Annotated in this window: 101 protein-coding genes, 4 tRNA genes, 5 rRNA genes and 1 riboswitch (2 of these 111 running past the window's edge); of the genes, 52 read left to right on the forward strand and 58 right to left on the reverse strand. The window is 56.7% G+C overall.

Features of this window, described 5'->3' with window-relative positions; genetic code table 11:
• Positions 1 to 373: the final stretch of a YifB family Mg chelatase-like AAA ATPase gene (locus LGM20_RS24760; protein WP_023319436.1), read on the forward strand. It extends 1,148 nt beyond the left edge of the window; 373 of the gene's 1,521 nt are visible here — the last part of the coding sequence; its start codon lies off the left edge, out of view; the stop codon is at positions 371 to 373.
• Between the two features lie 24 nt (positions 374 to 397).
• Here the strand turns inward: LGM20_RS24760 and LGM20_RS24765 are convergent, their stop codons facing one another.
• Positions 398 to 736 (reverse strand): MaoP family protein, encoded by a 339-nt coding sequence (locus tag LGM20_RS24765; protein WP_004886877.1) that lies wholly within the window; start codon positions 734 to 736, stop codon positions 398 to 400.
• A 118-nt stretch (positions 737 to 854) separates the two neighbouring features.
• Between LGM20_RS24765 and hdfR the strand changes: the two genes are divergently transcribed.
• Positions 855 to 1,676 carry an HTH-type transcriptional regulator HdfR gene (hdfR, locus tag LGM20_RS24770; RefSeq protein WP_023291542.1) on the forward strand — a complete coding sequence of 274 codons (822 nt, stop codon included), beginning with the start codon at positions 855 to 857 and terminating at the stop codon, positions 1,674 to 1,676.
• Between the two features lie 109 nt (positions 1,677 to 1,785).
• On the opposite strand, the gene LGM20_RS24775 is transcribed toward hdfR, so the two are convergent.
• The 9 genes from LGM20_RS24775 to btuB form a co-directional block, all read right to left on the reverse strand.
• Positions 1,786 to 1,861 (reverse strand) — tRNA-Trp (locus tag LGM20_RS24775).
• Positions 1,862 to 1,914: 53 nt separating this feature from the next.
• A tRNA-Asp gene (locus tag LGM20_RS24780) sits at positions 1,915 to 1,991 on the reverse strand.
• A 57-nt stretch (positions 1,992 to 2,048) separates the two neighbouring features.
• Positions 2,049 to 2,164 (reverse strand): 5S ribosomal RNA (gene rrf / locus LGM20_RS24785).
• 197 nt (positions 2,165 to 2,361) lie between these two features.
• A 23S ribosomal RNA gene (locus LGM20_RS24790) occupies positions 2,362 to 5,263 on the reverse strand.
• A gap of 177 nt (positions 5,264 to 5,440) precedes the next feature.
• Positions 5,441 to 5,516, reverse strand: a tRNA-Ala gene (locus LGM20_RS24795).
• Positions 5,517 to 5,552: 36 nt separating this feature from the next.
• Positions 5,553 to 5,629: transfer RNA gene (locus LGM20_RS24800), tRNA-Ile, on the reverse strand.
• Positions 5,630 to 5,699: 70 nt separating this feature from the next.
• A 16S ribosomal RNA gene (locus LGM20_RS24805) occupies positions 5,700 to 7,239 on the reverse strand.
• The 16S, 23S and 5S rRNA genes sit together here with 4 tRNA genes alongside, the layout of an rRNA operon.
• A gap of 396 nt (positions 7,240 to 7,635) precedes the next feature.
• A complete protein-coding gene (gene murI, locus LGM20_RS24810) occupies positions 7,636 to 8,487 on the reverse strand; it encodes a glutamate racemase (protein ID WP_044520945.1) in 852 nt (283 codons plus the stop codon).
• Complete coding sequence (gene btuB / locus LGM20_RS24815) at positions 8,432 to 10,270, reverse strand: TonB-dependent vitamin B12 receptor BtuB (RefSeq protein WP_032454489.1); 1,839 nt, start codon at positions 10,268 to 10,270, stop codon at positions 8,432 to 8,434. The genes murI and btuB overlap by 56 nt, the downstream gene beginning before the upstream one ends.
• Before the next feature lie 65 nt (positions 10,271 to 10,335).
• Positions 10,336 to 10,522: riboswitch (cobalamin riboswitch) on the reverse strand.
• Positions 10,523 to 10,636: 114 nt separating this feature from the next.
• Here btuB and trmA point away from each other — a divergent pair.
• Positions 10,637 to 11,737 carry a tRNA (uridine(54)-C5)-methyltransferase TrmA gene (gene trmA, locus LGM20_RS24820; protein ID WP_044520942.1) on the forward strand — a complete coding sequence of 367 codons (1,101 nt, stop codon included), beginning with the start codon at positions 10,637 to 10,639 and terminating at the stop codon, positions 11,735 to 11,737.
• 50 nt (positions 11,738 to 11,787) lie between these two features.
• Here trmA and LGM20_RS24825 read toward each other — a convergent pair whose 3' ends face one another.
• Together LGM20_RS24825 and fabR are read right to left on the reverse strand one after the other, a co-directional pair.
• Complete coding sequence (locus tag LGM20_RS24825; protein WP_004203691.1) at positions 11,788 to 12,147, reverse strand: YijD family membrane protein; 360 nt, start codon at positions 12,145 to 12,147, stop codon at positions 11,788 to 11,790.
• A gap of 15 nt (positions 12,148 to 12,162) precedes the next feature.
• Positions 12,163 to 12,798 (reverse strand): HTH-type transcriptional repressor FabR, encoded by a 636-nt coding sequence (gene fabR, locus LGM20_RS24830; protein ID WP_004151856.1) that lies wholly within the window; start codon positions 12,796 to 12,798, stop codon positions 12,163 to 12,165.
• Between the two features lie 196 nt (positions 12,799 to 12,994).
• On the opposite strand from fabR, the gene sthA reads away from it, so the two are divergent.
• The gene (gene sthA / locus LGM20_RS24835; protein ID WP_002883016.1) at positions 12,995 to 14,395 is read left to right on the forward strand and encodes a Si-specific NAD(P)(+) transhydrogenase; all 1,401 of its coding nucleotides are present in this window, start codon (positions 12,995 to 12,997) and stop codon (positions 14,393 to 14,395) included.
• On the opposite strand, the gene oxyR is transcribed toward sthA, so the two are convergent.
• The 4 genes from oxyR to argC all read right to left on the reverse strand — a co-directional run bounded on the left by oxyR (position 14,378) and on the right by argC (position 18,817).
• Positions 14,378 to 15,295: a DNA-binding transcriptional regulator OxyR gene (oxyR, locus tag LGM20_RS24840; RefSeq protein ID WP_002883015.1), complete on the reverse strand. Its 918-nt coding sequence runs from the start codon at positions 15,293 to 15,295 to the stop codon at positions 14,378 to 14,380. The genes sthA and oxyR overlap by 18 nt on opposite strands.
• Positions 15,296 to 15,555: 260 nt before the next feature.
• A complete protein-coding gene (gene argH, locus LGM20_RS24845) occupies positions 15,556 to 16,929 on the reverse strand; it encodes an argininosuccinate lyase (RefSeq protein ID WP_044520936.1) in 1,374 nt (457 codons plus the stop codon).
• 100 nt (positions 16,930 to 17,029) lie between these two features.
• On the reverse strand, positions 17,030 to 17,806 hold the full coding sequence (gene argB, locus LGM20_RS24850; RefSeq protein ID WP_085955164.1) for an acetylglutamate kinase: 777 nt from the start codon (positions 17,804 to 17,806) through the stop codon (positions 17,030 to 17,032).
• Positions 17,807 to 17,812: 6 nt separating this feature from the next.
• Positions 17,813 to 18,817: an N-acetyl-gamma-glutamyl-phosphate reductase gene (gene argC / locus LGM20_RS24855; protein WP_044520934.1), complete on the reverse strand. Its 1,005-nt coding sequence runs from the start codon at positions 18,815 to 18,817 to the stop codon at positions 17,813 to 17,815.
• A gap of 113 nt (positions 18,818 to 18,930) precedes the next feature.
• Between argC and argE the strand changes: the two genes are divergently transcribed.
• Together argE and ppc are read left to right on the forward strand one after the other, a co-directional pair.
• Entirely contained in the window at positions 18,931 to 20,082 is a 1,152-nt protein-coding gene (argE, locus tag LGM20_RS24860; protein ID WP_023291537.1) for an acetylornithine deacetylase, read from the forward strand.
• Positions 20,083 to 20,340: 258 nt separating this feature from the next.
• Positions 20,341 to 22,992, forward strand: a complete 2,652-nt coding sequence (gene ppc / locus LGM20_RS24865; protein ID WP_023291536.1) for a phosphoenolpyruvate carboxylase — start codon at positions 20,341 to 20,343, stop codon at positions 22,990 to 22,992.
• Between the two features lie 47 nt (positions 22,993 to 23,039).
• On the opposite strand, the gene zinT is transcribed toward ppc, so the two are convergent.
• Positions 23,040 to 23,690 carry a metal-binding protein ZinT gene (zinT, locus tag LGM20_RS24870; RefSeq protein ID WP_023291535.1) on the reverse strand — a complete coding sequence of 217 codons (651 nt, stop codon included), beginning with the start codon at positions 23,688 to 23,690 and terminating at the stop codon, positions 23,040 to 23,042.
• A gap of 69 nt (positions 23,691 to 23,759) precedes the next feature.
• Between zinT and LGM20_RS24875 the strand changes: the two genes are divergently transcribed.
• The 3 genes from LGM20_RS24875 to gldA all read left to right on the forward strand — a co-directional run bounded on the left by LGM20_RS24875 (position 23,760) and on the right by gldA (position 26,727).
• Positions 23,760 to 24,701: an AraC family transcriptional regulator gene (locus LGM20_RS24875; protein ID WP_223825690.1), complete on the forward strand. Its 942-nt coding sequence runs from the start codon at positions 23,760 to 23,762 to the stop codon at positions 24,699 to 24,701.
• A 205-nt stretch (positions 24,702 to 24,906) separates the two neighbouring features.
• Positions 24,907 to 25,569, forward strand: a complete 663-nt coding sequence (gene fsa, locus LGM20_RS24880; RefSeq protein WP_044520931.1) for a fructose-6-phosphate aldolase — start codon at positions 24,907 to 24,909, stop codon at positions 25,567 to 25,569.
• Positions 25,570 to 25,623: 54 nt separating this feature from the next.
• Complete coding sequence (gene gldA, locus LGM20_RS24885) at positions 25,624 to 26,727, forward strand: bifunctional L-1,2-propanediol dehydrogenase/glycerol dehydrogenase (protein WP_044520930.1); 1,104 nt, start codon at positions 25,624 to 25,626, stop codon at positions 26,725 to 26,727.
• An 89-nt stretch (positions 26,728 to 26,816) separates the two neighbouring features.
• Here the strand turns inward: gldA and metF are convergent, their stop codons facing one another.
• Positions 26,817 to 27,704 (reverse strand): methylenetetrahydrofolate reductase, encoded by an 888-nt coding sequence (metF, locus tag LGM20_RS24890; RefSeq protein WP_023291532.1) that lies wholly within the window; start codon positions 27,702 to 27,704, stop codon positions 26,817 to 26,819.
• Positions 27,705 to 27,898: 194 nt separating this feature from the next.
• Positions 27,899 to 28,840 carry a LysR family transcriptional regulator gene (locus LGM20_RS24895; protein ID WP_044520929.1) on the reverse strand — a complete coding sequence of 314 codons (942 nt, stop codon included), beginning with the start codon at positions 28,838 to 28,840 and terminating at the stop codon, positions 27,899 to 27,901.
• Between the two features lie 91 nt (positions 28,841 to 28,931).
• Between LGM20_RS24895 and LGM20_RS24900 the strand changes: the two genes are divergently transcribed.
• Positions 28,932 to 29,303: a carboxymuconolactone decarboxylase family protein gene (locus tag LGM20_RS24900; RefSeq protein ID WP_023291530.1), complete on the forward strand. Its 372-nt coding sequence runs from the start codon at positions 28,932 to 28,934 to the stop codon at positions 29,301 to 29,303.
• A gap of 38 nt (positions 29,304 to 29,341) precedes the next feature.
• Here LGM20_RS24900 and LGM20_RS24905 read toward each other — a convergent pair whose 3' ends face one another.
• Both LGM20_RS24905 and metB read right to left on the reverse strand, forming a co-directional pair.
• Positions 29,342 to 31,774: a bifunctional aspartate kinase/homoserine dehydrogenase II gene (locus LGM20_RS24905; protein WP_044520927.1), complete on the reverse strand. Its 2,433-nt coding sequence runs from the start codon at positions 31,772 to 31,774 to the stop codon at positions 29,342 to 29,344.
• A 2-nt stretch (positions 31,775 to 31,776) separates the two neighbouring features.
• Complete coding sequence (metB, locus tag LGM20_RS24910) at positions 31,777 to 32,937, reverse strand: cystathionine gamma-synthase (RefSeq protein WP_004203678.1); 1,161 nt, start codon at positions 32,935 to 32,937, stop codon at positions 31,777 to 31,779.
• Positions 32,938 to 33,204: 267 nt separating this feature from the next.
• Here metB and metJ point away from each other — a divergent pair, with 267 nt between their 5' ends.
• On the forward strand, positions 33,205 to 33,522 hold the full coding sequence (metJ, locus tag LGM20_RS24915; RefSeq protein WP_002882924.1) for a met regulon transcriptional regulator MetJ: 318 nt from the start codon (positions 33,205 to 33,207) through the stop codon (positions 33,520 to 33,522).
• A 101-nt stretch (positions 33,523 to 33,623) separates the two neighbouring features.
• On the opposite strand, the gene rpmE is transcribed toward metJ, so the two are convergent.
• Positions 33,624 to 33,836, reverse strand: a complete 213-nt coding sequence (gene rpmE / locus LGM20_RS24920; RefSeq protein WP_002882922.1) for a 50S ribosomal protein L31 — start codon at positions 33,834 to 33,836, stop codon at positions 33,624 to 33,626.
• 252 nt (positions 33,837 to 34,088) lie between these two features.
• Between rpmE and priA the strand changes: the two genes are divergently transcribed.
• The 7 genes from priA to rraA all read left to right on the forward strand — a co-directional run bounded on the left by priA (position 34,089) and on the right by rraA (position 42,056).
• Positions 34,089 to 36,284 carry a primosomal protein N' gene (gene priA, locus LGM20_RS24925; protein ID WP_044520924.1) on the forward strand — a complete coding sequence of 732 codons (2,196 nt, stop codon included), beginning with the start codon at positions 34,089 to 34,091 and terminating at the stop codon, positions 36,282 to 36,284.
• A gap of 150 nt (positions 36,285 to 36,434) precedes the next feature.
• Positions 36,435 to 37,463 carry a DNA-binding transcriptional regulator CytR gene (gene cytR, locus LGM20_RS24930; protein WP_004203676.1) on the forward strand — a complete coding sequence of 343 codons (1,029 nt, stop codon included), beginning with the start codon at positions 36,435 to 36,437 and terminating at the stop codon, positions 37,461 to 37,463.
• Positions 37,464 to 37,556: 93 nt separating this feature from the next.
• Entirely contained in the window at positions 37,557 to 38,522 is a 966-nt protein-coding gene (ftsN, locus tag LGM20_RS24935; protein ID WP_072013396.1) for a cell division protein FtsN, read from the forward strand.
• A 91-nt stretch (positions 38,523 to 38,613) separates the two neighbouring features.
• A complete protein-coding gene (hslV, locus tag LGM20_RS24940; protein WP_002882918.1) occupies positions 38,614 to 39,144 on the forward strand; it encodes an ATP-dependent protease subunit HslV in 531 nt (176 codons plus the stop codon).
• Positions 39,145 to 39,153: 9 nt separating this feature from the next.
• The gene (gene hslU, locus LGM20_RS24945; protein ID WP_044520920.1) at positions 39,154 to 40,488 is read left to right on the forward strand and encodes an HslU--HslV peptidase ATPase subunit; all 1,335 of its coding nucleotides are present in this window, start codon (positions 39,154 to 39,156) and stop codon (positions 40,486 to 40,488) included.
• Positions 40,489 to 40,557: 69 nt separating this feature from the next.
• Positions 40,558 to 41,478 (forward strand): 1,4-dihydroxy-2-naphthoate polyprenyltransferase, encoded by a 921-nt coding sequence (gene menA, locus LGM20_RS24950; protein ID WP_044520919.1) that lies wholly within the window; start codon positions 40,558 to 40,560, stop codon positions 41,476 to 41,478.
• A 92-nt stretch (positions 41,479 to 41,570) separates the two neighbouring features.
• Entirely contained in the window at positions 41,571 to 42,056 is a 486-nt protein-coding gene (gene rraA / locus LGM20_RS24955; RefSeq protein ID WP_002882913.1) for a ribonuclease E activity regulator RraA, read from the forward strand.
• Positions 42,057 to 42,117: 61 nt separating this feature from the next.
• On the opposite strand, the gene pfkA is transcribed toward rraA, so the two are convergent.
• The 3 genes from pfkA to cpxP form a co-directional block, all read right to left on the reverse strand.
• The gene (gene pfkA / locus LGM20_RS24960; protein ID WP_002882911.1) at positions 42,118 to 43,080 is read right to left on the reverse strand and encodes a 6-phosphofructokinase; all 963 of its coding nucleotides are present in this window, start codon (positions 43,078 to 43,080) and stop codon (positions 42,118 to 42,120) included.
• Between the two features lie 196 nt (positions 43,081 to 43,276).
• Complete coding sequence (gene fieF, locus LGM20_RS24965; protein ID WP_008807873.1) at positions 43,277 to 44,179, reverse strand: CDF family cation-efflux transporter FieF; 903 nt, start codon at positions 44,177 to 44,179, stop codon at positions 43,277 to 43,279.
• Between the two features lie 158 nt (positions 44,180 to 44,337).
• Positions 44,338 to 44,841 carry a cell-envelope stress modulator CpxP gene (cpxP, locus tag LGM20_RS24970; RefSeq protein ID WP_023291526.1) on the reverse strand — a complete coding sequence of 168 codons (504 nt, stop codon included), beginning with the start codon at positions 44,839 to 44,841 and terminating at the stop codon, positions 44,338 to 44,340.
• A 149-nt stretch (positions 44,842 to 44,990) separates the two neighbouring features.
• Between cpxP and cpxR the strand changes: the two genes are divergently transcribed.
• Together cpxR and cpxA are read left to right on the forward strand one after the other, a co-directional pair.
• Entirely contained in the window at positions 44,991 to 45,689 is a 699-nt protein-coding gene (gene cpxR / locus LGM20_RS24975; RefSeq protein WP_004203671.1) for an envelope stress response regulator transcription factor CpxR, read from the forward strand.
• A complete protein-coding gene (gene cpxA / locus LGM20_RS24980; RefSeq protein ID WP_008807874.1) occupies positions 45,686 to 47,059 on the forward strand; it encodes an envelope stress sensor histidine kinase CpxA in 1,374 nt (457 codons plus the stop codon). The genes cpxR and cpxA overlap by 4 nt, the downstream gene beginning before the upstream one ends.
• A 113-nt stretch (positions 47,060 to 47,172) precedes the next feature.
• Here the strand turns inward: cpxA and yiiM are convergent, their stop codons facing one another.
• A complete protein-coding gene (gene yiiM, locus LGM20_RS24985; RefSeq protein WP_044520917.1) occupies positions 47,173 to 47,847 on the reverse strand; it encodes a 6-hydroxyaminopurine reductase in 675 nt (224 codons plus the stop codon).
• Positions 47,848 to 47,919: 72 nt separating this feature from the next.
• Complete coding sequence (gene sodA / locus LGM20_RS24990) at positions 47,920 to 48,540, reverse strand: superoxide dismutase [Mn] (RefSeq protein WP_004203668.1); 621 nt, start codon at positions 48,538 to 48,540, stop codon at positions 47,920 to 47,922.
• A gap of 289 nt (positions 48,541 to 48,829) precedes the next feature.
• Here sodA and rhaT point away from each other — a divergent pair, with 289 nt between their 5' ends.
• Positions 48,830 to 49,864 (forward strand): L-rhamnose/proton symporter RhaT, encoded by a 1,035-nt coding sequence (gene rhaT / locus LGM20_RS24995; protein WP_044520915.1) that lies wholly within the window; start codon positions 48,830 to 48,832, stop codon positions 49,862 to 49,864.
• Positions 49,865 to 49,896: 32 nt separating this feature from the next.
• Here the strand turns inward: rhaT and rhaR are convergent, their stop codons facing one another.
• Together rhaR and rhaS (LGM20_RS25005) are read right to left on the reverse strand one after the other, a co-directional pair.
• Positions 49,897 to 50,742 (reverse strand): HTH-type transcriptional activator RhaR, encoded by an 846-nt coding sequence (rhaR, locus tag LGM20_RS25000; RefSeq protein WP_004203666.1) that lies wholly within the window; start codon positions 50,740 to 50,742, stop codon positions 49,897 to 49,899.
• A gap of 73 nt (positions 50,743 to 50,815) precedes the next feature.
• On the reverse strand, positions 50,816 to 51,652 hold the full coding sequence (gene rhaS, locus LGM20_RS25005; protein WP_004203665.1) for an HTH-type transcriptional activator RhaS: 837 nt from the start codon (positions 51,650 to 51,652) through the stop codon (positions 50,816 to 50,818).
• A 310-nt stretch (positions 51,653 to 51,962) separates the two neighbouring features.
• On the opposite strand from rhaS (LGM20_RS25005), the gene rhaB reads away from it, so the two are divergent.
• The 9 genes from rhaB to rhaM all read left to right on the forward strand — a co-directional run bounded on the left by rhaB (position 51,963) and on the right by rhaM (position 61,984).
• Positions 51,963 to 53,429, forward strand: a complete 1,467-nt coding sequence (gene rhaB / locus LGM20_RS25010; RefSeq protein ID WP_044520912.1) for a rhamnulokinase — start codon at positions 51,963 to 51,965, stop codon at positions 53,427 to 53,429.
• Positions 53,426 to 54,685 (forward strand): L-rhamnose isomerase, encoded by a 1,260-nt coding sequence (locus LGM20_RS25015; protein WP_044520910.1) that lies wholly within the window; start codon positions 53,426 to 53,428, stop codon positions 54,683 to 54,685. Before rhaB ends, LGM20_RS25015 begins: the two co-directional genes overlap by 4 nt.
• 149 nt (positions 54,686 to 54,834) lie before the next feature.
• Positions 54,835 to 55,665, forward strand: a complete 831-nt coding sequence (gene rhaD, locus LGM20_RS25020) for a rhamnulose-1-phosphate aldolase (protein ID WP_044520909.1) — start codon at positions 54,835 to 54,837, stop codon at positions 55,663 to 55,665.
• Positions 55,666 to 55,746: 81 nt separating this feature from the next.
• A complete protein-coding gene (gene rhaS, locus LGM20_RS25025; RefSeq protein ID WP_023291520.1) occupies positions 55,747 to 56,733 on the forward strand; it encodes a rhamnose ABC transporter substrate-binding protein in 987 nt (328 codons plus the stop codon).
• 113 nt (positions 56,734 to 56,846) lie between these two features.
• Entirely contained in the window at positions 56,847 to 58,358 is a 1,512-nt protein-coding gene (locus LGM20_RS25030; protein ID WP_044520907.1) for a sugar ABC transporter ATP-binding protein, read from the forward strand.
• Positions 58,355 to 59,362 carry an ABC transporter permease gene (locus LGM20_RS25035; RefSeq protein ID WP_162823537.1) on the forward strand — a complete coding sequence of 336 codons (1,008 nt, stop codon included), beginning with the start codon at positions 58,355 to 58,357 and terminating at the stop codon, positions 59,360 to 59,362. The genes LGM20_RS25030 and LGM20_RS25035 overlap by 4 nt, the downstream gene beginning before the upstream one ends.
• The gene (locus LGM20_RS25040) at positions 59,359 to 60,363 is read left to right on the forward strand and encodes an ABC transporter permease (RefSeq protein WP_032454468.1); all 1,005 of its coding nucleotides are present in this window, start codon (positions 59,359 to 59,361) and stop codon (positions 60,361 to 60,363) included. Before LGM20_RS25035 ends, LGM20_RS25040 begins: the two co-directional genes overlap by 4 nt.
• 161 nt (positions 60,364 to 60,524) lie before the next feature.
• Positions 60,525 to 61,673: a lactaldehyde reductase gene (fucO, locus tag LGM20_RS25045; RefSeq protein WP_044520905.1), complete on the forward strand. Its 1,149-nt coding sequence runs from the start codon at positions 60,525 to 60,527 to the stop codon at positions 61,671 to 61,673.
• Positions 61,670 to 61,984, forward strand: a complete 315-nt coding sequence (rhaM, locus tag LGM20_RS25050; RefSeq protein WP_025710935.1) for an L-rhamnose mutarotase — start codon at positions 61,670 to 61,672, stop codon at positions 61,982 to 61,984. The genes fucO and rhaM overlap by 4 nt, the downstream gene beginning before the upstream one ends.
• A 121-nt stretch (positions 61,985 to 62,105) precedes the next feature.
• Here the strand turns inward: rhaM and LGM20_RS25055 are convergent, their stop codons facing one another.
• The 5 genes from LGM20_RS25055 to LGM20_RS25075 form a co-directional block, all read right to left on the reverse strand.
• Entirely contained in the window at positions 62,106 to 62,699 is a 594-nt protein-coding gene (locus LGM20_RS25055; protein ID WP_072414121.1) for a maltose acetyltransferase domain-containing protein, read from the reverse strand.
• A 51-nt stretch (positions 62,700 to 62,750) separates the two neighbouring features.
• A complete protein-coding gene (locus LGM20_RS25060) occupies positions 62,751 to 64,016 on the reverse strand; it encodes an MFS transporter (protein WP_044520949.1) in 1,266 nt (421 codons plus the stop codon).
• Between the two features lie 41 nt (positions 64,017 to 64,057).
• A complete protein-coding gene (locus LGM20_RS25065; protein ID WP_044520900.1) occupies positions 64,058 to 66,181 on the reverse strand; it encodes an alpha-galactosidase in 2,124 nt (707 codons plus the stop codon).
• A 114-nt stretch (positions 66,182 to 66,295) separates the two neighbouring features.
• Positions 66,296 to 67,291 carry a substrate-binding domain-containing protein gene (locus LGM20_RS25070; RefSeq protein ID WP_032454463.1) on the reverse strand — a complete coding sequence of 332 codons (996 nt, stop codon included), beginning with the start codon at positions 67,289 to 67,291 and terminating at the stop codon, positions 66,296 to 66,298.
• Positions 67,292 to 67,381: 90 nt separating this feature from the next.
• On the reverse strand, positions 67,382 to 67,930 hold the full coding sequence (locus tag LGM20_RS25075; protein ID WP_002882865.1) for a helix-turn-helix domain-containing protein: 549 nt from the start codon (positions 67,928 to 67,930) through the stop codon (positions 67,382 to 67,384).
• 100 nt (positions 67,931 to 68,030) lie between these two features.
• On the opposite strand from LGM20_RS25075, the gene LGM20_RS25080 reads away from it, so the two are divergent.
• Both LGM20_RS25080 and LGM20_RS25085 read left to right on the forward strand, forming a co-directional pair.
• Positions 68,031 to 68,690 (forward strand): AzlC family ABC transporter permease, encoded by a 660-nt coding sequence (locus tag LGM20_RS25080; protein WP_044520898.1) that lies wholly within the window; start codon positions 68,031 to 68,033, stop codon positions 68,688 to 68,690.
• Complete coding sequence (locus tag LGM20_RS25085; RefSeq protein WP_008807893.1) at positions 68,690 to 69,013, forward strand: AzlD domain-containing protein; 324 nt, start codon at positions 68,690 to 68,692, stop codon at positions 69,011 to 69,013. The genes LGM20_RS25080 and LGM20_RS25085 overlap by 1 nt, the downstream gene beginning before the upstream one ends.
• Here the strand turns inward: LGM20_RS25085 and LGM20_RS25090 are convergent.
• The 7 genes from LGM20_RS25090 to LGM20_RS25120 are packed head-to-tail and all read right to left on the reverse strand — an operon-like array spanning position 69,010 to position 73,871.
• Entirely contained in the window at positions 69,010 to 69,603 is a 594-nt protein-coding gene (locus LGM20_RS25090; RefSeq protein WP_044520894.1) for a P-loop nucleotide/nucleoside kinase family protein, read from the reverse strand. The two genes, LGM20_RS25085 and LGM20_RS25090, sit on opposite strands and share 4 nt — an antisense overlap.
• A complete protein-coding gene (locus LGM20_RS25095; RefSeq protein WP_004203645.1) occupies positions 69,600 to 70,037 on the reverse strand; it encodes a PTS sugar transporter subunit IIA in 438 nt (145 codons plus the stop codon). Before LGM20_RS25095 ends, LGM20_RS25090 begins: the two co-directional genes overlap by 4 nt.
• Before the next feature lie 9 nt (positions 70,038 to 70,046).
• Positions 70,047 to 70,316, reverse strand: a complete 270-nt coding sequence (locus tag LGM20_RS25100; protein WP_017899833.1) for a hypothetical protein — start codon at positions 70,314 to 70,316, stop codon at positions 70,047 to 70,049.
• 59 nt (positions 70,317 to 70,375) lie between these two features.
• The gene (locus tag LGM20_RS25105; protein ID WP_032429032.1) at positions 70,376 to 71,218 is read right to left on the reverse strand and encodes a class II fructose-bisphosphate aldolase; all 843 of its coding nucleotides are present in this window, start codon (positions 71,216 to 71,218) and stop codon (positions 70,376 to 70,378) included.
• The gene (locus LGM20_RS25110; protein ID WP_044520889.1) at positions 71,205 to 72,572 is read right to left on the reverse strand and encodes a PTS sugar transporter subunit IIC; all 1,368 of its coding nucleotides are present in this window, start codon (positions 72,570 to 72,572) and stop codon (positions 71,205 to 71,207) included. The genes LGM20_RS25105 and LGM20_RS25110 overlap by 14 nt, the downstream gene beginning before the upstream one ends.
• Positions 72,565 to 72,879, reverse strand: coding sequence for a PTS sugar transporter subunit IIB (locus tag LGM20_RS25115; RefSeq protein WP_004203640.1), 315 nt, complete (start codon positions 72,877 to 72,879; stop codon positions 72,565 to 72,567). The genes LGM20_RS25110 and LGM20_RS25115 overlap by 8 nt, the downstream gene beginning before the upstream one ends.
• Positions 72,880 to 72,890: 11 nt before the next feature.
• Positions 72,891 to 73,871 (reverse strand): 6-phosphofructokinase, encoded by a 981-nt coding sequence (locus LGM20_RS25120; protein WP_032454459.1) that lies wholly within the window; start codon positions 73,869 to 73,871, stop codon positions 72,891 to 72,893.
• Between the two features lie 547 nt (positions 73,872 to 74,418).
• On the opposite strand from LGM20_RS25120, the gene LGM20_RS25125 reads away from it, so the two are divergent.
• The 7 genes from LGM20_RS25125 to LGM20_RS25155 all read left to right on the forward strand — a co-directional run bounded on the left by LGM20_RS25125 (position 74,419) and on the right by LGM20_RS25155 (position 81,935).
• On the forward strand, positions 74,419 to 77,022 hold the full coding sequence (locus LGM20_RS25125) for a sigma 54-interacting transcriptional regulator (RefSeq protein WP_044520886.1): 2,604 nt from the start codon (positions 74,419 to 74,421) through the stop codon (positions 77,020 to 77,022).
• 173 nt (positions 77,023 to 77,195) lie between these two features.
• Positions 77,196 to 77,678 carry a PTS sugar transporter subunit IIA gene (locus LGM20_RS25130; protein WP_044520885.1) on the forward strand — a complete coding sequence of 161 codons (483 nt, stop codon included), beginning with the start codon at positions 77,196 to 77,198 and terminating at the stop codon, positions 77,676 to 77,678.
• On the forward strand, positions 77,675 to 78,853 hold the full coding sequence (locus LGM20_RS25135) for a glycoside hydrolase family 88 protein (RefSeq protein ID WP_044520875.1): 1,179 nt from the start codon (positions 77,675 to 77,677) through the stop codon (positions 78,851 to 78,853). Before LGM20_RS25130 ends, LGM20_RS25135 begins: the two co-directional genes overlap by 4 nt.
• Before the next feature lie 13 nt (positions 78,854 to 78,866).
• Positions 78,867 to 79,364: a PTS sugar transporter subunit IIB gene (locus LGM20_RS25140; RefSeq protein ID WP_014837005.1), complete on the forward strand. Its 498-nt coding sequence runs from the start codon at positions 78,867 to 78,869 to the stop codon at positions 79,362 to 79,364.
• Positions 79,365 to 79,375: 11 nt separating this feature from the next.
• Positions 79,376 to 80,179 (forward strand): PTS mannose/fructose/sorbose/N-acetylgalactosamine transporter subunit IIC, encoded by an 804-nt coding sequence (locus LGM20_RS25145; protein ID WP_044520870.1) that lies wholly within the window; start codon positions 79,376 to 79,378, stop codon positions 80,177 to 80,179.
• The gene (locus LGM20_RS25150) at positions 80,172 to 81,014 is read left to right on the forward strand and encodes a PTS system mannose/fructose/sorbose family transporter subunit IID (protein WP_014837003.1); all 843 of its coding nucleotides are present in this window, start codon (positions 80,172 to 80,174) and stop codon (positions 81,012 to 81,014) included. The genes LGM20_RS25145 and LGM20_RS25150 overlap by 8 nt, the downstream gene beginning before the upstream one ends.
• Before the next feature lie 222 nt (positions 81,015 to 81,236).
• Positions 81,237 to 81,935: an oligogalacturonate-specific porin KdgM family protein gene (locus tag LGM20_RS25155; RefSeq protein WP_044520867.1), complete on the forward strand. Its 699-nt coding sequence runs from the start codon at positions 81,237 to 81,239 to the stop codon at positions 81,933 to 81,935.
• A gap of 46 nt (positions 81,936 to 81,981) precedes the next feature.
• On the opposite strand, the gene LGM20_RS25160 is transcribed toward LGM20_RS25155, so the two are convergent.
• The 3 genes from LGM20_RS25160 to fdhD form a co-directional block, all read right to left on the reverse strand.
• A complete protein-coding gene (locus LGM20_RS25160; RefSeq protein ID WP_044520865.1) occupies positions 81,982 to 83,493 on the reverse strand; it encodes a glycoside hydrolase family 43 protein in 1,512 nt (503 codons plus the stop codon).
• A gap of 144 nt (positions 83,494 to 83,637) precedes the next feature.
• Positions 83,638 to 83,850, reverse strand: coding sequence for a YdgH/BhsA/McbA-like domain containing protein (locus LGM20_RS25165; RefSeq protein ID WP_023291501.1), 213 nt, complete (start codon positions 83,848 to 83,850; stop codon positions 83,638 to 83,640).
• 128 nt (positions 83,851 to 83,978) lie between these two features.
• Positions 83,979 to 84,815 (reverse strand): formate dehydrogenase accessory sulfurtransferase FdhD, encoded by an 837-nt coding sequence (gene fdhD / locus LGM20_RS25170; protein ID WP_023291500.1) that lies wholly within the window; start codon positions 84,813 to 84,815, stop codon positions 83,979 to 83,981.
• Positions 84,816 to 84,971: 156 nt separating this feature from the next.
• Here fdhD and fdnG point away from each other — a divergent pair, with 156 nt between their 5' ends.
• The 5 genes from fdnG to LGM20_RS25195 all read left to right on the forward strand — a co-directional run bounded on the left by fdnG (position 84,972) and on the right by LGM20_RS25195 (position 91,690).
• Positions 84,972 to 88,022 carry a formate dehydrogenase-N subunit alpha gene (fdnG, locus tag LGM20_RS25175; protein WP_089503745.1) on the forward strand — a complete coding sequence of 1,017 codons (3,051 nt, stop codon included), beginning with the start codon at positions 84,972 to 84,974 and terminating at the stop codon, positions 88,020 to 88,022.
• Positions 88,023 to 88,034: 12 nt separating this feature from the next.
• Complete coding sequence (gene fdxH / locus LGM20_RS25180) at positions 88,035 to 88,937, forward strand: formate dehydrogenase subunit beta (RefSeq protein WP_002882822.1); 903 nt, start codon at positions 88,035 to 88,037, stop codon at positions 88,935 to 88,937.
• Positions 88,934 to 89,569: a formate dehydrogenase cytochrome b556 subunit gene (gene fdoI / locus LGM20_RS25185; protein ID WP_004203632.1), complete on the forward strand. Its 636-nt coding sequence runs from the start codon at positions 88,934 to 88,936 to the stop codon at positions 89,567 to 89,569. The genes fdxH and fdoI overlap by 4 nt, the downstream gene beginning before the upstream one ends.
• Positions 89,566 to 90,495: a formate dehydrogenase accessory protein FdhE gene (gene fdhE, locus LGM20_RS25190; protein ID WP_004203631.1), complete on the forward strand. Its 930-nt coding sequence runs from the start codon at positions 89,566 to 89,568 to the stop codon at positions 90,493 to 90,495. The genes fdoI and fdhE overlap by 4 nt, the downstream gene beginning before the upstream one ends.
• Positions 90,496 to 90,772: 277 nt before the next feature.
• Complete coding sequence (locus LGM20_RS25195) at positions 90,773 to 91,690, forward strand: alpha/beta hydrolase (protein WP_044520862.1); 918 nt, start codon at positions 90,773 to 90,775, stop codon at positions 91,688 to 91,690.
• A gap of 10 nt (positions 91,691 to 91,700) precedes the next feature.
• Here the strand turns inward: LGM20_RS25195 and fabY are convergent, their stop codons facing one another.
• The 5 genes from fabY to typA all read right to left on the reverse strand — a co-directional run bounded on the left by fabY (position 91,701) and on the right by typA (position 96,533).
• Positions 91,701 to 92,642, reverse strand: a complete 942-nt coding sequence (gene fabY / locus LGM20_RS25200; RefSeq protein ID WP_004178031.1) for a fatty acid biosynthesis protein FabY — start codon at positions 92,640 to 92,642, stop codon at positions 91,701 to 91,703.
• 44 nt (positions 92,643 to 92,686) lie between these two features.
• The gene (gene dtd / locus LGM20_RS25205; RefSeq protein WP_004203627.1) at positions 92,687 to 93,124 is read right to left on the reverse strand and encodes a D-aminoacyl-tRNA deacylase; all 438 of its coding nucleotides are present in this window, start codon (positions 93,122 to 93,124) and stop codon (positions 92,687 to 92,689) included.
• Positions 93,121 to 93,981: a virulence factor BrkB family protein gene (locus LGM20_RS25210; RefSeq protein ID WP_004203625.1), complete on the reverse strand. Its 861-nt coding sequence runs from the start codon at positions 93,979 to 93,981 to the stop codon at positions 93,121 to 93,123. Before LGM20_RS25210 ends, dtd begins: the two co-directional genes overlap by 4 nt.
• Positions 93,975 to 94,574 (reverse strand): glucose-1-phosphatase, encoded by a 600-nt coding sequence (gene yihX, locus LGM20_RS25215; RefSeq protein WP_017899838.1) that lies wholly within the window; start codon positions 94,572 to 94,574, stop codon positions 93,975 to 93,977. The genes LGM20_RS25210 and yihX overlap by 7 nt, the downstream gene beginning before the upstream one ends.
• A gap of 135 nt (positions 94,575 to 94,709) precedes the next feature.
• Positions 94,710 to 96,533 (reverse strand): ribosome-dependent GTPase TypA, encoded by a 1,824-nt coding sequence (typA, locus tag LGM20_RS25220; RefSeq protein ID WP_023291496.1) that lies wholly within the window; start codon positions 96,531 to 96,533, stop codon positions 94,710 to 94,712.
• A gap of 378 nt (positions 96,534 to 96,911) precedes the next feature.
• Between typA and glnA the strand changes: the two genes are divergently transcribed.
• The 4 genes from glnA (at position 96,912) to LGM20_RS25240 (ending at position 101,198) form a co-directional block, all read left to right on the forward strand.
• Positions 96,912 to 98,321, forward strand: coding sequence for a glutamate--ammonia ligase (gene glnA / locus LGM20_RS25225; protein WP_004203622.1), 1,410 nt, complete (start codon positions 96,912 to 96,914; stop codon positions 98,319 to 98,321).
• Positions 98,322 to 98,509: 188 nt separating this feature from the next.
• Entirely contained in the window at positions 98,510 to 99,559 is a 1,050-nt protein-coding gene (glnL, locus tag LGM20_RS25230; RefSeq protein WP_004203621.1) for a nitrogen regulation protein NR(II), read from the forward strand.
• 8 nt (positions 99,560 to 99,567) lie between these two features.
• Positions 99,568 to 100,977: a nitrogen regulation protein NR(I) gene (gene glnG / locus LGM20_RS25235; RefSeq protein ID WP_002882749.1), complete on the forward strand. Its 1,410-nt coding sequence runs from the start codon at positions 99,568 to 99,570 to the stop codon at positions 100,975 to 100,977.
• Positions 100,978 to 101,087: 110 nt separating this feature from the next.
• Positions 101,088 to 101,198 carry a YshB family small membrane protein gene (locus tag LGM20_RS25240; protein ID WP_004152951.1) on the forward strand — a complete coding sequence of 37 codons (111 nt, stop codon included), beginning with the start codon at positions 101,088 to 101,090 and terminating at the stop codon, positions 101,196 to 101,198.
• Between the two features lie 35 nt (positions 101,199 to 101,233).
• Here the strand turns inward: LGM20_RS25240 and hemN are convergent, their stop codons facing one another.
• Complete coding sequence (hemN, locus tag LGM20_RS25245) at positions 101,234 to 102,607, reverse strand: oxygen-independent coproporphyrinogen III oxidase (protein ID WP_044520856.1); 1,374 nt, start codon at positions 102,605 to 102,607, stop codon at positions 101,234 to 101,236.
• Positions 102,608 to 102,795: 188 nt separating this feature from the next.
• Positions 102,796 to 103,302, reverse strand: coding sequence for a Der GTPase-activating protein YihI (gene yihI / locus LGM20_RS25250; protein WP_002882743.1), 507 nt, complete (start codon positions 103,300 to 103,302; stop codon positions 102,796 to 102,798).
• A gap of 584 nt (positions 103,303 to 103,886) precedes the next feature.
• Here yihI and yihA point away from each other — a divergent pair.
• Positions 103,887 to 104,522, forward strand: a complete 636-nt coding sequence (yihA, locus tag LGM20_RS25255) for a ribosome biogenesis GTP-binding protein YihA/YsxC (protein WP_023291493.1) — start codon at positions 103,887 to 103,889, stop codon at positions 104,520 to 104,522.
• A 147-nt stretch (positions 104,523 to 104,669) separates the two neighbouring features.
• Here the strand turns inward: yihA and LGM20_RS26720 are convergent, their stop codons facing one another.
• Entirely contained in the window at positions 104,670 to 104,717 is a 48-nt protein-coding gene (locus LGM20_RS26720) for a small protein SpfP (protein ID WP_071892919.1), read from the reverse strand.
• Between the two features lie 165 nt (positions 104,718 to 104,882).
• Positions 104,883 to 107,675: a DNA polymerase I gene (polA, locus tag LGM20_RS25260; protein ID WP_044520853.1), complete on the reverse strand. Its 2,793-nt coding sequence runs from the start codon at positions 107,673 to 107,675 to the stop codon at positions 104,883 to 104,885.
• Between the two features lie 396 nt (positions 107,676 to 108,071).
• Here polA and LGM20_RS25265 point away from each other — a divergent pair, with 396 nt between their 5' ends.
• Entirely contained in the window at positions 108,072 to 108,980 is a 909-nt protein-coding gene (locus LGM20_RS25265; RefSeq protein WP_023291491.1) for an acyltransferase, read from the forward strand.
• Between the two features lie 39 nt (positions 108,981 to 109,019).
• Here the strand turns inward: LGM20_RS25265 and dsbA are convergent, their stop codons facing one another.
• From dsbA to LGM20_RS25280, 3 genes are all read right to left on the reverse strand, one after another.
• Positions 109,020 to 109,643: a thiol:disulfide interchange protein DsbA gene (dsbA, locus tag LGM20_RS25270; RefSeq protein ID WP_044520852.1), complete on the reverse strand. Its 624-nt coding sequence runs from the start codon at positions 109,641 to 109,643 to the stop codon at positions 109,020 to 109,022.
• A gap of 27 nt (positions 109,644 to 109,670) precedes the next feature.
• Positions 109,671 to 110,657 carry a serine/threonine protein kinase gene (locus LGM20_RS25275; RefSeq protein WP_004203612.1) on the reverse strand — a complete coding sequence of 329 codons (987 nt, stop codon included), beginning with the start codon at positions 110,655 to 110,657 and terminating at the stop codon, positions 109,671 to 109,673.
• A gap of 75 nt (positions 110,658 to 110,732) precedes the next feature.
• Positions 110,733 to 111,002, reverse strand: a complete 270-nt coding sequence (locus tag LGM20_RS25280) for a YihD family protein (protein ID WP_002882612.1) — start codon at positions 111,000 to 111,002, stop codon at positions 110,733 to 110,735.
• Positions 111,003 to 111,073: 71 nt separating this feature from the next.
• On the opposite strand from LGM20_RS25280, the gene mobA reads away from it, so the two are divergent.
• Together mobA and mobB are read left to right on the forward strand one after the other, a co-directional pair.
• Positions 111,074 to 111,655, forward strand: coding sequence for a molybdenum cofactor guanylyltransferase MobA (mobA, locus tag LGM20_RS25285; protein WP_023291489.1), 582 nt, complete (start codon positions 111,074 to 111,076; stop codon positions 111,653 to 111,655).
• On the forward strand, positions 111,652 to 112,158 hold the full coding sequence (mobB, locus tag LGM20_RS25290; protein WP_023291488.1) for a molybdopterin-guanine dinucleotide biosynthesis protein MobB: 507 nt from the start codon (positions 111,652 to 111,654) through the stop codon (positions 112,156 to 112,158). The genes mobA and mobB overlap by 4 nt, the downstream gene beginning before the upstream one ends.
• Before the next feature lie 221 nt (positions 112,159 to 112,379).
• Here mobB and rrf (LGM20_RS25295) read toward each other — a convergent pair.
• Both rrf (LGM20_RS25295) and LGM20_RS25300 read right to left on the reverse strand, forming a co-directional pair.
• Positions 112,380 to 112,495, reverse strand: a 5S ribosomal RNA gene (rrf, locus tag LGM20_RS25295).
• Positions 112,496 to 112,593: 98 nt separating this feature from the next.
• Positions 112,594 to 115,343, reverse strand: a 23S ribosomal RNA gene (locus LGM20_RS25300); it runs 152 nt beyond the window's last position.

The following is a 115,343-nucleotide window of genomic DNA, read 5'->3' on the forward strand; positions in this document are numbered from 1 at the left end:
AGAGATCCCGCTGCCGCCGCCAGGGATACTGAGCCAGGGCACGCAGGGCGAAGAGTCTAGCGCAACGGTCCGGCAGCGGGTGCTGGCGGCGCGCGAACGGCAAATGCTCAGGCAAAATAAGCTCAATGCTCATCTTGAGAATCGTGAAATGAAGAGCTGCTGCCACTTACGGCGGGAGGACGCTGTCTGGCTGGAACAGACGCTAACGCAGTTGGGGCTCTCTATTCGAGCCTGGCAGCGTCTGTTAAAGGTGGCGAGAACCATTGCCGATCTGGCAGAGGCTGAAGAGATTGAACGCCGTCATTTGCAGGAGGCGCTCAGCTATCGGGCGATAGACCGGATGCTAAACCATCTGCAGAAAATGATGGCGTAAAAAAAGGGCTTACGCCCTTTTTTCTTAGTCATCGCTTTCGGTGTAATCGTCAGCGCCTTCCATCTGCGGTTTGCCGCCGGAAAGGGTATGGAAACGCTTCGGCCGCTTGATGCGCGCCATATACTTAATCCATACGCGTTCTGCTTCCGTTACCGGCTCACGCTCACCACGGCACACCGAGACAAACTGTTTTTCATCATCGGTAACAGGTTCGCGTTTACCCAGTTCCAGTTCGTTAAAGGCATAACCATGACGTTCCAGCAGTTGCGCCTCTTTGATGGTGAAATCACCGTGACGGGAGAACCCGCGTGGATAATTTTTATTGTCGAAAAAACGATTAGTCGTCGTAAAGCTTTCCGCCATCCTACACGCTCCTGATTCTTTGGCCGAGCTATTTATGGCGCGGAGTATTAGTTACGCTTGACAGAGCGTCAAACAAAACATTTAAATCATCACGACAAATAATTTTGTGGAGAACGGTGTGGATACGGAATTGCTCAAGACTTTCCTGGAAGTGAGCAGAACTCGTCACTTTGGGCGAGCAGCAGAGGCGCTTTACCTGACGCAGTCAGCGGTCAGCTTTCGTATTCGTCAGCTGGAAAATCAACTTGGTGTGAACCTGTTCACCCGACATCGTAATAACATTCGCCTGACGACGGCCGGAGAAAAGCTCCTGCCTTACGCCGAAACGTTAATGAATACCTGGCAGGCTGCGCGCAAGGAGGTCGCACACTCTTCGCGACATAATGAATTCTCCATCGGAGCCAGCGCCTCGCTGTGGGAATGCATGCTTAACGGCTGGCTCGGCACCCTCTACAGCGCACCTTACAATCTCCAGTTTGAAGCGCGTATCGCGCAGCGGCAGTCGCTGGTTAAACAGCTTCATGAACGCCAGTTGGATCTGCTGATCACCACCGAATCGCCGAAGATGGATGAATTAAGCAGCCAGCTGTTGGGTAATTTTACCCTTGCCTTGTATTGCGCATCCCCTGCAAAAAACAGAAATGAATTGAATTACTTGCGCCTTGAATGGGGGCCTGACTTTCAGCAAAACGAAGTGGGTCTGATAGGAAGCGATGATGTTCCGCTGCTCACTACCTCTTCAGCTGAATTGATCTACCAGCAATTATCACGCCTGAACGGCTGCTGTTGGCTACCTGTTCGCTGGGCCAAAGAGAAACATGGGTTACATACGGTCATGGACAGCGCTACGCTTTCCCGCCCACTCTATGCGATCTGGTTACAAAATAGCGATAAGCAGGCGCAGATCCACGAGATCCTGAAAAGCCCTATCCTGGAATAAGCTGTACTCTCCATGGACGGAGAGAAGCAAGGTCTTTTGAACAGGGATATTGCAGATGGAGAGTAGAGATAAAAAAAAATCCTTTGCCTGAGCAAAGGATTCTTATAAATGGCAGGGGCGGAGAGACTCGAACTCCCAACACCCGGTTTTGGAGACCGGTGCTCTACCAATTGAACTACGCCCCTAAAGCTTTCTTACCACTAAGCCTGCTATCTGAGCAGGCTTAATGTTAAATAAGTGGCGGAACGGACGGGACTCGAACCCGCGACCCCCTGCGTGACAGGCAGGTATTCTAACCGACTGAACTACCGCTCCACCGAATTTTTTCGCTTTATTACCACCGGTTGTCACCCCGGCTTACTGCAATTTGATGCCTGGCAGTTCCCTACTCTCACATGGGGAGACCCCACACTACCATCGGCGCTACGGCGTTTCACTTCTGAGTTCGGCATGGGGTCAGGTGGGACCACCGCGCTAGTGCCGCCAGGCAAATTCTTTGTGCTCAGTACGCAATTCTTTATCGCATCAGCTGCGTTGCCTGCGCTCGCAAAGTCAGTCACATACTTCAGTATGCTCCTTCCTTTCCTTCGCTCGTCGCCTTGCTGCTGCGCAAATTATTGCGTACTCAACTCTGAATCTAAGCTGAAAATCTTCTCTCAATCCGCCAAAACATCTTCGGCGTTGTAAGGTTAAGCCTCACGGTTCATTAGTACCGGTTAGCTCAACGCATCGCTGCGCTTACACACCCGGCCTATCAACGTCGTCGTCTTCAACGTTCCTTCAGGAGACTTAAAGTCTCAGGGAGAACTCATCTCGGGGCAAGTTTCGTGCTTAGATGCTTTCAGCACTTATCTCTTCCGCATTTAGCTACCGGGCAGTGCCATTGGCATGACAACCCGAACACCAGTGATGCGTCCACTCCGGTCCTCTCGTACTAGGAGCAGCCCCCCTCAATTCTCCAGCGCCCACGGCAGATAGGGACCGAACTGTCTCACGACGTTCTAAACCCAGCTCGCGTACCACTTTAAATGGCGAACAGCCATACCCTTGGGACCTACTTCAGCCCCAGGATGTGATGAGCCGACATCGAGGTGCCAAACACCGCCGTCGATATGAACTCTTGGGCGGTATCAGCCTGTTATCCCCGGAGTACCTTTTATCCGTTGAGCGATGGCCCTTCCATTCAGAACCACCGGATCACTATGACCTGCTTTCGCACCTGCTCGCGCCGTCACGCTCGCAGTCAAGCTAGCTTATGCCATTGCACTAACCTCCTGATGTCCGACCAGGATTAGCTAACCTTCGTGCTCCTCCGTTACGCTTTGGGAGGAGACCGCCCCAGTCAAACTACCCACCAGACACTGTCCGCAACCCCGATTAGGGGCCCACGTTAGAACATCAAACATTAAAGGGTGGTATTTCAAGGTTGGCTCCACGCAGACTGGCGTCCACGCTTCAAAGCCTCCCACCTATCCTACACATCAAGGCTCAATGTTCAGTGTCAAGCTATAGTAAAGGTTCACGGGGTCTTTCCGTCTTGCCGCGGGTACACTGCATCTTCACAGCGAGTTCAATTTCACTGAGTCTCGGGTGGAGACAGCCTGGCCATCATTACGCCATTCGTGCAGGTCGGAACTTACCCGACAAGGAATTTCGCTACCTTAGGACCGTTATAGTTACGGCCGCCGTTTACCGGGGCTTCGATCAAGAGCTTCTCCTTACGGATAACCCCATCAATTAACCTTCCGGCACCGGGCAGGCGTCACACCGTATACGTCCACTTTCGTGTTTGCACAGTGCTGTGTTTTTAATAAACAGTTGCAGCCAGCTGGTATCTTCGACTGGTCTCAGCTCCATCCGCAGGGACTTCACCTACACACCAGCGTGCCTTCTCCCGAAGTTACGGCACCATTTTGCCTAGTTCCTTCACCCGAGTTCTCTCAAGCGCCTTGGTATTCTCTACCTGACCACCTGTGTCGGTTTGGGGTACGATTTGATGTTACCTGATGCTTAGAGGCTTTTCCTGGAAGCAGGGCATTTGTTACTTCAGCACCGTAGTGCCTCGTCATCACACCTCAGCCTTGATTATCCGGATTTGCCTGGATAACCAGCCTACATGCTTAAACCGGGACAACCGTCGCCCGGCTAACATAGCCTTCTCCGTCCCCCCTTCGCAGTAACACCAAGTACAGGAATATTAACCTGTTTCCCATCGACTACGCCTTTCGGCCTCGCCTTAGGGGTCGACTCACCCTGCCCCGATTAACGTTGGACAGGAACCCTTGGTCTTCCGGCGAGCGGGCTTTTCACCCGCTTTATCGTTACTTATGTCAGCATTCGCACTTCTGATACCTCCAGCAACCCTCACAGGCCACCTTCGCAGGCTTACAGAACGCTCCCCTACCCAACAACACATCGTGTCGCTGCCGCAGCTTCGGTGCATGGTTTAGCCCCGTTACATCTTCCGCGCAGGCCGACTCGACCAGTGAGCTATTACGCTTTCTTTAAATGATGGCTGCTTCTAAGCCAACATCCTGGCTGTCTGTGCCTTCCCACATCGTTTCCCACTTAACCATGACTTTGGGACCTTAGCTGGCGGTCTGGGTTGTTTCCCTCTTCACGACGGACGTTAGCACCCGCCGTGTGTCTCCCGTGATAACATTCTTCGGTATTCGTAGTTTGCATCGGGTTGGTAAGTCGGGATGACCCCCTAGCCGAAACAGTGCTCTACCCCCGAAGATGAGTTCACGAGGCGCTACCTAAATAGCTTTCGGGGAGAACCAGCTATCTCCCGGTTTGATTGGCCTTTCACCCCCAGCCACAAGTCATCCGCTAATTTTTCAACATTAGTCGGTTCGGTCCTCCAGTTAGTGTTACCCAACCTTCAACCTGCCCATGGCTAGATCACCGGGTTTCGGGTCTATACCCTGCAACTTAACGCCCAGTTAAGACTCGGTTTCCCTGCGGCTCCCCTATACGGTTAACCTTGCTACAGAATATAAGTCGCTGACCCATTATACAAAAGGTACGCAGTCACACCCGAAGGTGCTCCCACTGCTTGTACGTACACGGTTTCAGGTTCTTTTTCACTCCCCTCGCCGGGGTTCTTTTCGCCTTTCCCTCACGGTACTGGTTCACTATCGGTCAGTCAGGAGTATTTAGCCTTGGAGGATGGTCCCCCCATATTCAGACAGGATACCACGTGTCCCGCCCTACTCTTCGAGTTCACAACCTGTGCATTTTGGTGTACGGGACTATCACCCTGTACCGTCGGACTTTCCAGACCGTTCCACTAACACACAAGCTGATTCAGACTCTGGGCTGCTCCCCGTTCGCTCGCCGCTACTGGGGGAATCTCGGTTGATTTCTTTTCCTCGGGGTACTTAGATGTTTCAGTTCCCCCGGTTCGCCTCGTTAACCTATGTATTCAGTTAACGATAGTGCAACGAATTGCACTGGGTTTCCCCATTCGGACATCGCCGGTTATAACGGTTCATATCACCTTACCGACGCTTTTCGCAGATTAGCACGTCCTTCATCGCCTCTGACTGCCAGGGCATCCACCGTGTACGCTTAGTCGCTTAACCTCACAACCCGAAGATGTTTCGTAAAACATCATCGTGTCGCGAAAATTTGAGAGACTCGAACACACATTAACTGTGTGTCGTTTCAATTTTCAGCTTGATCCAGATTTTTAAAGAGCAAAACTTCGCAGTGCACCTTTTCAGGTTCACTCTGAAGTTTTCTTGTGTTCGCAGTAAAGATGGTGGAGCTATGCGGGATCGAACCGCAGACCTCCTGCGTGCAAAGCAGGCGCTCTCCCAGCTGAGCTATAGCCCCATCGTTTGCAACCTCTTCAAATTTGCTTCGCAAATTTGGTAGGCCTGAGTGGACTTGAACCACCGACCTCACCCTTATCAGGGGTGCGCTCTAACCACCTGAGCTACAAGCCTGTAGAGGTTTTTTACTGCTGTTTTTCATCAGACAATCTGTGTGAGCACTACAAAGGCAGGTTCTTTAAGGTAAGGAGGTGATCCAACCGCAGGTTCCCCTACGGTTACCTTGTTACGACTTCACCCCAGTCATGAATCACAAAGTGGTAAGCGCCCTCCCGAAGGTTAAGCTACCTACTTCTTTTGCAACCCACTCCCATGGTGTGACGGGCGGTGTGTACAAGGCCCGGGAACGTATTCACCGTAGCATTCTGATCTACGATTACTAGCGATTCCGACTTCATGGAGTCGAGTTGCAGACTCCAATCCGGACTACGACATACTTTATGAGGTCCGCTTGCTCTCGCGAGGTCGCTTCTCTTTGTATATGCCATTGTAGCACGTGTGTAGCCCTGGTCGTAAGGGCCATGATGACTTGACGTCATCCCCACCTTCCTCCAGTTTATCACTGGCAGTCTCCTTTGAGTTCCCGGCCTAACCGCTGGCAACAAAGGATAAGGGTTGCGCTCGTTGCGGGACTTAACCCAACATTTCACAACACGAGCTGACGACAGCCATGCAGCACCTGTCTCACAGTTCCCGAAGGCACCAAAGCATCTCTGCTAAGTTCTGTGGATGTCAAGACCAGGTAAGGTTCTTCGCGTTGCATCGAATTAAACCACATGCTCCACCGCTTGTGCGGGCCCCCGTCAATTCATTTGAGTTTTAACCTTGCGGCCGTACTCCCCAGGCGGTCGATTTAACGCGTTAGCTCCGGAAGCCACGCCTCAAGGGCACAACCTCCAAATCGACATCGTTTACGGCGTGGACTACCAGGGTATCTAATCCTGTTTGCTCCCCACGCTTTCGCACCTGAGCGTCAGTCTTTGTCCAGGGGGCCGCCTTCGCCACCGGTATTCCTCCAGATCTCTACGCATTTCACCGCTACACCTGGAATTCTACCCCCCTCTACAAGACTCTAGCCTGCCAGTTTCGAATGCAGTTCCCAGGTTGAGCCCGGGGATTTCACATCCGACTTGACAGACCGCCTGCGTGCGCTTTACGCCCAGTAATTCCGATTAACGCTTGCACCCTCCGTATTACCGCGGCTGCTGGCACGGAGTTAGCCGGTGCTTCTTCTGCGGGTAACGTCAATCGACAAGGTTATTAACCTTATCGCCTTCCTCCCCGCTGAAAGTGCTTTACAACCCGAAGGCCTTCTTCACACACGCGGCATGGCTGCATCAGGCTTGCGCCCATTGTGCAATATTCCCCACTGCTGCCTCCCGTAGGAGTCTGGACCGTGTCTCAGTTCCAGTGTGGCTGGTCATCCTCTCAGACCAGCTAGGGATCGTCGCCTAGGTGAGCCGTTACCCCACCTACTAGCTAATCCCATCTGGGCACATCTGATGGCATGAGGCCCGAAGGTCCCCCACTTTGGTCTTGCGACGTTATGCGGTATTAGCTACCGTTTCCAGTAGTTATCCCCCTCCATCAGGCAGTTTCCCAGACATTACTCACCCGTCCGCCGCTCGTCACCCGAGAGCAAGCTCTCTGTGCTACCGCTCGACTTGCATGTGTTAGGCCTGCCGCCAGCGTTCAATCTGAGCCATGATCAAACTCTTCAATTTAAGTTTGATGCTCAAAGAATTAAACTTCGTAATGAATTACGTGTTCACTCTTGAGACTTGGTATTCATTTTTCGTCCGAGGACGTTAAGAATCCATGTCACTTTGAGTGCCCACACAGATTGTCTGATAAATTGTTAAAGAGCAGTTGCAACGCGGCTTTCAGCTCACCGTTGCGAGGTCCCGTATAATACGTTTTCCTCATTCAGAGTCAAGCCCTTATTTTGCTTTTCTCTGTCGGTTTTCAGCGCTGAACTTCATCGCCGAAACCCTGCTGACCCGGCGGCTTGCTTGCCGTTGTTCCGTGTCAGTGGAGGCGCATTATAGGGAGTTCTGAGACGTTGACAAGCCCTGTTTTCAAAAAATTATTCAACCGTCTCTTTTTTGTGCAAAACGCCGTTAAAGCGGTAATTTTTCCAGCGTCGAGAAGCCATAGCGATGCAAAACGGGTAAAAGTTGTTCCGTTTCTGCCGTCAACGCCATGCAGAATGCTTTATTCTCGTCGCTGGACTTCGCATCCGGCGCTTCATGCTCTAACAGCCAGGCGGTGCGACGGGCAATCGCCGCGCCGGAATCGATCAGCCGCGTGCCCTCGGGCAGGACGCGCTGCAGCTCCTCCTGTAAAAGAGGAAAGTGGGTGCAGCCCAGCACCACCGTATCCGGCGGCTCCTGCATCCGCAGCCACGGGCGCAGGATACGGCGCAGTTCTTCTAACGGCACAGGCTCGCCGTGCAGCTTCGCTTCCGCCAGCTCCACCAGCTCCGCCGACCCCAGCATTTCAATCCGACATTCATTGGCAAAGCGGTCGATCAGCTCACGGGTATAAGGACGCTTTACGGTGCCGCGCGTCGCCAGCAGGCCGACAATGCCGTTCGCCGTTAAGCGGGCGGCGGGCTTAATCGCCGGCACCACGCCGACAACGGGGAAGGCGAACTTTTCACGCAGAGCAGGCAGGGAGACGGTACTGGCGGTATTGCAGGCGATCACCGCCAGCGCCAGGGGATAACGCTGCTGGACAGCGGTGACGATTTCCACAACGCGCTCAACGATAAACGCCTCGCTCTTCTCGCCATAGGGGAAGGCAACGTTATCGAAAGCATAGATGTAATGCAGATTCGGCAGCAGCTGCCGAATCTCATTATAAACCGACAACCCACCGACGCCGGAATCAAACACCAGCACGGTGGGACGTGGATCAGAAGGTGTAGCTGCCAGACAAGGTGTATTCCCGTCCTGCAGATTGGTAGCCATAAACTGTCTCGTAATCTTTATCGAACAGGTTGGCTATTTTACCACGAACTGTCAGGTGTGAGGTGACGGGATACGATAAACCGACATCCCAGAGGCTCAACCCACCCATATTGACGGTACGCGAGTTGTCGTAATCATAATCGTAGCGCTTGCCGATGTAGTGATACGTCACATCCCACCCCAGATCGTAGACCTGGCCGTTCAGCTCGTATTTCACCTGCTGCTTCGCCCGGCGATAGAGGATCTTGTTAGTTTCATCATCGCGAGGGTCAACATACTGCAGCGTCAGATGGTGCTCCACCGGCCCTGTGGTGACATTCCCCGTCCACTCCAGCCCCTTGATCGTCGCAGACTTGACGTTGTAATAGGCGTTGTTGTCGTAATCGATGAGGTTTTGAATCTCATAGCGATACGCGGAGAGACGCCAGTCGACCGGCCCCGTCAACCCTTCGAGGCCCGCTTCCCACTGCTTCGACTCCTCTGGCTTCAGGTTCGGGTTAGAGGCGATGCCAAAACGTTCCGCGCCGTACTGCTGTCCGAGGGAGGGGGCGAGGAATCCTGTACCGTACGAGAGCGTTGTCCGATAACCCTCGATAAATTCCCAGCCTGCCGCCGTCTGCCAGGTACCGTGCCAGCCAAACTGCTCGTCATGATCCTCACGGCCGGAAGCTTCCAGCGTCACGCTGTCAATCTGCTGCTGGCCCGTCAGATAAAGACCGGTGGTATCGCGCTTATACACGTCGGTACTGGTCGTTCCGCTGGATTTCAGCTTCTCCTGTTTCCAGTCTACGCCACCGCTCACTGCGCCATGGCCCACCACAACATTATTTCCCCATTGGATATAGCGTTGTTCCATATCATCCAGGGTGGTGCCCGCGGCATAGCGGCCAGCGTCGCTGCTGTAGTTGTAATCTTTAATACGCTGATAGTTCGCAATCAGCTGGGAGGAGTAAATTCCGGAATGGTAGTGCAGACCGGTGTCCCAGGATTGGGTATAGGACTGATCTTCATCGTTTCCACCTGCGTAGCCCCAGTTACCCTGGTCATAGTCAGCATTGGCGGAATAACCATAGCCGCGGAAGAACCCCGAGAAGTTGTCATCGAACTGATGCTGTACCCCGCCCCATAGCATTTTATTGCGGTAGCCGTCGCGATCGCTGTCGCCGCTATAAGAGGAGTTCGGCTGGACGTTAAACCCTTTGGTGGTCTGATAGGCGCCGGCAGCGGTAACCAGCGTATCGCCAAACCGCTTGTTAAAGGCGCCATCGTAGGACTGATAGCCGTTCGTTCCCGCGCCGGCGTTGATCTGCGAACGCTCAGCATCGGTCATGGTGATGATGTTCACCACCCCGCCGATCGCCCCGGAGCCGTACACCGCGGAGCGCGGGCCGCGAATGTATTCCACCCGCTGGACCAGAGAGATAGGGATCTGACTGATATCCACGCCGTTGGAGATCCCCGGACGCGCCATCGGCACGCCGTCGATCAGCACCAGCACGTGGCGAGCCTCCGTCCCCCGAACATACAGCGAAGCGCTCTGCCCCATGCCGCCGTTGCGGGCAATATCGACCCCGGGAAGACGACGCATGACATCGTTTAAATCTTTGGACTGCCAGCGGTCGATGTCATCGCGCGTCACTATATCGGTCGGCGCCAGCACGGTATTGACCGGCTGTTGAAAACGGTTTGCTGTCACCACCAACGTGTCTGAATTGCTGTCCTGCGCCCAGCCGGAAAATGCCGTGACGGATAAGGCCGTCATCAGCGAAGCTTTTTTAATCATTGTAAAAGCATCCGAAACAGAAAAAGGATGCCGCAGGTTTTATCAGTTGCTCGCGACGATAAAACCCAGTGCGACGTATTCCGGCAGGTCTTCGGGCTTGGAGGCTGTTTCAAGAAATAATGACTTCCCACGGCTAACCGCAGTGTCTGCACCGAGTGCGCTCATTTCTCACCTTCCTTACCGCTGCGCGTCAGCCCCAGATTTCCACTGGGTTCCCTTTTAACTCACAGGACCGGTAGGCGAATGCTACAATCAGAAACATATAGATGTCCAGACTGCTAATTATATTTCCCGCGGCATTCGAGGCTGGACATCCCCGGCGCTTTCCCTACAATCCCCGCGTACTTATTTTATTCAGGATACATCATGACCCCCGAACACCTTCCTACCGAACAATACGAAGCGCAGCTGGCAGAAAAAGTCGTCCGTTTGCAAACCATGATGGCGCCTTTTGCCGCGCCGGTTCCGGAAGTGTTTCGTTCGCCGGTCAGCCACTACCGTATGCGCGCCGAGTTCCGTCTGTGGCACGATGGCGACGACCTGTACCATATTATTTTCGATCAGCAGACCCGGTCGCGGATTCGCGTTGACAGCTTCCCGGCCGCCAGCGCGCTCATCAATCAGCTGATGACCGCCATGCTGGAGGGCGTGCGCAACAATCCCGTGCTGCGCCATAAGCTGTTTCAGATTGACTATCTGACCACCCTCAGCAACCAGGCGGTCGTCTCGCTGCTGTATCATAAAAAGCTCGATGATGCCTGGCGTGAGCAAGCGGAGGCGCTGCGTGACGCCCTGCGAGCCCAGGGGCTCAATGTGCATCTGATTGGTCGGGCGACTAAAACTAAAATCGAGCTCGATCAGGATTATATAGATGAACGCCTGCCGGTTGGCGGTCGGGAGATGATCTACCGTCAGGTGGAAAACAGCTTTACCCAACCGAACGCGGCCATGAACATTCAGATGCTGGAGTGGGCGCTGGATGTCACCAAAGGGGCGACCGGCGACCTGCTGGAATTGTACTGCGGCAACGGTAACTTCTCGCTGGCGCTGGCGCGTAATTTCGATCGCGTACTGGCCACCGAAATCGCCAAACCGTCGGTGGCGGCGGCGCAGTACAACATCGCCGCCAACCATATCGACAACGTGCAGATTATCCGCATGGCGGCTGAAGAGTTTACTCAGGCGATGAACGGCGTGCGTGAGTTCAACCGGCTGCAGGGTATCGATCTGCAAAGCTATCAGTGCGAGACTATTTTCGTCGATCCGCCGCGTAGCGGGCTGGACAGTGAAACGGAGAAAATGGTGCAGGCCTATCCGCGCATACTGTACATTTCGTGCAACCCGGAAACGCTGTGCCGTAATCTGGAAACGCTAAGCCAGACGCACAACATTACCCGGCTGGCGCTGTTCGACCAGTTCCCGTATACCCATCACATGGAGTGCGGCGTTCTGCTGACCCGGAAATAGGCCAAAAAAAACCGGCAACGTCATATTGCCGGTTTTTTATCACTGGCGGCTTATTCGGCGGCGGTATTTTTGCGGTTACGCATCTTGTAGCCAATCCAGAAGACCATCGCGACGGACAGAACGGCCGGGAAGAAGTTAGAGCCGATATCCGGGTACTCCGCACGCACGACGGTGCTGTACAACAGCACCCCGAGAATAAAAAAGGCGGCGGCCAGGCCCGGTAGCCCGACGGGCATACTGCGATTCTGATAGCGCTGATGCAGACAGTAGACCGTCAGCAGCAGGGATAAGATGGGGAAGACGGAAAACGGAACTATCGAACTGAACAGCGCCGCAAAGGCGCCATTAATAGATAACCCGGCAATCAGCGCCAGCAGCAGCGTACCTTTATCTTGAACTGAGTGTTTCATTGCTCGTCCTTCACGTTATTCGGAATGATGTGACATTTTTTCTTGTTCACGGCGATACCAGTAATACGCGCCTTTAGAGATCATTCTGAGCTGCAGTACCAACCGTTCTTCCAGCTGTCGGCGCTGTTCAGGGCCGACATCCAGCGCTTCCGCGCCAGCGCTAAAAACGATGGTGACCATAGCTTCAGCCTGCGCTTCGGTAAAGGCGCGCGGCATATGGTTTTCGAGTTCTAAATAGTCGGCGAGTTCCGCAATAAAATGCTGGATTTCGCGTGCGACGGCGGCGCGAAACGCCGCAGACGTTCCCGAGCGCTCGCGCAGCAGCAGGCGGAAAGCGTTCGGGTTGTTACCGATAAACTCCATAAAGGTCGAGACCGAGGTGCGGATCACGCTGCCGCCTTTGGCAATCCGCTGGCGCGCCTGGCGCATCAGCTGGCGCAGCATCAGTCCGCTCTCATCGACCATCGTCAGGCCTAACTCATCGACATCGCGAAAATGACGATAAAAGGACGTCGGCGCGATCCCTGCTTCCCGCGCCACTTCACGCAAGCTCAGGCTGGCGAAACTCCGCTCAGCGCTAAGTTGGCTGAATGCCGCTTCCACCAGCGAACGGCGGGTTTTTTCTTTTTGTTGTGCTCTTACGCCCATCACGATGTATGAATCCTTCCAATAGCCCTGCTGGCACTATACCAGAGATTAAAACTAATCGGTTTGCCCTGGATTGTGAATGATTGTTTACGAGCCGTTTCTGCTTTTATGCCGCAAAAAAGCACAACGATAATTGGGTTAAAGCGCAGCGAATGTTATCATCGTGTTTATTTTATGTATAAAACAGGTGAGTAATGCCATGTCACACTCTTGGGATTATGATGCAATAGTGATTGGTTCCGGTCCTGGCGGCGAAGGCGCCGCCATGGGACTGGTGAAACAGGGAGCACGCGTTGCCGTCATCGAGCGCTACCATAATGTCGGCGGCGGTTGCACCCACTGGGGCACCATCCCGTCGAAAGCCCTCCGCCATGCCGTCAGCCGTATTATCGAGTTTAACCAAAACCCCCTCTACAGCGACCACTCCCGCCTTCTTCGCTCTTCTTTCGCCGACATCCTTAACCATGCCGACAGCGTCATCAACCAGCAGACTCATATGCGCCAGGGATTCTATGAGCGCAACCACTGTGAAATTCTGCAGGGCAATGCCCACTTCGTTGATGAGCATACTCTGGCGCTGGAGTGCCATGACGGCACGGTCGAGACGGTGACCGCGGAGAAATTCGTTATCGCCTGCGGATCTCGCCCCTATCATCCGGCGGATGTCGATTTCCACCACCCGCGCATCTATGACAGCGATTCGATTCTCAGCCTGCAGCATGAGCCGCGCCATGTGATCATTTACGGCGCCGGGGTAATCGGTTGTGAATATGCGTCGATCTTCCGCGGCATGGAGGTGAAGGTCGATCTGATCAACACCCGCGATCGTCTGCTGGCCTTCCTCGATCAGGAGATGTCAGATTCGCTCTCCTATCACTTCTGGAACAGCGGCGTGGTCATTCGCCACAACGAGGAGTACGAAAAGATTGAAGGCGTTGATGACGGCGTCATCATGCATCTGAAATCCGGGAAAAAGCTCAAAGCGGACTGCCTGCTGTACGCCAACGGCCGCACCGGCAATACCGACACTCTGGCGCTGGAAAACATCGGACTGCAGACCGACAGTCGCGGCCAGCTGAAGGTCAACAGCATGTACCAGACCGCCCTTCCGCACATCTATGCGGTTGGGGATGTCATCGGCTATCCGAGCCTCGCCTCCGCGGCGTACGATCAAGGACGCATTGCCGCCCAGGCGCTGGTGAAAGGCGAAGCCTCAGCGCATCTGATTGAAGATATCCCGACCGGGATCTACACCATTCCGGAAATCAGCTCCGTCGGGAAAACCGAGCAGCAGCTGACGGCGATGAAAGTGCCGTATGAGGTGGGTCGCGCTCAGTTTAAACACCTGGCGCGGGCGCAAATCGTTGGCATGAGCGTGGGAACCCTGAAGATCCTGTTCCACCGGGAAACCAAGGAGATCCTCGGCATTCACTGCTTTGGCGAACGCGCAGCCGAAATCATTCACATCGGCCAGGCGATCATGGAGCAGAAAGGTGGTGGTAACACCATTGAGTACTTCGTCAACACCACCTTTAACTACCCGACCATGGCGGAAGCGTACCGGGTTGCCGCGCTGAACGGCTTAAACCGCCTGTTTTAACGCCTTGTCGAAATGGCCATCCATCGTGCCGCGGATGGCCTCCGCCAGATGTTCATAGCGGCTGCGCAGCGGTGAGCCCGGACGGTAAACCAGACCGATGGTGCGTCTTGGCTCTGGCTTAATGCACGGCAGGTAGACCACGCCATCGCGTTTTCTTTCTTGCGGCACTGCCAGCGCAGGCAGCAGGGTAATACCGCTGCCTGCCGCCACCATATTGCGCAGCGTTTCCAGGCTGGTCGCGCGGAAGTGGGTATCCTCATCCGCCCCCGCTTCAAAGCAGAAGCCCATCGCCTGATCGCGCAGGCAGTGGCCATCCTCCAGCATCAGCAGCTTTTCACCGGCCAGATCCGACATCGGCACCCGGTCGCGGTTTGCCCACGGATGATCTTCATAGATAGCCAGCATCATCGGCTCATCGAACAGCGGCACCTCGATAAAGGCCTCGCTCTCTTTGACCAGCGCCAGGATGGCGCAGTCGAGCTTACCGCTGTCGAGCTGAGCCAGCAGCTGATGGGTCTGCGCTTCGTGCAGATACATTTCCAGCTTCGGGAAGGTCTGATGCAGCATCGGAATGATGTGCGGTAGCAGGTACGGGCCAATTGTCGGGATCAAGCCGATATGCAGCGGCCCGGACATGGTTTCCCCTTGTTGGCTTGCCATCTCCTTGAGCACTTTTACTTCGCGTAACACGGTACGCGCCTGATCCACCAGCAACAGCCCCGCCTGGGTAAACAGAACCTTACGGCTGGTGCGCTCCAGCAGCATGACGCCAAGCTCATCCTCCAGCTTGCGGATCTGTCCGCTGAGCGTCGGTTGGCTCACATGGCATGAGTCAGCCGCCCGCCGGAAGTGGCGGTGTTCGGCGAGCGCTACCAGGTATTCAAGATCGCGAATATTCATTATTCATCCTCCATCGCCACGATAGTCCATGGCGATAGATAGCATAGCAACGAACGATTATCCCTATCAAGTTTTCTGTTCAATAATACGCCCATAAAGACGGTGAACCTGTGAAAACCACTGACCCGTCACACTGTTTCTCTACCCGAACAACTAAAGCCAACGTGAACTTTTGCGGACCTTGCGTCCGCTTTTTTTTTTGCATAAAAAACCCGGCGTCGCTGGACTCGGCCGGGTCAGGGAAGGCAGATATCTGTGGATTAGCTCAGACGGGCCTTCGCCTCGTCGATAGCCTGCGCCACCTGCTGCGGCGAGACGCCGCCTTTTGCCGCGCGTTTATCAAGGCAGGACTGCAGCGACAGAATCGGATAAACATCGTCCGCAATCACCGGGCTGAATTTCTGCAGGTCGGCCAGGGCCAGCGCTTCCAGCGGTTTCCCTTGCGCAATGGCTTCCACCACCGCTTCACCGACAATATGGTGCGCCTCGCGGAACGGTACGCCTTTCGCCACCAGATAATCCGCCAGCTCAGTGGCGTTAGCATAGCCCTGCTGCGCCGCTTCCGCACAGCGCGGACGTTTCACCTGGATACCATCCAGCACCAGGGTCGCCATATGCAGGCAGTCGAGCCAGGTATCCAGAGCGTCGAAAAGTCCCTCTTTATCTTCCTGCATATCTTTGTTGTAGGCCAGCGGCAGCCCTTTCAGGGTCATCATCATGCCGGTCAGCGCGCCCTGCACGCGGCCGCATTTGCCACGGATAAGCTCCAGGGCATCCGGGTTTTTCTTCTGCGGCATCAGCGAGGAGCCTGAGGTTACGCGGTCGGAAAGCTCGACGAAATTCGCTTCGCCGGAGTTAAAGAAAATCAGATCTTCCGCAAAGCGCGACAGATGGACCATGCCGATAGAGGCATCGGAAAGCAGCTCCAGAACATGGTCGCGGTCGGACACGCTGTCGAGGCTGTTGCGGGTGGCGGAGGCAAAGCCCAGCCAGCCGGCCAGCTGCTCGCGGTCGATTTCATACGCCGTTCCCGCCAGCGCGCCGCAGCCCAGCGGGCTAACGTCGAGGCGCTTCAGCGCGTCCTGCAGGCGGCTTTCATCGCGCGCCAGCATTTCGACATAGGCCAGACACCAGTGCGCGAACGTCACCGGTTGGGCGCGCTGCAGGTGGGTGTACCCCGGCATCACCGCGTCCTGGTTCTGCTGGGCCGTCTCCACCAGCGCGCTCTGCAGCTGGCGGTTCGCCGACAGCAGTTCGACAACGGTATCTTTGCACCACAGTTTAAGATCGGTAGCGACCTGGTCGTTACGGCTGCGGCCGGTATGCAGTTTCTTGCCCAACTGACCCACTTTGTCGATCAGTTTGCCTTCCACCCAGCTGTGAATATCTTCAGCATCGCTGGCGAGGATTTGCTGCGGATTGGCGCGCACCTCTTCCAGTAGCACGTTCAGCGCTTCTTCCAGCTGCTGTTGTTCATCGGCACTCAGAACGCCGACCGTTACCAGCGCTTTCGACCAGGCGACAGAGCCAACGATATCCTGCTCCGCCAGACGATAGTCGAAGCGCAACGAGTCGTTGAACTGTTTGAACCGTTGATCTGCTGCCTGTGTAAAACGCCCGCCCCAAAGTGCCATAACATGCTTCCTTTATTCGTTAGTTCCGCCGGTGGCGTTGTGCCTCCCCGGCCTACGGTCTTGTAAGCCCGGCAGACAACGCGCCGCCGGGCATGAAATCTTAAGCCAGAATACGTGTGCCGATAGGCGTGCCGTTAAACAACGCCGGCAGCTGCTCGGCGTGACGCCAGGAGGCGATATCCACCGGACGGCCCAGAGCACGCGCCGCGTCGAGGGCCGCATTCACTTTGACAATCATGCCGTCAGTGATAATCCCCTGCTCGATCAGCTGCTCCGCTTTCTCGGCGGTCATCTCGGCAATACGCTGCCCTTTACCGTCGAGGATACCGCTGACGTCAGACAGCAGGATCAGATCCGCCCCCAGAGTAGCCGCCAGCGCCGTCGCCGCCTGGTCAGCATTGACGTTCATCAGCTGGCCCTCGTCGGTCACGCCGATAGAGCTCACCACCGGCAGGTAACCGCCCGCCAGCAGGGTGTTGATCAGCGTCGGAGAGCCCGGCTGCGCCAGCCCGACATGGCCCAGCTCAGCATCCAGCTGTGTCACCTTCACGCTATCGCCATCGCCGAGGAACAGGCCGACAGAGGCCAGACCGTGCTTTTTCGCCCACGCCAGCAGCGTCTTGTTGGCGGTTCCCGCCAGCGCGCCGGTGATGATGTCGATTTGCTCAGCCGGCGTCACCCGCAGACCATTTTTCTTCTGCACCGGCAGGTTGAGCTGCTTCATCAGCTCATCCACCACGCAGCCGCCGCCATGGACGATAATCAGCGGACGCTGGTGCGCTTCACGGTAATTGACCAGCGCGGTAAACAGACGCTCCAGCGCTTCTTCGCTATCGAGTAATACGCCGCCGAGTTTGATAATTAATGGGTTCATCATCACACCTTAAATAAGAGACTGCGTCTCAGCGAAGCCGAAACGAATATTCGCGCACTGCACCGCCTGCGCTGCGGCGCCTTTCAGCAGGTTATCTTCTGCCGCGACGACGATGAGATGGTCGTCCTGCACGGCAAAACCGATATCACAGAATGGCAGACCTTCGACGCTTTTCAATGCGGGCACGCCTTTATCATATAAACGTACCAGCGGTTTATCGGCGTAAGCCTGCTGGTAAACCGCCGCGATCTGCGCATGGCCAACGCCCGGCTTCAGGCGGCAGGTAATGGTTTCCAGAATGCCGCGCTTAAAATTACCCAGATGCGGGGTAAAAATCACCTTCGCTCCGAGGTGGCTGGCAATCTCCGGCTGATGACGATGGTTAAAGATGCCGTATGGCTGCAGGCTGACTTCACAGAAGCTGTTGCCGATCGCGGCTTTGCGTCCCGCGCCGCTCACCCCGCTGGTGGCGTTGATCACTGGCCACTGGTTGAGATCCAGCAGACTGGCATCAATCAGCGGCTTCAGCGACAGCTGCGCCGCCGTCGGGTAGCAGCCAGGCACCGCGATTAACTGCGCTTCTTTAAGCGCATCCGCGCTCCACTCCGCCAGACCATACACCGCCTGTTTGAGCAGGTCGGGATGCTGATGAGTGAAACCATAATATTTTTCGTAGAACGCCCCATCGTTAACGCGGAAGGCACCGGAGAGATCGAACACCACGCAGCCGGCGGCAAGGAACTGCGGCGCCAGATCGTGACTCACTTCGTGCGCGGTGGCGAGAAACACCACGTCCACGCCAGCGCTGAATTCGCTGATATCGGACATCGGCTGCAGCGGCATATCGACAATGCCTTTGAGCTGCGGATGCAGGTCGGAAATTAATTTTCCCGCATCATTGCTTTGCGCGGAGACCGCCAAAGCGGTTATGTTCATATGCGGATGACGATTGATATAGGTCACCAGCTCTGCGCCGGCATAACCACTGGCACCCACAATCAGCGTATTTAACATTGGAAGCGCATCTCCTTACATTCGATGGGTTTTCTTACGCTCAACGATATTGTATTTTTATTCACAATAAATGCATGAATATTGATACTATCACGACCCAAGGTGTGTCAACAATGAAAAACAATTTACCGCCCTTTATCGAGATTTACCGCGCGTTGATCGCCACACCGTCCATCAGCGCGACCGAAGAGGCTCTCGATCAGAGCAATGAGTCTTTAATCAATTTGCTGGCCGGCTGGTTCCGCGATCTCGGCTTTAATGTCGAGGTACAGCCGGTGCCGGATACGCGCCATAAATTCAACCTGCTGGCCAGCACCGGACACGGCGCCGGCGGCCTGCTGCTCGCCGGGCATACCGATACCGTGCCGTTCGATGACGGCCGCTGGACGCGCGATCCGTTCACCCTTACCGAACACGATAACAAGCTCTACGGCCTCGGCACGGCCGATATGAAAGGCTTCTTCGCCTTTATTCTCGACGCCCTGCGCGATGTCGACGTCACCACGCTGAAAAAACCGCTGTATATTCTGGCCACCGCCGACGAAGAGACCAGCATGGCCGGCGCGCGCTATTTTGCCGAAACCACCCGGCTGCGCCCCGACTGCGCCATCATCGGCGAGCCCACCTCCCTGCAGCCGATCCGCGCCCATAAAGGACATATGTCCAACGCGATCCGTATTCAGGGCCAGTCCGGCCACTCCAGCGATCCGGCGCGCGGGGTCAACGCGATCGAGCTGATGCACGACGCCATCGGTCGGATTATGCAGCTGCGCGATTTGCTAAAAGAGCGCTACCACTTCGAGGCGTTCACGGTCCCTTACCCGACCCTCAACCTCGGCGCCATCCATGGCGGCGATGCCTCAAACCGTATCTGCGCCTGCTGTGAACTGCATATGGACATCCGCCCGTTGCCGGGGATGACCCTCAACGACCTCAATGGTCTGCTGGACGAGGCGCTGGCCCCGGTCAGCGAACGCTGGCCGGGCCGCCTGACGGTCTCGGAGCTGCATCCGCCGATCCCCGGCTACGAGTGCCCGCCGGACCATAAGCTGGTGCAGGTGGTTGAGAAACTGCTTGGCGCCCAGACCGACGTGGTGAACTACTGTACCGAAGCGCCGTTTATCCAGACGCTGTGCCCAACGCTGGTTCTCGGCCCGGGCTCGATCAATCAGGCCCATCAGCCTGACGAGTTTCTGGAGACGCGCTTTATCAAGCCGACGCGGGAGCTGATTAGCCAGGTGGTTCACCACTTCTGCTGGCACTAAAATCGCCCTCTTTTTCCGCCCCGCTCTCCCGGGGCGGAACGGTGACGATCGTCACATTTCCATAAGCGATGCTTATCCAGCGCCCCCTGAGTTAAATTTCGCAAATTACGGGTATTTACTCGTTTGCTGAAGCGATTTCGCAGTAATTGACGTGGGGGTATTTACGTGGCTTTATAAAAGACGGGTTGCTTATCCGTTGCTCACGTTCCAGCGCAGCGGATATAACAAAATAAAATGAGATGGGGTGTCTGGGGTAACATGAACGAACAATATTCCGCATTGCGTAGTAATGTCAGTATGCTCGGCAAGGTGCTGGGCGATACCATCAAGGATGCATTGGGAGAAAATATTCTTGATCGTGTCGAAACTATCCGTAAGTTGTCCAAATCTTCACGCGCCGGCAACGAAGCTAACCGCCAGGAGCTGCTGACCACGCTGCAGAATTTGTCTAACGACGAACTGCTGCCGGTGGCCCGTGCCTTCAGCCAGTTCCTGAATCTGGCCAACACCGCTGAGCAGTACCACAGCATTTCGCCGAATGGCGAAGCGGCCAGCAATCCGGAAGTCATTGCGCGCACCCTGAGAAAGCTCAAAGACCAACCCAATCTCAACGAAGACACCATCAAAAAAGCGGTGGAATCTCTGTCCCTGGAGCTGGTGTTAACCGCCCACCCGACCGAGATCACCCGCCGGACGCTGATCCATAAAATGGTGGAAGTGAACAACTGCCTCAAGCAGCTGGATAACAAAGATATCGCGGACTACGAGCACCACCAGCTGATGCGCCGCCTGCGCCAGCTGATCGCCCAGTCCTGGCATACCGATGAAATTCGTAAGCACCGCCCTTCCCCGGTCGATGAAGCCAAATGGGGCTTCGCGGTGGTGGAAAATAGCCTGTGGGAAGGGGTGCCTAACTACCTGCGCGAGCTGAACGAACAGCTGGAAGCCAACCTCGGCTATCAGCTGCCGGTGGACTTTGTCCCGGTGCGTTTCACTTCGTGGATGGGCGGCGACCGCGACGGCAACCCGAACGTGACCGCCGATATCACCCGCCACGTGCTGCTGCTCAGCCGCTGGAAAGCGACCGATCTGTTCCTCAAAGATGTGCAGGTGCTGATCTCCGAGCTGTCGATGGTGGAGTGTACTGACGAATTGCGCGCCCTGGCCGGCGCCGAGGGCGCTCAGGAACCGTACCGTTACCTGATGAAGAAACTGCGCACTCAGCTGATGGAAACCCAGGCCTGGCTGGAAGCGCGTCTGAAAGGTCAGAAGCTGCCGAAACCGGCGGGACTGATCACTCAGAACGAGCAGCTGTGGGAGCCGCTATACGCCTGTTATAAATCGCTGCAGGCCTGCGGCATGGGCATTATCGCCAACGGCGAGCTGCTCGACACCCTGCGCCGCGTGAAGTCTTTCGGCGTACCGCTGGTGCGTATTGATATCCGTCAGGAAAGCACCCGCCACACCGAAGCGCTGGGCGAAATGACCCGTTACCTCGGGATCGGCGATTACGAAAGCTGGTCAGAAGCCGACAAACAGGCTTTCCTGATCCGCGAACTGAATTCCAAACGTCCGCTGCTGCCGCGCCAGTGGGAGCCAAGCGAAGAGACCCGCGAAGTTCTCGACACCTGTAGAGTGATCGCCGAGGCGCCGCGCGGATCGATCGCCGCCTACGTGATCTCGATGGCCAAAACGCCGTCCGACGTGCTGGCGGTTCATCTGCTGCTGAAGGAGGCCGGGATTGGCTTTGCCCTGCCGGTGGCCCCGCTGTTCGAAACGCTGGATGACCTGAACAACGCCAACGACGTCATGACCCAGCTGCTGAATATCGACTGGTACCGCGGCTTTATCCAGGGCAAACAGATGGTCATGATCGGCTACTCTGATTCCGCGAAAGACGCGGGCGTGATGGCCGCCTCCTGGGCGCAGTACCAGGCGCAGGACGCGTTGATCAAAACCTGTGAGAAAGCCGGGATCGAACTGACGCTGTTCCACGGTCGCGGCGGCTCCATTGGCCGCGGCGGCGCGCCGGCCCACGCCGCGCTCCTCTCACAGCCGCCGGGAAGCCTGAAGGGCGGCCTGCGCGTTACCGAGCAGGGGGAGATGATCCGCTTTAAGTACGGCCTGCCGGAAGTCACCATCAGCAGCCTGTCGCTCTATACCAGCGCGATCCTCGAAGCCAACCTGCTGCCGCCGCCGGAACCAAAACCGCAGTGGCGCGACATCATGGCCGAGCTGTCCGACGTGTCGTGCAAGATGTATCGCGGCTACGTGCGTGAAAACAAAGATTTCGTGCCTTACTTCCGCTCCGCCACTCCGGAGCAGGAGCTGGGCAAACTGCCGCTGGGTTCGCGTCCGGCAAAACGTCGTCCGACCGGCGGCGTCGAGTCGCTACGCGCCATTCCGTGGATCTTCGCCTGGACCCAGAACCGCCTGATGCTTCCAGCCTGGCTGGGCGCTGGCGCTGCGCTGCAGAAGGTGGTTGAAGGCGGAAAACAGAGTGAACTGGAAGCGATGTGTCGCGACTGGCCGTTCTTCTCCACCCGTCTCGGCATGCTGGAGATGGTTTACTCGAAGGCTGACCTGTGGCTGGCGGAGTACTACGATCAGCGCCTGGTGAAACCAGAGCTGTGGGCGCTGGGTACCGAGCTGCGCAAGCTGCTGGCTGCCGATATCAACGTCGTGCTGGCCATCGCCAACGACTCCCATCTGATGGCTGACCTGCCGTGGATCGCCGAGTCTATCCAGCTGCGTAATATCTATACCGACCCGCTGAACGTCCTGCAGGCGGAACTGCTGCACCGTTCGCGCCAGGCTGAAGAAGAGGGCAAAGACCCGGATCCGCGCGTTGAACAAGCGCTGATGGTCACCATCGCCGGCGTCGCCGCCGGTATGCGTAACACCGGCTAATCGCTGTCTTTCCCCCGGCCGCCCGGCCGGGGGATTTTTCACCCGTTCTAGTGGTGCAGCATCTCATCAACGATCTGCTCTTTATGCAGCGCATACGGATAATAGGTCGGCCAGTTATCCATCTCTTTCAGCAACGCTTCCTGTGATTCATTGCCCATGAAAATATGGAAATGCTGCGATTTACGCGGGCCAATGATGTGGTCGCTGAACTGGACATATTTTGGCGCGCTGGCATCGCCCTGCTGGCACTCGAACAGATAACGTACGCCCTTCTTACCGGAGGCGTAATGCAGGATTTTGTAGCCTGAATAGCGGTATTTGCAGCTGTTGACGGTCTCGCCAATGTGGAACTCAATCACGTCATCTTCAATGCCAATCTGTTCCACATCGGTGGCGTAGCCCTTCTTATAATAGGCGCGATACTCCTCCACGCTCTTGCCGCCGGGCTTTTTCGCCTTCTGCTCCAGCACCGGATCGAGATCGCCGTTGAGCAGATACGGGTTCACCGACTGCCAGACGCCCTCCCAGTCGCTCAGCGCGCGGTCCTGCACATCTTTATCCGCAAAAATGCCTTCGCTGGCCTGACGCTCCACTTCGGTTAGCGCCGGCCCATGGCTATGATTGCCGTGAGCGAACGCCTGGGCGCTGGCTAGCGCCATGCCGAGTCCCAAGGCCAGCAGGGGGATCTTTCTGGTCATTACTCTCTCCTGAGTTTGCTATCAATGGTGACAAATTGTTACGATATAACATATCGTAACTGAGAAGCAATAGCGACAGGCTGGCGCTTTTACCGCTGGAATAATGTCCGGTATGATGAAAAGGGTGATGCGCGGGGCGGAACAATGATGGACAACGATATCAATCAACTTATTGATGCATTGCTAAAAAAGCAGACCAGCCTCGGACGGGTTTATTTCGCCGGCGAGACGCGCTCGCCTGCTGAACCGGTGGTGCAGGTTGATTTTCCCCGTCTGAATATCCTCCTCGATGGGCAGCTGCGCGACCAGGCGCTCGGCGATAACGCCCCGCTCCTGGAGGCCCATGACGTGCTCTATATTCCTGGCGATAGCTGGAACTGCCCACAGTGGCAGGCGCCCTGCCTGCTGTTAAGCATCCTGTTCGCTAAGCAGCAGCTGGAGTGCTCGCTGCAGCGCTGGAATGGCAAGACGATCGCCGTTGTTGAAAAGCTACAGGCGCTGCGTCGCGGGCCGCGCGTCGGTTCCTTCCTGCTGCAGGCGCTCAACGAGATCCGGATGCAGCCGCAGGAGCAGCAAACCGCCCGCAGCATCGTCATCAGCCTGCTCAGCCACTGCCATGATCTTCTCGGCAGCCAGGCGCAAACCTCCTCGCGCAGCCAGGCGCTGTTCGAGGCAATCCGTCAGTACATCGAGGTCCATTACGCGGAGCCGCTGAGCCGGGAATCGGTCGCCCAGGCGTTCTATCTCTCTGCCAACTATCTTTCCCATCTGTTCCAGAAATGTGGGCCAATGGGCTTCAATGAATATCTAAACCACATTCGTCTCGAACAGGCCCGTATGCTGCTGAAGGGCCACGATATGAAAGTGAAAGACATCGCCCACGCCTGCGGCTTCGCCGACAGCAACTACTTCTGCCGCCTGTTCCGCAAAACCACGGAACGCTCGCCGTCTGAATACCGCCGCCAGTACCATAGCCAGCTGACGGAAAAATCGTCCGCGGCAAAGAACTAGATTTTTGTGTGTTAAACCTGACTTTTGTGCGCGCTATAGTTTCCTGCCATCCCAGCCAGCGTCGATAAATGTGATCTAAATCATCCTTAATCGCGATGCGTACATTTATCCAGTTTTTGGCAAATTTGTCATCTGGCGATCCTTCGAACGAAAGCCGTATGCTTACCTCAACGACAGCACCGAATTAAGCATTGAGGAAAACGCTATGGAACTCTATCTGGATACCGCCAACGTCGCCGAAGTGGAACGCCTGGCCCGCATCTACCCGCTGGCCGGGGTGACCACCAACCCGAGCATTATCGCCGCCGGTAAAACCCCGGTGTGGGATGTACTGCCGCGCCTGCAAAAAGCCGTTGGTCCGGAAGGGATTCTGTTCGCGCAGACCATGAGCCGCGATGCGCAGGGCATGGTGGCAGAAGCCAAACGCCTGAGCAACGCCGTGCCGGGCATCGTGGTCAAAATCCCGGTCACCGCCGAAGGCCTCGCCGCTATCAAGATGCTGAAGAAAGAAGGCATCCCGACCCTTGGCACCGCCGTCTACAGCGCTTCACAGGGTCTGCTGGCCGCGCTGGCTGGCGCAAAGTACGTCGCGCCTTACGTTAACCGCGTCGACGCTCAGGGCGGGGACGGCATCCGCATGGTGCAGGAACTGCAATCCCTGCTGGAAATGCATGCGCCCGAAAGCAAAGTGCTGGCGGCAAGCTTCAAAACGCCCCGTCAGGCGCTGGATTGCCTGCTGGCTGGCTGCGAAGCAATCACCCTTCCACTAGATGTAGCGCAACAAATGCTCGGCACCCCTGCGGTAGAGTCAGCCATAGAGAAGTTTGAACAGGACTGGAATAACGCCTTTGGCACGCTGAACCTGTAACCGGACCCGCGCGCCGCCTGCGGGCGGCATCACGGTCATCGAGGAGGAATCGAAATGGATCGCATTATTCAATCACCAGGCAAATACATCCAGGGCGCAGGCGCCATCAAGCGCCTTGGCGACTACCTGAAACCGCTGGCCGAACGCTGGCTGGTCGTTGGCGATAAATTCGTGCTGGGATTCGCGGAAGAGATGCTACGCAAAAGCCTGGCTGACGCCGGCCTGGCGGCGGAAATCGCGCCGTTCGGCGGTGAATGTTCGCATAATGAAATCAATCGCCTGCGCGATATCGCCGGCAGTGCGAAATGCACCGCCGTGCTGGGGATCGGCGGTGGTAAAACCCTGGATACCGCGAAAGCGCTGGCCCATTTTATGAAGGTGCCGGTGGCGATCGCCCCCACCATCGCCTCCACCGATGCGCCGTGCAGCGCGCTGTCGGTGATTTACACCGACGAAGGCGAGTTCGACAGCTATCTGATGCTGCCGCACAACCCTAACATGGTCATTGTCGATACGCAGATCGTTGCCGGCGCGCCGGCTCGCCTGCTGGCCGCCGGGATTGGCGATGCGCTGGCCACCTGGTTCGAAGCCCGCGCCTGCTCACGCAGCGGCGCCACCACCATGGCGGGCGGGAAATGCACCCAGGCGGCGCTGGCGCTGGCCGAGCTGTGCTACAACACCTTACTCGAAGAGGGTGAAAAAGCGATGCTGGCCGCCGAACAGCACGTGGTCACTCCGGCGCTGGAGCGGGTGGTGGAAGCCAACACCTATCTGAGCGGCGTCGGTTTTGAAAGCGGTGGACTGGCGGCAGCCCACGCGATTCATAACGGCATGACGGCCATCCCTGACGCCCACCACTATTATCACGGTGAAAAAGTGGCGTTCGGCACCCTGACGCAGTTGGTGCTGGAAAACGCGCCGATGGAAGAGATCGAGACTGTCGCCGCGCTGTGCCACAGCGTTGGGCTGCCGATCACGCTGGCGCAGTTGGATATCAAAGGCGACATCCCGACCAAAATGCGCCTGGTGGCGGAAGCCGCCTGCGCTGAAGGCGAAACCATCCACAATATGCCGGGCGGCGTCGACGCCGACCAGGTCTACGCCGCGCTGCTGGTCGCCGACCAATATGGCCAGCGCTTCCTGCAGGAATGGGAATAATCCAGAGCAAAACACCCGGCGTCAGCCGGGTGTTTTTTTATGTTTATCAGCCGGACGCGTCGCCCACTGACGGCGGAAACGGCAAGCACTCAGGCCGGACGCACGCCCAGCGTATGACAGATGGCGTAGCTCATTTCGGCGCGGTTAAGGGTGTAGAAGTGGAAATCTTTTACCCCTTCCCGACTTAAGATCTTCACCATGTCCATGGCGATATTCGCCCCCACCAGCTGGCGGGTTTCGGCGTCATTATCCAGCCCTTCGAACATTTTCGACATCCACACCGGGATACGAACGTTGGTCATATCCGCAAACTTTTTCGCCTGTTTAAAGTTGGAAACCGGCAGGATACCCGGAATAATTTCCACGTCGATGCCCGCCGAGACGCAGCGATCGCGAAAACGCAGGTAGCTTTCCACATCGAAGAAGAACTGGGTGATCGCGCGGTTGGCACCTGCCTCGACTTTGCGTTTCAGGTTGAGCAAATCCGCCTGCGCGCTTTTCGCTTCCGGATGCACTTCCGGATACGCGGCGACGGAGATATCAAAATCCCCCACCTCTTTCAGCAGAGTGACCAGATCGGCGGCGTACATCTCCGGTTTACCGCTGCCCGGCGGCAGGTCGCCGCGCAGAGCGACGATATGGCGGATGCCGTTGTTCCAGTAATCCTGGGCGATAGTGCGCAGCTCATCGCGAGTAGCATCGATACAGGTCAGGTGCGGCGCCGCTTCCAGACCGGTTCGCTCTTTAATACCTTTGATGATGCTGTGGGTGCGATCGCGCTCGCCGGAGTTCGCGCCATAGGTCACCGAGACAAACTTCGGTTTCAGACTGCTCAGGCGATCGATGGATTTCCACAGGGTTTGCTCCATTTCACTGGTGCGCGGCGGAAAGAATTCAAAGGACACATTAATCTGGCCCTGGACTTCCGCCAGGCTCTGATTCAGGGCTTCCCGCTGATTGGCGTGAAAAAAGCTCATACCTTACCTCATCAATCGCATGTAATGGCTGTTGTGTTGCGAACTTCTATACGTTTAGACGTCCAGATGTAAAAATGACGGAAAAGCGCGCGGGCGTCAATAGAAAAATCTGCGTAAAGAGTGAGGAAAAGGCTGCCAACATGAAAAAACTTCATCTACCGGCGCTTTGCCAGCCGAAAGAGCCCGCTCTGCGGTCAACATGGGGTAGAACGATATTCAGCATGAGACGAGCGAGTCGTCAGGCGATCATCCAGCAGTGAGAGCCATTGCCGCACGGCTCCTGCCTGGTGAGGCGCATAGATCACCCCAAGGCTTAACGGCATGCTGTCGCCTTCAGCGACAGGACAGAACACTACCCCCTGACGCTGGATCGCGGAAAAGGACGCCGGCAGGAGGATCATGCCTTCCCCACGCGCGATTCGCGCCAGCAGCACATCATGTTCGGCAGGCTCTTCCACATAAGCGGGGGTATAGCCAGCCCGGTCGAAAATGCGCCGCGTGTAGTCAAAGAAATCGGGGTTACGCTCGCGTTTAAACCAGAACAGCGGCCGATGATTGAGCGCGCTTAGCGTTAACGCTGGTATGACGGCTTCCGGCCAGGAGGCTGGCACTGCCGCGATGAGCGGCTCCTGGTACGGCAATGGATGCAGGTGCAGCCCTTCAGTATTGAGCGGCAGCGCGACCAGCGCCGCATCGAGTTTGCCTTTGCGCACCTGCTGCGCCAGCGCCGGTGAGGCGTGGCGGGTGATATGCAACCCGCGGGTATGTTCGCTCAGCGCAGATTCAACAGCAGCGAAAATGCCTTGTTCGAAGGCGGTGGTCACGCCCAGACGCAGAGACGGCGGCGAGTGAACGGAGAGCTCACTCAATGCCGCCAGCGTGCGTTCCTGGAGCGCCAGCATGGGCCGAATGATCGCCAGCACCTCTCTGCCCGCGTCGGTAAGGATCAGGCCTTTGCTATGGCGCTGAAACAGCGTCACCCCCAGCTGCGCTTCCAGATAGCGCATATGGCGACTCAGCGGCGGCTGCGAGATAAATAACCGCTGCGCCGCCCGGCTGATGTTATTTTCCTCCGCCACCACGGCAAAGGCACGCAGCAGGCGGATATCAAGAGAATGTAATCGCGAAGTTGTCATACTGAAAAGGTATCACGAAAAGGGTATTACTCAAGTCCGGTAAACTTCCCTACCCTTCCTCTCAACGCATCATCACAGAGAGGAAAAAACGATGTCCAGCGAACGTTATACCACCGGTCAGGAAATGCTTCAGCGCGTGGACGGTAGCGGCGGGGAGGCCGTCGTCAACAGCCTGCGGGATATCGCCCCCGACTTCGCCCGCTATCTGATTGAGTTCCCCTTCGGCGATATTTACGCCCGGCCAGGGCTTGATTTGCGTAGCCGGGAAATCGCCACCATCGCCGCGCTCACCGCGCTGGGTAACGCCGAGCCGCAGCTGAAAGTGCATATTGCCGCGGGATTAAATGTCGGTCTGACGCAAGAGGAAATTACGGAAGTGATCATGCAGATGGCGGTCTACGCCGGATTCCCGGCGGCGCTAAACGGCCTGTTTGCCGCTAAAGCAGTTTTTGCGGCGCACTAACAAAAAAGACCAGGCCGCGACTGGTCTTTTTCCCGGGACTACAGCAGCTGCGCCAGACGGTTAATATCCGACTGGATCGCCCCGGCGGTCACATCGCGCCCGGCGCCGGGCCCGCGGATCACCAGCGGATTATCGCGATACCAGCGGCTTTCGATAGCGAACACGTTATCGCACGGCAGCAGCGCCGCCAGCGGGTGCTCTTCGCGTACCGCTTCCACGCCGACGCGTGCTTTGCCGTTGGCATCAAAACGCGCCACGTAGCGGAGCACCAGCCCCATCTCGCGGGCCGCCTCCAGGCGCTGCAGCATCTGCTCGTTCAGCTCTTCGCCATTCTCAAAGAAGTGATCGACCGAACCCTCTTCACAGTGCGCCGGGACCAGTGATTCCACGCGCACCTGATCCGGCTCGATGTCGTAACCCGCTTCCCGCGCGAGGATCACCAGCTTGCGCATCACATCTTTACCGGACAGATCGACGCGCGGATCCGGCTCGGTCAGACCCTGCTGCCACGCCTGATCCACCAGGTCGGTGAACGGCACGGTGCCATCAAACTGCAGGAACAGCCAGGAGAGCGTTCCCGAGAAGATACCGCTCAGGCCGAGGATGGTATCGCCGCTGTCGATCAGGTCGCGCACCGTATGGTTCACCGGCAAGCCGGCGCCCACGGTGGCGTTATACAGCCAGTGGCGCCCTGTCTTCTCAAACGCGTCGTGGATCTGGCGATACTTATCGCTGCTGCTGGCCCCCGCCAGCTTGTTGGCGCTGATCACGTGGAAGCCATGGCTGGCGAAATCAAGATACTGGTCTGCCAGCCGCTCGCTGGCGGTGACGTCCAGCACCACTAAATCATCATACGGGTGCGCGCGCATCCACAGGAACAGCGACTCTTCATCTTGCTCCACCGCTTCATCGTTGAAGAAAGCCAGCGCCCGGCTGGCGTCCAGCCCGTCGTAGTTCAGCAGACTGCGTTTACTGTCGACCACGCCAGCGAGCACAAACTCAAAGCCGGTGCGCGCCGAGAGCGTGGTTTGTTCACGGGCGAACAGCTCCAGCCAGCGGGAACCGATGTTCCCTTTGCCGAACAGCATCAGGCCGATACGCTTTTCGGCACGAAACAAGGACTGGTGCAGCCCCTGGATCAGGCTTTCCGTCGGCCCGGCGCGCAGGACGGCCACCAGGCTGATCCCCTCTTCCGACTGCCAGGTGAACTCCACCGGCTGCCCTTTCAGCTGCTGCCAGAAACGGTGGCAGTGCAGTGGGTTGCGGGTGACGCCCGCGCCCACCATCGCCACCAGCGCCAGCTTCTGACGCAGACGCAGCTCGCCCGGCAGACCTGCCTCATCGAGCAGCTTCAGCGCGCTGTCGGCCACCTCGGAGGTATAGCAGAACTGCAGCAGTTTGCGGTCTGCATGGACGCCAACGGCTAACGGGCGCAGCTGGGCGCGTTTGAGCAGGGCGTCCAGCTCTTTATGCGCCAGTTTGAAATCGTGACCGGCCGGCACCTGAAACTCCACCAGGCAGACATCGTCATGGCTGGTGACAATCCGGGCGCCAGTACCGGAGGCCAGCACGCGCTCAATGCGCGTGGAACCCTGTTCCGGCGTATAGCTGCAGCGTAACTGCAGATCGATATCGCTGGCGGAAACCGGCTGTAGCGTGCGGGCATGGAGCACCGGCGCGGCCAGACGCGCCAGCTCGCTGGCTTCGTCCAGACGCAGCAGCGGCAGCAGACAGGCGTCTTTCACCTTGCGCGGATCCGCGCTGTACACCCCGGCGACGTCGCTCCAGATAGTGACGCGGGAAGCGCCCGCCAGCGCGCCGATCTGGGTGGCAGAGTAGTCAGACCCGTTACGGCCCAGCAGGACGGTTTCACCGGCCTGGTTGCGGGAGATAAAGCCGGTCACCACCAGACGCTTGTTAGGATGCTGCGCCATCAGCTGCTGCAGCAGTGGATAGGATAATCCTTCATCCACCTGCGGCTGCGCGGCGCGTTCCGCGCGCAGGAACGCGCGCGCGTCCAGCCAGGCGGCTTCCATTCCCAGCTGGTTGAGAACCGCCGCCATCAGGCGCGCGGACCACACTTCCCCATGGCCGACCACTTCCGCATAGACCGCTTCGGAAACCCCGCCGTCCAGCAGACCAGCCAGACGCTCAAGGTCGTGGATAAAGGCGGCGATCAACGTATCCGCCGCCGCAGGCTCCACCAGACCGCCAATCAGCTCGGTGTGATAGCGGCGAAGCGACTGCTGAACCTGATGCGCAGCAAGGCGATCGCTCTGGCTAAGCTTAAGCCAGCTGATCAGCTGGTTGGTGGTGCTGCCAGCGGCGGAGACGACCATCATGTCCCCCGCCTGCGAATACTCCTTCATGATCCCCGCGACGCGCAGGTAACATTTCGCATCCGCTAAACTACTCCCACCAAATTTGTGCAGCTGACGACCCTTCGCCCCTGCCTGCGCAATCACACTCATCTTTATTCCTCGTTTGCTGCCCGGAAGCCATTTTCCAGGTCGGCAATTAAATCTTCACCATCTTCGATACCGGTCGAAATACGCAGGAGCGTTTCTGAAATTCCGGCGGCGGCACGCGCTTCAGGCGCCATGCCGGCATGCGTCATCGTTGCCGCATGGGAAATCAGGCTTTCAACGCCCCCCAGCGATTCCGCCAGTGTAAACAGCGACAGCCCGCTCAGGAAGCGGCGCAGCGTCTGCTCGTCACCGTCCAGCTCGAAGCTTAACATTGCGCCAAAACCTTTTTGCTGACGCGCCGCAATTTCATGCCCCTGGTTTTCCGGCAGCGACGGATGATACAGCTTTTTCACCAGCGGCTGGGTTTTCAGATACTCGACGATCGCCAGGGCATTACGTTGCGCCACTTCCATGCGTGGAGAAAGCGTCCGCAGCCCGCGCAACAGCAGATAGCTGTCGAAGGCGCTGCCGGTGACGCCAATGTTATTCGCCCACCATGCCAGTTCGGTGACAGTCGCCGGATCGTTGGCAATCACCACCCCGGCCACCACATCAGAGTGACCATTAAGGTATTTAGTACAGGAGTGCAACACCAGATCGGCGCCCAGCGCCAGCGGGTTTTGCAGCGCCGGACTCAGGAAGGTGTTATCGACCACGCTGATCGCCCCGGCTTCGCGCGCCAGACCACAGATTTTCGCAATATCCACCACCCGCAGCAATGGATTACTTGGGCTTTCGACCAGCACCAGCTTCGGTTTTTCCGCCAGCGCCGCCCGCAGCGCCTGCTCATCGTTTTGATCGACGAACTGAACGCGATAGCAGCCGCGCTTCGCCAGGCTATCGAACAGACGGTAGCTGCCGCCGTAGCAGTCGTGCGGCGCCACCAGCAGATCGCCAGGCTTAAGGAACACCGTCGTCACCAGCAGGATCGCCGACATACCGGTATTGGTCAGCACCGCGCCAGCGCCGCCCTCCAGCTCCGCTAAAGCGCGCTGCACCACATCACGCGTCGGGTTGCCGCGGCGGGAATAGTCGTGAGCGCGAGGTTCATTAAAGTCGGTGAAGTTATAGGTACTGGAGAGGTGGATCGGCGGGACAACGCAACCGTACTGCTCGTCGTCATTTAAACCGCTACGCACTGCGATGGTGGCCTGTTTACGCGTCATGTTGGGAAGTTCCTGGGCTGAATCGGTGAAAAGTCAGGCTTCAGAGTAAACATTGTCACAATAGACGTCAATACATCTGGACATCTAAACTTCTTTGCGTATAGATTGAGCAAAGTGCAAATAGCCGTTAAAATTATATGCATTAGCGCACGTCGGCGGCGGCTTATCTCATGTCAGAAAGCCCGCGCATACGGTAAACTACGCGCGATTATAGCCCGGGCGGAATATTCTGGCCCTTCACTAATAAACAGAGGATTAAGGTATCTCATGGCTGAATGGAGCGGCGAATATATCAGCCCATACGCTGAGCACGGTAAGAAGAGTGAGCAAGTAAAGAAAATTACGGTTTCCATTCCTCTGAAGGTGTTAAAAATCCTCACCGATGAACGCACGCGTCGTCAGGTGAATAACCTGCGTCACGCGACCAACAGCGAACTGCTGTGCGAAGCGTTCCTGCATGCCTTTACCGGACAACCGTTGCCTAACGATGAAGACCTGCGTAAAGAGCGCAGCGATGAGATCCCGGAAGCGGCGAAAGCGATTATGCGTGAACTGGGTATCGACCCGGATACGTGGGAATACTGAGACGATAAAAAGGGCGGAAGCAAGCTTCCGCCCTTTTTCTTTCCCGCCCAGGCAGGCGAGAGACACAAAAAAGCCGCCCTGAGGCGGCTTCTTCTGGCAACTTACTTGCTGCCCGGGATGCTGAAGCGCTTGTTGAAGCGGTCAACACGGCCACCGGTAGCAACATCACGCTGTTTGCCGGTGAAGAACGGGTGGCATTTGCCGCACACGTCGAGGTTCAGGTCGTGACCTACGGTGGAGCGGATTTTCATGACATTACCGCAAGAACAGGTAGCAGTAATTTCGTCGTAATTTGGGTGAATACCTTTTTTCATGGGAGAACCTCAGTTAAGGCCGCGTCGCTCTTCCAGCCCTAACGCCAGACACCACGCGATATTAGTAATTTCCCGTCGCCCTCTACGCTGCTGACAGCGTGAAGCACGCGGTAATGGTCAATCTTCAATGCGATATAAAGCGCATCAAAGGCGGCGAATCATACAGAATTTGACCAGCATATGCAAACTGATCCGCGCCGCCTTATCGTAATGTGTATACTATCCCGCCAGATTTCAAGTCAGGAAGATGACATGCCCGTCGCCCACGTTGCCCTACCCGTTCCGCTACCGCGCACTTTTGACTATCTGCTGCCTGAAGGCATGGCGGTCAAAGCGGGCTGTCGGGTGCGGGTGCCGTTCGGCAAACAGGAGCGGATCGGTATTGTCGCGGCGGTCAGCGAACGCAGCGAGCTGCCGCTGGACGAACTAAAACCGGTCGCGGAAGCGCTGGACGACGAACCGGTCTTCTCCGGTACCGTCTGGCGGCTGCTGATGTGGGCGGCTGAGTATTACCATCATCCGATTGGCGATGTGCTGTTCCATGCGCTGCCCATTCTGCTGCGCCAGGGCAAACCCGCCAGCGCGACGCCGCTGTGGTACTGGTTCGCCACCGAGCAGGGGCAGGCCGTCGACCTTAACGGTCTGAAACGCTCGCCGAAGCAGCAGCAGGCGCTGGCGGCGCTGCGCCAGGGAAAAATCTGGCGTCATCAGGTTGGCGAACTGGAATTTAATGAAGCGGCGCTGCAGGCGCTGCGCGGCAAAGGGCTGGCGGAGCTGGCCTGCGAAGCGCCCGCCCTCATCGACTGGCGCAGCGCGTATTCGGTTGCCGGCGAACGCCTGCGTCTTAATACCGAGCAAGCCACCGCCGTCGGGGCGATCCACAGCGCCGCCGATCGCTTCTCCGCCTGGCTGCTGGCGGGTATTACCGGCTCAGGGAAAACGGAAGTCTATTTGAGCGTGCTGGAGAACGTGCTGGCGCAGGGGCGCCAGGCGCTGGTGATGGTGCCGGAGATCGGTCTGACGCCGCAGACCATCGCCCGCTTCCGCCAGCGCTTTAACGCGCCGGTGGAAGTGCTGCACTCCGGACTCAATGACAGCGAACGTCTTTCGGCCTGGCTGAAGGCGAAAAACGGCGAAGCGGCCATTGTGATCGGCACCCGCTCCTCGCTGTTTACCCCTTTTAAAGACCTCGGCGTCATCGTTATCGACGAAGAGCATGACAGCTCCTACAAGCAGCAGGAGGGCTGGCGCTACCATGCCCGCGACCTGGCGGTATGGCGCGCCCACAGCGAACAGATCCCGATTATTCTCGGCTCGGCGACGCCGGCGCTGGAGACCCTGCATAACGTCCGCCAGGGCAAATACCGCCAGTTAACCTTAAGCAAACGCGCGGGCAATGCGCGCCCTGCCCAGCAGCACGTGCTCGATCTCAAAGGGCAACCGCTGCAGGCGGGTCTGTCTCCCGCGCTGATTAACCGTATGCGCCAGCATCTGCAGGCGGATAACCAGGTGATCCTGTTTCTTAACCGCCGCGGCTTTGCGCCAGCGCTGCTGTGCCACGACTGCGGCTGGATAGCGGAATGTCCGCGCTGCGACAGCTACTACACGTTGCACCAGGCGCAGCACCATCTGCGCTGCCACCATTGCGACAGTCAGCGCCCTATCCCGCGCCAATGTCCCTCCTGCGGCTCCACGCACCTGGTGCCGGTGGGTATCGGCACCGAACAGCTGGAGCAGGCCCTGGCGCCGCTGTTCCCTGACGTGCCTATCTCGCGTATCGACCGCGATACCACCAGCCGCAAAGGGGCGCTGGAGGAGCATCTCGCCGCCGTCCATCGCGGCGGAGCGCGTATTTTAATTGGCACCCAGATGCTGGCCAAAGGCCACCACTTCCCGGACGTCACCCTCGTCTCCCTGCTGGACGTCGACGGGGCGCTGTTTTCCGCGGATTTCCGCTCCGCCGAGCGTTTCGCTCAGCTCTATACCCAGGTCTCCGGGCGAGCGGGACGGGCAGGAAAACAGGGCGAAGTGATCCTGCAAACCCACCATCCTGAACACCCTCTGCTGCAGACCCTGCTGTATAAAGGCTACGACGCCTTCGCCGAACAGGCGCTGGCAGAGCGGCAGACAATGCAGCTACCGCCGTGGACCAGCCATGTGCTGATTCGTGCGGAAGACCATAACAACCAGCAGGCGCCGCTGTTTTTACAACAGCTGCGCAATCTGCTGCAGGCCAGTCCGCTGGCCGACGACAAGCTATGGGTGCTCGGTCCGGTTCCGGCGCTGGCGCCGAAGCGCGGCGGCCGCTGGCGGTGGCAGATATTGCTGCAGCATCCTTCGCGGGTACGCCTGCAGCATATCGTCAGCGGTACGCTGGCGCTGATCAATACGCTGCCGGAGGCGAAAAAAGTAAAGTGGGTGCTGGATGTCGATCCTATTGAAGGGTAAGCCTTCTCTTGCGAGCCGGATCGAAAAATTTAACAAGCATCACGTTTTTCATGAAAATTCTGTAACTCACTGCCGCGACTATCTGATAAAAATGATGCAGCAGTTAGCGCGCAAGGGAAATGCCAGCGCCATTCAGCGAGGAGAAACCAGGTGAAGCCCAAAAAACAAGTGGTTGCCGCCACCATGAAAGACGTCGCCTTAAAGGCAAACGTTTCCACGGCAACCGTGTCCCGAGCGTTGATGAACCCTGATAAGGTGTCGCAAGCCACCCGTAACCGGGTCGAGCAGGCGGCGCTGGAAGTCGGCTATTTACCGCAGTCGCTCGGACGCAATATGAAGCGCAACGAATCGCGGACGATTCTCGTGATCGTCCCGGATATCTGCGATCCCTTTTTTAGCGAAGTGATCCGCGGTATTGAAGTCACTGCCGCCGAGCACGGATATCTGGTGTTAATCGGCGATTGCGCCCACCAGAATCAGAAAGAAAAAACCTTTATCGACCTTATCATCACCAAGCAGATTGACGGCATGGTGCTGCTCAGCTCGCGCCTGCCGTTTGACGCCAGCGTGGAAGAGCAGCGCAATTTGCCGCCGATGGTCATGTCGAACGAGTTCGCGCCGGAGCTGGAGCTGCCCACCGTCCACATCGATAACCTGACGGCGGCTTTTAACGCGGTAAACTATCTTCACGAGCTGGGACACCAGCGTATCGGCTGCATCGCCGGCCCGGAAGATATGCCGCTGTGCCATTATCGCCTGCAGGGTTACGTGCAGGCGCTGCGCCGCAGCGGTATCACCGTTGATCCGCACTATATCGCTCGCGGCAACTTTACCTTCGAAGCTGGCGCCAATGCGCTGGAGCAGCTGCTGTCGCAGCCGGTACCGCCCACCGCGGTCTTTTGCCATAGCGATGTGATGGCGCTGGGCGCCTTATCGCTGGCGAAACGCCGCGGTCTGAAAGTGCCGGACGACCTGTCGATTGTCGGCTTCGATAACATCGCGTTGTCTGAATTTTGCGATCCGCCATTGACCACCGTGTCACAGCCGCGTTTTGATATCGGCCGTGAAGGAATGCTGCTATTACTTGAGCAAATGCAGGGTCATAACGTGAACAGCGGCTCGCGCCTGCTCGATTGCGAACTGATTGTTCGCGGCAGTACGCAAAAAATCAGACGATAACCATCAGGCTTTCGGGCCTGCTCTTCTGGTCAAAGGCCCGCCGCTTAAGTAACATGGCGGGCTGACGAACGAATATAAGACAGCGAAACGATAGTGGCACAACGAGATTATGTACGCCGCAGCCAACCGGCTTCTTCGCGGCGCAAAAAGAGCACTACCCGAAGCTCAAGGAATAAGCAAAGCAGCCTCCCGGCAATTTCACCGGCTATGGTGGCGATCGCGGCGGCTGTGCTGGTGGCCTTTATCGGTGGACTCTATTTCATTACGCACCATAAGAAAGAAGAAGCGGAAGCGATGCAAAATCGCCAGGCCGCCGGCAACGGCTTGCCGCCAAAACCGGAAGAGCGCTGGCGCTATATTAAAGAGCTGGAAAGCCGCCAGCCGGGCGTTCGCGCGCCGACCGAACCGACCGCCGGCGGCGAAGTGATGAAACCGGAGCAACTGACCGACGAACAGCGTCAGCTGCTGGCCCAGATGCAGGCCGATATGCGTCAACAGCCGACTCAGCTGACCGAAGTGCCGTGGAACGAACAAACGCCGGCCCAGCGCCAGCAGACGCTGCAGCGTCAGCGTTTAGCGCAGCAACAGCAGCAGGCGCAACAGCAACAGTGGGCGCAAACTCAGCCGCAGACCGCGCAGCAGCAGCCGCGCGTTCAGCAGCCGAAGCCGGTCCAGCAGCAACAGCCGAAGCAGACCGCGTCAAACCAGCAGCCGTACCAGGATCTGCTGCAGACGCCGGCGCACACTACGACTACGCAGCCGCGCGCGCAGGCCGCCGCGCCGGTGACTCGAGTGGAGGAAGCGCCGAAAACGACCGCCGAGAAAAAAGACGATCGTAGCTGGATGATCCAGTGCGGCTCCTTTAAAGGCGCCGAGCAGGCCGAAACCGTCCGCGCTCAGCTGGCTTTCGAAGGGTTTGCTTCGCACATCACCACCAACAACGGCTGGAACCGCGTGGTCATTGGCCCGCTGAAAGGCAAAGAAAGCGCCAACGAGATGATCACCCGCCTGAAGATGGCTGGACACGCGAACTGCATTCGTCTCGCCGCCAGGGGTTGAAACCCTCAAAATCCCCCCCATCTATAATTGCATTCGGCCCCGCGGACAGCGCGGGGCCCCTGTTCCGCTTTTGCAACCAAGGGGTCTGCTCGTGACTACAATTGTAAGTGTTCGCCGTAACGGCCATGTTGTTATTGCCGGTGATGGCCAGGCCACGCTGGGCAACACCGTAATGAAGGGCAACGTGAAAAAAGTGCGTCGTCTGTACAACGACAAAGTGATTGCCGGTTTCGCTGGCGGCACCGCCGACGCCTTCACGCTGTTCGAACTGTTTGAACGCAAACTGGAAATGCACCAGGGCCATCTGGTGAAGGCCGCCGTTGAGCTGGCTAAAGACTGGCGAACCGATCGGATGTTGCGCAAGCTGGAAGCGCTGCTGGCCGTCGCGGACGAAAACGCGTCGCTTATCATCACCGGTAACGGTGACGTGGTACAGCCGGAAAACGATTTGATTGCTATCGGCTCCGGCGGTCCTTACGCCCAGGCCGCGGCCCGCGCGCTGCTGGAAAACACCGATATGGGCGCGCGCGATATCGCCGAGAAAGCGTTGGATATTGCAGGCGATATTTGCATCTATACCAACCATTTCCACACCATCGAAGAATTACCTTCTAAAGCGTAAGGATCTCCCATGTCTGAAATGACCCCACGCGAAATTGTCAGCGAACTGGACAAACACATTATCGGCCAGGACGCCGCCAAGCGTTCTGTTGCTATCGCCCTGCGTAACCGCTGGCGCCGGATGCAGCTTAACGAAGAGCTGCGTCATGAAGTCACGCCGAAAAACATTCTGATGATCGGCCCAACCGGCGTCGGTAAAACCGAAATCGCTCGTCGTCTGGCGAAACTGGCCAACGCGCCGTTTATTAAAGTTGAAGCGACAAAGTTCACCGAAGTGGGCTATGTCGGTAAAGAAGTGGACTCTATCATCCGCGATCTGACCGATGCGGCGATCAAAATGATTCGTATGCAGTCCATCGATAAGAACCGTTACCGCGCGGAAGAGCTGGCGGAAGAGCGCGTGCTTGACGTGCTGATCCCACCGGCGAAGAACAACTGGGGCCAGACTGAGCCGTCGCAGGAACCGTCTGCGGCGCGCCAGGCGTTCCGTAAGAAACTGCGCGAAGGCCAGCTGGACGATAAAGAGATTGAAATCGATCTCGCTGCGGCGCCGATGGGCGTTGAAATCATGTCCCCTCCGGGCATGGAAGAGATGACCAGCCAGCTGCAGTCCATGTTCCAGAACCTCGGCGGCCAGAAGCAGAAACCGCGTAAGCTGAAAATCAAAGACGCGATGAAGCTGCTGATTGAAGAAGAAGCGGCCAAACTGGTCAATCCGGAAGAGCTGAAGCAGGAAGCCATCGACGCTGTTGAGCAGCACGGTATCGTCTTTATCGACGAAATCGACAAAATCTGTAAGCGCGGCGGCAACACCTCCGGCCCGGACGTCTCCCGTGAAGGCGTACAGCGCGACCTGCTGCCGCTGGTGGAAGGCTGCACCGTCTCCACCAAGCACGGGATGGTCAAGACCGACCACATCCTGTTTATCGCCTCCGGCGCGTTCCAGGTGGCCAGCCCGTCCGATCTGATCCCGGAACTGCAGGGGCGTCTGCCGATCCGCGTTGAGCTGAAGGCGCTGACCACCCATGACTTCGAGCGCATCCTGACCGAACCGAACGCCTCCATCACCGTGCAGTACAAGGCGCTGATGGCGACCGAAGGGGTGAATATCGAATTCACCGAAGACGGTATCAAGCGTATCGCTCAGGCCGCATGGCAGGTAAACGAAACCACCGAGAACATCGGCGCGCGCCGTCTGCACACCGTGCTGGAGCGCCTGGTGGAAGATATCTCCTATGATGCCAGCGAGATGAACGGCCAGACCGTCACTATCGATGCCGAATATGTGAGTAAGCACCTGGATGTTCTGGTGGCAGATGAAGATCTGAGCCGTTTTATCCTATAATCCGGTGCAATGCATTTTCATCACTGTTGATGGGGGCTATCGCCCCCATTTTTATTGGCTAAAATAACTATGACTGATATCAGCCGTTCTCAGGCGTGGCTGGAAAGCCTGCGTCCTAAAACGTTACCGCTGGCGTTTGCCGCGATTATTGTTGGCACCGTCCTTGCCTGGGAGCAGGGGCATTTTGATCCCTGGGTCGCTCTGCTGGCGCTGATCACCGCCGGCTTGCTGCAAATTCTTTCCAACCTCGCCAATGACTACGGCGACGCGGTCAAGGGGAGCGATAAACCGGACCGCATCGGGCCGCTGCGCGGGATGCAGAAAGGGGTGATTACCCCCCAGCAGATGAAGCGCGCCTTGATTGTCACCGTCGCGCTGATCTGTCTGTTTGGTCTGGCGCTACTGTGCGTCGCCTGGCAGAGCGTCGGCGATTTCATCGGTTTCCTCGCGCTGGGTGGCCTGTCGATCGTGGCCGCCATCACCTACACAGTGGGCACCCGCCCGTATGGTTATATTGGCCTCGGTGATATTTCGGTACTCGTTTTCTTCGGCTGGCTGAGCGTCCTCGGCAGCTGGTATCTGCAAGCCCACAATGTGGAAGCGGCCATTTTTCTGCCGGCAACGGCCTGCGGTCTGCTGGCGACCGCCGTACTGAACATCAATAACCTGCGTGATATCGACAGCGACCGGCAGAACGGGAAGAACACCCTCGCCGTGCGCCTGGGGCCGGTCAATGCCCGCCGCTATCATGCCTGCCTGCTGCTCGGCGCCCTGCTGTGTCTGGCGCTGTTTAACCTGCTGGCGCTGCATTCTGCCTGGGGCTGGCTGTTTATTCTCGCCACGCCGATGCTGGTCAAACAGGCGCGTTACGTCCTGCGCGAATCCGATCCGCTGGCGATGCGGCCGATGCTCGAAAAGACGGTCAAAGGGGCTTTGCTGACCAACCTGCTGTTTGTTATCGGGATTATTGCCAGTAAGCTGGCGGCTTAACTGACAAATATCAATTAACAATTGATGATTTTGCCAACAATGCGATTCGCGGGATATACTAAAAACTCTCGCAGCAACTGAACGTTAAGCCTATGAAATACGATACTTCCGAGCTTTGTGACATCTACCAGGAAGATGTCAACGTCGTGGAACCGCTGTTCTCTAACTTTGGAGGACGGTCGTCGTTTGGTGGACAGATCATTACGGTAAAATGTTTCGAGGATAACGGGTTGCTCTACGATCTGCTCGAGCAGAATGGCCGTGGTCATATTCTCCTGATCGACGGCGGCGGCTCAGTACGACGCGCGTTAATTGACGCTGACCTGGCGCGTCTGGCCGTACAGAATGAATGGGAAGGGTTGGTGGTCTATGGCGCGGTGCGCCAGGTTGACGACCTTGAGGAACTGGATATCGGCATCCAGGCGCTGGCGGCTATTCCGGTCGGCGCGGCTGGCGAAGGCATCGGCGAAAGCGACGTGCGCGTCAATTTCGGCGGCGTGACCTTCTTCAGCGGCGACCATCTGTATGCCGATAACACCGGGATGATTCTGTCGGAAGACCCGCTGGATATCGAATAAACCTTGCGCCATAAAAAAGGCCTTCTCCATGAGAAGGCCTTTTGTTTATCCGGCGCGTAACTTAGTACAGTTTCTTCGCGCAATCCAGCCAGTCGTTCTTGAACGGACGCTTCATGTTCTCGATGGCATCGATGATGTCGTGGTGCACCAGCTTCTCGTTCTGGATGCCGACGCAACGGCCGCCATGGCCCTGCAGCAGCAGCTCAATCGCATAGGCGCCCATGCGGGAAGCCAGGATACGGTCGTAAGGAACCGGGGAACCGCCGCGCTGAATGTGGCCGAGGACGGTAGCGCGGGTTTCACGGCCGGTCTCTTTCTCGATGTAGCTTGCCAGCTCGTCAACGTCGCACATGTGCTCGGTGATCGCCACGATAGCGTGTTTCTTCCCTTTCGCGATGCCGGCTTTGATTTCCGCTACCAGATCGTCACGGGTATATTCCACTTCCGGCACCATGATGAACTCACAGCCGCCGGCAATCGCCGCCGCCAGAGTCAGGTCGCCACAGTAACGGCCCATCACTTCCACCACGGAGATACGCTGGTGCGAAGAGGAGGTGTCGCGCAGACGGTCAATCGCTTCCACCACGGTGCTCAGAGCGGTGAAGAAGCCGATGGTGTAGTCAGTGCCTTTGATATCGTTGTCGATGGTGCCCGGCAGGCCGATGCACGGGAAGCCCATCTCGGTCAGGCGCATCGCCCCCATATAGGACCCGTCACCACCGATAACCACCAGCGCGTCCAGGCCACGCTTCTTCATGTTTTCGATAGCCACTGCGCGGATGTGTTCTTCGCGGAATTCCGGGAAGCGAGCGGAGCCCAGGAAGGTGCCGCCGCGGTTGATCATGTCGGAAACGCTGTAACGGTCGAGCTGAACCATACGGTCTTCGTACAAGCCGAGGTAACCGTCATAGATTCCAAAAACTTCCAGACCTTCCGTTAATGCCGCGCGCACAACGCCACGAATTGCTGCGTTCATGCCCGGCGCATCACCGCCACTTGTCAACACACCGATTTTCTTAATCATGACTACCTCTGAACTTAGGAAGCAAAAAATAATTCTGTTGCCTGAAGCGCTCCCTCACCAGGAGTGCACGACGCTAATGACAATAGTATATCAAACGCCTCAAGCTGAATTGATTCAGGTCAGACCAAACGGCGGTAATTTATACAAAAAATGCCGAGCTGACCCACATTTTTACATCGAGTTTACAGACTATAACCTAACGCTCAAAAAAGCCCTGCTGCGCCGCCGGCACCACAGAACTGGGATCCTGATGGATAATGACATCGGAACCCGGGAAACGGCGCAGAATCGCCTGCTCCACCTGGTCTGCAATCACGTGGGCTTGCACCAGCGGGAGGTTATCTTCCATTTCCAAATGAATCTGAATAAAGCGGGTCGGCCCTGACTGCCGCGTTCGTAGATCGTGCGCCCCGCGGATGCCGGGCCATGCGGTCACGATGGTGATAATGTCCTGACGCTCCTCGTCAGGCAAAGCGCGGTCGAGTAACGACTGAACCGCCTCATAGCCCATCCGCAGCGCGCTATATAAAATATAGATGCCAATTCCTAAGGCAAACAACGCATCGGCGCGATGCCAACCGTACCAGGAGAGGCCCAGCGCCACCAGAATGGCGCCGTTCATCATAACATCAGACTGATAATGAAGCATATCCGCCCGCACCGCCTGGCTTTGGGTTTTTCGCACCACCCAGCGCTGGAAGGTCACCAGCGCCAGCGTGCTGAACAGGGCAATCAACGTGACGACAACCCCGACGCCGGCGGCCTGTAGCGGCTCCGGACGCACCAGGTGCTGAATACCGGTAAGAAACAGAAACAGCGCCGAGCCGGAGATAAACATGCTTTGCGCCAGCGCCGCCAGCGACTCCGCTTTGCCGTGGCCAAAGGTATGTTCTTCATCAGCAGGCTGCAGCGAATAGCGCACCACCAGCAGGTTGGTCAGCGAGGCGGCAATATCCACCAGCGAATCCACCAGCGCGGCCAGAATACTGACTGAACCGGTATACCACCACGCAAAAATTTTGATCAAAAGTAACGCGGAGGCCATCGCCGTCGCTGCGATAGCGGCGCGGCTGACCAACCGGCCATAAGATTGATTCATATAGGCTCCTTCTCCTGCACTGCGCTTAGTATAACCTGAACTGGTGACGCTCACGGGACAGGCGAAGAAGTTGATTTGCCGAAAAAAGGGCAAAAAAAACCCCCACATCATGTGGGGGAAGACAGGGATGGTGTCTATGGCAAGGAAAACAGGGTTTGTTACTGGGGTTGCAGGGTGTTGCTACTACTCGAAAGCATCATCGCTGAGCCTTTCTGCGTCCTTGCAACCTCACGCAACTGATCCATACGTTGCTGGTGCTTAGCATTTAAAACCGCTTGCTGCTCTGGCGTAAGCAGGTGGTACATCTGGTTGCGGACCTTAGCCATCTCGACCTGGCGAGCAACCTGTTCCTGCGCCATCTTTTCTGCCTGAGCGCGCACAGCGTTTTCATCAAAATTTTCTGCGGTGACAAGGCGATGCATTGTCTCCATTTCGCTAACATTAACGGGGAGCCTGTCGTGGCGTGCCCGTTGCATAAGATCCCGTAACTGCTGACGTTGCTGCTCGGTTAAACTTATGCCGTCAAACATATGGCTCTGGCTACCGCGCTGTCCCCCTTCGTCTCCGGGGAGCCAGTTAACGCTGGTAACGACTTCAGCGGCCTGGCTATATGCACTTAGCGCCAGCGTTGAGGCCATGACGGCAGCGATAACATTGCGCATCACATACTCCCAAAACGTTTGTGTCGCGATTCAACGAGAGACAGTCTACGATTCAGGCTGCAAACATGCGTCAGGGGGTGTAAAACAACGTAAAGTCATGGATTAGCGGGCCTTGATGACGTAATTTCTGCCTCGGAGGTATTTAAACAATGAATAAAATCCTGTTAGTTGATGATGACCGGGAGCTCACCTCCCTGTTAAAAGAGCTGCTCGATATGGAAGGTTTTAACGTGCTGGTGGCCCATGATGGGGAACAGGCGCTGGCCCTTCTGGACGACAGCATTGATTTATTGCTGCTCGACGTAATGATGCCGAAGAAAAACGGTATCGATACGCTTAAAGAGCTGCGTCAGACACACCAGACTCCGGTTATCATGCTAACAGCGCGCGGGAGCGAGCTGGATCGCGTTCTCGGCCTCGAGCTGGGCGCAGATGACTATTTGCCTAAGCCGTTCAACGATCGCGAACTGGTGGCGCGTATACGCGCGATTCTGCGCCGTTCCCACTGGAGCGAACAGCAGCAGACGACCGAAGCCGGCTCGCCGACCCTGGAAGTGGATGCCTTAAGCCTCAATCCGGGCCGTCAGGAAGCCAATTTCGATGGCCAGACGCTGGAGCTCACCGGCACCGAGTTCACCCTGCTCTATCTGTTAGCGCAGCATCTCGGCCAGGTGGTGTCACGCGAACATTTAAGCCAGGAAGTGTTAGGCAAGCGCCTGACGCCGTTCGACCGCGCCATCGATATGCATATTTCCAACCTGCGGCGTAAGCTGCCGGAGCGCAAAGATGGCCATCCGTGGTTTAAAACGCTGCGTGGCCGCGGGTATCTGATGGTTTCCGCTTCATGATTGGAAGTTTGACTGCACGCATCTTCGCCATCTTCTGGCTCACGCTGGCGCTGGTGTTGATGCTGGTGCTGATGCTGCCCAAACTGGACTCTCGGCAGATGACCGAGCTGCTGGAAAGCGAGCAGCGTCAAGGCATCATGATCGAGCAGCACGTCGAGGCCGAGCTGGCCAACGATCCGCCAAACGACCTGATGTGGTGGCGTCGTCTGTTTCGCGCCATCGATAAATGGGCGCCTCCGGGTCAGCGCCTGCTGTTGGTCACCAGCGAAGGCCGCGTGATCGGCGCAGAACGCAACGAGATGCAGATCATTCGCAACTTTATCGGCCAGGCCGATAACGCCGATCATCCGCAGAAAAAACGCTATGGCCGCCTGGAAATGGTGGGCCCGTTCTCCGTCAGGGATGGGGAGGATAACTATCAGCTGTATCTGATCCGTCCCGCCAGCACCTCACAATCCGACTTTATCAACCTGCTGTTTGACCGGCCGCTGCTGCTGCTGATCGTCACAATGCTGGTTAGCGCCCCGCTGCTGCTGTGGCTGGCGTGGAGCCTGGCGAAACCGGCGCGTAAGCTGAAAAATGCCGCTGACGAGGTCGCCCAGGGCAACCTGCGGCAGCATCCGGAGCTGGAAGCCGGACCGCAGGAGTTTTTAGCCGCTGGCGCCAGCTTTAACCAGATGGTGACGGCCCTGGAGCGGATGATGACCAGCCAGCAACGGCTGCTGTCCGATATCTCGCACGAGCTGCGCACGCCGCTCACGCGCCTGCAGCTGGGCACCGCCCTGCTGCGCCGCCGCAGCGGTGAGAGCAAAGAGCTGGAGCGTATCGAAACTGAAGCGCACCGGCTGGACAGCATGATCAACGACCTGCTGGTGATGTCGCGCAATCAGGCGAAAAACGCCCTGGTGAGCGAGACGGTTAAAGCCAATCAGCTGTGGGGCGAAGTGCTGGACAACGCGGCGTTTGAAGCCGAGCAGATGGGTAAATCGTTCACCGTTGAGTATCCGCCGGGTCCGTGGCCGCTGTACGGTAACCCCAATGCGCTGGAAAGCGCGCTGGAGAATATCGTCCGCAACGCCCTGCGCTACTCGCACACGAAGATTTCCGTCAGCTTCTCAGTGGATAAAGACGGGATTACGGTTAACGTCGATGACGACGGCCCGGGAGTCAGCCCGGAGGATCGCGAGCAGATTTTCCGGCCATTCTACCGGACCGACGAGGCGCGCGACCGCGAGTCCGGCGGCACCGGCCTGGGGCTGGCGATTGTCGAAACCGCTATTCAGCAGCACCGTGGCTGGGTGAAGGCCGACGACAGCCCGCTGGGCGGTCTGCGCTTAACCCTCTGGCTGCCGCTGTATAAACGGACCTGACGCTGACCCGGCCTGCGTTGCGCCGGGTTACCGCCAGGAACGGTCAGGTCGCCCGGGTAAGGCGCTTGCGCCGCTACCCGGGAGACGCTGCGGAAAGCGCCAATATGGGGGAATTATTTCCCCCACAATCGCCGTGAATTATCCTCGATCTTGCCGCTTAAACGGCGCTTCTGCATGGTTCGACTCCAGCTTACCGACAGGCCCGCTGCCGACAATAAGCGGTGGTACTGATCGTCATCAAACGGCATCTGCCAGGCAATCGCCCCGGCCTCATGGACGCTGACATCGCTCAGGCGAGAGACCAGTTCGAGCGGCGCATCGCTGGAGACTTGCCCCCCGGCGATCACCCGGTACAACCAGCCGGTCTTCCCGCTGTTTTGCATCAGCTGCGCCATATCACCGATCGCAAAATGAAAGTTGAGCTTGAAGCACGGAGAGCGCGGCTGGGTGACCTGGATCAGCGCCTCGCCCCAGCGAAAGATATCGCCAATGTAGACGTTTTGTTCGGTGAGGCCGGTGGTGGAGAGGTTTTCGCCGAACGCCGGGGCGCAGAACCGATCGGCCTGCTGGGGAAATTCACGGATCCAGTCGGCATAGTGTTCGCGCGGATAGTGACACAGCGCGCGGTCCGGCCCGCCGTGTATTTTCTTCTCTGCCTGCTCATCCCCTTCGAGACCGAGATCGCCGAGCTGCAACTCGCCGTCAACCTGGATTTTGCCGATCGCGCTGGGACGACTGCCCGTGTAGTCCCTGATTTTGCCGACAAAGACATTCACCGGATAATGCATGTCTGCTCTCCTTGCTACCGATATAAAAAAAGCGAGCCATCAGACTCGCTTCTCTCTTAGCACATTGCAACCTTATTTTTTGGCGGCAAAACGCGCTGCAGCTTCGTCCCAGTTCACCACGTCCCAGAAGGCTTTGATGTAGTCCGGGCGACGGTTCTGGAATTTCAGGTAGTAAGCGTGTTCCCACACGTCCAGACCCAGGATTGGGAAGCCGGAAGCGCCGGAAATGGCTTCGCCCATCAGCGGGGAATCCTGGTTTGCGGTGGAGACAACGGCCAGTTTGTCACCTTTCAGGACCAGCCACGCCCAGCCGGAACCGAAACGGGTCGCAGCGGCTTTTTCGAATTCCGCTTTGAAGTTGTCCACAGAGCCGAAATCGCGCTCGATAGCCGCTTTCAGGTCGCCCTGCAGGGTGGTACCGGTTTTCAGGCCTTTCCAGAACAGGCTGTGGTTCGCGTGGCCGCCGGCGTTGTTACGCAGTACGGTTTTTTTGTCAGCCGGCAGCTGATCCAGCTTGGTGATCAGCTCTTCAGCGGACAGGTTAGCGAACTCCGGCAGGCTTTCCAGCGCGGCGTTGGCATTGTTCACGTAGGTCTGATGGTGTTTGGTGTGATGGATCTCCATCGTCTGCTTGTCGAAGTGCGGTTCCAGAGCATCGTAAGCGTACGGCAGGGATGGCAGGGTATAGCTCATAATCATCTCCATTATTGTCGAGCGGCTCAAGTGTTAACGCCGCGTAAGCAGTTTGTCCATTATAGTTAATTAAATGGTATTGAAAATGCTTATCAATGCCGTATTTTTCATATGGATATAACCAGAAGAAATACCCGTCGTTTTGTGATGTAGAACAACTAATTAAGCCCATGGTTGCCAGAGTTCGCCATCCTGTGGCAACGTCCTGAAGGCGGCCAAAGCGGCTAATTTTTACACTCATCGCATCGGAAGCCGCCGTCTCCGATAAAAAAAGATGAGGATAAAATCAATGAACCACGCGATTACGATGGGTATTTTTTGGCATTTGATAGGGGCCGCCAGTGCCGCCTGTTTCTATGCCCCGTTCAAGAAAGTAAAACACTGGTCGTGGGAAACCATGTGGTCGGTCGGGGGGATCGTCTCCTGGCTGATCCTGCCCTGGGCCATCAGCGCCACCCTGTTACCCGATTTCTGGGCCTACTACCGCTCCTTTAACGCCTCCACGCTGCTGCCGGTCTTTCTGTTCGGCGCCATGTGGGGCATCGGTAATATCAACTATGGCCTGACCATGCGCTATCTCGGCATGTCGATGGGGATTGGCATCGCCATTGGCATCACGCTGATTGTCGGTACGCTGATGACGCCGATTATTAACGGTCAGTTTTCGGTGCTGATGCACACCCAGGGCGGTCAAATGACGCTGCTCGGCGTGCTGGTGGCGGTGGTTGGCGTTGGCATCGTCACCCGCGCGGGTCAGCTGAAAGAGCGCAAAATGGGCATCAAAGCCGAAGAGTTCAATCTGAAGAAAGGGCTTCTGCTGGCGGTGATGTGCGGTATCTTCTCGGCAGGGATGTCGTTCGCGATGAACGCCGCCAAACCGATGCATGATGCCGCCGCGGCGCTCGGCATCGACCCGTTATATGCGGCGCTGCCAAGCTACGTGGTGATTATGGGCGGCGGGGCGCTGGTCAACCTTGGCTTCTGCTTTATTCGTCTGGCGAAAGTGAAGAACCTGTCCGTCAAAGCCGATTTCTCACTGGCCAAACCGCTCATCATCAGCAACCTGCTGCTTTCCGCCCTCGGCGGCCTGATGTGGTATCTCCAGTTCTTCTTCTATGCCTGGGGCCACGCCAGCATTCCGGCGCAGTATGACTATATGAGCTGGATGCTGCACATGAGTTTCTACGTACTGTGCGGCGGTCTGGTGGGTCTGGTGCTGAAAGAGTGGAACAACGCCGGTCGTCGTCCGGTGAGCGTCCTGAGCCTCGGCTGCGTGGTGATCATCATCGCCGCCAACATCGTCGGTCTGGGAATGGCCAGTTAAGCACCGGATCATCTGCCTGACAAAGACGATCTTCAGGCGGCGGCGCGACTGCGCTGCCGCCACTGCCCCGGCGACATGCCGATTTCCCGGCTGAACACCACCGAAAAGTAGTTACTGTCCTCAAAGCCGCACTGCATGGCGATATCGCCGATTAAGCGCTCGGTATGCTGCAACAGATACTGCGCATGGCAGATCCGTAGCTGGCGTAAATAGTGATTGATGGTCATGCCGGTTTGCTGGCGAAATTGCTGCCGTAGCGCCCGCTCGCTGCCGCCCTCCTGCTCGCAGAAACGCTCCAGGACAAAGGGTCGGCTCAGGCTGGCCGCCAGCGCGGCCAGCAGTTTGTCCAACAGCGCTTCGCGCTGCGTTGCCGCCAGATTATCCGTTGCGTAGCGATGGCGCTGGAGGGTCAGCGCCAGCTGAGCAAACAGCAGCTCGGCCATCGCATTCCCCTGCGCATCGTGCCGGGAACACTCATGCTCAAGCTGGCTAATTACCTGGCGCGCCTGCGCCATACCGGTGCTGCCCATGCGCCAGTGGGGCTTCCACGGCGTGCCGAAGAGGCCAGGGATCGCCCCCGCCCAGTCGAAATTGAGCTGCAGCCGCTCCGGGCAATAGATGATGTTCTGCAGAACCAGATCGTTAACGGAAGCATAGGAGTGTTTATCTTCGGCGCGAATATAGAACAGATCGCCACGGGTAATGCGCCAGGGACGGTCGTTGAGAACGTGCAGCCCGTTGCCCCGCCACACCAGCACCAGCTCGCAGAACTCATGAGTGTGTTCAGCGAAGACGTTTTGCGGGTAGCGGTCGGCCACCGCCACCGCCTGCGTGGCGGAAGGGAAAAACTCCTCTTTACGTAGAATCAGACCGGCCACGGCTCACACTCCCAACGCGGATAACGGCGCATTATTCGCGTTTTTGGTCCGCAATACGTTGACTCCTCTCGCGTTACTGAAGAATAGCGTCGCGCCCCTGGCGGATATCGCGCGGCGACCAGGAAAACTCGCGGCGAAAAAGCGTCGAAAAGTGGTTACTGTCGCCGAATCCGCAGCGATAGGCGATATCAGTCACGCTTTCATCGCTGTGGCGCAGCAGGTGGCGGGCTTTCATCAGGCGCACCCGGTTGAGATAGCGCTGCGGCGTCAGGCCGGTCTGCTGCTTCAGCTGGCGGTGTAGAGTACGCAGCGACAGCGAAAACTGCGCCGCCACCTCCTCCCAGCAGATCTCCTGCGCAAAATGGTCTTCCAGCCAGGCCAGCAGCTGATTCAGCCGCGCATCGTTGTTGGTGGCCTCTTCCGCAAGGCTGCTTTTCCGCAGCAGCACCAGCAGCTGCATAAACAGGATCTCACGGCTGGCGACGGCATGGGTATCCGTTTCGCTCCCCATGGCCTCCATCTGCGCCACGATATGCCGCACCTGCTGCAGGACCGTCTGGTTCACTCGCCAGTGCGACGGGTAGTTGCCCTCCTGCTCCTGGGGCAGCAGCTGGCTGACCCCGGCGAGAAAACGAAACGCATCCGGCGCGCGATAGAGCACGTTGGTCAGACACAGATTGTCCGTGTGCTCGTAAAGATGCCGGTCGTGATCGCGAATAAAGCAGACCGATCCGCCGCCAATGGTATAGGGCTGGCCATTGAAGACGTGAATGCCCGTGCCCTGCTCCACGATGACAATTTCATGGAAATCATGGTGATGCTCCGGAAAGGCCGACTGAGGGAGGCGGGGTTCAATAGCCACCGTCGAGATCCCGGCCTTAAAGAAATCCGTACTGTGCAATATGGTCATGATGCCACCCTCGTAATGAGAAAAATTATCAGTCACCGGCTGATAGTAATGAAGGGTTGGCTATCCGGCCTTCAATTTTTGACCGCGAAATTCGTAAATCCTGCCGCTTTTTCAAGAATCAGCCGGAAAGATGCGGAACTGCGGACCCCATCACATCCTCCTCACCACCGCCCAAAACCGCAATTTGTGATTTTCCTCACGGTCACCTTTGCTTTCTTGCCAGCGGCCAGTTTCGGCTGTCCGTAGCGAGAAGGTGTTAGTCAGCGCCCTTTTTTAGACTGCGGACAATGATTTTAAGAAGGGTCGTTCCATGAGTATTCGTCATTGTGTCGCCGTCGATTTAGGCGCCTCCAGCGGGCGGATCATGCTCGCCAGCTATCAGTCCGGGCCGCGCGCCCTGACGCTGCGTGAAATTCATCGCTTCACCAACAGCCTGCAGAAGGTGGATGGCTTCGACTGCTGGGATCTCGATAGCCTCGAAGGCGAGATCCGCCGCGGGCTGGAGAAAGTGTGTGAGCAGGGCATCCTGATCGACAGCATCGGCATCGATACCTGGGGCGTGGATTATGTCCTGCTGGATAAGCAGGGTCAGCGCGTCGGGCTGCCGGTCTCCTATCGTGACGATCGCACCCAGGGCCTGCTACGTCACGCTGAAGAACAGCTGGGCCGGGCGGAGATCTATCGCCGCAGCGGCATTCAGTTTCTGCCGTTTAACACCCTTTATCAGCTGCGCGCCCTGGTGGAGCAGCAGCCGGAGCTGGTCAGTCAGGCCGCCCATGCCCTGCTGATCCCCGACTATTTCAGCTTCCGCCTGACCGGCAATCTGAACTGGGAATATACCAACGCCACCACCACCCAGCTGGTCAACATCCACAGCGATAGCTGGGATGAGACGCTGCTGAACTGGACCGGCGCGCCGCGCGAATGGTTCGGTGCGCCGACGCATCCCGGCAACGTTATCGGCCACTGGATTTGTCCGCAGGGCAATAACATCCCGGTGGTCGCCGTCGCCAGCCACGACACCGCCAGCGCGGTGATCGCCTCCCCGCTGGCCGACCGCCACGCCGCCTATCTCTCCTCCGGGACCTGGTCGCTGATGGGGTTTGAAAGCCTGACCCCGTACACCTGCGACGCGGCGCTGCAGGCCAATATCACCAACGAAGGCGGGGCCGAAGGCCGCTATCGGGTGCTGAAAAATATTATGGGCCTGTGGCTGCTGCAGCGGGTGCTAAAAGAGCAAAACGTCAGCGACCTGCAGGGGCTAATCGCGCGCACCGCCGCGCTGCCGGCGTGCCGCTTCATCATTGACTGCAATGACGACCGCTTTATCAACCCGGCCAGTATGAGCGCCGAGATCCAGGCCGCCTGCCGCGGATCCGGTCAGCCGGTGCCTGACAGCGACGCCGAACTGGCGCGCTGCATTTTCGACAGCCTGGCGCTGCTCTACGCCCGGGTGCTTAACGAGCTGGCGGCGCTGCGCGGCCAGCCCTTCAGCCAGCTGCATATCGTCGGCGGCGGCTGCCAGAACGAACTGCTCAACCAGCTGTGCGCCGACGCCTGCGGGATCGTCGTCGTGGCCGGCCCGACAGAGGCCTCCACCCTCGGCAATATCGGCATCCAGCTAATGACCCTCGACGAGCTGGCCAGCGTCGATGAGTTTCGTCAGGTGGTGCGCGGCAACGCGTCCCTCACCACCTTTACCCCCAATCCTGATAGTGAAATTGCCCGTTTCGTGGCGCAGTTTCAGCCACAACAGACCAAGGAGCTTTGCGCATGACCACTCAACTTGAACAAGCCTGGGAAATTGCTAAGCAGCGCTACGCCGCCGTCGGCGTGGATGTCGAGGAGGCCCTGCGCCAGCTGGACCGTCTGCCCGTATCCATGCACTGCTGGCAGGGTGACGACGTCGCCGGGTTCGAAAATCCGGCGGGAAGCCTGACCGGCGGCATCCAGGCCACCGGCAACTACCCGGGCAAAGCGCGCAATGCTCAGGAGCTGCGCGCCGACCTTGAGCAGGCGCTGAGCCTGATCCCGGGGCCAAAGCGTCTCAACCTGCACGCTATTTATCTGGAATCCGACGCGCCGGTGGCGCGCAATGAGATTAAGCCGGAGCACTTTAAAAACTGGGTTGAGTGGGCGAAAGCCAACAAACTGGGGCTGGATTTCAACCCCTCCTGCTTCTCGCATCCGCTGAGCGCCGACGGCTTTACCTTGTCGCATGCCAACGCTGAGATCCGCCAGTTCTGGATCGACCACTGCAAAGCCAGCCGCCGCGTATCCGCTTATTTTGGCGAACAGCTGGGCACCCCGTCGGTGATGAATATCTGGGTGCCGGACGGCATGAAGGACATTACCGTTGACCGCTTCGCGCCGCGCCAGCGGCTGCTGAACGCGCTGGATGAAGTCATCAGCGAAAAATTCGACCCGGCGCATCACATTGACGCTGTGGAGAGCAAGCTGTTCGGTATCGGCGCCGAAAGCTACACCGTCGGCTCCAACGAGTTCTATATGGGCTACGCCACCAGCCGCCAGACGGCGCTGTGCCTGGATGCCGGCCACTTCCACCCGACGGAGGTCATCTCCGACAAGATCTCCGCCGCCATGCTCTACATCCCGCGTCTGCTACTGCACGTCAGCCGCCCGGTGCGCTGGGACAGCGACCACGTGGTGCTGCTGGATGATGAGACCCAGGCCATCGCCAGCGAAATCATTCGCCATAACCTGTTTGACCGCGTGCACATCGGCCTCGACTTCTTCGATGCCTCCATCAACCGCATCGCGGCCTGGGTGATTGGTACCCGCAATATGAAAAAAGCGCTGCTGCGCGCCCTGCTGGAACCGACCGACCAGCTGCGCCAGCTGGAGAACGACGGCGATTACACCGCCCGCCTGGCGCTGCTCGAAGAGCAAAAATCCCTGCCGTGGCAGGCCATCTGGGAGATGTACTGCCAGCGTCACGACACGCCGGCGGGCAGCCAGTGGCTGGACAACGTGCGGGCTTATGAGAATGCGGTTCTGAGCCAGCGCGGGTAATGCACGGGCTTCCCCGGGTCGCGGCTGACGCCTTACCCGGGCTACGAACCGGTAGCCCGGATAAGCCGTTTACGGCGCAATCCGGGGGCACGCACATATTTAGGGTGAGGGGGTCAACCCCTCACCGAATCAACAGGAAAGACAAGACTATGCAGAACATTATCGACGCCTGGTTCGTCCAGGGCATGATCAAAGCCACCTCCGACGCCTGGCTGAAAGGCTGGGACGAGCGCAACGGCGGCAACCTGACGCTGCGTCTGGATGAGGCGGATATCGAATCTTACGTGGCGGATTTCCACGCTAAACCGCGCTATATCGCCCTCAGCCAGCCGATGCCAACCCTGGCTAACCAGCCGTTTATCGTCACCGGCTCCGGCAAATTCTTCCGTAATGTCCAGCTCGACCCGGCCGCTAACCTTGGCGTGGTGAAAGTCGACAGCGACGGCGCGGGATACCATATCCTGTGGGGTCTGACGGAGGATGCAGTGCCGACCTCCGAGCTGCCGGCACACTTCCTGTCGCACAGCGAGCGCATCAAACTGACCGACGGCAAGGACCGGGTGATCATGCACTGTCATGCCACCAACCTGATCGCCCTGACCTACGTCCTGGAGAACCACAGCGATCTGTTCACTCGCAAGCTGTGGGAAGGCAGCACCGAATGTCTGGTGGTCTTCCCGGACGGCGTCGGCATTCTGCCGTGGATGGTGCCAGGCACCGATGAAATCGGCCAGGCGACTGCGGAAACCATGCAAAAACACTCGCTGGTGCTGTGGCCGTTCCACGGCGTCTTCGGCAGCGGCCCAACCCTGGATGAGACCTTCGGCCTGATCGACACCGCCGAGAAGTCCGCCGAAGTGCTGGTGAAAGTCTTGTCCATGGGCGGTATGAAGCAGACCATCACTCGCGAAGAGCTTATCGCCCTTGGCAAACGCTTCAACGTGCAGCCGCTGCAGTCCGCGTTAGATCTTTATCCATAACAACATCGCGCCCCGCTCACCGAGACGGGGCGAAGCCTCACCTGCAAACCCTACAAAACTGACTCATGTGGAGTAAAAGCAATGAAAACAAAGACAAGCTTGATCCTCACCGTTGCCGCCCTGGCGTTGTCCGGTTCCGCCTTAGCAGAAGTCAAAATCGCCCTCGTGGCGAAATCGCTGGGAAATGGCTTCTTCGAAGCCGCCAACGTTGGCGCCCAACAGGCAGCCAAAGAGTTAGGTGATGTCAAAGTGATCTACACCGGCCCGACCACCACTACCGCCGAAGCGCAGATCGACGTGCTGAACGGGTTGATCGCCCAGGGGGTGGATGCGATCGCCATTTCCGCTAACGATCCGGACGCGGTGGTGCCGGTGCTGAAAAAAGCGATGCAGCGCGGCATCAAGGTGGTCTCGTGGGACTCCGGCGTGGCGCCGGCAGGCCGCCAAATCCATCTTAATCCCTCCAATAACGCCTTAATTGGCGAGACCAACGTCAAGCTCGCCGCCGATGCGCTGAAGGCGCTGAACGTGGAGAAGGGGGATGTGGCAGTGTTAAGCGCCACTCCGACCTCCACTAACCAGAATATCTGGATTGAGGAGATGAAAAAGGTGCTGCCGCAGTATCCGTCTGTACACCTTGTCACGGTCGCCTACGGTGACGATCTGTCGGATAAAAGCTACCGCGAAGCGGTGGGCCTGCTGAAATCATATCCGGACCTGAAAGTCATTGTTTCGCCTTCGTCGGTGGGGATCGTTGCCGCCGCGCAGGCGGTGAAGGACCAGGGCAAAATCGGCAAAGTGTATGTCACCGGGCTGGGGCTGCCGTCGGAAATGGCCGGCGCGATCAAGTCTGGCGCCAGCAAAAGTTTCGCCATCTGGAACCCGATTGACCTGGGCTACGCCGCCACCTATCTGGCCGACGATTTAGTCAAAGGCACCGCGACCAAAACCGAAGCCAGTATGGGCAAGCTGGGCAAAGTGAAGCTGGATGCCGAGGGGAACGGCGCGATGGCCGAGCCGTTTGTCTACGATGCGAGCAACATCGATAAGTTCTCGAAGATTTTCTAACCCTTGTTCCCTCACCCCGGCCCTCTGCGCGATGCGGCCAGCGGGCGCCGGACCGTTCCCTCTCCCCTTTGGGGAGAGAGTTAGGGTGAGGGGCGATTTTACGGAGAACTATCATGTCAGCATCAACGCCACTGCTGTCGCTGAAGGGCATCACCAAGATTTTTCCCGGTGTGCGTGCCCTTGAGAACGTACAGCTTGATCTCTGGCCCGGCAAAGTGACCGCCCTCATCGGCGAAAACGGCGCGGGGAAATCCACGCTGGTCAAAGTCATGACCGGTATTTATCAGCCCGAAGAGGGGGAGATCCTCTATAAAGCGATCCCCATTCATCTGCCGACGCCGGAATCGGCGCACAAGGTGGGGATCACCGCCATTCACCAGGAAACCGTGCTGTTTGACGAACTCTCGGTCAGCGAAAACATTTTCGTCGGCCAGTATCTGTATAAGGGGCTGCTCAAAACGCTCGACTGGCCTGCGATGCATCGCCGGGCTGGCGAGATCCTCGCCCGGCTTGAAGTTCTGATCGACCCGCGCGCCACGCTGAAAACGCTCAGCATCGCCCAACGGCACATGGTGGCGATTGCCCGGGCGCTGGCTTTCGACGCCCAGGTGGTGATCCTGGATGAGCCGACCGCCGCGCTCTCGCAACATGAAATTCTGGAGTTTTATCAGATCGTTGAGCGTCTGAAGCAGGATGGCAAAGCGATCCTGTTTATCTCGCATAAGTTTGATGAGATTTTCGAGCTGGCGGACTACTACACCATTCTGCGCGACGGCGTTTACGTCAGCTCCGGAGCGATAAACGACATCACCGAAGAGCGGATGGTGGCGATGATGGTGGGCCGCGCGATTACCCAAACCTACCCGAAAGTTGACTGTACCCCAGGGGAAACGGTGCTGGAGGTGCAAGACCTCTGTCACCCCACCGAGTTTGCCCATATCAGCTTCAGCCTGCGCAAGGGAGAAATTCTCGGCTTTTACGGCCTGGTGGGCGCCGGACGCACTGAGCTGATGCAGGCGCTCTCCGGCGTAACGCATCCCTCCTCCGGCGAGATCCGGCTGAACGGCAGCCCCATGCGCTTTCGCCAGCCCGCCGACGCCATCCGCGCGGGCATCGTCTGCGTACCGGAAGAGCGGCAGAAACAGGGGGCGATCATCGCCCTGCCCATCGCCCAAAACATCAGTCTGCCGCAGCTCAGTAAGCTCAACCCTAACGGCGTCCTGAACGACGCCCGGGAATGGCGGCTGGCGGACGAGTACGCCTCGCGCCTGCAGGTTAAAGCCTTCAGTTGGCGGCAGCCGGTGGAGACCCTCTCTGGCGGCAACCAGCAGAAAGTGGTGATCGGCAAATGGCTGGCGACCCAGCCCGAGGTGATCATCCTCGATGAGCCGACCAAAGGCATCGATATCGGCTCAAAAGCCGCTGTGCATCAGTTTATGTCCGAGCTGGTCAGCCAAGGGCTGGCGGTGATGATGGTCTCGTCAGAGCTGCCGGAAGTGATGGGCATGGCCGACCGGATTATCGTGATGCATGAAGGGCTGATGGTCGCCGAGTACCGGGCCGGGGAAGCGACGGCGGAAACCATCGTTAGCGCCGCCAGCGGCATCGGCCAGGAGGCAGCATGATGGGACACGCATGGCTGAAGCATCGCGAAGCGCTGCTGGCGCTGGTCATCATTTTGATGATCGGCGCCATTGGCAGCCGGGCGCAGTCGTTCGTTTCACCGGGTAATCTGGTGGAGATGTTTAACGATACCGCCATCCTTATCATTCTCGCCCTCGGACAGATGATGGTGCTGCTCACCAAAGGCATCGATCTGTCGATGGCCGCCAACCTGGCGCTGACCGGGATGATCGTCGCCCTGCTTAACGCCCACTATCCGGGTATTCCGGTGGTGGCGCTGCTTGCGCTGGCAACCCTGCTGGGCCTGCTGATGGGGGTGATTAACGGCCTGCTGGTCTGGCGCCTCGGCATTCCCGCCATCGTGGTGACCCTGGGCACCATGAGTATCTATCGCGGCATTATCTTTCTGCTGACCGACGGCGGCTGGGTTAACTCACATCAGATGAGCGCTGATTTCCTCAGTCTGCCGCGCAGCGCCCTCCTGGGATTGCCGCTGCTGAGCTGGTGCGCCATCGCCGCGCTGCTGCTGGTGGGTTATTTCCTGCGCTACAGCCGCACCGGCCGGGCTTTATACACCGCAGGCGGCAACGCGACGGCGGCGTACTACACCGGTATTAACGCCGGGAAAATGCAGTTCGTCAGCTTCTGTCTCTCCGGCGCGCTGGCCGGCTTCTGCGGCTATCTGTGGATCTCGCGCTTCGCCGTCGCCTATGTCGACGTAGCGAACGGCTTTGAGCTGCAGGTGGTCGCCGCCTGCGTGATCGGCGGTATCAGCACCATGGGCGGAAGCGGACGGGTGCTGGGCTGCCTGTGCGGCGCGCTGTTCCTCGGCGTCATCAATAATGCCCTGCCGGTGATCGGCATCTCACCGTTCTGGCAAATGGCGATTTCCGGGGCGGTGATCGTCATGGCGGTGCTGCTTAACGAGCGCGGCAATCGCGGTCACGGGCGGTTAATCCTGCGTAACGCGGCGCTAGCCCGGCAGATACAGGGGGTGAAATCATGAGCAAGATGATGGTATCTGAAGAGATGAAAAACGCCCCGGCCGCGCCGTCGCCGCTGCGCCGCCTGCTGTGCTGGGAAGGGTTTTTACTGGCGGTCACCCTGGCGGTATTTATCGGCAACGCCCTGGCTTCCCCTTATTTCCTTAATATCTGGAACCTGTCGGACGCCACCTTCACCTTTACCGAGAAAGCGATCGTCGTCCTGCCGATGGCGATGCTGATTATCGCCCGGGAAATCGATCTGTCGGTAGCCTCGACGATGGCGCTCAGCTCAACGGTGATGGGCTTCTGCGCGGCGGCGGGGATGGATACGCCGCTGCTGGTATTGGTCGGGTTGGGCGTGGGTCTGCTGTGCGGCCTGTTCAACGGTATCCTGGTGACGCGTTTTAACCTGTCGTCGATCGTGATCACCATCGGCACCATGAGCCTGTATCGCGGCATCACCTATATCCTGCTGGGCGATCAGGCGCTCAACCACTACCCGGAGAGCTTTGCCTGGTTCGGCCAGGGGTACGTGTGGGGCGCGCTCTCTTTTGAGTTTGCGCTGTTTATCCTCCTCGCGGCCGCCTTCACCTTCCTGCTGCATAAAACCAACTTTGGTCGCCGGACCTACGCCATCGGCAATAATCCGACCGGCGCCTGGTACTCCGGGATCAACGTGAAGCGCCATAACCTGGCGCTGTTCGCGCTGGTCGGGCTGATGGCCGGACTGGCGGCGGTCCTGCTGACCTCACGGCTCGGCAGTACCCGCCCTACCCTGGCGATGGGCTGGGAGCTGGCGGTTGTCACCATGGCGGTGCTCGGCGGCGTCAATATTCTCGGCGGCTCCGGCAGCATGCCCGGGGTGATCATCGCCGCCTTTCTGATGGGGCTGGTGACCTTCGGCCTGAGCCTGCTCAACGTCCCCGGCATCGTGATGTCGGTGATTATCGGCGCGATGCTGATCGTGGTTATCTCCCTGCCGATTATGACCCGGCGGATGCTGCAGCGAAGACGATGTTAATTTCCCCTTCACCCTAAATCCCGGAGGCGGTGCTACGCACCTGTCCTGGCTACCGGCCTGCAGACGCCAGTGAACCTGTAGCCCGGGTAAGGCGCCAGCCGCGACCCGGGAGCGGGTGAAGGGAAACGGATTTCCCAAAATCAACATTAAGGAGAATTATCATGAGTTTTATGTTGGCACTACCTAAAATCAGCCTCCACGGCGCAGGCGCTATCGGCGATATGGTCAAGCTGGTAGCGGGTAAACAGTGGGGCAAGGCGCTGATCGTCACCGACGGGCAGCTGGTGAAGCTGGGCCTGCTGGACAGTCTGTTTTCCGCGCTGGATGAACAGCAGATGGCATATCAGCTGTTTGACGACGTGTTCCCCAACCCTACCGAAGCGTTGGTGCAGCAAGGCTATGCGGCGTACCAGGCGGCCCGCTGCGATTACCTGATCGCCTTCGGCGGCGGCAGCCCGATTGATACCGCCAAGGCGATAAAAATCCTCACCGCCAACCCTGGCCCCTCCACAGCCTATTCCGGCGTCGGCAAAGTGAAAAACGCTGGCGTGCCGCTGGTGGCCATCAACACCACTGCCGGCACGGCGGCGGAGATGACCAGCAACGCAGTGATTATCGATAGCGAGCGTCAGGTAAAAGAGGTGATTATCGACCCGAACCTGATCCCGGATATCGCCGTCGACGACGCCAGCGTGATGCTCGACATCCCGCCAGCCGTTACCGCCGCCACCGGCATGGACGCCCTGACCCACGCCATTGAGGCCTTTGTCTCCGTTGGCGCCCATCCCCTGACCGACGCCAACGCCCTCGAGGCCATCCGCCTGATCAACCTGTGGCTGCCGAAAGCGGTAGACAATGGACACGATCTGCAGGCCCGCGAGCAGATGGCGTTTGGCCAGTATCTGGCGGGCATGGCGTTCAACAGCGCCGGCCTCGGGCTGGTACACGCCCTGGCCCATCAGCCTGGCGCCACCCACAACCTGCCGCACGGGGTGTGCAACGCCATCCTGCTGCCGATCATCGAAAACTTTAACCGCCCGAACGCCGTGGCGCGCTTCGCCCGCGTGGCGCAGGCGATGGGTGTCGATACCCGCGGCATGAGCGATGAAGCCGCCAGCATGGAGGCCATTAACGCCATTCGCGCGCTGAGCAAACGCGTGGGGATCCCCCAGGGCTTCAGCCAGCTTGGCGTCAGCAAAGCCGATATCGAAGGCTGGCTGGACAAAGCGCTGGCCGACCCGTGCGCGCCATGTAACCCGCGCCCCGCCAGCCGCGATGAGGTCCGCGAGCTCTATCTGGAGGCATTATGATCCGTAAAGCCTTTGTCATGCAGGTGAACCCCGACGCGCACGAGGAGTACCAGCGCCGTCATAACCCCATCTGGCCGGAGCTGGAGGCTACGCTGAAAGCCCACGGCGCGCACCACTACGCCATCTATCTCGATAAAGAACGCCACCTGCTGTTCGCCACGGTGGAGATTGAGTCGGAAGCCCGCTGGGAGGCGGTCGCCAGCACGGAAGTGTGCCAGCGCTGGTGGAAATACATGCGCGAGGTGATGCCCAGCAACCCGGACAACAGCCCGCTGAGCGCGGAGCTCAAAGAAGTGTTTTATCTGGCGTGAACCCCCACGACGCCGGAGAGTACCTTCCCCGGCCTCCCGCCATGCGTGCTGGAGGCCGTTTCAACGGCGGTAATGCAAAACAGGGGACACGATCCTTTGCGCCCCCAGTTTTTCTCGCCCATCATCCGGGAAAAAGTACGTATTTGTCTTTATCCGCATCGGTAATTTCTCTTAATACCCGGCAAGGTACGCCTGCGGCAACCACATTCGCCGGTATGGAACGATTGACCACACTGCCCGCGCCTATGACTGAATTCTGGCCAATCGTTACCCCGGGATTAATAATCACCCCCGTGCCTAACCAGACCCCATCTTCAATCACCACCGGTAATGAAAACTGTTGATGCGTATGGCGCAGCGCGGGGTGGATGGGATGCCCGGCGGTGGAGATAGTGACATTTGGCGCAAACATGACGTTATTGCCGATGATAATGTCCGCATCGTCGACCAGCGTGAGGTTAAAATTGGCATAAAAATTATCACCAATCGTCGTATGGATCCCATAGGCAATATTGATCGGCGGCTCTATCCAGCATTGTTCGCCGACTTTCGCGAACATGCGCTGAATAATATCGTTGCGCAATTCCTGATTAAACGGATGCGAATGATTATATTCATAGGCCCGAGCTTTACCCATCAGCCGCTGCTCCGGCAAGCCATATCCTGCATCCAGGTAAAGCTCACCGCTGTTCATACGTTTTTTCATATCCATCATGACCTCTTCCTTCTCTGTCAGGCACCACCCTGTGCCACGGAATGTTGATAATTAAATCGTCATCGCATTATCGCGCAGCGGCTCAGTTTTCGTCTTACCCGCTAACGTAAACGCCGATAGTAAAGTGACGGTGAGGGCAATACCGCCGAGGATCATATAGGTCTCCTGGAAACCGATCCGATCATACATATTCCCGGCGAAGGCGGAGAGGAAGATCGCCGCCACCTGCTTGGCGAACTGGAAGCCCACCAGGTAAATGGTCGCCGACAGCCGGACGTCAAACACGCCGGTAATATATTTAAAGGCGCCCACCAGCAGGAACGGCACCTCCAGCGCATGGAGCATTTTCAGCGCCACCACTTCCGCGGCGGTGGTGGCGAAGGAAGAGCCAATCATTCTTGCCGCCATCACCATCCCGGCAATCAGCAAGGTATTCTTCGCCCCGATGCGGTTAATAATCCACGGCGAGCTGAACATAATGATGGCGTTACAAATTTCTCCCGCGGTGGTGGCGAAACCAAAGGCACGGGTGCCTGCTTCCGGGGTCGCGAAGAACGATTTGAAGAAAGTGGCGAACTGCTGATCGAAAACGTCATACACGCAGGCCACGCCGATGACGTACAGAATAAACATCCACATCTTCCGCTGGCGGAACATGCGCACCGCCGTTTTTAAATCGATCGCCGGGCGATTGGCGCCGAGCGAGTCCATTACCTGCGCGGACTGACTGGCCTGCGGTTTGGCGATAGCCACCAGCACCACCAGCAGCAGCGCGGCGGCCGAGCCCATCCAGAACACCCACTCCGGGTTAACGCTGAACAGCATCCCCGCCGTGGTGGCGCACAGCGCCCAGCCCAGGCAACCAAAGGTGCGCGCCTTGCCGTATTCAAACCCGCTGTTGCGGCTTACCCGTTCGATATAGGCCTCCATCGCGCCGGCGCCGGCGGAGAACACAAAGCCAATGTAAGCGCCGCCGCTCAACGCCCCGAGCCAGATATTGGTTTTCAGCAGCGGAGCGAAAACATAAAGGAAGAAGGGAGCAATCAGCACCAGCAAAACGGTCACGATCCACATCAGGTGTTTTTTCAGCCCCAGCTTGTCAGAGATCACCCCGAGGATCGGCTGGAAACAGATGGCGAACAGCGACAGGCTGGAGAAAACGAGGCCGGTTTCGGTTTTATTCAGGCCGATGACGTCCGACAGCCAGATCGGCAGAAACGGAAAGCAGGTGGCCATGATGAAGAAGTAGAGAAAGAAGAACAGCCCGAAAATCCAGAAGTTGGGGTTGTTTTTGTGGGTACAGACGGTCGGGTTCATTATATTTTCCTCAAGAAGGGCCGCGGCGCGGCCCGGTACCATCACACGCGTTGCAGGCCAATCAGAATGGCGCTTTCCGGGTCGAGGATGGGCAGCGCCAGCCCCGCCTGCTGTAGCCACTCACCGCTTACGGTCTGCGGCGTCGTCATCCATGCCGGCAGCTTCCGCATGGTGTGGCCGCCCTCGCCGGTGATCTGTATGTTCGGATGATCGAGGAGCGTCACCTGATAGCGGGCGCTCGCCTCCAGCCCCGCCAGGCGCAGCGGCGCCATCAGGGTGTAGTCCGGCATCGCCAGCTGGCTGACGAGGAAAATCGCCTGCGCTTTATCCGGGCTGACGACGCCATGGGCAAGGGTGGTGGCGTCCGGCATATCCATCCGCCACTGCACGCCGTGATGGATCACGTCGCGCCACTGCTTATGCAGGGCCGCGTATTTCCGGTACCCGGCGCGTTCTTCTTCATCGGCGCTCACCGGATCCAGCTCAAGCCCCATATGACCGAACAGCGCCGTCAGGCCGCGGAAGGCGATACTGTGCTGGCGGAAGGTGGCATGACAGTGGCGATTACCGATGTGCGCGCCCATCACCTCCGGCGGGAAGAAGTAGCTCATGCCGCGCTGGATGGTATTGCGTTCAAGGGCGTCATTGTTGTCAGAAGCCCAGAAGCGATGGCTGCGCTTGAGGACTTCATAATCGATACGACCGCCGCCGGAGGAGCAGGATTCAAATTCAATATGCGGGAAGCGGGCCACCAGCGTATCCAGCAGGCGATAGAACTGGCGGGTTTGCGCATCGGCGGCAGCTTTACCGTTATGCCCCGGCTGCACCAGCTCGCGGTTCATATCCCACTTCACGTAGTCCACCGCGTGCTCGCCCAGCAGCCAGCTCATCCGCTCCAGCAGATAATCAAAAGCTTCCGGAATATTCAGGTTCAGAACAAACTGATGACGCCCGGGAAGCGGCGTATAGCCCGGCAGCGCCAGCAGCCAGTCGGGATGGGCGCGGTAGAGATCGGAGTTCGGGTTAATCATCTCAGGCTCCACCCAGATGCCGAACTCCATCCCCAGCGACTTCACGTGGTCGATAACCGGCGTCAGGCCGTGGGGATATTTGTCCTCATCGAGATACCAGTCGCCGAGCGCCGCCCAGTCGTCGTTGCGACCTTTAAACCAGCCGTCGTCAATGATAAAACGCTCCACGCCCAGCGCCGCTGCTTCATCCGCCATGCGCATGATGTAGTCCGGATCGTGGTCGAAATAGATCCCCTCCCAGGTGTTGAGATGCACCGGGCGCGGCTTGTTGCCCGGGAAGCGAATAATCCGTTCGCGCAGATAACGATGGAACTGCTGGCTCATACCGTTCAGCCCGTTCGCCGAATAGCTGGCATACAGGTACGGCGTCCATAAGGTTTCCCCTTCCGCCAGCGCCATTTCGCCAGGCAGATAGAGCGCCTCGGCCTGCAGATAGCGGCGGCCATCGGTTTTCACCTCCGCCCGCAGGCGATGGTTGCCGCTCCAGCCCAGATGCACACCCCAGACTTCACCCTGCATCTCGCTAAAGGCGTTGCTGCCGGTGATCAAGGCCGGGAAATGTTCGTGAGAGGTACGCCCGCGGCGGTTCTCCAGCACAAAGCTGTCGTGTTCAAGGAGCAGACGATGGGGCTGGAATTCGCGGATCCAGCGGCCGTGAAAAGCCATTACCTCGCGAGCGCGTTCGGCGACCGGCAGCGTGACCGCCAGGCGCTCCACCTGCCATGGGCTGGCGCGCAGATTGGTCACGCCATGGCGCACGCTCAGCACGCCGCTGTTATCAAGCTGGATTTCACTGCACAACCGCAGACCGGCCTGCGGGTCTTCGCTGACCAGGGTCAGCGTCTGGCCCTCGTGCCGCACTTCTCTGGTAGCAAAAATCGGCGAGGCATCCAGCCCCTGGCGATGGCCTTCAATGCCCGGAGCGCCAAACAGACCATGGCCCAGCTCCGCCATTAAGGTGACCGGGGAATCGACGTCGAGGCGGCCATTGGCGACCGGCCGCGTCACGCTGTCGGCATCCTGCGGCGAAAAGTGGCTTAAATGCGGCCCCCAGTAGATAATTTCGGCGAAAGGGTGGGTTTTGATCACCACGTCAGCCGCTGCGCTTTGCAGGCGTATAATCGAATCAGACATTAGACATCTCCACTTCAAGGAATGCCTTACTGTTGATCCGAAACGTTTCGGACGCCAACCAAAACGTTTCGGATCCGTGATCGAGTTCAGGAAATTAATCTGTGGAGAGCGGTATCAGGCGGTTTCGCCGGGGATGAATTCGGGCTGCCAGAGCACCTGGAGCGAGGCCAGATCCTCGCCGGCGATTAAGCGGCGGACCATCGTGGCTATCTGGCGTCCCACCCCCTGTCGGGTGGACTGAACCACTGCGCCTACCGGGGTGTCGATGATGCTGTCCTGCGGCAAACCGTCGTAGACCACCAGTGAGACGCGATCGGCGCCGGTAAGACGCCCGAGCTGAGCCAGGGCCATCGCCGCGCCGTCGCCATGGGTGTTGCAGTCGGTGACAATCGCCGTTGGCGGTTCAGGCAAGCGCAGCAGCTCCATCGTTGCCTGAAACCCGCCGCGGCGGGTGGGCGGCACGCTGCGCAGCCAGGTTTCCGCCAGGCCCGCTTCGCGCAGCGCTTCCAGGTAACCGTTGCGCCGTTGGGTAATAAACGCCTGATTATTATTTTCACTCAGCAGCGCGATGCGCCGATGCCCCTGGCTAATCAGATGGCGGGTGGCGCGGTAGGTGCCCGCCTGGTTATCGAAATCAAACCAGGCGTAGGGCTGCGGCAGGCGGCTACGGCCCAGCGCGAGGAAAGGAAAGCCGGAAGAGAGCAGCTGAATCAGGCGCGGGTCGTCGTCCAGGGTATGCGCGACGATCAGCGCATCGACGCGACGGCTCTGCACCATGCGCATATACCCGTGCTTATCGGCCTGTTCATCATCGGCGATCAGCAGTAAATCAATCTCATAGCGCGCCAGTTCGTGGCTGATTTCTCCCACCATTTCGAGAAAGACGTTGTTATTCAGCGGCGCGGGGCGCACGGGGAACACGAGGCCAACGGCGTCGATTTTGCCCATTTTCAGGCGACGCGCGAACGTGTTTGGCCGATATCCGCGACGCTGCGCTTCAGCCTCGACGCGAGCACGGGTCTCCTGCGACACATCATCATAGCCGTTTAACGCGCGGCTGACGGTCGTAACCGAGATCCCAAGTTCTTTAGCAATGGCTTTCAGCGACATAGGTATGCCTGTCTTCGCGGAAGAATGCGGCTAGTGTCCCGCAATACGGCTATGGCGTCCAGCGAGAGCGCGACGCCCGCCGGTGCGATGTCAGTTTTGCTCAGCGATCAGCAGCGCCTGCGTATCCGGCTCCAGGGCCTGAAACACATGCTCCTGATCCGCCGGGTAGCAGATATAGTCGCCCTCGCCGAGCTCTTCCGGCGCCGACGTCAATCCTACCCGCGCGCGCCCCTGAGTGACGATAATATGTTCCACTGACCCTGGCGGATGCGGATGCGAAATGCGGTCGGCGCCGGGCTGGGTGAGCAGCAAATAGATGTCCCTACGCGCGCCGGGCGGGCAGGCGGCCAGCAAAATAGCCTGATAGTTCGCCTGCTCCGCCACCACTTTTGTCCCCTCGCCGCGGCGGATCACCTGCGTTTTGTTCACCTGCGGCTCAAGCAGCCGGGCAAATGGAATATCCAGCGCCACGCAGAGCGACCACAGCGTTTCCAGACTAGGATTACCGTTGCCGGACTCCAGTTGCGATAGCGTGGATTTGGCGATACCCGCCCGACGCGCGACTTCCGCCAGCGAAAGCCCGGTCCGCGCCCGCTCCCGCACCAGACTTTTGGCGATAACGCTGATTGGCTGTGTCATACCCGCCCCTTTGTTTTTTATATCGAACGATTCGTTCGCCTTGAAAAACGATCATTATGTGTTCATTATAATGGAAATTCGTTCGATATGGCTAAGTGATATGAAACAAACTCTCTCCAGTCTCAGCGGAGACACGATAAAAGCGATTGCTTTAGTTTGCCTCGCCGTCGGGGTGGTGGGCATGTCCTATGGGTCGCTGGCGGTGGCTTACGGCTTCCCCCTATGGGTGCCGCTCGTGCTTTCGGTGTCCGTGCTGGCGGGCGCCTCTGAATTTATGTTTATCGGCATTGTCGCCAGCGGCGGTAGCCCACTGGCCGCCGCCGCCGCTGGCCTGTTAGTCAACGCGCGTCATATCCCTTTCGGGGTGACCGTGCGTGAACTGGTGGGTCAGCGCGCCTTAAGCTTTATCGGGTGCCACATTATGAACGACGAGAGCGTGGTCTTTGGCTTGTCGCAGCCCACCCCCGCGCAGCGCAAAGCGGCCTACTGGCTGTGCGGCGCCGGCGTGGCGCTGATCTGGCCTTTAGGTACGCTCACCGGCGCGGCCGTCGGCAAACTGCTGCCGGCGCCGGAGACCATCGGGCTCGATGCGGTCTTCCCGGCAATCCTGCTGGCGCTGGTGATCCCGGCCTTTAAAAACCGTACCACGCTGATCCGCGCCGCCAGCGGCGCCGCGCTGGCGCTTGCCGCCGTGCCGTTTGCGCCTACCGGGCTGCCGGTGCTGCTCTCGCTGTTTGGTTTACTGTCGAGGAAAAAATAATGGGCAATATGACGCTGTTTATCGCCGGTATCGCCATCCTGTCGCTGGGAACCTATCTGATGCGTCTTGGCGGCGCGAAGCTTGGTAATCGGCTGGCCTTTTCCGAGCGCTCGCAGGCGCTGCTTTCCGATGCGGCGACGGTGCTGCTTTTTTCCGTCGCCCTGGCCACCACTTTTTATGAAGGCGCGCATTTCGCCGGCATGGCGCGCGTTCTGGGCGTTGCCGTCGCGGTGTTCCTCGCCTGGCGCAAGGTGCCGCTGATCGGCGTAATTATCGCCGCGGCGGTGGTGACGGCGCTGCTGCGGCTGGCGGGTATGCCCTAGGACGGGTATGCGAAATTCGCCAGGCCGGTGCGTTGTCCGCTAATTGTGCCTTCAAGCCAGTGAATAACCGGCGTTATCTCCAGCGGGCGCCGCTGGTCTATCGTCAGAAGGGGCCCTAAAGACATGGGCTGCGCACGCCCGGCCAGTTGGGCCAGCTCCGGCAGATACTCTTCGCCGGGGTGGCCCGGCGACCGCGTCGCCAGCCGCGAGGCATAGCGCGCGACCGCCAGCTCGGGGGAGATATGGTTCCAGATCTCAATCACCTGCTCCACGCCCGCCTGCTGCAGCAATTTTTGCAAGGTCTCCCGGGGCTGGAAGCCGAACCAGGCGTCGATCAACCAGACCATGCTGGCAGGCGATGCGCCGACAATCGACCAGATCACCTCATACGCCGCACAGCCCAGTTGGCGATTCATTGGCCGGTCGACCGGGGCCAGACGCGCCATAAACGGCTCTTTGATGCCGTCGATCGTCAATACCGGCAGGCTGAAGGTCTCCGCCAGCAAACGGGTGATGGTACTCTTCCCCGAAGCCGGAATGCCGTTGATTAAAATAGCCGTTTTGCAGACTGGGGTCAGATGTCTGTTCATAGTAATGCGACAACCTCCTCCCGGCTGCGGGCCATCCGCAGTTTGGCCATCGTGTCATTGTTATCCAGCAGCGCGACGATGGAGCGGATCCCCTCCTCGATATGCGCATTGCTATCCCGGGCGCCAAACATAATGACGATGTCGGCCTTTTCACTGTCTGCAAAGGGAATCGGCTTTTCCAACAGCACCAGGCTAAAGCAGTTGCGTCTGACGCCGCACTCGGGTCGGGCATGGGGGATAGCAATACCTTCATCGAAAACGTAATAGGCGCCATGGTTCAGGGTATTGTCGATCACCGCCTGGCTATATTCGGTCGAAATAAAGCCTTTTGCCTCCAGCGGGCGGGCAGCCAGCTTTATTACCCGCTGCCAGTCGGACTCCACAACGCCAACCTGAATGGCATCGGCCTCAATAAGCAGTTCTTTTATGGTCATGCTGTATTCCTAAATATTGCGGCGAATAATATTGCGTAAATTATCAATCTGCAGAAACAGCGTATCAATATCCTGCCGGTGGGTGGTGCTTTTGGCATATATGGATAGCGCCCGGTTGTAAGTCAGCATCAATGTTTTTTGCACCTCGCTATTGCCAGGCTGGCGCTGTAGTTCGCCTTCCAGCCTGGCAATCTCCTCCGCCAACTGACGGGACTGTTGATCATAATCCTGCAGCGGGGTTTGCTCTTTTTTCCACAACGTTTTCAATGATTCAAACATAGCAAGTTCCCTCCCTGGCGGAAGACAGGGCAACGAAATAGAGAGTGACGGAGAAAACGTTATTTAAATAACGCCATTTTTTCCATTAAGACATCAGTGACAGCCTGGTTGGCGGGAATTAAGAATTTCCGTACGCTGTCATTCACTTTCCCTTTCTCAAACGTCGTTTTACAGCGGTCAACCCACTGCACGTTCATTTCCGTCCCGACGTTCACTTTATTAATCCCTTCGGTGACGGCCAGCCGCATATCCTCATCGCTGACACCGGTACCGCCATGCAGCACCAGCGGCACGCCGGTCGCCGCGCTAATCTGTTTCAGCCGCTGGTGCTGTATCTGCGCTTTACCGGTGTAGAGGCCATGCACAGTGCCCACCGAGACGGCCAGCATATCGACCTGGGTCTCCTCCACAAAGCGTTTCGCGTCTTCGACGGTGGTAAAACAGATATCTTCCGCCGCCACCGCTTTTCCATCCTCTGACCCACCGATCGCCCCCAGTTCGCCTTCTACCGTAATATTGCGCGGGCGGGCCATCTCCACCACTATTCGCGTATTACCGATATTTTCCTCAAGGCTTAAATGTGAGCCATCGTACATCACCGACGAAAAGCCCGCGTTCATTGCCGTCTCGATGGCCTTAATATCTGAGCAGTGGTCAAGATGCAGACAGGTTGGAATATTTTCACTGTCCGCTAATGAACGCACGGCGTCGACCAGCAAACGATAGCCGAGGTACTCCGCGGTCCCGGTTGAAATTTGGATCATTAACGGGCTGTGGCTGTTTTGCGCGGCTTTGAAAAATGCCGGTAGCATCTCAATACAGTGCAAGTTAAACGAGCCAATCGCTTTAAAATTTCTCTCTTGGGCGATTTTTAAAATCTCATTGAAATTATACAGACTCATGAACATTTTCCCCTTTCGGCTTAGCGGATTTCCCGTTGACAAACCATGCCAGTGCGGCGACAAACACAATAAATAAGGCGACAAAGAGCCAGTTATTCTGGAAGGCGTGGCCTAATACCAGACCCGAGCTGATGACGTCAGAGTCGCTGAAGGTGACGCCCGTAAAGCCGTAACTCTCCAGCATGGGCACCAGAATGGCCGGCAGAAACGTGATAAACAGACCGTGAATAACCCCGCCGATCATTGCCCCGCGGCGTCCGCCCAGCGCGTTGCCAAATACCCCTGCCGTGCCGCCGGCGAAAAAGTTGGTTAACAGCCCGGGGAGGATCATCGCCAGACCGAACATTGGGAAGACCAGCATGCCGATAATCGAGCCGACGGTCGTCGCCAGAAATCCGACAATCACCGCATTCGGCGCATAAGGAAACAGTACCGGGCAATCGAGAGCCGGCTTCGCATCCGGAACAATCCGCATCGCGATACCGCGAAAGGCCGGCACCAGCTCATTGAGCAATAAACGCACACCGCTATAGAGGACAAAAACCCCGGCGACAAACTGAATGGACTGCATAAAGGCATACATCAGGTAGTTAATCCCGCCGGAGAACTGCGCGATGTACTGCGGGCCCGCCGCGATAGCCGGGATGAGATACATCGGCACCATCACCACCGCCATGGCCAGATAGGTATCCTGCAGAAACTTAAAGTTATCAGGCAGCTCGAGATCTTCCGTGGAGCGGGAACCTTTGCCGACGACCTTCGCGACGGCGGCCTGCACCAGATAACCGATGGTACAGAAGTGCCCCAGGGCTACGTCGTCAGACCCGGTTATGCGCCTGACCACCGGCTGCGCCAGGGCCGGCATTAACACCGCCATCACGCCGCCGAAGATGCCCCCGGTTAAAATCAGCGGTACGCCGGTGAGCCCGGATTTATAGCCAATCACGGCGCCGATCGTCGCCATCCACAGCAGCGCCTGACCGGTCAGGAAAATATATTTTAGCGGCGTCAGACGGGCGATAATAATATTGACGGCAAAGATCACCAGCAGCGTCAGCGCCACTTCCGAACCTAATTCCCGATTCGCTAACCCGGCGATGGCGGCCACATCGGTAATGTAGCCCTTCATGCCAAACCCGTGGGTGAAGATATCGTTAAGGAAGGTTAGCGTGGCGACAATGATGTTGATCCCAGCCATCATAATTAAGAAGCCGAGCAGCGTTTTAAACGTCCCTTCCGCGGTTTTGCCCGGGGATTTCTTTTGCAGGATCAGGCCAAGCATGGCAATAAAAGCAATAAGAATAGATGCCTGACCAAGTAAATCCTTAACGATAAACGTAACGAAGCTATTCATAATCAGCCACCTTCAGATGACGTTCTTTTAAGAATGCGACGATTTTGGTTTCAATTTCCTCTTTATCCGTAAGTTTATTGAGCACCACGACGCGTTTAATTTCCTCTTCAGTGGCATCGGCGGTTAAGATGTCGGCAAAGGTTTTTTGCGTCAAAATCATATCCGATTTAAAGGCTCCGGCTTCGGATACGGTGGTGTGTTCTATATGAGCGGGAATTTCCAGCTTTTTTAAAACTGCCTTCGCCGTCATTTCAATGGCAAAGCTTGAACCGAGGCCGCAGCCACATACGCATAAAATTTTCAGCATGGAGGGTCTCCTCAAATAATATTGAGTTGCTTGGCAAGTTTATAATGATGTCCTTCAGTATCGACCAGACGTTTTTTCATACTGACTAAATCAATCGGAATAGGTTTATTACTGGAATTAATTATTATGGCTTTATTTTTCATACCTGACTGAATACAGCGAACCACCTCACTGGCCATAATGGTGCCCTGATAAATCTCTTCACAGGTCGGTTCACCGCTGCGTAAGCCATAGCCGACAATCGTTTTACGGATACGGACGCCAATTTGCGGTTCCAGCTGTTTGATCATGGTATCAATCGCTCCCTGAAAGCCGGGAGAGTACTCTTTGGTGTAGCCTTCTGAGCAGAGGATAACGACGCTATTCTGCATGCTCAGCTTCCGGGTAATCCGTTCCGCAAGCATGGCCAGCGGCATCTGCGCCTCCGGGATCAGGGCAATATCCGCATTGCATTTAATGGCGGACTGTAACGTTAGTTCTCCACAATAACCTCCTAATATCTCAACCATAAAAACCCGCCCCGGCAGCGCTCTTCCGGTATTTCTTAAACGGGAGACTTCTTTAATAATCTGCTCGCAGGCCGTGGAAAAACCAATCGTATAATCACTACCATACACATCATTATCGATAGTCATTCCCACGCCAAAGCAATTAATATCAAATTCACTTAGGGTATTGAGAAACTGCAGGCTGCCATCCCCCCCGGCCATAATAAGCACATCAATACGCAACGATTTAAGTTTTTTAGCAATCATTTCATATTCGCTGCGCTGCAGTTTGCGACTGGTGCGTCCGGAGGTAATGATCGGCACAGCGGTAATAGAGAAATCAACCAGATCGCGCCACGCGATATCCTGATGATTTTTCTCCAGCAGGCCAGGAATACCGCCATTAAACAGGGTGATCTCGGCATCAGCCTGCCTGGCAATCTGGAATATAAAATTATTCATTCCCGAAACATCCCCGCCGCTAATAACGATGCCAATTTTCATGACGCTTCCTCGCTCATTTGCCTGACGACATTTTTCCCTGACTGCAAGACTTCTATTTGCAATGGAGATCACATAATGCTTATAAATTCTTCCGCACCTAATATTGACAGTGGATTTGTTTTCTCATTTTTTGTGATTCATATCTCTTTTATAAAATGAGATCGACTTAACAATTATCTTTTTATTTTCTTTAAGATCATTAAGTTGCCGAATGAGATAATGACGCTGGCGGGTCGCCCGTTTTCACCGATAAACTCAGCGAAGATGAAAAAGCAGAAATGTGATAAATAGCGCATTTTTTTGCGTCAGGAAGGTTCGCGGCTCGCGTATCACGCGGTTCGGGCAATAGCGCTCTTCTGTCGTTCGCGAGTGCGTCGCCTGCTTTACATGCCATAAAATCTGTGGCGATCTCCATCACATTCTAATCAAAACATGGTTTCATTTTTATCTAATGCCGTAGAAAGTACTCAGTGTCTAATAAAAGCAGTAGTGTCTAGTGTCGAAATAAAATCGACGCTATTTTCTACTCTATCCGGGGCATTGAAGAATGGCGCTGTCGGCAAAAGAAAAATTATTCCAGAAAATAGTCACCCACTACGCACGGAAACCCGCAGGATTCACGGCTCAGGACTGTGCGGACTTTATGCAGGTTAACCGTAGCGTTATCAGCCATTACCTCAACAGGCTATGCGATGACGGTTATCTGCGTAAAGAAAACACCCGTCCGGTGCGCTTCTATGTGCAACAAAACGGCGGGGAAAAGACTCAGCCATCTCGCATAGTGTCGAAAAAGCACGACGCCTTCCAGCCGCTGATTGGCGCGCACGGGAGCCTGACCGACGCCGTCGCGCTGTGCCGCTCGGCGGTGGACTATCCCGGTGACGGTTTGCCTGTCCTGCTCTCCGGGGAGAGCGGCGTCGGCAAAAGCCATCTGGCGACGCTGATTTATCAGTACGCCCTCGAGCGCGGAGTTATCGCAGCGGACAAACCCTTCGTTGAGCTTAACTGCGCCGATTACGCCAACAATCCGGAGCTGCTTTCGGCAACCCTTTTCGGCTATACCCGCGGCGCTTTCACCGGCGCTGACCGCGAGAAACGCGGCGCCTTTGATGATGCCGATGGCGGATTTCTGTTTCTCGATGAAGTGCATCGTCTCTCGGCAGAGAACCAGGAAAAGCTGTTTCTGTTTATGGATAAAGGGTATTTCTACCGTCTTGGCGATAACCGTACGCGCCATCCGGCGTCGCTGCGCTTTATCTTCGCCACCACGGAAAATATCGATACCGTCCTGCTTAACACCTTCCGCCGCCGCATCCCGGTGCGCGTCACGCTGCCCAACTATATTTCGCGCCCGCTGACCGAGCGCGTCGCTCAGGTCAGCCACTTTTTGCAGCAGGAAGCGCGCAGCCTGCGTCGGGATATCCATCTTGATAATCAGCTGATGCATCAGCTGGTCACCTCCCCGGTGCGCGGCAATATTGGCGAGTTAAAAAATCAGATCAAAGTGATGTGCGCCAGCGCCTGGAGCGAGAATCGTGAGGCTGACGTCATCACGCTACGCGGCCCGGCGTCCGGCGGCGAAATAATCCGTATTGCCGCCAGCGCGCATGAAGATGCGCTGAATATCAGCCATCTGCTGCCCAAAGCGATGCGCGATGACGTGATTTTTCGCGACTTTTGCCACAGCGGTAACGTGCTGTTGCTGAATCGCAAAGTAGAACAGCTGCTGACTACCGTCAGCGGCGCGGTTGCCGCCGAGTCGCTCTACAGCGGCTATATCTGGCAGAACACCGTTCACGCGCTGGAGGAGCTGGAGAGCCTGACCGGCGTCTCCTGTCACCCGGAAATCCGCAAGGCGGTCTGGCTCTGCCTGAGCTATGCGCTGCATGCTCCGGAGGAGGCGCTCGACCCAGACGAACTGCACACCATTTCCGATTATGTTTCCGCTAAGGCACGGCTGCTGGCCGAAGAGTGCCTCGCTTTGCTGAGCAAACATGTCACCCAGCAGCCGCTCCCCCTGCTTCAGCCGCTGTTAAGCTGCGTTTTTCACACCCTCGCCGGTGAAGACGATCCGATTCAGGGCATTATCGTGTCCCACGGTCGCGCCACGGCGTCGAGCATCGCCGGGATCGCCAACCAGTTGACCGGCGGCTACTATTTTAAAGCCTTCGACATGGCGAACGCGACGTCCACCAGAGAGATCATCGACCTGCTGATTGCCCACGTTTCCCGCCTTAAACAAGGCGCGGGACTGATTATTCTGGTGGATATGGGGTCGCTAAAAGAGATCTACGAAGAGATTAAGCTCCACCTGCACGGCGAACTGTTGGTTATCAACAATGTCAGTACGGCCATGGCGCTCGATATTGCGGCCAAAATTCAGGATAAACTGTCGATGGAGGCGATTATTGAGAGCGCCAAAGGCGCGTACGAGGTGGAAACGCGCTACTACGCGGGCGTGTTACCGGGCAATAAAATTATTATCTCCTGTATCTCCGGCGAAGGGATCTCCCGCAAGCTAAAAGATATTGTCCAGCGCTTCCTGGCCCAGGATGAGATCGACATTATTACGATGGAGTATGACGATCTGAAATGGAAAATCGCCCACGCCGACCCGGCGCTAAACGGTACGCGGCTAATCATCACCACGACCGATCTGGAAGCCGGCTATATTCCTCTGCTTAGCGTGGAACAGCTGATTAAAGAAAAGACGCTGGTGTTAAAACGCGACTACTTCAACGGGCTGCTGATGGAAGGCGGCCTGGAGCCCATGATTGATGAAGTGGTCAAGCTGTTTACCGTCGAAGGCGTCGCCAGCCGCCTCAACTTCCTCAATCCGGTGGTGATTATTGATGAAGTCGAAGCGGTCATTAAACAGTATGAAGCCTTCTACAAAATCCATTTTGAAAGCTATCTGCGCATCAATCTGTTTATGCATATCGCCCTGATGATCGAGCGGGTAATGGTTAACAACGGCGTACGCCACCGCGAAGAGGCGGAGCTGACGCTGGCGCAGCAGGCGTTTGTCGCCGTCCACGACACCTTTTTCCAGGCCCTGAACCGCAAATACAATATCATCCTGCCGCTTACCGAAGTGCTGATGATTTATGAAATCATGGAGCCGTGGATCGCCTTTGACCCCGACCATTAACCCCCGTTGCCAGCGTCGGCTGGCAAACCTGTCGACACTGTATAAATTGCCCATCCAACACTGCAAAAAGCGTCCAAAAAACCGATTTTATCCTTTAAAAACATATAAATAAAAACATGGCGCGATTATTGCTATTTCTTTTTCAGATACCTGAAAAGATGAAGGAATATGCAATGCGAGAGATGTACATCGCAACCCATGGCCGCTACGCAGAAGGGATAGTATCGGCATTAAATCTGCTGATTGGCGACGACCATGGCGTCACGCCCGTCTGTGCCTACTGCGGTGAAATTGAGTCAACGGCTGAACTGGCCATCCGCTTTGACGCTATCGCCCGGCAGGCGGCCGGTCGCGGCAATGAGCTGGTGCTGTTTACCGATATGCCCGGCGGGAGCGTCAACAATACCGCCGTACAGATGATGGTCAAATATCCCCACGCGCACGTCATCAGCGGCGCCAGCCTGATTATGCTGATGGAGTTTTGCATGTCGGAACACGCCGAAACCGCACAGCGGCTTCAGGATGCCGTCGCCGCCGCCAGCGGGGCGATGCAGTACATGAATCAGCTGCCGGAAATCATCGCGGCGCGCCAGGCTGCGCAGCACAAAACGCAGGACAATATTGATGATTTTTTTGCCGAAGAGGGAAACCCGTGACTATCGCACTCGAAGCGCTTGATGCGCGCTATCTCTCGCCGCAGCCGAGGTTAAATCATGCCTGGCTTAACGCGGCAATCGGCGAAGTGCTGACGCAGCTCGACGCCATGCTGCCGCGCTTTACGGCAACCTTTCCCGCCGCCAGTGCGACACGGGGCCGCTATGAAAGCGTGGAGAAAGTCGACTGGACCGAGGGATTCTGGACCGGCATGCTGTGGCTCGCCTGGGAGGTCACCGGCGATGATAAATATCGGGCGGTGGCGGAAAGCCTGCTCGATAGCTTTGAAGAACGTCTCGATAAGCAGATTAAAGTGGATACCCACGACCTGGGCTTTCTCTATCTCCTCTCCTGCGTTAACGCCTGGAAGCTCACCGGCAACCTGCGCGCCCGCGAACTCGCCCTGCGCGCGGCCGAGCTGCTCTATCGCCGCTTTAACGCCGCGGCGGGCGTCATTCAGGCCTGGGGAGATTTAAACGACCCGGCACGCCAGGGGCGGATGATCATTGACTGCAATCTCAATGTTCCGCTGCTATTTTGGGCCGCCAACGAAACCGGAAATCAGCGGTGGCGCGAGGCCGCCAGCCGTCATCTGGCGCAGGCGGCACGCTATCTGGTGCGCGAAGACGCCTCTACTTTCCATACATTTTATATGGATGTTCATAGCGGCCAGCCGCTGCGCGGCGATACGCACCAGGGATTCAGCGACAGCTCCTGCTGGGCGCGCGGCCAGGCGTGGGGAATTTATGGTTTCGCGCTGGGATACGCCCACACCGGCGATGCCTGGCAGCCCGAGCTCTCCCGCCGCCTGGCGCACTATTTTCTTAACCGCTTACCAGAAGATTTTGTCTGCTACTGGGATCTGATTTTTACCGCCGAAGATAATCAGTACCGGGATACCTCTGCGGCGGCGATCGCGGCCTGCGGTCTGGCGGAACTGCTGAAGCTATTACCGCTCACCGACCCGCTGCGTCCGGCCTACGGCAACGCTATCGAACTGATGATGCGCAATTTACGCGAGCGCTACTTTGCCCACGCGCAGGACGGCCTGCTGCGCGAAGGCGTTTATAACTTTGGCCGCAATATGGGCATTAACGAACCTAACCTCTGGGGCGATTACTTCTATTTCGAAGCCCTGGTTCGCCTTTCCCGCGTCTGGACACCCTACTTTTGCTAACTGGAGCTACACCATGATTTCTTTAGTACGTATTGACGATCGTTTAATCCACGGACAGGTTGCCGTGGTCTGGACCAAGCATCTGGGCGTGAACCGCATCCTGGTCGCCAATGACCAGATCGTGAATAACGAAGTGCAGAAAATGTCGCTGCGCATGGCGGCACCCGATACCGCAAAGTGCGCCATTATGGCGGTGAAGGACGCGGGCGATGTGCTTAACGACCCGCGTTCGGAAGCCATGAAAATTATGGTGATCGTTAACAATGCCGCCGACGCCCGTCGGCTCGTCGAACAGGCGCCGGGGATAAAAACGCTGAACGTCGCTAACTTCGGGCGCATCACCGACAACCTGGCGGCGAAAAAGCGCATTAGCGATACCGTCTACGTGACGCCGGAAGATGTGGCGGATTTCCACGCTATCGCCGACCGCGGCGTTGCCGTTGAATATCAGGTCCTGCCATCTCATCCGGTGAAAAACCTGATTGAGATGCTGGATAACGCCGCCAGCTAAGCGAGGTCGCTATGTTAACTTCCGCAATTCTTGTTGCTGTCATTATGTTTCTGGTGAAAACCGCCGACCATACGCTGGGTCAACCGCTGATTGAACGTCCGCTCATCTGCGGCGCGCTGGTGGGGCTGGTGCTGGGAGACCTGCAACAGGGCATTATTATCGGCGCCACGCTGGAGCTGATTTTCCTTGGCACCATCACCATCGGCGGCTCGGTTCCTGCCGACCTTGCGGTGGGGTCAGTACTGGCAACCGCTTTTACGATTCTGACCCACGCTGAGCCGCCGGTGGCCGTTGCGCTGGCGCTGCCTATCAGCCTGCTGGCGGTCTTTGTTTATCAGGTGCTGAAGCTGGTCTATACCGCTCTGGTTGAAAAATACGATGCGCTACTGGAACAGGGGCGTGACCGTGCGGCGCTGGGTTTGACGCTCGGTATGACCTTCTTTTATGGCATCCCCTTCGCCCTGATCGCCTTTTTTGGCGTGCTCTTCGGCACCGAGGTCATCCGCAGTCTGGTCGAGAGCATTCCAGGTACGGTCATGCGCGGCATGACGGCGGTTGGCGGCATACTTCCGGCGCTCGGGTTCGCCATTCTGCTGAAGGCGCTGTGGAACCGTAACATCGCCGCCTTCTTCTTTATCGGTTTCGCGATGGCGGCCTATCTGCAATTGCCGATTATGGGGATTGCGATTATTGCAGCCTCGGTATCGGTCTATCTGTGCTTTAACGAATTCAATCAGCTTAAAGCGAATAAACAAACGGCAACGGCGGCCGCGTCCGCCTCAGTTGACGATAAGGATGGGTTCTTCAATGACTGATATCCAGACACAAAGCGTTAGCGCTTACGCCGATGATAAAAGCGAGAAAAAGCTTTTTCGTCAGCTTTTTATCCGCCAGTTTCCGCTGCTGGGGTCGATGAACTTCACCCGTATGGAGGGATTAAGCTACGGCTGGGCGCTGGCGCCAATGCTGAAGAAAATCTACGCCAACGACCCGCACCGTTATCTTGAGTCGCTTAAGCGAAACAGCCAGTTCTTCAATACCAACCAGCATCTGGCGCCCTTTATTATGGGCCTGACGCTGTCGATGGAAAAAGAGAACGCCGCCAACCCGAACTTTGATACCTCCAGTATTAACGGCATCAAAGTGGCCTTAATGGGGCCATTTGCCGGGGTCGGTGACTCCTTCTTCTACGGCGTGTTGCGTATTATCGCCACCGGGATTGCCATTGGCCTGGCATCACAAGGGAATCCGCTGGGACCGCTGCTGTTCCTGCTGATTTACAATATTCCCAGCTATCTGCTGCGCTATTACGGCGGCGTCATGGGCTACCGTTTAGGCTCGAAGTATATCGCCGAAGCGACGCAGTCCGGGCTGCTGAGCTGTATCACCAAAGCCTCATCAATTATGGGTTTAATGATGGTGGGGGCAATGAGCGCCAGTATGGTGAAATTTACCACTACCTTTAAAACCACCATCGCCGGGCAGCCCTTTGTACTGCAGGAGATCCTCGACAAAATTTGCGTCGGGTTAATTCCTCTGCTTTTAGTTCTGGGCTGCCTGAAGCTGCTCAATAAAAAGGTCAGCCCCAATAAGGTGTTAATTATGCTGATTGTCTTCGGCTTTGCCGCTGCGGGTATTGGCATAATTTAATCCATTCTCTGGCTCCCTTTAATAAAAGGGAGCCGTCCTCTAACTTGTGATGAGTATCGACGCAAATAAAAAATCAGTCAGTGTCGAATTAACGCTCAACACATCAAAACAACGTTATGTATTTTAAGGGTTTTATATTCTGGCACAGCAATTGCTATTTAATAGGTGTCTTTTATTTCTCTCCAGAAATTATGGCACTTAATAAATCCTACAGGAATTAAAATGAAAACATTACGCACGCTATTGATCGGCATCCCGCTGTCCTTTTTTACGCTAAATACGCTTGCCGCGGCAACCTGGGTTGATAATCGCTACGCGCATACTACGGCTTCTGAGAAAAATCAGTATAAAATAGGCCTGGGTCATATATTTGATAATGGCGCCGGTGTTCTGGCCTCCGCCATGTACGACCTCGGACAAGATTTTAATCAAATGAAAAGCTCCTTTCAGGAGTTTGAAGGCTGGTATCCGATCCCGCTTAATGATAAATGGACGCTGACGCCGGGCGGATTAACCGATATTGATAGTAAAGGAACGAAGCTGGCGCCTTATATCAGTCTCGATTATAAAATCAGTAAATCTTTAAGTTTAAGCAGCCGCTACCGCTATAACCATATGACCCATAAAGATCGCGATTACAACGGCTATATGGATTACAACGACAGCCATCAGTTCGACCTGTACCTTAATTACCAGGCGACTGAGAAACTGTGGCTTCAGTTCAACCCGGAATTCTTCGTCAACACAAACGACTTCAATGCCTCTAACGGGCAGAAAACCCACTGGGAGCCAAGCATTGTGGCGCGTTACCGTGTCGATAAACACTGGCTTCCCTATGCGGAAGTGGCCTGGCTCGATCAGGATCAGAATCACGACGATCAGGTGCGATTCCGCCTCGGCATTCGCTATTACTTCGATTAAACCCCGCAAGGGCAGCGAAGCTGCCCTTATCATATCGCCGTCAGGCTTACTGCAAACGCACGATAAACGGTGAGAAAACGGCGCTGCTGCCGGCGTTTTCATGCGCGCCACGCGCGTAAATGCCCATACGTGCGCCGATCCATTTTCCCGCACCGGCGGAAAACGACGGTGTCACCTGCTGCCATTCCCGCTGCGTAAGCCGATAACAAAAGCGGACTATCCCGTCATAGTCCACCTGGAACCCCAGCGCAATCTCGTTGCAACCGGCGATCGCCTCAAGTTCGATGGATTCTTGATGCGTTTCACCGCAATCGTCTATCCATCCGTGGCACAGCGATAGCTGAAGAGTCGGCGCGCAGTACCTTACGCGCAGTGCGGCAAAGCGTTGGCCGTAAATCGCGACTCCCGCTTCATCGCCATCCTGAGAAAACATCGGATGAACCGCTGTCTGCACGTGAAAACATTCAGCGGGAAATTTTTGTAGCAGCAATTGAGGTAAACGATACAGGCTGATATCGGAAGCGGTCGGCGCGCAGCGCAAGCGTAGCCCTTGTGCATGCGGCATTAGCCAGCGGCGCTGGGGGTTTGCCTGCCATTGCCATTGAAGGCCGGGCTGGCCACTCGGGAAATCGTCACTGGTCTGCAAACAACATGGAGCAAGGGGCAGCGCGGGTAAGCGATGCAGACTTACGGGCTGCCCCTTACCGTGATCGTCAAGCCGTTGCCCAATTTGCGGCCAGCCGTCAGCCCGCCAGCTCAACGGCTGGAGATGCACTATGCGGCCGTACACGCCTTTATCCTGAAAGTGGAAAAACCAGTTTTCACCGTTCTCCAGTTCAACCCACGCCCCCTGATGAGGGCCATTTATCGGTGAATCTCCCTGATGCAAGACATCGCGACTTTGCCATGGACCAGATAGCGTCGGAGCGCGCATGACCGTTTGCCAGCCTCGCTTGACGCCTCCGGCCGGAGCGAATATCCAGTATTCGCCATTGCGCTTATATAATTTTGGGCCTTCCAGAGTGGGATGGGAGGGCGTTCCGTCAACAACGAGCCGTCCATTATCCAACAGCCGGGATGCATCCGCCGCCATTTCAAAAATCTGGAGCTTGTTTTTCACCCCGCTGCGGCTAAAAGCAAAAGCGTGAATCAGCCAGGCTCGTCCGTCATCGTCCCAGAACGGACAAGGATCTATCCAGCCGGGGGAAGCGTTCAGGCAATAGGGTTCGCTCCACTCGCCTAACGGATCCCGGGCGTGGGAAACAAAAATACCCTCGTCGGGCAAACTGTAGAAAACCCAGAACAGACCCCCATGGAAACGAATGGAAGGCGCCCAAATCCCCTTTCCCGGCTGAACGCTGTCGTATTCAGGCGAAGGCAGGCGTTTAATAATATGGTTAACGATTTGCCAGTGGATGAGATCGCGAGAATGAAGAAGCGGTAAGCCGGGCAGTTGATGGAAACTGGAAGCCACCATCCAGAAATCATCGCCTGTGCGAATGACATCGGGATCGGCGTAATCGGCATGAATCACGGGGTTTTGATAGAACAGCGGCATAGTGGGGGACCTTTTATTGTCGACTCTTCATTGTGTTGCAATAAGCGGACCACCGAATAAAAAGACTTAATTAACAATGAAATAAAAATAACTTCAGACACAAAAAAAGCGCCCTGAGGCGCTCTTTCGACAGTAGCGTTACGCTTATTTGTTCAGTTCCGCAGTCATATGCACGCGGTTGCCGGTAAACGCTTCGGTAATTTTGTAAGACGAAGCGCCAGCAGCCTGGGCCTGAGCGGCGATTTTCGCTTCCGCGCCGTCCATCGTTGTCGCGGTAGCGGTGACGGTTTCAGCAGCGAAGGAAGCAAAAGAGGCGGCCATAGCGATTACTGCGACAAAAGTTTTGATGCTTTTCATGATATAAACCCTTTCATTTAGTTGTTTAGATAAGGCGTTGTGCCTTGATGTGTTAAATAGTAGCCCGCACATCACCAAACAAAAAGCGGAAGGATTTGCTGTCCTTGTTCAAATTTACTGATCAACTTTTAACCCGCATTCAAACGCTGCGGGTGGGTGTAGATCGTCGCCCTGCCCGGCTTGCAAAAGCCCACCAGCGTCAGGTTGCAGCGCTCGGCGACTTCCACCGCTAAGGTGGTAGCTGCTGATACCGCGAACAGGATCTCGACGCCGCACATCGCGGCTTTCTGCACCATTTCATAGCTGGCGCGGCTGGATACCAGCGCGGCGCCAGGCAGCCAGCCCTCGCCGATTTCCGCCCGCCGGCCGAGCAGTTTATCCAGCGCCACATGCCGGCCGACGTCTTCAAAACCGCCCGCCAGTTCGCCCGTCGACCGGACCCAGGCGGCCGCGTGGGTGCAGCCGGTGAGTCGGCCGATCGGTTGAAAGTCGTTAAGATGCGCCAGAGCCTGGTCGAGGTTGGCGAGATCGAACGTCTGGGTGAACGGCAGCGGCTGGACCGGCTTACCAATATCATTGAGCTGCTCGACGCCGCATACCCCGCAGCCGGTGCGCCCGGCCAGCGCGCGTCGCCGGGCTTTGAGCCCCATAAAACGCCGGCTGGAGAGTTCAATCTGCACCTCAAGGCCGTTGCACATCGACACCACGTCCATGCCGAAAATCTCCCGCCGATGCTCAATAATCCCTTCGGATAAGGAGAAGCCGACGGCGAATTGCTCGAGGTCTTTCGGCGTGGCCATCATCACTACGTGGGAGATACCGTTGTAGACCAGCGCGACGGGGACCTCTTCCGCTAACTCATCTGGCTGAGGGTGTTGCAGATCCTCGCGCTTCCAGAGGGAGACCTGGCGATATCCTGTGATATTCGTCACATTTTCGATTTGTTCGAGAGGCTTCTTGTTCACTTTGCTTTAACCGTATTGGAACAGGCATACACACAATGTGGTATTCTGTTTTTATCCCTTCAGGAATGAGGGAAATATGCCCTAATTCTGAACCTTTGCGGCTTTCACCGCAAAGCAAATAACTACATGTGACAATGTCGAAACAAGGAGCGAACCATGCAGGTCAGCAGAAGGCAGTTCTTTAAGATCTGCGCTGGCGGTATGGCGGGAACCACGGCAGCAGCGCTGGGCTTTGCCCCGGCAACTGCGCTCGCGGAGACACGGCAGTACAAATTGCTGCGCACACGCGAAACCCGTAACACCTGCACATACTGTTCTGTCGGCTGTGGGCTGTTGATGTATAGCCTCGGCGACGGCGCAAAAAACGCCAAAGCATCCATTTTCCATATCGAAGGCGATCCGGATCATCCGGTTAACCGTGGTGCGCTCTGCCCGAAAGGGGCCGGTCTGGTGGACTTTATCCATTCTGAAAGCCGCCTGAAATTCCCGGAATATCGCGCGCCAGGCTCCGATAAATGGCAGCAAATCAGCTGGGACGAAGCGTTCGATCGCATCGCGAAGCTGATGAAAGAGGACCGCGACGCCAACTTTATCGCGCAAAACGACGCCGGCACCACCGTCAACCGCTGGTTGACCACCGGGATGCTGTGCGCCTCCGCTTCCAGTAACGAAACCGGCTATTTAACGCAAAAATTCACCCGCGCCCTCGGGATGCTGGCGGTGGATAACCAGGCGCGTGTCTGACACGGACCAACGGTAGCAAGTCTTGCTCCAACATTTGGTCGCGGTGCGATGACCAACCACTGGGTGGATATTAAGAACGCCAACCTGGTCGTGGTGATGGGCGGTAACGCCGCTGAAGCGCATCCGGTGGGATTCCGCTGGGCGATGGAAGCCAAAATCCATAACGGTGCCAAACTCATCGTTATCGATCCGCGCTTCACGCGTACAGCGTCGGTGGCTGATTTCTATACCCCGATTCGTTCCGGTACCGACATTACCTTCCTGTCGGGCGTGATCCTGTACCTGCTGAATAACGAAAAATTCAACCGCGAATACACCGAAGCCTACACCAACGCCAGCCTGATCGTGCGTGAGGACTACAGCTTCGACGACGGGCTGTTCAGCGGCTATAACGCAGAAAAACGCCAGTATGACAAAACCAGCTGGAACTATGAGCTGGACGAAAACGGCTTCGCCAAACGCGATACCACGCTGCAACATCCGCGCTGCGTCTGGAACCTGCTGAAGCAGCACGTTTCCCGTTATACCCCGGATGTGGTCGAAAACATCTGCGGTACGCCGAAGGCCGACTTCCTCAAAGTCTGTGAATACATTGCCGAAACCAGCGCGCCGGATAAAACCGCGTCGTTCCTGTACGCTCTCGGCTGGACCCAGCACTCCATCGGCGCGCAGAACATCCGCACCATGGCGATGATCCAGCTGCTGCTCGGCAACATGGGGATGGCAGGCGGCGGCGTCAACGCCCTGCGCGGCCACTCCAATATCCAGGGTCTGACCGACCTCGGCCTGCTCTCTACCAGCCTGCCGGGCTACATGTCGCTGCCTAACGAAAAACAGGCCGACCTGCAGACCTACCTGACGGCTAACACGCCGAAGCCGCTGCTGAAAGACCAGGTCAACTACTGGGGCAACTATCCGAAGTTCTTCGTCTCCATGATGAAAGCCTTCTTCGGCGATAAAGCGACAGCAGAAAACAGCTGGGGCTTTGACTGGCTGCCGAAGTGGGATAAGAGCTACGACGTTCTGCAGTACTTCGAGATGATGAATCAGGGCAAAGTGAATGGCTATATTTGCCAGGGCTTTAACCCGGTCGCCTCGTTCCCGAACAAAAACAAGGTCGTCGCTTCCCTGTCGAAGCTGAAGTTCCTCGTGACCATCGACCCGCTCAATACCGAAACGTCCACCTTCTGGCAAAACCACGGTGAGTCGAACGATGTTGACCCGTCGACAATCCAGACCGAAGTGTTCCGTCTGCCGTCCACCTGCTTCGCCGAAGAGAACGGGTCTATCGTCAACTCCGGCCGCTGGCTGCAGTGGCACTGGAAAGGCGCGGACGCCCCGGGGATCGCTGTCACCGATGGCGAAATCCTCGCCGGTATCTTCACTCGCCTGCGTAAGATGTATGCCGAAGAGGGTGGCCCGGCGCCAGAGCCAGTGCTCAACATGACGTGGAATTACTCCACACCGCATGAGCCGGCGTCGGAAGAAGTGGCGATGGAAAGCAACGGTAAAGCGCTGGCGGATATTACCGACCCGGCGACCGGCGCGGTGATCGTCAAGAAAGGGCAGCAGCTGAGCTCCTTCGCACAGCTACGCGACGACGGCACGACCTCCAGCGGCTGCTGGATCTTCGCCGGCAGCTGGACGCCGGAAGGCAACCAGATGGCGCGCCGCGATAACGCCGATCCGTCCGGTCTTGGCAATACGCTGGGCTGGGCCTGGGCATGGCCGCTCAACCGCCGCATCCTGTATAACCGCGCCTCCGCGGACCCGCAGGGTAAACCGTGGGATCCTAAACGTCAGCTGCTGAAGTGGGACGGCGCGAAATGGGGTGGCGTGGATATTCCGGACTACAGCGCCGCCGCGCCTGGCAGCGACGTCGGTCCGTTTATCATGCAGCCGGAAGGGATGGGCCGTCTGTTCGCTATCGATAAGATGGCGGAAGGACCGTTCCCGGAACACTACGAGCCGTTTGAAACGCCGCTCGGGACTAACCCGCTGCACCCGAACGTGGTCTCTAACCCGGCAGCTCGCGTCTTCAAAGGCGATCTCGAGCAGATGGGCAAAGCGGAGAAATTCCCGTACGTCGGCACCACTTACCGCCTGACCGAACACTTCCACTACTGGACCAAGCACGCGCTGCTTAACGCCATCGCGCAGCCGGAGCAGTTTGTGGAGATCGGTGAAAAACTGGCGAATAAGCTTGGCATCAGCCATGGCGATACCGTCAAGGTCTCCTCCAACCGCGGCTACATCAAGGCCAAGGCGGTGGTGACCAAACGTATTCGCACGCTGAAAGTGGACGGTAAGGATATCGATACCATCGGCATTCCTATTCACTGGGGCTATGAGGGCGTGGCGAAAAAAGGCTTTATTGCCAATACCCTGACGCCGTTCGTCGGTGATGCGAACACGCAGACGCCGGAGTTCAAAGCTTTCCTCGTGAACGTGGAAAAGGTGTAACGGAGACGACTTATGGCTTATCAATCGCAAGATATTATTCGTCGTTCCGCGACTAACGGTTTCACCCCCGCGCCTCAGGCGCGGGACCACCAGCAGGAGGTGGCGAAGCTTATCGACGTCACCACCTGTATCGGCTGCAAAGCCTGTCAGGTGGCCTGCTCCGAATGGAACGATATTCGTGATGAAGTCGGTCACAACGTCGGGGTGTATGACAACCCGGCGGACCTGACCGCCAAGTCATGGACGGTAATGCGCTTCTCGGAAGTGGAGCAAAACGACAAGCTGGAATGGCTCATCCGCAAAGATGGCTGCATGCACTGCGCCGATCCGGGCTGCCTGAAGGCCTGCCCGTCAGAAGGCGCGATCATTCAGTACGCCAACGGCATCGTCGATTTCCAGTCCGAGCAGTGCATCGGCTGCGGTTACTGTATCGCCGGCTGTCCTTTCGATGTGCCGCGTCTGAACCCGGAAGACAACCGCGTCTACAAATGTACCCTGTGCGTAGACCGCGTCACCGTCGGCCAGGAACCGGCCTGCGTGAAAACCTGCCCAACCGGCGCCATCCACTTTGGCTCCAAAGAGGATATGAAAACGCTGGCCGGCGAGCGCGTGGCTGAGCTGAAAACCCGCGGTTACGACAATGCGGGCCTGTACGATCCGGCCGGCGTCGGCGGCACCCACGTCATGTACGTGCTGCACCATGCCGACAAGCCGAATCTGTACCACGGCCTGCCGGAAAACCCGGAGATCAGCCAGACCGTCAAGTTCTGGAAAGGCATCTGGAAACCGCTGGCGGCCGTCGGCTTCGCCGCGACCTTCGCAGCCAGTATCTTCCACTACGTCGGCGTCGGTCCGAACCGCGCGGAAGAGGAAGAGGACAACCTGCATGAAGAGAAAGACGAGGTGCGCAAATGAAACGACGTGACACCATCGTGCGCTACACGGCGCCGGAACGCATCAACCACTGGGTCACCGCCTTCTGCTTCATCCTGGCGGCGGTAAGCGGGTTAGGCTTTTTCTTCCCGTCCTTTAACTGGCTGATGCATATCCTCGGCACGCCGCAGCTGGCGCGAATTCTCCACCCATTCGTCGGGGTGGTGATGTTCGCGTCGTTCATCATCATGTTTTTCCGTTACTGGCACCACAACCTAATCAATCGGGATGATATCTTTTGGGCGAAGAATATTCGTAAGATCGTCGTCAACGAGGAGGTGGGCGATACCGGACGCTATAACTTCGGCCAGAAATGCGTATTCTGGGCGGCGATTATCTTCCTGGTACTGCTGCTGGTGAGCGGTGTGATCATCTGGCGTCCGTATTTTGCGCCGGCTTTCTCAATCCCGGTGATCCGATTTGCGCTGATGCTGCATTCATTTGCCGCAGTGGCGTTAATTGTGGTTATCATGGTGCATATCTACGCCGCCCTCTGGGTGAAAGGCACCATTACCGCGATGGTGGAAGGCTGGGTCACCAGTACGTGGGCGAAGAAACATCACCCGCGCTGGTACCGAGAGGTCCGCCAGAAACAGGAAAAGTCATCTGAATGAGTATTCGCATAATCCCGCAAGACGAGCTGGGTTCGAGCGAGAAACGCACGGCGGAAGCCATTCCGCCGCTACTGTTCCCCAGACTGAAAAATTTGTATAACCGCCGCGCTGAACGCCTGCGCGAGCTGGCCGCCAACAACCCGCTGGGCGATTATCTGCGCTTTGCCGCGCTGATCGCCCATGCCCAGGAAGTGGTGCTGTACGACCATCCGCTGCAGATGGATCTCACCGCCCGCATTAAAGCGGCCAGCGAACAGGGCAAGCCGCCGCTGGATATCCACGTCCTGCCGCGCGACAAACACTGGCACAAGCTGCTGCACTCGCTGATTGCCGAGCTGAAGCCGGAGATGAGCGGCCCGGCGCTGGCGGTGATTGAGAATCTGGAAAAAGCCTCTGAGCAGGAGCTGGAGCAGATGGCCAGCGCGCTGTTTGCTTCCGACTTCGCCTCGGTCAGCAGCGATAAAGCGCCGTTCATCTGGGCCGCGCTGTCGCTCTACTGGGCGCAGATGGCCAGCCTGATCCCCGGAAAAGCGCGCGCCGAATACGGCGAACAGCGCCAGTTCTGCCCGGTGTGCGGCTCGATGCCGGTCTCCAGCATCGTGCAGATCGGTACCACCCAGGGGCTGCGCTATCTGCACTGCAATCTGTGCGAAACCGAGTGGCACGTGGTACGCGTCAAATGTAGCAATTGCGAACAGAGCCGCGATCTGCACTACTGGTCACTGGACAACGAGCAGGCTGCGGTGAAAGCTGAAAGCTGTGGCGACTGCGGAACCTACCTGAAGATTATGTATCAGGAGAAGGATCCAAAAGTCGAAGCCGTCGCCGACGATTTGGCATCCCTGGTGCTCGACGCCCGCATGGAGCAGGAAGGCTTCGCCAGAAGCTCAATAAACCCGTTCATGTTCCCTGGCGAAGGGGAGTAAGTTCTCATCAAACCGGGAAGCACTTGCGACCCGGTCTTTCAATGCGTTTCTATAAAGCTCATCTTGCTACGCCATTGGCTTACAGTAATCGAATCAGGCTCGTACAGCTACCAGTCACACATTACAAGTGCCAAACCGCAGTATCCAGCACCTCGGCCGGCATTCACGCATTTTTGCGAGCCGCTTTCCAGAACGTAAAGGCGATCTCATCAAGTCTGTCTTTTCGCCATAATCCAGGCTATAACACTGGATATTAAAACAGTATAAGGAACTTCACATGGCGCTGGAAAAAGGGATTGCTTCGCTGGTTGAGGCGTTTATTGCGGCAGAGCGTCCGTCATCACGCGATCAACATATTGATGATCGGAGAGCCGGCTATATCGCCAGCGCGGTACTCGCCGGGGAGATGGAAACCAGAGTGCGGGTGGAGGATATCACGCTGGAGGGGATGAACTTCCGCATCGTTTCACCACCCACCGCCAGCGGCTTGTTGCCGACACTTATCTACTACCACGGCGGCTGTTTTGTCAGCGGCGGCTTTGCCACCCACGACAATCAGCTCCGTCAGCTAGCCTGGTTCAGCGGCTGCCGGGTGATCGCCGTGCAGTACCGCCTGGCGCCGGAGCATACCTTTCCGGCAGCGCACGATGACGCAGAACAAGGTGTCATGATTATCCACCGACACGCGGAGCAGCTTGGCGTTGACGCATCACGCATCACCCTGGCTGGCGACAGCGCCGGCGGGCACCTCGCTCTGGTAACGGCCCTGCGCCTGAAAGCGAATACGGCGTGGCAACCCGCGCAACTGATTCTGATTTATCCCATGCTTGACCCCACCGCCAGCATGGCGAGCTACGTCAGCAACGGCGCTGACTATGTGATTACCCGGGACACGCTGCTGAGCGGCTATGAAATGTACCTCGCCTCGACGCCGGCGAACCATCCGGATGCCAGTCCGCTCTGGCGCGACGATTTTCACGGTTTGCCGCCGGTGCATATTCTGACGGCGGAGTTCGATCCTTTACGCGACGAGGGCGAAGCGCTGCATCGAAGGCTGATGGCGCAAGGGGTGGAGAGTTCCTGTCAGCGCTATCTGGGAGTGATCCACGGCTTCTTTCAGCTGGGGGGGATCAGCCGCGCCGCGCGAGAGGCCATGCGGGATATCGCCTGGCGCGTAGCATCGCCAGGACGATAACCGCCCGGGGCTACTCTTCCTCGTTGCCGCCCTCTTCGTAAGAGCCAAAGGGCTTCGCCGGCAGCACGATGTAGATCCCCTCGAATACGGCGCCCTGTTTATCGTCGCCAAAAAGCTCCACCTGCATTTGCACGCGGGCTTTACGCCCACGCGCCAGACGGTCAAGATCGCCGCTCAGAGAACCGAGGTCGGCAATGGCGCTGGGGCGGCCGCTAATGGGCTGACTGTAGCGGATGTGCGCATCCGCCAGAATGATGGTGCCCCCCAGGTGCCGCTCGCGCAGCATCAGCCAGATAAGCCCCCATCCGGTTAAGGTGGCGAGCGAGAACAAGCTGCCGGCAAACAGCGTGTGGTGCGGATTCTGATTCCCCGCTTCCGGCATGGTAGTAATAAATTTCTGCCCGGTGTACTGCTGAATGCGCACGCCCATCTTTTCACTCAGCGGGATATGCTGATACCACGCCTGCTGTAGCTGCGCGCACCAGTCGCCGCGGTGGAGAATATCGTCCAGCGACGCGACCGGTTTAATCATCAGGAAATGACGGATCGGCGTGGTGGTCGGGGTAGTAATCTCCCCCTGATTGACAAAGCCGAGCTTGGCGAAAAACTCCACCGCATCTTCGCGAGCGCTACAGGTGACCCGCTTAACCCCTTCCTGACGCGCGACGGACTCGAGGGTCATCGCCATCAGCGTACCCAGCCCTTTATCCTGCACCGAGGGATGAACGGCCATAAAGCGAATGGAAGCTTCATTCTCCGCATTGATATATAGCCGGCCGACGGCCACCAGGTTGCCCTCTTCATCCACCACCATCTGATGATGCGCCATCGCATCCCAGGCGTCACGTTCCGAACCCTTAGGCTGATGCAGCGGCTTACGCAGCATTTCCCAACGGAACTGATAGTAGCTCTCTAACTCTTCTGCTGTTTGCGGTACACGAAGGTGATACATAGTCGTACTCTCTTTTGTTACCCGCAGCCTGCCCGGAAGCTGGGTCATACCTGCAACCAAAAGGTCACGGGACCATCATTGACCAAAGAAACCTGCATATCCGCAGCGAATCTTCCGGTCTGGGTGTTCATTTCCTGCTGGCGACAGCGGGCGACAAAATACTCATACAGCGCCTCAGCGCGGTCCGGAGCAGCACCTTTCGAGAAGCTCGGCCGCATCCCCCGCTCGGTATCGGCCGCCAGCGTAAATTGCGAAACCACCAGCACGCTGCCGCCCGCCTGCTGAACATTCAGGTTCATTTTCCCCTCCGCATCGCTGAAGATGCGGTAGCCCAGCACGCGCTCGCAGAGGCGATTCGCTTTTTGTTCATCATCGTCTTTTTCGACCCCCAGCAGCACCAGAAGCCCCGGGCCAATTTCGCCCGTCACTTCGTCCGCCACGGTAACGCTTGCACGGGATACGCGTTGAATTAATGCAATCATGGTTGTTCTGTTTCTTCTGTTTTAAGTTTGCGGTATTCACCGAGAGTGACAGTAATTTCAGCGCCAAGCAAGACGATACACCAGGTCCAGTACACCCAGACGAACAAAATCGGCACCACCGAAATCACGCCATAAATGAGCTGATAGGACGGAAAGGTGGTGATATAGAGGGCAAACGCTTTTTTACCTGCCTCGAACAGCAGCGCCGCCACCAGCGCCCCGATCACCGCGTCGCGGTTACGCACCTGGGTGGTGGGTACAATACTGTAGAGCAGCCAGAATGCTGCCCAGGAGAGGATCAGCGGGAAAAGGCGGAGCAGATTATCAATTACGCCGTCGAGGTCGCTTGCCCAGCGCAGCGACAGCAGATAGGAACTGATCGCCAGGCTGGCGCCCGCCAGCAGCGGACCAAGGGTCAGGATCATCCAGTAGACGGCAAAGGAGTAAACTTTGGGCCGGCTGCGCGTGCTGCGCCAGATGGTGTTTAGCGCGCTGTCGATCGAGTACATCAGCAGCAGCGAGGTCACGATCAGGCCAAAGGCGCCTACGGCGGTCATGCGGCTGGAATTGGCGACGAACTGCTCGATATATCCCTGGATCACATCCCCGGTCGCCGGAATAAAATTGGCGAAGATAAAATGGCGGATCTGCACGCTGACTTCGGAGAACATGGGGAAGGCCGCAAACAGCGCGAACACGACGGCAATCAGCGGCACCAGGGACAGTAATGACACATAGGCGAGGTTCCCCGCCAGGGTGGTCATATGGTCTTCATCAATACGCCGCCACAGCAGCTTAAGCCACGCCAGCAGCGGCCGGGTATGGTGGAGTAATTTTTGATGAACGGTTCTTAACATAGCTGTTTCGCGAAATAGTCAGGGATGGTCTTCTTCCCGGTCACCAGAATACTGGTGATCCCCAACCGGTTAGCCCCTGCTATATTATCGACGTTATCATCAAAAAAGACCGTATCTGCGGCGGAAAAACCCTCTTCTTCCAGTACTCGCTGATAAATTTGCGCTTCAGGCTTACGCATTCCCATCTCCTGAGACAGATAGATGCGATCGGCGGCAGCGCGCACTTCCGGGTATTCATCCGGCCAGAACGTGGTGTGAAGACGATTGGTATTGGAGAGCACCACCACGCGATGGCCCTGGGCACGCAGTTTTTGCATGATCGCAATCACTTCCGGACGCAGCGCGACAAACACCGCCTGCCAGCCGTGAGCAAACTGCTCATAGCTGAGGGACATATTCATTTCATGGCACATGGCGGCGGCAAAATCTTCATCGCTGAGCTCGCCGCGCTCATGCTGATGGAATGCCTCTCCCATGGTGAAATGCTGCTTCAGCGTCGCCAGCGGGATGCGGGTTAAATCGCTCCAGGCCCCCAATACCCGGTTGAAGTCAATGTCGACAATCACATTACCTAAATCAAAGATATAGAGCATTTTCGTCTCCTTCCGCGCCGTGGAAAATTAACTTTAGCGGGAAAGGCAGGATTTGACTATTGGCGTGTGATGCAGGAATCAAAAAAAGAAACCCCGCCGGAGAGGCGGGGTTTTACGAACAACAAGAAGAATAAATTACTCTTCTTTTGCACCGCGCATTGCGCGTTTACGGTCGTTCTCGGTCAGGTGACGTTTACGGATACGGATAGAGGTCGGAGTGACTTCTACCAGTTCGTCGTCATCGATGAACTCCAGAGCCTGCTCCAGGGTCATCTTAACCGGCGGAACCAGAACCGTGGCTTCGTCAGTACCGGACGCACGCATGTTGGTCAGTTTCTTACCGGTCAGGCAGTTTACCGTCAGGTCGTTAGAACGGCTGTGAATACCGATGATCTGGCCTTCGTAAACTTCCGCACCGTGACCGAGGAACAGCTTACCGCGATCCTGCAGACCGAACAGGGCGAACGCTACCGCTTTACCCTGACCGTTGGAGATCAGCACGCCGTTGTTACGCTGGCCCACTTCGCCCGGACGAACGTCGTCGTAGTGGCTGAAGGTGGAGTACAGCAGACCGGTACCGGAGGTCATGGTCATGAACTCTGAACGGAAGCCGATCAGACCGCGGCTTGGGATCACGTAGTCGAGACGTACGCGGCCTTTTCCGTCCGGATTCATGTTTTTCAGGTCGCCTTTACGCTCGCCCAGCGCCTGCATAACAGAACCCTGGTGCTGCTCTTCGACGTCCAGCGTCACGTTCTCGAACGGCTCTTGTTTACGGCCGTCGATTTCACGGAAGATAACTTTCGGACGGGAAACCGCCATCTCGAAACCTTCACGACGCATGTTTTCAATCAGAACGGACAGGTGCAGTTCACCACGGCCGGAAACGCGGAACGCATCAGCGTCTTCGGTTTCTTCAACGCGCAGCGCCACGTTGTGCACCAGCTCTTTGTTCAGGCGGTCCAGAATCTGGCGAGAGGTAACGAACTTACCTTCTTTACCGCAGAACGGAGAGGTGTTGACGTTGAAGAACATGGAAACGGTCGGTTCATCGACGGACAGGGCCGGCAGCGCTTCGACATTCTGCGGATCGCAGATGGTGTCGGAGATGTTCAGCTCGCCCAGACCGGTGATCGCGATGATGTCGCCAGCTTCAGCTACGTCGCTCTCGATACGCTCAAGACCCAGGTGGGTCAGTACTTTACCGACTTTACCGTTACGGGTTTTGCCTTCGCTATCGATGATAGTGACCTGCTGGTTCGGCTTCACTTTACCGCGTTTGATGCGGCCGATGCCGATGACGCCAACGTAGTTGTTGTAGTCCAGCTGGGAGATCTGCATCTGCAGCGGACCGTCAAGGTCAACATCCGGCGCCGGCACGCGATCGACAATCGCCTGGTACAGCGGGGTCATGTCTTCAGCCATGTCTTCGTGGTCCAGACCCGCGATACCGTTCAGCGCGGACGCGTAAACGATCGGGAAGTCCAGCTGTTCGTCGGTCGCGTCGAGGTTAACGAACAGGTCGAACACCTGATCGACAACCCAGTCCGGACGCGCGCCCGGGCGGTCAACTTTGTTGATGACCACGATCGGCTTCAGACCGTGGGCAAAAGCTTTTTTGGTCACGAAGCGCGTTTGCGGCATCGGGCCATCAAAGGCATCTACCACCAGCAGCACAGAGTCAACCATGGACATAACACGCTCAACTTCACCTCCGAAGTCGGCGTGCCCTGGGGTATCAACGATGTTGATACGGTAATCATTCCATTTGATTGCGGTGTTTTTCGCGAGGATGGTAATCCCACGCTCTTTCTCCAAATCGTTGGAGTCCATCACACGTTCTTGTGCTTCAGTACGTGCGTCGAACGTACCGGATTGCTGTAGCAGCTTGTCAACCAGGGTAGTTTTACCATGGTCAACGTGCGCGATGATGGCGATATTACGCAGATTTTCGATCACAACTTTGCCTCAGGCATTAGAAATAGCGCGTTATTGTACACGTATTAAGCGAAGGACTGAACAGGATCACAAACATCCTCCGCAAACAAGTATTGCAGAGTTTCTTTGTGACCGCTTTCACGGAGCGATAAAAGGGCACCGTAACAAAAATTGCACCAAAATGGTGCTCAATGTTCACACTGAGGCACTATTTTGGTGCATTATCTCCATCATGGTGCAGTCCTTTTGCACTATGGTGCGCATGATACAGCGTTTTATAGGGCATTTAAAAGTTGGCACAGATTTCGCTTTATATTTTTTAAGGCAACAACGCCACTTTTAAGCAGTATGAAGTTTTCGTTACCACGACGACAATGACCAATCCGGGAGAGTTTAAGTATGTCCGCTGAACACGTTTTGACGATGCTGAACGAGCACGAAGTGAAGTTTGTCGATCTGCGCTTCACCGATACCAAAGGTAAAGAACAGCACGTCACGATTCCGTCTCATCAGGTAAATGCCGAATTCTTCGAAGAAGGCAAAATGTTTGATGGCTCCTCGATTGGTGGCTGGAAAGGTATCAACGAATCTGACATGGTCCTGATGCCGGACGCTTCCACCGCGGTCATTGACCCGTTCTACGAAGAACCGACCCTGATCATCCGCTGCGATATCCTCGAGCCAGGCACCCTGCAGGGCTATGACCGTGACCCGCGCTCCATCGCGAAACGCGCTGAAGAGTACCTGCGCGCCACCGGCATCGCTGACACCGTCCTGTTTGGGCCAGAACCAGAATTCTTCCTGTTCGACGACATCCGTTTCGGCGCCTCTATCTCCGGCTCCCATGTCGCGATCGATGACATCGAAGGTGCGTGGAACTCCTCCACCAAATACGAAGGCGGTAACAAAGGTCACCGTCCGGGCGTGAAAGGGGGTTACTTCCCGGTTCCGCCAGTAGACTCTTCTCAGGATATCCGTTCCACCATGTGTATGATCATGGAAGAGATGGGCCTGGTTGTTGAAGCTCACCACCACGAAGTGGCTACCGCAGGTCAGAACGAAGTGGCAACCCGCTTCAACACCATGACCAAAAAAGCGGACGAAATTCAGATTTACAAATACGTTGTTCACAACGTCGCTCACCGCTTTGGTAAAACCGCGACCTTTATGCCGAAACCGATGTTCGGCGACAACGGCTCCGGCATGCACTGCCATATGTCTCTGGCGAAGAACGGCACCAACCTGTTCTCCGGCGACAAATACGCAGGTCTGTCTGAGCAGGCGCTGTTCTACATCGGCGGCGTAATCAAACACGCTAAAGCCATCAACGCCCTGGCGAACCCGACCACCAACTCCTACAAGCGTCTGGTCCCGGGTTACGAAGCGCCGGTTATGCTGGCTTACTCTGCCCGTAACCGCTCTGCCTCCATCCGTATTCCGGTGGTGACCTCTCCGAAAGCGCGTCGTATCGAAGTGCGCTTCCCGGACCCGGCTGCCAACCCGTACCTGTGCTTTGCGGCGCTGCTGATGGCTGGCCTCGATGGTATCAAGAACAAAATCCATCCGGGCGAAGCAATGGACAAAAACCTGTACGACCTGCCGCCGGAAGAAGCGAAAGAGATCCCGCAGGTTGCCGGTTCTCTGGAAGAAGCCCTGCAGGCCCTGGATGCTGACCGCGAGTTCCTGACAGCTGGCGGCGTCTTCACTAATGACGCTATCGATGCTTACATCGCCCTGCGTCTGGAAGAGAACGACCGCGTACGCATGACTCCGCATCCGGTTGAGTTCGAACTGTACTACAGCGTCTAATTTTGCTGTAAATCCAGGGTATGTCGTGTTGTGGCGCGGGATACCCGGGATATTTTGTTGCCGTGGAAACTTTCAGCCCATCTCAGGATGGGCTTTTTTCTCCACCAACACGCTGATCTCGCGAGCTTTTTACCGATAAAAAGCTATACTGCACTAAATTGGTGCACTCTTTTTCAGGAGACTGTCGAATGGCAACAGGCACACTGCCCGATGCTGGGCAGATCCTTAACTCTCTTATCAACAGTATCTTACTGGTCGATGACGACCTGGCGGTGCACTTTGCCAATCCTGCGGCCCAGCAGCTGCTGGCGCAGAGTTCGCGCAAACTGTTTGGCACCCCGTTACCTGAGCTGTTGAGCTATTTCTCATTGAATATCGGGCTGATGCAGGAGAGTCTGCAGGCGGGCCAGGGTTTTACCGATAACGAAGTGACGCTGGTTATCGATGGCCGCTCGCATATCCTGTCGCTGACCGCCCAGCGGCTGCCGGAAGGCTTTATTCTGCTGGAAATGGCGCCGATGGATAACCAGCGCCGCCTGAGCCAGGAGCAGCTACAGCACGCGCAGCAGGTCGCCGCCCGCGATCTGGTCCGCGGCCTGGCGCACGAGATTAAAAACCCGTTAGGCGGCCTGCGCGGCGCGGCACAGCTGCTCAGCAAAGCCCTGCCCGACCCGGCGCTAACGGAATATACCAAAGTGATCATCGAGCAGGCCGACCGGCTGAGAAATCTGGTCGATCGCCTGCTCGGGCCACAGCATCCGGGCATGCACGTTACCGAAAGCATCCACAAGGTCGCCGAACGGGTAGTGAAACTGGTCTCGATGGAGTTGCCGGACAACGTGAAGTTGATCCGTGATTACGACCCCAGCCTGCCGGAACTCCCCCACGACCCGGATCAAATTGAACAGGTGTTGCTGAACATCGTCCGTAATGCGCTGCAGGCGCTGGGGCCGGAAGGGGGCGAAATTGTTCTCCGTACCCGGACCGCTTTCCAGCTGACGCTGCACGGGGTGCGTTATCGCCTCGCCGCCCGTATTGACGTCGAAGATAATGGCCCGGGTATTCCGCCCCAGCTCCAGGATACGTTGTTTTATCCGATGGTCAGCGGCCGCGAAGGCGGTACCGGCCTGGGCTTATCTATCGCCCGCAGCCTTATCGATCAGCACTCCGGCAAAATTGAATTCACCAGCTGGCCGGGTCATACCGAATTTTCGGTATACCTGCCTATTCGGAAGTAGAGGTGTTTATGCAACGAGGGATAGCCTGGATCGTTGATGACGATAGCTCCATCCGCTGGGTGCTTGAACGCGCGCTCACCGGAGCCGGCTTGAGCTGCACAACGTTCGAAAGCGGCAATGAGGTGCTAGATGCCCTCACCACCAAAACCCCGGATGTACTGCTGTCAGATATCCGTATGCCGGGAATGGATGGCCTGGCGCTGCTCAAACAGATTAAGCAGCGTCATCCAATGCTTCCGGTCATCATAATGACCGCGCATTCCGATCTGGACGCTGCGGTCAGCGCTTATCAACAAGGCGCGTTTGATTATCTGCCCAAACCTTTTGATATCGATGAAGCCGTCGCCCTCGTCGACCGGGCGATTAGCCACTATCAGGAGCAGCAGCAGCCGCGAAATGCGCCGATAAGCAGCCCCACCGCCGATATCATTGGCGAGGCGCCGGCCATGCAGGATGTCTTTCGCATTATTGGCCGTCTGTCGCGCTCATCCATCAGCGTGCTGATCAATGGCGAATCCGGTACCGGTAAAGAGCTTGTCGCTCATGCCCTGCATCGTCATAGCCCGCGCTCAAAAGCGCCATTTATCGCGCTGAATATGGCGGCGATCCCCAAGGACCTGATCGAATCGGAACTGTTTGGGCATGAAAAAGGGGCCTTTACCGGCGCCAATACCGTCCGTCAGGGTCGCTTTGAACAGGCTGACGGCGGCACGCTGTTCCTGGATGAAATTGGCGATATGCCGCTGGATGTCCAGACTCGCCTGCTGCGCGTTCTGGCGGATGGCCAGTTTTATCGCGTGGGCGGTTACGCGCCGGTGAAGGTCGATGTGCGGATCATCGCCGCCACCCACCAGAATCTGGAGCAGCGGGTGCAGGAGGGGAAATTCCGTGAAGATTTATTCCACCGCCTGAACGTGATCCGGGTGCATTTGCCGCCGCTGCGCGAGCGTCGGGAAGATATTCCTCGTCTGGCCCGCCATTTTCTGCAGATTGCCGCCCGCGAGCTAGGTGTTGAAGCCAAACAGCTGCATCCGGAAACGGAGACAGCGCTGACCCGCCTGGCGTGGCCGGGCAACGTTCGCCAGCTGGAAAACACCTGTCGCTGGCTCACCGTCATGGCCGCCGGCCAGGAGGTGCTGACGCAGGATCTGCCGAGCGAACTGTTTGAGACCACCATTCCTGATAGCCCGACGCAGATGCAGCCAGACAGCTGGGCGACGCTGCTGGGTCAGTGGGCCGATCGGGCGCTGCGCTCCGGTCATCAAAACCTGCTCTCAGAAGCGCAACCCGAAATGGAACGCACGCTGCTGACAACCGCCCTGCGTCATACTCAAGGACATAAACAGGAGGCTGCGCGCCTGCTGGGATGGGGTCGTAATACCCTGACGCGTAAGCTAAAAGAGTTGGGTATGGAGTAGGGTTTGACGGCGTGATGAAAAATAGCCGATCAGCGCAAAGTGCTGCTATTTTGTACTTTACTGTTCCGATGAGTTGAGTATGATCGTGCCCGGCATTAGGGGAGAGCATCATGTTTGAATCACTGGTGAGTATGATATCGAGCGGCGCCGCTGCGAGTCACACGCCGCAAACGGCAGTCGCTGCCGTGCTGTGCGCTGCGCTGGTCGGGCTGTTCAGCTAATTGTTCCCCCTCTCCTGCGGGAGAGGGGGAAAACATTAAATCACCCGTGAGAACTGCTGCATCCGAGCCTTTTGCCGGAGATAGGCATCAAAGCACATGCAGATGTTGCGGATCAGCAGGCGGCCTTTCGCCGTTACCTGGATAGCCTTACTCTCCACCACCACCAGCCCGTCATGCGCCAGCGGCGCCAGCAGTTTCAGGTCCTCGGCAAAATAAGTCTGAAAATCCACGGCCCACTGCGCTTCGACGGCATCAATATCCAGACGGAAGTTACAGATCAACGCCTTAATCACGTCGCGACGCAAACAGTCGTCACGGGTTAACGCTATCCCGCGCCACAGGGCGTTCCCTTGCTCCGCCACCTGCTGGTAGTACTGCTTCAGCTCTTTTTGGTTCTGAGCGTAGCTGTCGCCAATCATGCTGATCGCAGACACGCCCATCCCCAGCAAATCGGTATCGCCCTGAGTGGTGTAGCCCTGGAAGTTGCGATGCAGTACGCCGTGACGTTGCGCGACCGCTAATTCATCATCAGGACGCGCGAAGTGGTCCATGCCGATAAACTGATAGCCCGCCGCCGTCAGCGAGCCGATGGTCTCCTGGAGGATCTCCAGCTTCTGTTCAGCGGAGGGCAGATCGGCATCTTTAATTTTGCGCTGTGCGGCAAAGAGCGTAGGCAGATGCGCGTAGTTAAACACGCTCAGGCGGTCAGGGTTGAGCTCGGCGACCTTTTGAAGGGTGAAGGCAAAGCTCTCCGGCGTTTGCTTCGGCAGGCCGTAGATGAGGTCGATATTGGTCGAAGTAAATCCAATCTCCCGCGCATGGCGAAGCAAGTCAAAGATGAACGCTTCGTCCTGCTCGCGGTTAACCAGACGCTGAACCTCTTTATTGAAGTCCTGCACGCCCATACTCAGGCGGTTGAAACCCTCAGCGCGTAAATGATCGAGGACATCCAGCTCGATTTCACGCGGATCGACCTCGATAGAGATCTCGGCTTCGGCGCTGAAATGAAAATGGGTACGCAACAGATCCATCAGGCGACTGATTTGCGCCTTATTGAGATAGGTCGGCGTGCCGCCTCCCCAGTGCAGTTGCTTAACCTGACGGTTGGCAAACAGCGGCGAGCGGTGGATGATCTCCTGTTCAAGGAGATCGAGATACTGATCGGCCTTATGCTGCTGGCGGGTGACGATCTTATTGCAGCCGCAGAAATAACACAGCTTATGGCAAAACGGGATATGCACATACAGCGACAGGGGGCGCTGTGGGTAACGGGCCACAGCGGCATCGAATTCCGCCGCGCCGAATTGTGGTGAAAACTCCAGCGCGGTGGGATACGAGGTATAGCGCGGCCCGGAATAGTTATATTTCTGGATCAGGGCCAGATCCCAGTCGATTATCTGCTCAGACATGCTCACTCCTTCCGATGGTGCCGCCGACGGGTACGCCGTCCCGGCCCCACCGCACCGCGGGTCATGAGCCGGTTGCGCAGCCATTTCTGACGCCGCGACAACCGTCGTAGTTTAACGAATAACCACAGCAGATAACATATAACCAGAAGGGTTATAAGCAGTACCGGGGATCCGATGGGATGCAAATGTTAGTTTCCACCCTTCAGCAGACGCATCATATCTTCCTGACGCTCTTCCTCTTCTTCATCTTCGTCATCGTAAGAGAGGCCGAGCTGCTGCATCAGCTCATCAATACGATCCAGTTTGGCATCCACCCAGCTCTGCTCTTCAGCATTCAGGGTACCGCCCTCTTCCAGACGTTCCAGCAGCGCGTCCAGGCGCTCATCATTCTCCAGCAACTCCAGCTCAGCCTGCGGTGAAAGCATAGGTTTCTCGCTCTTTGGTTTATGCTGCTTGGGAGCTGGAGCGCTGCTTTCGCTCACGCCCAGCGGGATTGGTTTTTTGCTGCCCACGCGCGGATCTTGCGCCTGGCGCTGTTTTTTACCCGCTGAAGCCGCATCGCCGCCGTTCGCGCGACTTCCTGCCGCGTGGCCACGATGTTTCTTCTGCCGTTTGCGATCGCGAGCTTCCTGATTTAACTCTTCACGCGACTTGCGGCCGGATTTGCCACGGGTGGCGGATGTCGGTTTTTTCATGGTGTGTAATCTTCAGACAGTATTATTCAGTATAGAATTGAGGCGGAATCTAGCAGAAAGCAAGCAAAGAAAAAAGGCGACAGATTACTCTGTCGCCTTTTTCCTCACTGACCACCCTTAACGGGCTCTTCTTTCCCTGTTCGCTAACGACTTACCCTGTCTTTCCCTTAGCGTCCAACGGTCCCTGTTTCTTCCTTTTCCCTTTGAAACGTTTCCAAAACGCGTGTCATCCTGACAATCCTGTGGTCTTCGCCTCCTGGCGCTTCCTGACCCCTCGTCCTGAGTCCTCATCCTTTTCAGCATCCTCGCCGTTGTGTATTACTTTACCGTGTTGACAAAAATCGACAACCAGTCTGGCCGTTAAAAATCTACTTTCAGATTTCTCTATTTTTATAATTTATTTAGTTTCATATGGTTATGATTTATTGGCCTTATTTTTCTCAGGCATGTCCTATACGAAGAATAGCCAATATCTCACAAAGTGCAGGGTTTTTACTTACAGAACCGGCGTGCGGTAAAAACAGCCTTTTTCTGCTGTTCAGGTATAATCCCTGCCATAGCCTGTTTTAACGGAGACGACCGTCTTGACCAACTGGAATTATCAACTGACGCACTTTGTCACCAGCGCGCCAGATATCCGCCATCTTCCTGCCGATACTGGTATTGAAGTGGCATTCGCCGGCCGCTCCAATGCGGGAAAATCCAGCGCACTGAATACGCTGACCAACCAGAAAAGCCTGGCGCGGACCTCCAAAACGCCCGGACGTACACAGCTGATTAACCTGTTCGAAGTTGCCGAAGGCAAACGCCTGGTCGACCTGCCCGGCTATGGTTATGCGCAAGTCCCGGAAGAGATGAAGATCAAGTGGCAGCGCGCGCTGGGAGAATACCTGGAAAAACGTCTGTGCCTGAAGGGCCTGGTGGTTCTGATGGACATTCGCCACCCGCTTAAAGATCTCGATCAGCAGATGATCCAATGGGCGGTAGAAAGCGATATTCAGGTGCTGGTGCTGCTGACCAAAGCCGATAAGCTCGCCAGCGGCGCGCGTAAAGCGCAAGTGAATATGGTGCGTGAAGCGGTACTGGCCTTCAATGGCGATGTCCAGGTTGAACCCTTCTCCTCGCTGAAAAAATCTGGCGTGGATAAGCTGCGACAGAAGCTGGATAGCTGGTTTAACGAAATCCCACCGCAGGAAGAAGAGCGCGCCGCAGACGAGTAATCGTCACGAACAGCCGGATAAGAGCGTACCGCGCCTTATCCGAGTTCCTCTCCAGAATCAAGCACAAGCGTGTCCTGTTCCTTTGCCACTTTTCTTTCGCGCAATAAAAAACGCCCCGGTCATAAATGACCGGGGCGGCTAAAATATTCAGCCAAATCCGATTACGTGAAGTAAAAGGTCTGAAAGATAGAACATCTTACCTCTGTACCCTACGCGAATAACTCTACTCTTCTTTCGCTCACGGATAAAGCATTTTTTGTAGTTTTTTTTCACTATTTACATAGCAAATTCAAATGATCCTCACAAAACTCTATAAGTTATGTTGCTTACTTACAGAAAATCGCGTTGCGCTTTGTATACTTAGTGCGCTTGATCCCAGTTTTCTCCGCTGCCCACTTCCACCAGCAACGGTACCGCCAGCGTAGTGCTGTTCTCCATCAGTTCGTGGATCTTTTTCGATACGGCATCAAGCTCATCTTTATGCACTTCAAAGACCAGTTCATCGTGAACCTGCATGATCATCCGCACGCGAGGCTTCTCGCTGCGCAGCCATTCATCAACGGCAATCATCGCCCGCTTGATGATATCCGCAGCCGTCCCCTGCATCGGGGCGTTAATCGCCGCACGTTCCGCACCGGCGCGACGAGCGCCATTGCTGGACTTGATATCCGGTAAATAGAGTCGACGGCCATCCAGCGTTTCAACATAACCTTGCTCCTTCGCCTGTGCGCGGGTGCGCTCCATATACTCCAGCACGCCCGGATAACGCTCGAAATAAAGATCCATGTACTTCTGCGCTTCTTTACGCGGGATGTTCAGCTGGCGGGCCAGGCCAAAGGCGCTCATGCCATAGATCAGACCGAAGTTGATAGCTTTCGCACTGCGCCGCTGTTCGCTGCTGACGCTGTCCAGCGGTAAGCCAAACACTTCAGCCGCCGTCGCCCGGTGAATATCCTTCCCTTCCGCGAAGGCGGTCAGCAGGCCTTTATCCCGCGACAGGTGCGCCATAATGCGCAGCTCGATTTGCGAGTAGTCCGCCGAGACAATGACGTAATCTTCCGGCGCGATAAACGCCTGGCGAATACGGCGCCCTTCTTCGTTACGCACCGGAATATTTTGCAGGTTTGGATCGGTAGACGACAAACGGCCAGTGGCGGTAACCGCCTGATGATAGGAGGTATGCACGCGGCCCGTTTTGGGGTTAATCATCAGCGGCAGCTTATCGGTATAGGTCGACTTCAGCTTCGCCAGCCCACGGTACTCCAGAATCACCTTCGGCAACGGGTAATCGAGCGCCAGCTCTTCCAGTACCTCTTCAGAGGTTGACGGCGCGCCGCCCGGCGTCTTCTTCAGCGGTTTGATACCCTGTTTTTCAAACAGGATCGTTTGCAGCTGTTTGGTGGAGGAGAGATTAAACGCTTCCCCGGCGATCTCATGCGCCCGCTGCTCCAGCTCAACCAGGCGCTGGGCAATTTCCTGCGAGTGCGCATGCAGCACGGCGGGGTCGATTTTAACGCCATTGCGCTCAACGCGAGACAGCACCGGCACCAGCGGCATTTCAATGTGCTGGAAGATATTCAGCGGACCTTCATGCTGCTGCAGCTTCGGCCACATTTTCAGATGCAACTGAAGCGTGACGTCGGCGTCTTCCGCCGCGTAGCGACCAGCCTCTTCCAGCGCAATCTGGTTAAAGGTGAGCTGATTCTTACCCTTGCCAGCGATCTCTTCGAAGGTAATCGTTTTATGCTTCAGCCAGCGGTCGGAAAGACTGTCCATATCGTGGCGGCCCGCCACGCTGTCGAGAATGTAAGATTCCAGCATGGTATCGAACGCAATCCCGCGCAGCTCAATGTCGTAATTAGCCAAAATGCCGCGATCGTATTTGAGATTTTGCCCAACCTTGAGCAGCTTCTCATCCTCCAGCAGCGGTTTAAGCAGCGCCAGCACGCGCTCACGCGGGATCTGGTCCGGCGCATCAAGGTAATCATGCGCTACCGGGACATAGGCGGCCACGCCCGGCTCAACAGCGAATGAAAGGCCGACCATGTTGGCGGAGATGTTATCCAGGCTGTCGGTTTCCGTATCAAAGGCAAAGAGCGGCGCCTGCTTCAGCTTATCGATCCAGGTGAGCAGCGTGGCCTCATCAAGGATAGTGACATAGTGTTCTGCTGAAAGTGCAGTAGCGGCTTCAACCTCTTCTTCGGCTTCTGCTGCTGCTGCGCGCACTGCAGGTTTCGCAGCCGGTTTGCCCCCCTTCGCCTGCAGCCATTTCCCGGCTTCAACGTCGGTGGTCCAGCGCTTAAACTCATACTGTCTGAACAGCGCCAGCAGATCGTCTGCCGCCGGCGGCTGCACCTCAAGCTCTTCACAAGTGAGCTCCAGCTCGACGTCGGTTTTGATGGTCGCCAGCTGATAAGAGAGATAAGCCACCTCCTTGTTCTGCTCCAGCTTCGCCGCCATCGTTTTCGCGCCGCGGAAGCTCAGTTCAGCGATTTTCTCCGGTTCCGCATACAGCGTATCGAGGCCGCCAAGGCCTTGCAGCAGCGCCTGGGCGGTCTTTTCGCCCACACCCGGCACGCCAGGAATGTTATCCGAGGAGTCGCCCATCAGCGCCAGGAAATCAATAATCAGCTCCGGCGGGACGCCGTATTTGGTAACCACCTCATCCGGCCCGAGGATAGTGTTGGTCATGGTATTGATCAGGGTGATCCCCGGCGTCACCAGCTGGGCCATGTCTTTATCGCCGGTACTGATCAGCACTGGCCGTCCGGCCCTTTCCGCTTCCCGCGCCAGGGTGCCAATCACATCGTCAGCTTCGACGCCCGGGACCGCCATCAGCGGCAGCCCCATCGCTTTCACCATCTTATGCAACGGCTCAATCTGCGCGCGCAGATCGTCCGGCATCGGCGGGCGATGAGATTTGTAATGTTCGAACAATTCATCACGGAAGGTTTTCCCTTTCGCATCAAAGACCACGACGGCATGAGTCGGTTGATACTGCAGAATCAAACTGCGCAGCATATTCAGTACGCCGTACATAGCCCCGGTGGGCTCCCCTGCGCTGTTAGTCAGCGGCGGAAACGCATGATACGCCCGATAAAGATAGGAGGAGCCGTCAACGAGGATGAGAGGGTTTTCTGGGATCTGAACCATAATTTCCGTGCCTGTTTATCAGATTATGGATAAAGGATGCCACAGACGGGCATGAAATCCTGAATTTTTCCCGCATTTCGCGGAAAAGATTCAACGATCGTCGCGATCGCGCGACAACTTAGCTTGTGGATAACTTTGTGCATAGTTTTACAACGTCAGCTTATCCGCCCCGGGAAATAAATGAATAAATAGTATTAATTACTATTTATCAATCACTTAAAAACAGATCAGCGATCCTGGCATTAATTTGATGACCTAATCTTCCATGTGGATAGAAGATCCTTGTTTTTTTCTGTTCTGGTAAGACCCGTCATTTGCCGCGTTTTCTGGTAAAATCAGCCCCTTGCGCAGCTTAAAGGCGCTCTTTGTCAGCCTAACTTTCTGAATAAACTAACTATGTCGAGATTACTCGCTGCGATAACACTTCCGCTGAGTATCGCCTTAACCATCTTAGTCACCGTTATCTGCTCTGTACCGATCATCGTCGCCGGGCTGATTAAACTGCTGGTCCCCATTCCAGCGGTATGGCGCTCTATATCCGTTTTTTGCAATTTTATGATGTACTGCTGGTGCGAAGGGCTGGCGCTGCTGTTGCATCTCAATCCCTGGCTAAAATGGGACGTCCAGGGTCTGGAAGGCCTGAACAAAAAGAACTGGTATCTGCTGATCAGCAACCACCACAGCTGGGCAGATATCGTGGTGCTGTGCGTACTGTTCCGCAAGCATATTCCGATGAATAAGTACTTCCTTAAACAACAGCTGGCGTGGGTACCGTTCATCGGTCTCGCCTGCTGGGCGCTGGATATGCCTTTTATGCGCCGCTATTCGCGTAGCTATCTTATTCGTCACCCGGAACGCCGTGGTAAAGATGTCGAAACCACCCGCCGTTCATGTGAGAAATTCCGCTCACATCCGACGACTATCGTCAATTTCGTGGAAGGCTCGCGTTTTACCGACGCAAAAAAGCGCGAGACGCGCTCCCCTTACCACAATCTTTTACCACCGAAAGCGGCAGGTATTGCCATGGCGCTCAATGTTCTCGGTTCGCAGTTCGATAAACTGCTGAACGTTACGCTGTGCTACCCGGAAAATAATGCAAGGCCGTTTTACGACATGTTAAGCGGCCGACTGACGCGCATTGTGGTTCGTATCAATCTGGTACCGATTGGCGAGGAGCTACACGGCGATTACGTCAACGATAAGAACTTTAAGCGTGGCTTCCAGCGCTGGCTGAATGGGCTGTGGGAAGAGAAAGACCGTCAGTTAACTGACATCATGCGGGACAAAGAAAGGACGCCACGGTAAAACAGATAGAGTAACGCCGGTCAGTGACCGGCGTTTTTTTTATTTCTTCTCAACCAGCTGCTTCACGGTATCCGCATACTGAGCGACGAAGACATCCATATTGCTGGTGTCCATCCCCTGCGGGTTCAGCTGGTACTTACCATTGACGTACATAGCCGGTACCCCCTGCAGCTGCAGATCGGCTGCCGCTTTCTCCTGCTGAGCGACCAGAGATTTCACCACGAAGCTGTTCCATGCGGCATCGTAGTCTTCCCCTTTCACGCCAGCGTCGACGAACACTTTACGAATGTCAGCCAGGCTCTGCACGATCTGGTTTTTCTGCACCGCTTCGAACATCGGCGCCGTAATTTTATCTTCAACGCCCAGCGCGATGGCAACAGCCCATGCCTGCGTCAGCTCCTTGCCCAGCGGCCCCAGGAACTCGACGTGGTATTTGGTCATTTTGGTGCCTTCTGGCAGTTTCTGGCGCACGCTGTCAGAGACATGCAGCACTTCTTCAAACTGATAGCAGTGCGGGCAGTAGAATGAAAAGAACTCAAGCACCTGTGGCTCGCCAGCAACCGGCTTATCAAGGGTGATGTACTGCTTGCCGTCGGTGATCTGGGCAGCGGATGCACTAAAAGCCAGAATCATACCAGCCAGCGCCAGCCAAACTTTTTTCATGATTTACTCTCTCCTGGATATATCACATTAATACATTGGCGTTAACTGAAGCGGGGGTTCCTGTAGAACCTTCACCTGCTCGAGAAAAGTAGACGTCTGCCCTCGCCAGTAATCCTCCCCGGTTAACCAGGGGAAATTAACCGGGAAAGCCGGATCGTCCCAGCGTCTGAGCAACCACGCCAGATAATAAACCAGTCGCATGGCGCGTAAAGGTTCAATAAGCGCGATTTCATCGCTGTTAAAGGGGCTGAATTCCTCATAGGCCTCGACGATGGTCTCCAGCTGCATACGCTGTTCAGCCTTATCGCCGTTGAGCAGCATCCACAGATCCTGAATCGCCGGGCCGGTTCGCGCATCGTCTAAGTCAACAAACAGCGGCCCATCGCGCCAGAGGATATTGCCTGCATGGCAGTCACCATGCAGGCGCAAAGTAGTCCCGCCGCCGTGCCATTGGGTCATGACGGCAGCGATGAGTTTATCGGTCGCCTTCAGGAAATCGGCCTTCAGGCCTGACGGGATAAGCGTCGACTGTTCAAATACCTGGCGCGGTTCCAGCAGATACTCCTGCACGCCAATCTCCGGACGCGCAGAAAAGCGCTGTTTGCGCCCGGTCTGGTGCAGGCGCCCAAGATAACGGCCAACCCACTCCATCTGATCAAGGTTATCCGCCTCGAACTGTCGGCCGCCAAGGCTTGGGAAAACGGCAAAATAAAATCCCTGATGCTGATGAAGCGTACTGTCGTTAAATAACAGCGGCGCAGCAACGGGCACTTCATCTTCTACAAGCTGAAGCGCAAACTGGTGTTCTTCAAGGATCTGCGCTGCCGACCAGCGCTCAGGACGATAGAACTTCACCACATAGCGATGACGCTCTTCGTCCTGGAACTGATAAACGCGGTTCTCATAGCTGTTCAGCGGGGTAAGACCGGAGTCCACCCGCATACCCAGATCGAATAATCCATCGATAATGGTATCCGGGCGAAGCGTCTGAAAAGTAAAAGCCTTATCGTGCATCCTGACATCCGATAATCGTACGAATAGTTCAGGATATCATCTCATTGCGCTTTACGCGGCAGCGCTTACAACCTTTTACTCTTTTATTACGCCGCGGGCGCGCAACAGCGCGGTTTTAAAGTCCTCTTCATAATCCTTCTGAATACCCGGGATGACAGCATCTTTTGAAGAATCACGCATCTTCAGGTGATAGATCAGAATATCGTCGGAAAGATCGCTCAGTTCGCCATCATAGCCGGCCTCTTTCGCCAGCTTCTGCAAAAATTGCATCAGGTTCAGTTCAGGCTCTTTCTGCCAGGCGGGCTGGAGGAGTTCAATTACTTCATTCAGACGTTTACATTTCATGGTCATGCTCCTTACTCTTGATAGGGACAAGTTAACAGGGTCAATCCCACAATGAAAGAGGCGATATTCATATGCAAAGCGAGGCGATAACCGGCGTCGTGCTGGCGGGCGGCAGGGCCACGCGAATGGGCGGCATTGATAAAGGATTACAGTTGCTCAATGGACGTCCTCTCTGGCGACACGTCGCGGAGGCATTAGCTCCGCAGGTAGATGAGTTAGTGATTAGCGCCAACCGTCACCTTACGCAGTGGCAAGCCAGTGGATATCCGGTGTTTCGTGATACGCAGGCGGGGTACCCGGGTCCTTTAGCCGGTATGCTTGCTGTGATGCAGCAGGTCGCGAGTCCATGGTTTGTTTTTTGCCCCTGCGACACGCCCTTCATTCCGTCATTTTTAGTTGAGCGCTTTATCCAGCAAAAAAGCGCTGCGCCGGTGGTTTGGGCCCATGACGGCGAACGGGATCATCCCGCCGTTGCGCTGGCGCATCGGCAAATTATTCCGCATCTGGAGGCCTATCTTGCCAGCGGCGAACGCCGGGTAATGGTGTTCATGCGCCAGATGGGCGGCCATCCGGTTAGCTTCAGCGAGGTAAAATCGGCTTTTATGAATGTGAATACGCTCGAGGATTTGCAACGTATGCAGGAGCCATCATGATCCCGCTATTAGCGATTGCCGCCTGGAGCGGTACAGGGAAAACGACATTATTAAAGCGTCTCATTCCTGAGCTGTGCGCTCAAGGATTACGCCCTGGTCTGATCAAGCATACCCATCATGATATGGACGTGGATAAGCCGGGCAAAGATAGCTATGAATTGCGCAAGGCGGGCGCTGCGCAAACCATTGTCGCCAGCGAACAGCGGTGGGCGCTGATGACCGAAACACCCGAGAAGCCGGAATTAGATCTCACATGGCTGGTCAGTCGAATGGATGCCAGCAGACTGGACCTTGTTTTGGTCGAGGGTTTCAAGCATGAAGCAGTGCCTAAGATCCTGCTTTTTCGGCAAAACAGCGGCCATCGTGTGGAAGAGTTAACGATGGATGATCATACCATCGCCGTGGCCAGCGATGTATCGATCGCGACCTCACTTCCGCTGTTGGATTTAAATAATATTCCGCAGATTGCGACATTTATTGTCGGCTGGTTAGCGAAGCAGTAGCAGAACTTCAGGCGATATTTTTCCCTGAGTCAGTGCTGCATAGCTTGTCCGCGCCACAGGGGCGTAGCCCCATGTCGAATCCGTAGCCCCGGTAAGCGCAGCGCCACCGGGGGAGGCATACCCCACACAGCAAAAAACCCCGCACCTTTCGGAACGGGGTTCTTTTTAAACGCAAAAACAAAAAGCTCAGTCTTTCGACTGAGCTTTCTGCTTTATTTGATGCCTGGCAGTTCCCTACTCTCACATGGGGAGACCCCACACTACCATCGGCGCTACGGCGTTTCACTTCTGAGTTCGGCATGGGGTCAGGTGGGACCACCGCGCTAGTGCCGCCAGGCAAATTCTGTTTTATCAACACGTCCTGCGGACGCATCGACTAATCTGTATCGAAGCTGAAAATCTTCTCTCAATCCGCCAAAACATCTTCGGCGTTGTAAGGTTAAGCCTCACGGTTCATTAGTACCGGTTAGCTCAACGCATCGCTGCGCTTACACACCCGGCCTATCAACGTCGTCGTCTTCAACGTTCCTTCAGGAGACTTATAGTCTCAGGGAGAACTCATCTCGGGGCAAGTTTCGTGCTTAGATGCTTTCAGCACTTATCTCTTCCGCATTTAGCTACCGGGCAGTGCCATTGGCATGACAACCCGAACACCAGTGATGCGTCCACTCCGGTCCTCTCGTACTAGGAGCAGCCCCCCTCAATTCTCCAGCGCCCACGGCAGATAGGGACCGAACTGTCTCACGACGTTCTAAACCCAGCTCGCGTACCACTTTAAATGGCGAACAGCCATACCCTTGGGACCTACTTCAGCCCCAGGATGTGATGAGCCGACATCGAGGTGCCAAACACCGCCGTCGATATGAACTCTTGGGCGGTATCAGCCTGTTATCCCCGGAGTACCTTTTATCCGTTGAGCGATGGCCCTTCCATTCAGAACCACCGGATCACTATGACCTGCTTTCGCACCTGCTCGCGCCGTCACGCTCGCAGTCAAGCTAGCTTATGCCATTGCACTAACCTCCTGATGTCCGACCAGGATTAGCTAACCTTCGTGCTCCTCCGTTACGCTTTGGGAGGAGACCGCCCCAGTCAAACTACCCACCAGACACTGTCCGCAACCCCGATTAGGGGCCCACGTTAGAACATCAAACATTAAAGGGTGGTATTTCAAGGTTGGCTCCACGCAGACTGGCGTCCACGCTTCAAAGCCTCCCACCTATCCTACACATCAAGGCTCAATGTTCAGTGTCAAGCTATAGTAAAGGTTCACGGGGTCTTTCCGTCTTGCCGCGGGTACACTGCATCTTCACAGCGAGTTCAATTTCACTGAGTCTCGGGTGGAGACAGCCTGGCCATCATTACGCCATTCGTGCAGGTCGGAACTTACCCGACAAGGAATTTCGCTACCTTAGGACCGTTATAGTTACGGCCGCCGTTTACCGGGGCTTCGATCAAGAGCTTCTCCTTACGGATAACCCCATCAATTAACCTTCCGGCACCGGGCAGGCGTCACACCGTATACGTCCACTTTCGTGTTTGCACAGTGCTGTGTTTTTAATAAACAGTTGCAGCCAGCTGGTATCTTCGACTGGTCTCAGCTCCATCCGCAGGGACTTCACCTACACACCAGCGTGCCTTCTCCCGAAGTTACGGCACCATTTTGCCTAGTTCCTTCACCCGAGTTCTCTCAAGCGCCTTGGTATTCTCTACCTGACCACCTGTGTCGGTTTGGGGTACGATTTGATGTTACCTGATGCTTAGAGGCTTTTCCTGGAAGCAGGGCATTTGTTACTTCAGCACCGTAGTGCCTCGTCATCACACCTCAGCCTTGATTATCCGGATTTGCCTGGATAACCAGCCTACATGCTTAAACCGGGACAACCGTCGCCCGGCTAACATAGCCTTCTCCGTCCCCCCTTCGCAGTAACACCAAGTACAGGAATATTAACCTGTTTCCCATCGACTACGCCTTTCGGCCTCGCCTTAGGGGTCGACTCACCCTGCCCCGATTAACGTTGGACAGGAACCCTTGGTCTTCCGGCGAGCGGGCTTTTCACCCGCTTTATCGTTACTTATGTCAGCATTCGCACTTCTGATACCTCCAGCAACCCTCACAGGTCACCTTCGCAGGCTTACAGAACGCTCCCCTACCCAACAACACATCGTGTCGCTGCCGCAGCTTCGGTGCATGGTTTAGCCCCGTTACATCTTCCGCGCAGGCCGACTCGACCAGTGAGCTATTACGCTTTCTTTAAATGATGGCTGCTTCTAAGCCAACATCCTGGCTGTCTGTGCCTTCCCACATCGTTTCCCACTTAACCATGACTTTGGGACCTTAGCTGGCGGTCTGGGTTGTTTCCCTCTTCACGACGGACGTTAGCACCCGCCGTGTGTCTCCCGTGATAACATTCTTCGGTATTCGTAGTTTGCATCGGGTTGGTAAGTCGGGATGACCCCCTAGCCGAAACAGTGCTCTACCCCCGAAGATGAGTTCACGAGGCGCTACCTAAATAGCTTTCGGGGAGAACCAGCTATCTCCCGGTTTGATTGGCCTTTCACCCCCAGCCACAAGTCATCCGCTAATTTTTCAACATTAGTCGGTTCGGTCCTCCAGTTAGTGTTACCCAACCTTCAACCTGCCCATGGCTAGATCACCGGGTTTCGGGTCTATACCCTGCAACTTAACGCCCAGTTAAGACTCGGTTTCCCTGCGGCTCCCCTATACGGTTAACCTTGCTACAGAATATAAGTCGCTGACCCATTATACAAAAGGTACGCAGTCACACCCGAAGGTGCTCCCACTGCTTGTACGTACACGGTTTCAGGTTCTTTTTCACTCCCCTCGCCGGGGTTCTTTTCGCCTTTCCCTCACGGTACTGGTTCACTATCGGTCAGTCAGGAGTATTTAGCCTTGGAGGATGGTCCCCCCATATTCAGACAGGATACCACGTGTCCCGCCCTACTCTTCGAGTTCACAACCTGTGCATTTTGGTGTACGGGACTATCACCCTGTACCGTCGGACTTTCCAGACCGTTCCACTAACACACAAGCTGATTCAGACTCTGGGCTGCTCCCCGTTCGCTCGCCGCTACTGGGGGAATCTCGGTTGATTTCTTTTCCTCGGGGTACTTAGATGTTTCAGTTCCCCCGGTTCGCCTCGTTAACCTATGTATTCAGTTAA

The organism is Klebsiella quasipneumoniae subsp. quasipneumoniae (assembly GCF_020525925.1).
Taxonomy (GTDB): domain Bacteria; phylum Pseudomonadota; class Gammaproteobacteria; order Enterobacterales; family Enterobacteriaceae; genus Klebsiella; species Klebsiella quasipneumoniae.

Coding starts and splice junctions, on each gene's coding strand:
- dtd (WP_004203627.1), bottom strand. CDS start 93,124: ATGATTGCATTAATTCAACGCGTATCCCGTGCAAGCGTTACCGTGGCG.
- LGM20_RS25070 (WP_032454463.1), bottom strand. CDS start 67,291: ATGTCGCTGAAAGCCATTGCTAAAGAACTTGGGATCTCGGTTACGACC.
- LGM20_RS25095 (WP_004203645.1), bottom strand. CDS start 70,037: ATGACCATAAAAGAACTGCTTATTGAGGCCGATGCCATTCAGGTTGGC.
- yihX (WP_017899838.1), bottom strand. CDS start 94,574: ATGCTCTATATCTTTGATTTAGGTAATGTGATTGTCGACATTGACTTC.
- rhaD (WP_044520909.1), top strand. CDS start 54,835: ATGCAGAACATTATCGACGCCTGGTTCGTCCAGGGCATGATCAAAGCC.
- rhaT (WP_044520915.1), top strand. CDS start 48,830: ATGAACCACGCGATTACGATGGGTATTTTTTGGCATTTGATAGGGGCC.
- fdoI (WP_004203632.1), top strand. CDS start 88,934: ATGAAACGACGTGACACCATCGTGCGCTACACGGCGCCGGAACGCATC.
- metJ (WP_002882924.1), top strand. CDS start 33,205: ATGGCTGAATGGAGCGGCGAATATATCAGCCCATACGCTGAGCACGGT.
- glnG (WP_002882749.1), top strand. CDS start 99,568: ATGCAACGAGGGATAGCCTGGATCGTTGATGACGATAGCTCCATCCGC.
- trmA (WP_044520942.1), top strand. CDS start 10,637: ATGACCCCCGAACACCTTCCTACCGAACAATACGAAGCGCAGCTGGCA.
- LGM20_RS25155 (WP_044520867.1), top strand. CDS start 81,237: ATGAAAACATTACGCACGCTATTGATCGGCATCCCGCTGTCCTTTTTT.
- mobB (WP_023291488.1), top strand. CDS start 111,652: ATGATCCCGCTATTAGCGATTGCCGCCTGGAGCGGTACAGGGAAAACG.
- LGM20_RS24895 (WP_044520929.1), bottom strand. CDS start 28,840: ATGACAACTTCGCGATTACATTCTCTTGATATCCGCCTGCTGCGTGCC.
- rhaM (WP_025710935.1), top strand. CDS start 61,670: ATGATCCGTAAAGCCTTTGTCATGCAGGTGAACCCCGACGCGCACGAG.
- LGM20_RS25105 (WP_032429032.1), bottom strand. CDS start 71,218: ATGAGTCTGTATAATTTCAATGAGATTTTAAAAATCGCCCAAGAGAGA.
- gldA (WP_044520930.1), top strand. CDS start 25,624: ATGGATCGCATTATTCAATCACCAGGCAAATACATCCAGGGCGCAGGC.
- cpxR (WP_004203671.1), top strand. CDS start 44,991: ATGAATAAAATCCTGTTAGTTGATGATGACCGGGAGCTCACCTCCCTG.
- LGM20_RS25160 (WP_044520865.1), bottom strand. CDS start 83,493: ATGCCGCTGTTCTATCAAAACCCCGTGATTCATGCCGATTACGCCGAT.
- hemN (WP_044520856.1), bottom strand. CDS start 102,607: ATGTCTGAGCAGATAATCGACTGGGATCTGGCCCTGATCCAGAAATAT.
- metB (WP_004203678.1), bottom strand. CDS start 32,937: ATGACGCGTAAACAGGCCACCATCGCAGTGCGTAGCGGTTTAAATGAC.
- LGM20_RS25060 (WP_044520949.1), bottom strand. CDS start 64,016: ATGAACCCGACCGTCTGTACCCACAAAAACAACCCCAACTTCTGGATT.
- LGM20_RS25075 (WP_002882865.1), bottom strand. CDS start 67,930: ATGACACAGCCAATCAGCGTTATCGCCAAAAGTCTGGTGCGGGAGCGG.
- dsbA (WP_044520852.1), bottom strand. CDS start 109,643: ATGAAAAAAGTTTGGCTGGCGCTGGCTGGTATGATTCTGGCTTTTAGT.
- LGM20_RS25055 (WP_072414121.1), bottom strand. CDS start 62,699: ATGATGGATATGAAAAAACGTATGAACAGCGGTGAGCTTTACCTGGAT.
- sodA (WP_004203668.1), bottom strand. CDS start 48,540: ATGAGCTATACCCTGCCATCCCTGCCGTACGCTTACGATGCTCTGGAA.
- LGM20_RS25130 (WP_044520885.1), top strand. CDS start 77,196: ATGCGAGAGATGTACATCGCAACCCATGGCCGCTACGCAGAAGGGATA.
- LGM20_RS25115 (WP_004203640.1), bottom strand. CDS start 72,879: ATGCTGAAAATTTTATGCGTATGTGGCTGCGGCCTCGGTTCAAGCTTT.
- LGM20_RS25065 (WP_044520900.1), bottom strand. CDS start 66,181: ATGTCTGATTCGATTATACGCCTGCAAAGCGCAGCGGCTGACGTGGTG.
- LGM20_RS25085 (WP_008807893.1), top strand. CDS start 68,690: ATGGGCAATATGACGCTGTTTATCGCCGGTATCGCCATCCTGTCGCTG.
- LGM20_RS25150 (WP_014837003.1), top strand. CDS start 80,172: ATGACTGATATCCAGACACAAAGCGTTAGCGCTTACGCCGATGATAAA.
- argC (WP_044520934.1), bottom strand. CDS start 18,817: ATGTTAAATACGCTGATTGTGGGTGCCAGTGGTTATGCCGGCGCAGAG.
- glnL (WP_004203621.1), top strand. CDS start 98,510: ATGGCAACAGGCACACTGCCCGATGCTGGGCAGATCCTTAACTCTCTT.
- LGM20_RS25120 (WP_032454459.1), bottom strand. CDS start 73,871: ATGAAAATTGGCATCGTTATTAGCGGCGGGGATGTTTCGGGAATGAAT.
- LGM20_RS25100 (WP_017899833.1), bottom strand. CDS start 70,316: ATGTTTGAATCATTGAAAACGTTGTGGAAAAAAGAGCAAACCCCGCTG.
- LGM20_RS24765 (WP_004886877.1), bottom strand. CDS start 736: ATGGCGGAAAGCTTTACGACGACTAATCGTTTTTTCGACAATAAAAAT.
- argB (WP_085955164.1), bottom strand. CDS start 17,806: ATGATGAACCCATTAATTATCAAACTCGGCGGCGTATTACTCGATAGC.
- yihI (WP_002882743.1), bottom strand. CDS start 103,302: ATGAAAAAACCGACATCCGCCACCCGTGGCAAATCCGGCCGCAAGTCG.
- zinT (WP_023291535.1), bottom strand. CDS start 23,690: ATGACCAGAAAGATCCCCCTGCTGGCCTTGGGACTCGGCATGGCGCTA.
- LGM20_RS25030 (WP_044520907.1), top strand. CDS start 56,847: ATGTCAGCATCAACGCCACTGCTGTCGCTGAAGGGCATCACCAAGATT.
- LGM20_RS25040 (WP_032454468.1), top strand. CDS start 59,359: ATGAGCAAGATGATGGTATCTGAAGAGATGAAAAACGCCCCGGCCGCG.
- mobA (WP_023291489.1), top strand. CDS start 111,074: ATGCAAAGCGAGGCGATAACCGGCGTCGTGCTGGCGGGCGGCAGGGCC.
- LGM20_RS25015 (WP_044520910.1), top strand. CDS start 53,426: ATGACCACTCAACTTGAACAAGCCTGGGAAATTGCTAAGCAGCGCTAC.
- pfkA (WP_002882911.1), bottom strand. CDS start 43,080: ATGATTAAGAAAATCGGTGTGTTGACAAGTGGCGGTGATGCGCCGGGC.
- hslU (WP_044520920.1), top strand. CDS start 39,154: ATGTCTGAAATGACCCCACGCGAAATTGTCAGCGAACTGGACAAACAC.
- sthA (WP_002883016.1), top strand. CDS start 12,995: ATGTCACACTCTTGGGATTATGATGCAATAGTGATTGGTTCCGGTCCT.
- LGM20_RS24905 (WP_044520927.1), bottom strand. CDS start 31,774: ATGAGTGTGATTGCGCAGGCAGGGGCGAAGGGTCGTCAGCTGCACAAA.
- fieF (WP_008807873.1), bottom strand. CDS start 44,179: ATGAATCAATCTTATGGCCGGTTGGTCAGCCGCGCCGCTATCGCAGCG.
- argH (WP_044520936.1), bottom strand. CDS start 16,929: ATGGCACTTTGGGGCGGGCGTTTTACACAGGCAGCAGATCAACGGTTC.
- LGM20_RS25265 (WP_023291491.1), top strand. CDS start 108,072: ATGTCGAGATTACTCGCTGCGATAACACTTCCGCTGAGTATCGCCTTA.
- rpmE (WP_002882922.1), bottom strand. CDS start 33,836: ATGAAAAAAGGTATTCACCCAAATTACGACGAAATTACTGCTACCTGT.
- rraA (WP_002882913.1), top strand. CDS start 41,571: ATGAAATACGATACTTCCGAGCTTTGTGACATCTACCAGGAAGATGTC.
- rhaS (WP_004203665.1), bottom strand. CDS start 51,652: ATGACCATATTGCACAGTACGGATTTCTTTAAGGCCGGGATCTCGACG.
- btuB (WP_032454489.1), bottom strand. CDS start 10,270: ATGATTAAAAAAGCTTCGCTGATGACGGCCTTATCCGTCACGGCATTT.
- fdxH (WP_002882822.1), top strand. CDS start 88,035: ATGGCTTATCAATCGCAAGATATTATTCGTCGTTCCGCGACTAACGGT.
- cpxP (WP_023291526.1), bottom strand. CDS start 44,841: ATGCGCAATGTTATCGCTGCCGTCATGGCCTCAACGCTGGCGCTAAGT.
- LGM20_RS25125 (WP_044520886.1), top strand. CDS start 74,419: ATGGCGCTGTCGGCAAAAGAAAAATTATTCCAGAAAATAGTCACCCAC.
- LGM20_RS25140 (WP_014837005.1), top strand. CDS start 78,867: ATGATTTCTTTAGTACGTATTGACGATCGTTTAATCCACGGACAGGTT.
- LGM20_RS25035 (WP_162823537.1), top strand. CDS start 58,355: ATGATGGGACACGCATGGCTGAAGCATCGCGAAGCGCTGCTGGCGCTG.
- LGM20_RS25210 (WP_004203625.1), bottom strand. CDS start 93,981: ATGTTAAGAACCGTTCATCAAAAATTACTCCACCATACCCGGCCGCTG.
- LGM20_RS25110 (WP_044520889.1), bottom strand. CDS start 72,572: ATGAATAGCTTCGTTACGTTTATCGTTAAGGATTTACTTGGTCAGGCA.
- LGM20_RS25240 (WP_004152951.1), top strand. CDS start 101,088: ATGTTTGAATCACTGGTGAGTATGATATCGAGCGGCGCCGCTGCGAGT.
- LGM20_RS25145 (WP_044520870.1), top strand. CDS start 79,376: ATGTTAACTTCCGCAATTCTTGTTGCTGTCATTATGTTTCTGGTGAAA.
- cpxA (WP_008807874.1), top strand. CDS start 45,686: ATGATTGGAAGTTTGACTGCACGCATCTTCGCCATCTTCTGGCTCACG.
- LGM20_RS25080 (WP_044520898.1), top strand. CDS start 68,031: ATGAAACAAACTCTCTCCAGTCTCAGCGGAGACACGATAAAAGCGATT.
- ppc (WP_023291536.1), top strand. CDS start 20,341: ATGAACGAACAATATTCCGCATTGCGTAGTAATGTCAGTATGCTCGGC.
- oxyR (WP_002883015.1), bottom strand. CDS start 15,295: ATGAATATTCGCGATCTTGAATACCTGGTAGCGCTCGCCGAACACCGC.
- LGM20_RS25280 (WP_002882612.1), bottom strand. CDS start 111,002: ATGAAATGTAAACGTCTGAATGAAGTAATTGAACTCCTCCAGCCCGCC.
- fsa (WP_044520931.1), top strand. CDS start 24,907: ATGGAACTCTATCTGGATACCGCCAACGTCGCCGAAGTGGAACGCCTG.
- LGM20_RS25195 (WP_044520862.1), top strand. CDS start 90,773: ATGGCGCTGGAAAAAGGGATTGCTTCGCTGGTTGAGGCGTTTATTGCG.
- rhaB (WP_044520912.1), top strand. CDS start 51,963: ATGAGTATTCGTCATTGTGTCGCCGTCGATTTAGGCGCCTCCAGCGGG.
- argE (WP_023291537.1), top strand. CDS start 18,931: ATGAAAAACAATTTACCGCCCTTTATCGAGATTTACCGCGCGTTGATC.
- menA (WP_044520919.1), top strand. CDS start 40,558: ATGACTGATATCAGCCGTTCTCAGGCGTGGCTGGAAAGCCTGCGTCCT.
- rhaS (WP_023291520.1), top strand. CDS start 55,747: ATGAAAACAAAGACAAGCTTGATCCTCACCGTTGCCGCCCTGGCGTTG.
- LGM20_RS24900 (WP_023291530.1), top strand. CDS start 28,932: ATGTCCAGCGAACGTTATACCACCGGTCAGGAAATGCTTCAGCGCGTG.
- LGM20_RS25165 (WP_023291501.1), bottom strand. CDS start 83,850: ATGAAAAGCATCAAAACTTTTGTCGCAGTAATCGCTATGGCCGCCTCT.
- glnA (WP_004203622.1), top strand. CDS start 96,912: ATGTCCGCTGAACACGTTTTGACGATGCTGAACGAGCACGAAGTGAAG.
- priA (WP_044520924.1), top strand. CDS start 34,089: ATGCCCGTCGCCCACGTTGCCCTACCCGTTCCGCTACCGCGCACTTTT.
- LGM20_RS24825 (WP_004203691.1), bottom strand. CDS start 12,147: ATGAAACACTCAGTTCAAGATAAAGGTACGCTGCTGCTGGCGCTGATT.
- LGM20_RS25275 (WP_004203612.1), bottom strand. CDS start 110,657: ATGCACGATAAGGCTTTTACTTTTCAGACGCTTCGCCCGGATACCATT.
- fucO (WP_044520905.1), top strand. CDS start 60,525: ATGAGTTTTATGTTGGCACTACCTAAAATCAGCCTCCACGGCGCAGGC.
- yiiM (WP_044520917.1), bottom strand. CDS start 47,847: ATGCATTATCCGGTGAATGTCTTTGTCGGCAAAATCAGGGACTACACG.
- LGM20_RS25090 (WP_044520894.1), bottom strand. CDS start 69,603: ATGAACAGACATCTGACCCCAGTCTGCAAAACGGCTATTTTAATCAAC.
- fabY (WP_004178031.1), bottom strand. CDS start 92,642: ATGTATCACCTTCGTGTACCGCAAACAGCAGAAGAGTTAGAGAGCTAC.
- metF (WP_023291532.1), bottom strand. CDS start 27,704: ATGAGCTTTTTTCACGCCAATCAGCGGGAAGCCCTGAATCAGAGCCTG.
- fdhE (WP_004203631.1), top strand. CDS start 89,566: ATGAGTATTCGCATAATCCCGCAAGACGAGCTGGGTTCGAGCGAGAAA.
- polA (WP_044520853.1), bottom strand. CDS start 107,675: ATGGTTCAGATCCCAGAAAACCCTCTCATCCTCGTTGACGGCTCCTCC.
- murI (WP_044520945.1), bottom strand. CDS start 8,487: ATGGCTACCAATCTGCAGGACGGGAATACACCTTGTCTGGCAGCTACA.